The sequence below is a fragment of the Neobacillus sp. 19 genome, from assembly GCF_049463095.1.
Classification (GTDB): Bacteria; Bacillota; Bacilli; order Bacillales; family Cytobacillaceae; genus Neobacillus.
In genome coordinates this window covers 1-115,343 of record NZ_JBMPZU010000035.1, presented here as the reverse complement: position 1 = coordinate 115,343, position 115,343 = coordinate 1, and the positions used below count along the sequence as shown (strand labels likewise).

Here is a 115,343-nt window from a genome sequence, read left to right as displayed (position 1 = left end):
ACCTACCATAATGGAGGTGGGGGTTGCAAGACCAAGTGAACAAGGACAGGCAATGACAAGAACAGCAATGGCCGTCTCTAATGCTGCCGGAAAATCCCCAGGATTTACAAAGAAATACCAAATAATGAAAGTCAGCAAAGAAATGGAGACAACAACAGGAACAAAGTAACTGGAAATTGTATCCGCAAGACGTTGGATGGGGGCTTTACTGCCCTGTGCTTCCTCAACAATTTTGACAATACCAGCAAGAGCAGTATCCTTCCCAACCTTCGTCGCTTTTAACGTTAAAGTTCCATTTTTATTTATGGTAGAACCGATTAAAATATCACCCACATTTTTTTCGACAGGAATCGATTCACCCGTAATCATCGATTCATCTACAGAAGATTGCCCTAATAAAACGATTCCGTCCACAGGAATTTTTTCACCCGGCTTTACCAGTAATCGGTCTCCAACTTTTACATCCTCAGTCGGAATTTGAAATTCTTTCCCTTCTTTTATTACCGTTGCTTCCTTTACTTGAAGGTTGAGCAGTTCAGAAATGGCATTAGTGGTTCTTCCTTTAGCTATCATTTCAAATAATTTACCTAAAAGAATTAAGGTAATGAGAACTGCACTCGTTTCAAAGTAGAGATGAGGCACGTAAAATGGATTTCCAATTGTCTTTATGCCTTCTGCAAGACTATAAAAATAGGCAGATGAAGTGCCCAAGGCAACAAGGACATCCATATTTGCACTTTTATTTTTAAGGGCTTTATAGGCACCAATGTAAAACTGGCCGCCTACATAAAACTGGACTGGAGTGGCTAGAAGCAATTGAAACCATGGGTTCATAAAAAAATTTGGCATTGGCAAGCCAATTTCGATCGGCAAGTGCGTAAGCATTGTATACACGAGCGGAAGGGACAAAATCACGGAAAGATAAAATTTCCGTTTTTTTCGGTTAATTTCTTCCGCTTTTAATTGCTGCTTCGTCTCACTTTCCACTTTCTCTTTAGCGCCATACCCGATTGTTTCAATCTTTGTTAAAATATCACTGCTTGAAACAAATTCGTTATCAAAGGAAATGGCTGCACTCTCCATTGCTAAATTTACATTCGCTTCAACACCGTCCATTTTGTTAAGTACTTTTTCTATTCTTGCTGAACAGGCAGCACATGTCATTCCTGAAATATCTAAATTGAGCTGCTCCTTCATTTCCTTCACCTCTTTATCCTTTGCCAGACGCATCTTTGATTAATTATTCTCCACGTTGTCCGTTTGTTCCTTTATCATTTTAAAAAGAAAAACCCCTTCCAATTGGAAGAGGTTTTGAAATGGTATTATTCTTTGATTGCTGCTTCTAATGCGACCTCAATCATGTCATTAAATGTAACTTGTCGTTCCTCCGCAGTTGTTTCTTCGCCAGTTAAAATATGATCACTAACAGTTAGAACGGAAAGAGCTTTTCGGCCAAATTTAGCTGCTAACGTATAAAGTGCAGTTGTTTCCATTTCAATCGCAAGAATTTGGTATTTAGCCCATTTTTCAAGCTCAGCATTGTCATTATAGAAAGAATCAGCCGTAAAAATATTGCCTACTTTTAAATTTAGGCCCTTTGCTACTCCAGCATCATAGGCGTTTTTAAGTAAATCAAAGTTTGCCGCCGGAGCGAAATCAACATGACCAAAGGTTAGCCGGTTCATGTTTGAATCTGTAGAACTGGTCATTGCCAAAATCACGTCGCGGACCTTTACATCCTTTTGAATCGCACCGCAAGTACCAACACGGATTAAATTTTGAACATGATAGCTTTGCATTAATTCATTTACATAAATAGAAATAGAAGGGACACCCATTCCTGTCCCTTGAACAGAAATTCTTTTTCCTTTATATGTTCCAGTAAAACCAAACATATTTCTAACTTCGTTATAACATTTGGCATCCTCTAAAAATGTCTCAGCGATATATTTAGCTCGAAGCGGATCTCCAGGCAGTAATACCGTTTCGGCAATTTCATTCTCTTTTGCTCCAATATGTACGCTCATCACAATTACCTCCAATCAAAAGTAAGTACAGTTAATTGTCTGTACCAATGTCACTATACCATATTCGAATTCGGATGGAAAAGGACATCACAAATTTGACATGTTTTTTCGAATTTGAGGGAAGCTATTCCTAGATTAAAAAGGAGGGATAAAGGATGGGAAAAAAACACCGAAGCCGAATCAATGGGCAAAAGAAAAATAACCATATCCCAGCTGAGGCCATAGTAGCAGAACACGAAGTACACGCGAAAGAACATAACGCAACCGGCGGCCGGAAAAGCTAAATATTAAAATAAACCTAAGGTGGTTTCCTTAGGTTTATTGGTCATTTATTAGCGAATCACAATTCGATTGATCGGGAACCAGCCGCCTGGTTTTAGTTGATAATAATATTGGCCAGCCCGGCCTTCGTCAATTAAGATAATGTCTCCTGTAGCAAGGAATCTCCCTTTATAATTAGCCGGAATTCTGTCAGTTACATTAAAGCGCCTAAAGGTCTCCTGTAAACAATGTTTACGATTATTAGCGTCAATCATTGTTCGATATACCTCTTGAAACCCTTTACGTTCTCGGTACTTTGGAGTTTGAAAGATCGTCACATCGTATGGAATACATGCTCTTTTTGTTAACATTTTGATCATCATTTACCTCCAATTATTAGAGTTAATTATCTATTCTAATAATTGGCGATAGGCATGGTCGAATCCTTCAAAGAAACCGCACTTTTTTTGTCGATTTTCATTTTTTTTAATGAATTTTAGGAATAGCGCTGAATCACACTTTGAATTTTTTGTTGTAAATACGGAATATCAGCGTTTGTTACCGTTAATCTTACATTTGTTTCATCTGTCCCCAATGCCTCTGAGAATAACCCTGATAGTCCCCTTGCTCGTCGGTCTACCTGGAACATAATATCGATGGTACCATTTCCTGCAGGGAAGAAGACTACCTCTAATTCATCCAATCTGCCGCGGAATGGACCTGATACTGGTACAAACTCAAATTCTTGGACAAATGGCAGCCGTCCTCGTAATCTTCTTGGAGCCTCCTCACAGTCAGCTTCACGTATTCTAAAGCCCATACTGTCAACTGCATTAAATACTGCAGACATTAACGGATTAGGCACAACTTTTAGATAATCTTTATCGCTTGGATCCACGCCGCCCTTAATATCTAAACCTGTAGTCACCCACACCTTCGACCTGCCAATTGAAAGCGGCGTTTCAAATGGAAGTTGAAATGAGAATGGTATTTCTTTCTTCTCATTGGACCTAATAGTAAAAGGAGTTGTTAAACGGAATCGATCGATGTCGGCTGTTACTGTATATTTCCGATCATCTGACTCTCTTAAATAGGTAGTATTTAAGGTAAGGTAAATTTCGTCAATTACCTGTTCCACCTTGCCCCCTTTAATCTCCACCACCCCTTGGACAGTCTCGCCGGGCATATACGTGTCCTTCTCCAGCTTCGTGTCTACTGCAGCCGACCCGATTCCTACACTTGCGAATACTTTATTAAAAAATGACATGCTTTCTCCTCCTCATAATTGAACAACTTTTTTGCTATAAAATATATACGCAGAAAAAAATTAAAAGTTTCGTTGATTTTGGGTCTACTACAATATCAGTTTTGGCCAAACAAAAAGCGAGCACCAAATGCTCGTCTTTCGTTTTTATCTATATGAAGGAAGAGTTTTTTCTCTTCATGATTATACTAGGTTTTATTCATCCACCTCTTCGTCAATAATGCTTTTTTCAATTAAGTATTCGAATGTAATGTCAGCGAGTTCTTCTAATTCTTCTTCACTAGGAACGTATCCCCTTTTCACAAGCTCATGAAAGAAAAATTCGGCAATTTCTTCTGTATCAATAAATACTTCAATTTCTCTCATAGCATCGCCCCCTTTTTAGAGAATGTATGATGTACCTGACTTTTTCATGCTAGTTACTTTGATTTCCTATCGCCGATTGATGGATTCGAAAAACTTGCAGCAGTAATAAATTATTTAAAAAGCTAACATGTCTTTTTTTCAGTAGACAAGCATAGGATGTAAAAAAGACAAGATGAGGTGGTTAAATGTTACATCTGCAGTCGAAATTAGAGGCATTTAGAGACGATGTTAACCGTGAGGATGGGGTCACCCTCCAGCTATTTGAGAAAATTATTGACACGATGTTTTCTTTGATAAAATGGGCCGGTATACCGTTTGTGATATATTTATTTTTTGTGATTTCAGGTTGGTAGCTTATACATGGCTCTTGCCATCATTACTTACAAGTGTTTCTAACTTTCTGAGAATCACCCGCATTACTTGATAGTATTCTTGATCCTGAAACATTTCATATAAAATCCGGTAATCGTTAAATATGTCTAATAGATGATCAATTAATTCCTTTTTTTCCTTTTTCCGTTCCATTTCCTCAAATTCTGCTTTTCTGATCATATTTTGAAGTTTAGGATTTATTTCGGCTGGTTCTTTCTTATTGACTAAGTATAGAAGACCAAGTTTTTGGATAAATGTATCTGCACTCTCCGCATCAGCAACAAGGGTCAACTCTTCTTCACCTGCTTCAAGCCATTCCCCATCACTTACCCTTGAAAGTTCATAAATGACATCTTCCCAGGCATCCTCTTTGTAACGCCAAATTTCTGTCCGAAAGCCAACGACCTTAAATAAATCGGCACCATAACCGCTTACTTGAACTAAATCACCGAAGAAAAACTTATACTCTATATCAATCTGTTCTTGTTCCATAACAGTGCCATCATATTCTGAAAGTAATTGTAAGGCTTCTTCAATGAATAAGCCGTCACTCTTATTTACTTCATAAACATACTTACCTTCCAGCCATTTTATATCTGTTACCTTTCCGACGGTGCCATAAATGGTGATCACTACCGTATCACCAATCTGATACTTTGGTTTTTTTCTTTTTGCCAATGTCCTCCCATCCCCTCAAATGGATTAGTCGTAAAAATTGATTACAATAGTATATGCACGGGAAAAAATATCGCGCATGCCTTTTATAAATTGGAAAAATCGCCTCTAAATTTAAAGGCGATTCCTTTGTTCTTAATATTCAACTTTCGGAGGCAATATATTGCTGCCATGCTTCATCAAAAATTGTCATCGAGTCTAAATATTGTCCATTTAGTTCGAGATAGGAACTCAATTCATGGTAATCCTCCGCTGTCTTCGGAAAACCATGGTCCAAATAGGCATGGTTTGCAAACGAACTAATTGCATCCTTTGGAGCAGGATGTCTATATTTCATTAAAAAATGATAAAATGATTTTCTCATAAATGATTGCCCTTCTTTTTTAAGATACAGTTTTTAATTACTATAGCGGAATCTTTAGAAATCGTCCAGAAACAATAGAAAAAAGCGGCCGGGAATATCCGGGCGCTTTCTTTACGAGGAAAAATCAAAATAATTCTTTTTTAATAATCTTGGGATTTTCATTAAGTCTTCAAAGGTAATGATCTTTTCAATTTTCTTGCAATCAATTAAATACAAGTGATTTTCAATTTCTTTGACAATAACCTCGCTTTGATAAACCATGTCACAGTCGGGACAGCGGTATGTGGGAGTTTCAGTAATTTCAATCGCCCGCGAGCCATCCGGTAATTCCCAGTAAACAGATTCCGTGGTTTGTAGTACATTTGGACTGGTACACCATTCACATTCAATATTCACGTATACTGCCCCCTTAGTCCTTAATTGACTTTTCGGGATTATTAGTTTCTTGACTCCCTTTCGCCTTTTCAGTCAACGCATTAAATTTCTTTTCCTTTAACTCATCCCGTTTACTTCGTTTATCCTTTAGTGAGGTATGGGCAGGATCTTGATTATAATCCTTCCGGCGGTTTAGTCTTGTTAAACCTTCCGGAACCAGATTAAAATGTTGATCATTCATAATTCCGGCAATACCAGCTAGCGACCGCTTCTCTTCCATTTCCGGATAAATTTCTTGAAAATAACCTTCTGCTCTGTCTGGTACATAATTCTCAGGTTCCGGGTAAGAAGTAATAACACCTTCAAAGTTGCGGAGTACAACTTTTTCCGGGCTTTGGGAAATTAAATAATTCGGCTGCAGGGCAATTTTCCCGCCGCCGCCAGGGGCATCCACGACAAAGGTTGGTACAGCATAGCCGCTTGTATGTCCGCGAAGTCCCTCAATAATTTCGAGTCCCTTTGAAACCGGTGCCCGGAAATGGCCGATTCCTTCTGATAGGTCACATTGATAAATATAGTAAGGGCGGACGCGAATTTTCACAAGGTCATGCATCAGCCTTTTCATGATTGGAACACTATCGTTAATTCCGGCGAGAATAACCGACTGATTCCCTACAGGTACTCCGGCGTTTGCAAGCATTTCACACGCCCTTTTTGACTCTTCAGTGATTTCGATTGAAGTATTAAAATGAGTATTCAGCCAAACAGGATGGTATTTTTTCAAAATATTGCAGAGGTTCTCAGTTATTCGCTGCGGGAACACAACTGGTGCCCTTGTTCCAATACGAATAATTTCGACATGGTCAATATCGCGCAAATTTTTCAAGATATATTCCAAAATATTATCATTGATTAACAGCCCATCCCCGCCGGATATTAATACATCGCGAACCTGTGGCGTTTGCCTGATGTAAGAAATGGCTGCATCCAGCTGTTTCTTCGGAACCCCCATCCCAATCTGACCAGAGAACCGTCTTCTTGTACAATAACGGCAATACATCGAGCATTGATTGGTCACAAGGAAAAGTACGCGGTCAGGATAACGGTGAGTAAGGCCAGGGACAGGAGAATCTTCATCCTCATATAAAGGATCCTCTAAGTCATACTTTGTTTTATAAATTTCCTTGGAGATAGGTACGGATTGCATTCTGATTGGACAGCGTGAATCATCTGGGTTCATCAAAGATGCATAGTATGGAGTAATATTTAAGGGAATTGTTTTCGTCGAAATTCTTACCCCTTCTTCTTCATCGGGTGTTAAATTAATCACCTTTTTTAGATCATCTGCTGTTCGGATGGTATTAGTTAATTGCCAGAGCCAGTCGTTCCACTGTTCTTCTGTAACATTTTTCCAAAGTTCAATATCCTTCCAATGCCTTTTAGGTTTATATAAAAATTGTTTCATGATCCATTCCCCCTAAACCTTGCTATACTTATCTCTAATGCAAGAATCGTGCCATCCCTTCAGAATGGCTCAGATATCACAATTTATTGGAAATTCATAATCCCTATAAATTAATTCAAAAAAAAAGCGCCGAAAACTCGGCAGCTATTCGTTCATTTTTTTCAGTTTATATTGTAACGTTTGCCTTGGAATCTCTAAAAGCTTTGCTGCTTGGTTAATATTCCCCTCGCTTTCTTCCAAGGCATTCATAATCAGTGACTTCTCAACGGCTTCAAGATTTTTTCTTAATGATAATCCTTCAAGCGGAGAACTTTTCACTTTAGTTTGGGAAGGATGCTGACGGAGCATAATTGGCAAATCCTCATACCTTAAGCGACTGACTTCACAAACATTCATCATATATTCCACTGTATGTTTCAGTTCCCGGACATTCCCCGGCCACTGATAGTCGATGAAAAAACGTTCAAGTTTCTTTTCCACACCTTGAATTTCTTTTTTTAGTTTTTTATTAAACTCTTGAACAAAATAATGCGTTAAATACAATATATCTTCTTTTCGCTCCCTTAATGGAAGGAGTGAGAATGTAAACACATTTAACCGATAATAAAGGTCAGACCGCAGCTTTTGTTCCATAAGAGCCACGTTCGGATGTACATTCATTGCGGCGATGACACGCACATCAACAGAAATATTTTGCGAGCTTCCGACCCTTCTTACCATCCCGTCCTCTAAAACACGTAGAAGCTTTGCTTGCAGTTCGATTGGCATTGTATGTAATTCATCAAGAAAAAGGGTACCCCCGTCAGCAAGTTCAAAAAGGCCTTTTCGCTCAACTGCTCCTGTATAACTGCCTTTAGCAGTGCCAAAAAGGATACTTTCCAGCAAGGTTTCCGGTATGGCCGCACAGTTTTGGGCAATAAAGGCCCCGCTTGATCGGTGCGATTCATGATGTATCCCCTGAATAAATAATTCCTTCCCGGTCCCAGACTCCCCGTAAACGAGAATAGGAGAATCTGATTTTGCCAGCTTCCTTGCTTCATCAATCAAGCTGCTGAATTCAGGGTTAACTGTCATTAAATCACTTAATGTATAGTTTACTTGTTTCGCTCCCTTTTTCTTCTTACTTTTATTGACGCCTTTTTGTAAATCCAATAATCTTTCTGCCAGTAGTTTCATCCGCGAATAGTCTTTAGCAATTTCAACGGCACCGATAATTTCTTCTCCAAGAAAGATTGGCAGTGTCGTATTAATGGTATCAATTCTTGTCCCATGTAAATTAAGATACACCTGTGCTTGATTATAAATAGGCTTCCCCGTTTTAATGACCTTCAGCAGTGTACTTGACTCTTCTGTCAGGGAAGGGAATGCGTCAATCAAATGCCTTCCTTGAACTTCCCTGACTTCCATACCATCATGCTTTGCTGCTACTTGATTATAAAAAATGGTTCTTCCTTCAGTATTGACTACATGGATGCCTTCATCAATGCTCTTAAGAATAGCTGTCAGAACTTCTTGTGTTAACGCCGTTAATTGAATGATATCCTTCACCTGCCCTTCTAGCCATAATAGGGTGCCGAAAAATTGGCACTATCAGCCGAAATATTAGCAAGTTGCCAGATTCTTTACCCACATATTCATATTTTCAAGTTTGTCATAAATATAACAATTATTCATGAACCTTCCCCGATAGGAATATTCAAGTTGAAATAAAACAGCATTCATGCCGAAGGATAATGATCTGGCAATAGAGTATGCACAAAAGATACCATTTTGCTTCAATTCACGCTCAAGCTCATGAAGAATAATCTTCATCAGTCCATATTTCCGATGTTCTGTTAATGTGGCACAATCCGTTAATTCAGCATTTTTATAAAAGGTATTGATTTCAGCAGAAGCGGCACTGACAATTTTTCCTTGATGGAAAAAGACATAATAGATTGTTCCCTCCTGCATCGTCTTTTTTACATATTCCGGATCGTGTAATGGGGTTGGATAAATTTCAAATACTTGTTTATATAATGCGGAAAGTTGGGCGGCACAGCTTTCATCCGCCTTTTTTAATTCGTACTCCTTCGGCGGATACATTTTTTCCACGGATGTGTCTAAATGATAAATACTTTGAATCATCCCATCCTCGGTAATCCACTGTTCATTCTGCTTGCGGTCTGGTGTATAAAATTTAGAAAAGAAATAGGCGTCAGAGCCAAGAAAATAGCGGTCGACCACCGCTTCCGGCTGAAGGCCTTTTTCAAAAAAAGCAATAAAATCTTCGCTGCGCACCTTTATGATTAGCTTTTCCGCATGATGATGATGAACAAGCTCTTCGGCCTTATCCAGAAGCAAATGTGTATTTCCGCGATAATCATCCACACGAATTCGTTTATTAAAAGGATCAAGGTACACTTCGAGGTAATAGCTTTCCTCTTCAAGATAAATGGTGGATGCAGTTTGGTTCATTTAGATCACTCCTTTAGCACATCCTATTTGAAAAAAGTCTAGCCTAGAATAAAGCCAGACATTTGCCTATTTCTATAAAACTATTATACCAATTAATTGTAAATGACGGTAAAGGACTATTCAGCCACTTCACACCATTTCAAAAGTGTTAAAGCGATGATTTCACTTGCAGCAAACAGATCCTCCAAATGGATATGCTCATTAGCATCGTGAGCCGTTTCGGTTATCCCGGGCCCGAACACAACAACAGGAGTATTTCCTACGGTGGAAAGAATTCCGCCATCCGTTCCCCAGGGACTTGCTTCCACAACAGGGGGTTCTCCCTTTACTTCCATGAAACTCCTCATTAGAACATTCATCAAAGGATGATCACTTTCAAGACTTCCCGGCAGCCATCTAGCACCAAACCATTCAATTTTAAGAGGATTTTCACGGAGCCATCCATCTTGTGCACATAATTCCCGCAGGCAATTTTCCATTTCAACTTGTGCCGATTGTATCATTTCTTCCGGCGATACCCCCATTCTTCCTTCGATAATAGCGCTGTCAGGCACCGAAGAAGGCCATTCGCCGCTTTTGATCTTGCCAATGTTGATCGGAATGGGGATTGGGATTTTTTCGAATAGGGGATCTGTAATCCTGGCATTTCTATTTTTCTCTAACTGTTGTAATCGCTGAATCACAAGCAGCGATTTCTCGATGGCACTGACACCTTCATATCTAGTTCCCCCGTGAGCGGCCTTTCCTTTCACAGTAATTCGGAACCACATCGACCCTTGCTGCTTCGGGAAAAGCTTCATATTAGTGGGTTCTGGAATAATGGCCCCGTCCGCATGATATCCTCGTAAAACCGCTGCTAGCGTTCCTGCCCCGCCGCTTTCCTCCTCAATTACACTTTGAAAAATAACATCCCCCTTTAACTTAATTCCATTAGCAACCAACGATTCTATCGCCATGAGGAGCGCCACATTTCCGCCTTTCATATCGGTTGCACCCCGGCCATACAGCTTACCGCACTCAATCAGACCGCTAAACGGGTCATGAGTCCAGCTTGACTCCTCCCCAACTGGCACAACATCGATATGACCGTTTAGAATGATAGATTTGCCTCCCCCTGCCCCTTTTAACACGGCTACCAAATTAGGATTTCCATCAAAGCTTTGGCGGTCGCAGAAAAAGGCTGGGTGATTTTTTAAGTCATCACTGCCAATTTCCCAAATATCTAATGCTAATCCAAGCTGCCGGCATTTTTCTATCACTAGTGCTTGTGTACTACTTTCATTCCCCCTTGTGCTATTTTCACGAACAAGAATTTGTAACAATCTTGCACCCCGGGCTCGATTCTCCTTTAACCACTGCTTAATTTGGTTTTCATGGTCCTTCAACTGAATCACTCCTCCAGGCAGATTTACAATAAGTATGGAATACGACGAACAGTTTCAGCTATTTTAAATTCACATCCTGTTTTATTTACTACCTCTTCTAAACTGTATGGTGCAAACATTTCCGTCAAAAGCAGGCCATCTGCAGTAACCTTGAAAACAGCTAAGTCGGTGATAATAAGGTCAACCGAGCGAGCCGAGGTTAGTGGTAATGTGCAAGAGGGAACAATTTTCGGCGCGCCATTCTTGTCACAATGATTCATGACGACTATGACTTTTTTTGCCTTTTGCGCAAGTTCCATTGCTCCACCCATGCCGGGGACTTTTTTGCCGGGAACAATCCAGTTTGCAAGGTCGCCTTGTTGGCTGACCTGAAGCGAACCTAAGATGGTTATATCAACCCTTCCACGGCGTATCATGCCAAATGCAATGGCACTGTCACAATAAGAACCTCCACTGTTTATTGTGACTGGGAAACCACCGGCATTGCATAAATTTTCATCCTCTTCTCCCTTGACAGGGCTAGGGCCCATCCCGGTGATCCCATTTTCCGCATGAAACATCACCATGGTCTCCTTTGACAAATGGTTAGGAACAAGTGAAGGGATGCCGATGCCAAGGTTGACTACCATTCCATTTCGAATTTCCTCCGCCGCCCTTTTCGCCATTTGATTGCGCACATCTACTCCCATGCCCAATTCCAATTCACCCCCTTAGAAGGAATCAAATAATCAACAAATACTCCCGGAGTAATGATTTCTTCAGGAGTGAGACTGCCGATTGGGACAATTTCTTCTACCTCTGCAATCGTAATCTCTCCTGCCATCGCAACAAGTGGATTGGTATTACGGGCACTCTTGTCATAAATTAAATTTCCAAATTCATCCGCCTTTTTTGCATAAACGACGGCAACCTCGGCGGTTAAGGCAGTTTCTACAAGATATTTTTTCCCCTCAATCATACAGAGCGGTTTATTCTTCGATACCATTTCATTATCCATCCCGATATCTGAAAGAAAAGCCGGCAGACCGACACCCCCGGCCCGAATTCTTTCCGCTAAAATTCCCTGCGGTGAAAACTCCACCTCCAGCTTACCTTTATGCATCAGCTGACCTGCTATCGGGTTAGAACCAATATGCGAAGCAATGACCTTCTTGGCAAGTCCCCGGCTGACTATTTTCCCGATGCCGATGTGCGGGAAACCTGTATCATTCCCTATCAAAGTAAGATCCTGGATCCCCTTTTTCAATATCCCATCAATCAATGTCGGTGGAGAACCGACCCCACCAAAGCCGCCAAACATGATTGTCATGCTATCGTGAAAAAATTCCATCGCGGCTTCTAAGGTTGTGACTTTTCCAAATGAATTTTCCATCTAACGATCACCAACCATTCCTGGATTTATTTGGTTTGAAAAGGCAGCAAATGTTTCTTTTAATAAGAATACTAAGATCTCAATCTCTTTATTAGTAATCGTTAGGGGCGGGGAAATAATGATGGCATCACCGTTCACTCCATCAATTCCAGCACCAGCAGGGTATACGAGGAGGCCTTTTTCCTTTGCAAGCGCTACTACATTTTGAGTAATTAAAGACTTTCTCGGAAAGGGGGTTTTCGTTTCGCGATCTTCGACAAATTCGATGCCAAGCAGTAAGCCTTTGCCGCGGACATCCCCGATAAATGGAAATATATCACTTAGTTTTTCAAGCTGATTTTTCAAATAAATCCCTTTGGATTCTACTTCTTTTATAATTTCGTTTTTCTCTAAATATTCAAGGACAGCTAATGACACGGCGCATGATTGGGGATTAGCACTTAATGTATGACCGCTCATCACTGACTTTGTTCCTGCCAAAATTGGCGCCATCACCTTTTCACTTGCAACCGCTGCCGCAATAGGTGCATACCCTGCTCCCATTCCCTTGCCAAATGCTACAATATCCGGAATGACGTCCCACCGCTCACAGGCTAACACCGTTCCCGTTCTGCCAAATCCTGTCATCACTTCATCAGCAATAAAGAGAATATTGTTGTCCTCGCAAATCTTTTTTATCGTCTTAAAATACTCTTTTGGCGGTGCAATCGCGCCGCCTGCAGCACCGATAACAGGTTCAGCGATAAAGGCTGCAATTTGGTCAGCGCCAATCCGCTTGATCACCGTTTCCAATTCCTGTGCACACATATAACCGCATGATGGTGCTTCAAGATTGTATGGACATCTGTAGCAATATGGCGGGTTTATAACTGGAAAATCCTCTAAAAGTGGAACAAACCTTGCTCTTCTCCCGGCATGACCGGACATCGACAGTGCGCCTAATGTGATCCCATGATAACTGACCCATCTTGATAACACTTTCGTCTTTGTCAAAATACCTTGCTCCTGCCAGTACTGAATCGCCATTTTCATCGCCGTCTCTGTTGCTTCCGAGCCGCTGTTCACAAAGAAACTCCAATTAAGCTCTCCCGGAATCCACTCAGCAATTTTTTCCGCCAGCTTTTCAGCTGCCTCACTTGTAAATTGCGAACGATACACAAATGAAACCTTTTTCGCCTGTTGCTGCATCGCTTCAATGATTTCGGTTACACCGTGCCCGATATTGGCGGTAACGGCACCTGAAGCAGCATCAAGATATTTCTTCCCCTCCACATCATATAAAAAGACCCCTTTGCCATAATCAATGACCGGGTATATTTCATCGAGCAACGGTTTAATGAGAAACGATTTTTTCATAAGACACCACTTTCTTTTATTAAATAAGTCTTATTTCATTGTATGAAGGGAATTTTCATTCTATCATCTCATTGAAGTCGTACGGATAAAGAAATATTAAATCGTGGTCTTATCAAACTATCTTTTACTTTTTGGCATAGGTATTATAGAATGACTGTAGATTACAGAAGGAATGGGTCATATGAATACAATAAAAAAACTTCAATCAAAAACGAAGGAACTATCGACTATACAGTTAATCGTCATTTTTTATTTGTCTGCATTAATCGTTTCTACATTGTTACTAAAAATCCCTCTCGCCCATCGAGAAAATGTTTCGCTAAGTTTTATTGAGGCGATGTTTACTTCTGCCAGCGCCATTAGTGTTACAGGTCTAAGTGTCATTTCGTTAAAGGATACATTTAGTAACTTTGGTATCTTTCTATTATGCCTGATTCTACAATTAGGAGGACTCGGGGTCATGTCCCTAAGTACCTTCCTCTGGATTATGCTTGGTAAAAAGGTGGGATTGAAAGAAAGACAACTGATTATGATTGACCAAAACCAATCAAAGCTTGCCGGGTTGGTGCAGCTGGCTAAACGGATTTTCATTATTTTTATTTCCTTTGAATTAATCGGCGGCATTATTTTAGGTATTTGGTTCATGAACTATTACAATAGTCCACTCTCTGCTTTTAAACATGGATTTTTCGCTTCCATTAGTGCGACAACAAATGCGGGATTTGATATTACCAATGAGTCTCTTAGCCCATTCAGCCACGACTATTTTGTTCAAACGGTGATTATATTTTTAATGATTGTTGGAGCAATCGGATTTCCAGTGATGGTGGAGATTTATGAATTCTTATTAAGTGTAAGAATCAAGAAAAAATTCCACTTTACCTTATTTACGAAATTAACAACCTTAACCTTTATCATTCTTACTGTATTGGGAGCACTATTTATTTTTCTTCTTGATAAAGATAACTTTTTTCAAAATAAAACGTGGCATGAATCGTTTTTTTACTCGTTATTTCATTCAGCAACAACAAAAAGTGCTGGGCTAACGACAATGGATATTAATGAATTCACTCCAAGCAACCAGTTGTTTTTATCGATTTTGATGTTTATAGGCGGCTCACCAAGCAGTGCAAGCGGAGGTATCCGCACAACCACATTCGCGATTGTTATTTTAGCGATTATTTTTTATGCGCAGGGGAAAAGCTCGATTAAAATATTTAAAAGGGAGCTGCATAGTGAAGATGTGCTTAAATCATTTATTGTACTCACAACTGCGGCTTTTCTTTGTTTATGTTCGATTTTAGTCCTTTCGATTACTGAGCAGGGCACACTAATAGAGGTCATTTTTGAAGTTTCTTCAGCTTTCGGTACAAATGGATTATCGATGGGATTAACACCAAGATTAACTACTTTTGGACAGATCCTTATCATTATCTTAATGTTTATCGGGAGAGTGGGCATTGTTACGTGTTTACTCATCTTACGAGGCAAAGGCAGTAAGGAAAAATTCAATTATCCAAAGGAAAAGGTTACAATCGGTTAATATTTTCTTTTCCAACCAAAGAAAAAGCTGACACCACGTGTCAGCTTATTACATTTTAACAAAAGTTCCAGCTTGCGCCGATGATGATTAACAAAATAAATAGGACAACGATTAAGGCAAAGCCACCAATGCCGAAGCCGCATCCTCCTACAGGGTATGCCGGATAACCGCAGCAGCCATCGTATCCATATCCACCAAATCCTCCATACATTACACGATCACTCCTCAATAAATTGTATCTTTTCCATGTTACTTTATGTACTAGACACTTGACCTGTATGTGCATTCGCCTATATTATGAGAGACAATGATAAAAATGTGGGTGATTCGATGAAATCAATAATAAAGAATTTTGTTAATGGTATTTTAACCATTGTGCCGATTATTCTTGTGATTTATGTTATTTATAAAACATTTTTGTTTCTAGATGGCTTGTTAGGAAACACGCTGAGACCGTACTTAAGAGAAGATTATATTCCTGGATTCGGCTTATTGACGACCATTATTTTGATTACCGTTTTAGGCTGGCTGTCTACAAAGTATATATCCGGAAAAATTATTAGACTGATTGACCGGCTCCTCGAAAAGATTCCCGTAGTCAAGACGATTTATTCTGTCATTAAGGATACCGTTCAATCCTTCCTTGGCGATAAGAAATCATTTTCCAAGGTGGCATTGGTAATCATACCGGGAACTGAGATGCGCAGTATTGGCTTCATCACTTCGGAACAATTAGAAGATTTCTACAGCCCTTTAAAGAATCATGTGGCCGTCTATATTCCGCAAACATTTCAGGTTGCAGGATTTACATTTTTACTCCCAAAGGAGCAAGTTGAGATTATCGATGTAAAGCCTGAGGATGCGATGAAATTTATCTTATCTGGCGGGATGACTACATCTTCAAAACAAAAAGTGGAAAACGCATAAAGAAAACTCGCCGATTGGCGAGCCGTTAGGCGCAGACAGATACGTAGGTGCACTTATGCCTAATAGGAAAGTTATACTTTCCTATCGGCAAAATAAAAAGCCGCACGCGGCTTTTTATTTTGCTTCAAACAGTTTGGAAAATTCTCCGTAACCTTTGTCTTCAAGCTCTTCCTTAGGAATAAAGCGTAGCGCAGCAGAGTTGATGCAATAGCGCAGGCCGGTTGGTTCCGGTCCGTCATTGAATACGTGGCCTAAATGGGAGTTAGCAGATTTACTCCGCACCTCCGTCCTGACCATGAAATGACTATAATCTTCTTTTTCAGTTACTTCTTCCTCTTCCATCGGTTTCGTAAAGCTTGGCCAGCCGCAGCCAGCATCGAATTTATCTAGCGAACTGAATAGCGGCTTACCGGAAACAATATCGACATAAATCCCGTCTCTAGTTTCATTCCAATATTCATTGCGAAACGGCGGCTCTGTCCCATTATTTTGCGTTACATCATACTGGATGGGTGTCAATTCTTTTTTCAGATCTTTATTTTGCATGTTCGTTCCCCCAATGCCTTTCGATAAAACCGGCCCGTCCTGATCCGACATGGTAGGACTCATAATGAGCTCGGTTTTTCTTATAGTAGTGCTGATGGTACTCTTCAGCAGGATAAAAGGCTTTCGCCGGTAAGATCGGTGTAACGATTGGCTTCGTAAATCGGCCGCTCTCCTGCAATCGCTGTTTAGACTCTTCAGCAAGTCTTTTTTGTGATTCATTATGGTAGAAAATTGCCGTTTGATACGATTGCCCCCGGTCATAAAATTGTCCGCCGGTATCTGTTGGGTCAATTTGCTGCCAAAATAACTCCACTAATTTTTCATACGGGAAAACATCCGGATTAAACGTAATTTGCACAGCTTCAAAATGTCCTGTTGTATCGCTGCAAACCTGCTGATAGGTCGGGTTTTCGACGGTTCCTCCTGTATATCCCGACAAAACACTTATAATGCCCGGCTGTTCATCAAACGGCTTCACCATACACCAGAAACAGCCGCCGGCAAAAGTTGCTAATTGATGTTTATCTTCCACTTTCCCACCCCTTTTCATCTTTACCTAAAAGTATACCGAAAGTTTGCTTGAAAATAAAATCTTGGAACTGGACCTATCCCAAGGTGAATTCAAATTCTAATTGAAAAATAAAGCCGAACCAGTCCATCCTGGCTCGGCTTTATCTCTTTATCGGCTTTTTCGCTGTTTCATTTGTTTGTTAATCTGTTTCCACTGTTTCCTTTCCTCAGACTGTGCCCGCTTATCAGCTTTTCGTTCAATAAACGCCAATTCTTTTTGCAGCTTGTTGTAGCTATACAGCCGCTCAGCCGCTACGAATCCATCCTCAATCGCCCTTAACACGGCACAGCCTGGTTCATCCTCATGCCGGCAATCTCGAAAATGACACTGTGATGCAAGGTCTTCAATTTCTGAAAAGGTTTCCGTTAACCCTTCAGAACTCTCCCATAATTGCAATTCTCTCATTCCGGGTGTGTCAATTAAGATACTGCCATTTGGCAATAAGATTAGCTCTCTATGGGTCGTTGTATGTCTCCCTTTCGCATCGTCCTCTCGGATTTCTTGAACCACTTGCTTCTCTTCACCTAATAATCGGTTCGTTAAGGTCGATTTTCCCACCCCTGAAGATCCAAGCAAGGCAACCGTTTTACCGGGCTGTAAAAAGGGGGTCAACTTTTCAAATCCGCTCATCGTCTCGGAACTAATCGGAATAACGGGAACACCGCTAAAGGCAATAGCTTCAACCTCAGCTAATCTTTTCTCCATATCTTGACATAAATCTGCTTTACTTAACACAATGACAGGCTTTGCTCCGCTTTCCCATGTCAGCAGTAAATAGCGTTCGATTCTACGTAAATTTAAATCTTCATTTAACGAATTAACAAGAAAAACAGTATCAACGTTTGCAGCTACAATTTGTTCTTCAGCGGTGGCACCAGCTGATTTTCTTGAGAACTTACTATTTCGCGGTAATACAGTGAAAATAGTCCCCTTCCCTTCAGTAAATCTGGGTTTCAGTGAGACCCAGTCACCCACTGCAGGGAAATCCTCTCTAGTGTGAGCCTGAAAACTGAACTTTCCCGAAACCTCACATAATAATTCACCCTTTTCGGTCCAAACCCGATACATCCGCTTGTGCTCAAGGGCCACTCGGCCAATAATCAAATCCTCAGTTGTTTTTATCGATTCAAAATTATTCTTTACCTTTTCAGTTAAACCCATTGTTACTAAATTCATCCTTATTCCTCCAGCGAATCTTTATTTTTTTAAAATAAAAAACCATAGGCACACACAGCCCATGGTTGTATTCGCGTCGAGAAATAAAGGGTATTAAAAAGAAGACCCTATACGGCAAAAATTTGGGCTGTGCAAACAATATTCAACTCAACTGCAGTTCTCTTCGTTTCAATTAACATTGCACGTCACCCACTTTCAATTATATTTATAAATAGTATATGCAAAAATAATCCACTTGTAAACAAAAATTCCAATTTTCCGCAAACAGAAGGTAGACACCTACCTAGATTAAATTGAATAAATTATTAGTATCATTAACATGAGAGGAGTTGATAAAATGACCGAGACAAGAAATCAAGCTGATTATCTTCAAAAAGCCGCCATGTATGATTTATTAGCACAATATTATAAGTATACTAACCCAACCTTACACATGCATTTCTATTTAAAACATTTTAAGAACATGAATAAGGCAATGAACATCATGCGCACAAATTCGCCCTCACAGCATGGAGAAGCAAAAGTCCGGCTGCTTCATACCTCCCATGATGCACCCAATATTGATATGTATATAAATGGAAACCGCGTCATAAAGGATCTGCCATTTACACAGGTTAGTCAGGAACTTTCATTAAATCCGGGAAAATACCATATCGATATATATCCATCAGGGAACATGGTTGATAGCATCATCAATAAAAAGATAACGGTTGAAGGGGGAAAATGGTACACGCTGACAACAATTGATTCCGTTAAAAAGATGCGTCTGCTAATATTTTCAACTCAGCCAGAGGTCCCATTAAATGAAGCAAAGGTTCGCTTTATTCACTTATCACCAGATACCCCGCCGCTTGATATTGCCGTGAAGGAACGCGATGTAATTTTTCCTAAAGTTTCTTACAAACAAGCAACAGAATATTTAGGATTAACCCCAATGACCGTTGACCTTGAAGCTAGAATGGCAGGCAGTAAAGAAATTGTCCTGCCAATGCCAAAAGTACAATTTAAAGCAAATGAAAGCTGTACGATTGTATTTCTCGGTTTATCTAAAGGCACACCCGAATTTCAAATTATTAGTATCAAAAATTAAAAAAATAGGTGCCCGTATAAGAAACGAGGCACCTATTTAAAAGGTACTAATATTGTAAAAGCAATGTCGTCTTTCTTAAGATCAAATTTATTAGCTTTGATTTTCAAATCACTTTTCAATTTTAATTGCTGCATATGGACATAGACAAGATGATCATTCGGTCTAATATCGACCCCTTTTGGAAGCTTATAGTTTTCACTAATAAAATTTAAAACATAAGAGATCGGAAGATGTAACTTACCGACAGACATTGATTTCTGTTCTAAGACTAGGTCACCATTTTTTTGTGCTACAGGCTCAAAGGTCAACTTTAAATTTAATCGTTCACTAAAAAACGGCAATGTCCCGTATAGTTCGACTTCTTCCCCCAATATGACCCGATAATCAATTGGCGAATCAGCAGCTTCTTCCTTCAGGTAATGATTAATAAGTCTATTTAAATCGTATTTATTTGATTTGACATGAAAAGAAACATGATCACCAGTTGGACTCTTTAATTTACTTATTCCTTTTTCGTTCACTGGGGCCAAAACCAGCGATAAAATAATTGTAGCGAACAAAAGGTTGATTCCTAACAGAAGCAGGAATCCAATTTTCCATTTGTTTTTCATCTAATTCTCCTCTGTACTTACCGTATAGGGCATATTCCCCAGATCAGGGATTACACGTTCACTCAATGTCTCGTTTAGCCTTTCGGCAATCAATTCATAGCCTTTATCATTTGGGTGGAAATGATCAGTATATAAAAGATTTTCGGCTGCATTTAAGAATACGTCTTCTATTTCTACAAAATAGGTATGGGGATAATTGGCAATCACATGTTGACCAACTTGATTCCATTCGGCAACAATTTGATCCATTTCTTTTATATCAGAAAACCACATTGAAAATGGATTGTACAGGCCGACCAATACGATGGATGCATTGGGATTTTCCTGAACAATCGTATCGATAATTTGTGTTAGATGACCGCGATAGGAGTCTTTTTCCTTAATAAAATCAGATATCTGCAAATTTGATATATTGTCCTTTACGACTTTCATAATATCATTGCCGCCAATGGTTAAGATGATCAAATCTGCTCTCTGCAATACATCTTTCATTTCCGGGGTTTTGAGACGTTTTAACAACTGTGTTGTTCGATTGCCCTTTACACCAAAATTATAGAAATCAACTTCCTGGATCCCTTTTTCTTTTTCCAGCATAGTTTTTAAATAGGGTAAGTAACCGCCTTGACCTGTACTATCGCCAACACCTTGTGTTAAGGAATCACCTGCAGAAACGATTGTTAATTTTCGCGGGTAAAAATCAGCAGGGATTTGTGCCAAAACCTGTGCTGCAACTTTCTTTTCCTGATGGAGCATTAATGGATTGGATTGATTGCATGAACATAATAATAATACCAAGAGAATTAGAGGGGTGAAAAACTTTTTCAATTTTATTCACCTGCCTTCTAAACTAATTTTATTATACCACGACTCGAATCATACAAAACAAATATGTACTATATCCTATTCTTGGCAAAAAAAATAGACCTATATAATGGTCTATTGCAATATTTTAATATCACTGATGATTTCATCAAAGGGTACATCCTTGAATCCTTGATAAGATTTTTTGATATTGCCTTCCTGATCTACTAGATAGATATAAGTCTGATGAATCACTTGGTCACCTTCTTCAGGTTTCTTCACAAATGTTTTGAATGTTTTTGCAGCGTATGTTTCAATAAACTCCTGTGAGTAACCAGTTAAAAACGTCCAGTTTTCCAAATCAACACCGTATGGTTTGACATACTTTGTTAATATTTCGGGTGTATCTACCGTTGGATCAACACTAAAGGAAACGAATTCCACATCCTTCAGGCCTTCATCTTTTACCATTTTTTGCAGCTTCGTCATATTGGATGTCATTGGAGGGCAAACGTCCGCACAGCTGGTAAAAATAAAATCGGCAATCCAAACTTTCCCCTTTAAATCTTTTAAGCCAAACTCCTTGTTGTCCTGTGTAGTCGCGGTAAAATCCTTAACCGGCCAATTAACGGCATTTTCGATTTTTTTCCCGCAAGCGGACATTATAATTGCACTAATCACCAAAAAAACAAACAAAAACCGTGCCTTCATCGTATCACCTGCTACCTTTTCTATTCCATAACGTGAATAGTGTAACAAAGAAATGAAAAAGAAGAAAGTAAATGGCTTTAATCAATAGAACCAGTCTTTATTATTGTATTTTTTACTTCAACATCAAATTTTGCATTTTTGTATATTCTTTTCCATCCTTTTTTTGAAATCCTTTTCCCCCGTGTACTGGCAATATATTTTTCCCCAAATCCTACAGGATCCACTTCATTCTTTTGTAAAGTTAGAAGTAATTTTTTAATCTCTTTTTCCATTTCTTTATTTGCTTCATTTTCAATATACTTAATATTCTCCGGAGTAGACAAATCTAACGGCTCTGTCGCTTCCAACAATATTGATGCCAAGTCTATCTCTATCTTATAACGAAGGTTTTGTTTGTCGATTAATTTTATTGTAGAATGACTGCGAATATTATCAAGATTAAGATAAAATTTATTGTAAACCGTTCGATAAGCAATATCTTCTACTTTCCTGATGACTTTATTAAATCGGGAGCGGCTAAAACCAAGTTCGAATGATCCGGATTGATATTTATCTGATAAGACTTTTAAGTAAAAAAGTTCGTCACTATTGAGTGTATCTACCATCTTGTCTTCCTTAAAAAGGGCAATCCCCGATATGATAATGGTCCCATTCTTTATTTTTAAAATGGGCAAGACTGGATCCTTTCCATGATCACTAAAGAAATGATTGAAGTCATGCAGTGTGGGAGAAAGGAGCTGCTCACTTTCAACATTTTGTCTAATTAAATTATATAAATATGTCCCAAGATCTGCTTTAAGATTCTTCTGTTCAATATTTAAAATGGATGAAGCATCACCTTCCGCAACTGTTAAGTAAACCGTATTTCCAATGCTTGGATCTCGATTAATGGCATCTACAAGCTGGACAATTCCACGTTTAGCCAATTCCCTGCTGTAGATCACACAACGAAGCTGTCCCATGACAAGTCTTTGATCTGTTTCAAGATTTTGCTCTTGTCGTATTGCCTTACTTGTATTGCCGTCAACAGTAATGATTTTCGTTAGATTTTTTGCTAGGGGATCAAATTTATGGACAACTGCTGTACCCTTAATCCGATTTTCCTGTTCTAAATCATACCCTACAGCCGTCATTAATCCTAACTTTTCCAACTGTTTCCGCTCAACACATCCCGATAAAAAAATGACACAAGAAAGTAGAGCAGCCAGCAGATTCCGCTTAAGACACTTCAGCATGTGATTTTTTCCTCCTTAACATCCGCTTTTTGACGAAAACAATTATGGAAAGAACAATTGGGTAACAATAAGCCGCATAAAACCCTATTCTTGCGACTAAATCTGTAACCACATTCATTTGATATCTTGCTTTTATAAAAAAAGTAGTACTAAAAGCAAGTAAGGCAATGATCCATACCCCCCATTTTTGCTTTTGTTTTAAAATTCTTGAAAAACCTTTTGAGGCCGCCCATAAGTAAGTACACAAATTAGGTAATATCACCAGCATCCAAAAGGAAACAACAATAAATTCAAACCTTTCTAGATTGGGAAGCTTGACAACTTTAAACATTGAAATCACAGGCCAGATAACATTCTTAAGACTGTCTTCTGCAAAAAAGATAATGGAAATAAATGTAAGAATCGTAAATGTGAGTGTCGTAAAAGCATTTCCAATCTGGACATAAAGATGGGCTTTCTGTTTTTCCTTAATGAAAGGATAGATAAATAAGATTAATTCAAAGCCCATCATCGATAAAGTTGTATTTTTTGCGCCCATTAGCAGATGTTTTACATCCACATTCATAATCGGAAAAATATGCGCAATGTCCGAATACCGTAGAGGTACTATTTGAATCAAAATAAGCCACACTGTTCCCATCACAGATAGAAACGCCACACCAACTATCACTCTAATTCCACCATAAACAGCATAGACGGCGATCAGTATAAGAACGAAAGCAAGCTGCCAAGTTGGTAAAGTTGTAAAAATCCACACCTGAACAATTTCTATATAGTTCATAAAAATAATAAAAAAGCTTGCGGACATATAGCACATATAAATAATACTTAGAAAATTACCAAGCCATTTTCCGAATACATCCACATGAATTCCGTATAAATCGGCACTTTCATATTGTCTTAGCATCATCATAACGAACCACAAAACAATTGAACTGAACACCCCGCCCAATAACACAGAGATCCAGGCATCATGCTTTGCATCTAGAAAAACGACTCTTGGCAGCCCGATAATCCCTACTCCAGCTTGCACTGAGTGAATAATAAACATAAGAAAAAAAGCATTAAACAAGATACTCTTCTTTGGATGCAAATTCACCTTCATTTTGTTCGCTCCTATTCATCTACATCCTTTTTCTTCGCTTTTTGCGCGGAAAATCGCTGCACATCGTTTGGGCGGTTCGTTATTGGCCGCATTGAAAGATATTGAGTTGGAACGCGGAAGAAACTGTATCCCAGATCCTTCCATCGTAATGGATAGACAGGGGAAAGATAGGATCCTCCCAACGTGTCCAGTTTTAATAGGTGAATGAGTAAAAAACAAAATGCAACCATGATCCCGATTCCTCCCCAAAAGCCGGCTAGCAGAATGATTGGAAACCGAATCATCCGAATGGCCGTACTCATTAAATAACTAGGAGTGGTAAATGAGCCAAGCGCACTTAGGGCAATGATAATAATTAAAATATTACTCGTAAAACCGGCATCCACTGCTGCTTGCCCAATAACAATACCGCCAACGATACCCATAGTTTGACCAACCTTCGTTGGCAGCCTAGCTCCTGCCTCTCGTAATAGCTCAATAAAAAATTCAAGCAAAAGTGCCTCAAACATAGGTGGAAATGGTACATTCGCTCTAGATTGCCCCAATGAAACCAGCAATGCCGATGGTATGACCTCATAATGATAGGTCAAAACTGCGACATAGGCGGGCGTGAGCAGAACAGAAATAAAAGCTGCCAATAACCGTAAGAGTCTTAAACCAAGCCCCATGTTCCAACGCATATACACATCTTCAGTGGACTCAAAAAAGGTAAAAAATGGTGTTGGACCATATAAGGCATCAGGACTACGGTCCATTAGGACAACAACCTTTCCCCTCATAAGGGCAATCGAGATGCGATCAGGTAGTTCCGTTGTCACTAATTGCGGGAAAACCGTCCAACTATTATTCTCAATTAATTGACCTAGGACAGTAGTGCCTGGTACATGATCGATTTCTAATTGACTTATCCTCTCTCGAAAAATGTTGACATTACCTTCATCCGCGATATCTTTAATATAGATGAGCTTTGCCTCTGTTTTTGTTCTCGTTCCAACCGTTAAATCTTCCATACAAAGATTGGTATCTTTTATGTTTTGCCTTAAAATATTGATATTGCCAATAAGTGATTCGGTAAAGGCAATTTTAGGCCCATATACAAGTGATTCTGTTTCTGCCTTTTCAATTCCTCTTTCTACCGTTTTACTAACATTACCAAGAATTCCATAAGGCTGCCCTTCCACATAAATATATACATATCCGGCATTTATCCCCTCAACCACATCATCAATTTGATTTTGGGCAGATAAATCGGCAATCGGAAGGATTTGAGCAATTGCTTCACAGGTCCATTCAGTGTGGGTATTTTCTTGAAGTGGCGCTACAATAAATTCATCAAGGGCGGTTTTATCAATTAAGCTCTTCATATAGCAGCAAACAAGTTTGTTACCATCTTGTTTTAAAGTTCTAAAAGTCAAATCGCCTCCCACATGGAGTTGACTATTTATCTGTTCTTTTAATCCTTCAATCGTTAAACTATGCTGGTTCGATCCTTCTATGATCTTTTTTCCGGCTAACCATTTGAACATCGGCAACACCTTTTACCATATAATTTCCCCTTATCTTTTCCAAAAAATCTTATTTTACCCATAAAAATAGGACGATGCCAGGCATCATCCTTCACTTTAAACTATTTTATTCATAGTAATACATTACCGCAAGTGCACCCGGTCCGGTATGTGTGCTGACAATTGGACCAGTATAATCAATTTCCACGTCTTGAAACCCTGTTAATTCAAAAATACTGTCTTTAATTTTCACAGCAAGTTCATGTGCCTCAGCATGGGCAATCCCTACACCGCGGATTGTCTTCCCCTTTACATCTTCAGCAAACTGCTTCGCCATAAATTTAACAACCTGGGAATGACTGCGTGCCTTTGTCACTGGAGTATATTCTGCCCCTTCTAACGAGGCAATTGGTTTGATGTTTAATAGTGACCCGATAAAGGCCTTCCCTTTTCCAATCCGTCCACCTTTAACAAGGTTCTCTAGCGTGTCAACCATTATGTATAATTTAGTATGCTCACGGATGGTCTCCAAGCGCTCAAGTATTTCTTCCGCACTCTTCCCTTGTTTTGCCAGCTCAGCTGCTTCCCTTACTTGAAAGGAAAGGGCTTTCGAAATAAACTTTGAATCGATAACAGTCACTTTAGTCTTTGTCATTTGCGCAGCACTTTCTGCTGAGCGAACGGTACCGCTCATTTTCCCTGTCATATGGATAGATAATATTTCATAGCCTTCATCACCAAGGCGATCGTAAACTTCAAGAAAGGCACCCGGAGAAGGCTGAGAACTTTTCGGTAATTCTTTTGCACCACTCATATGTTCAATAAATTCAACCGGATTGATATCTACCCGGTCGAGATAGGTTTCTCCATTTATCGTTATAGCCAAAGGTACAATTACAATACCAAGCTTATCGGCCATTTCGTTTGATATATCCAATGTTGAATCGGTTACAATTTTAATTTTGCTCATACAATCACATCCCTACCATTACTGCTATGTATTATACAGGTTGCAAGATTTTTTTGAAACAAAATAGAGTAGGGTAACCTCTTTCGAGGCTACCCCCTCATCAAACCGTACGTGCCCTATTAAGGCATACGGCTTACCAATGTGTTACAGAATCAGTACGTTGCTAATCTTTGTGCATATTTCATTTTACGAACAAGGTCGGGAGTATAATACTCTTGACCTTGTTCTTTTGCTTTAAGAACTCTTTTCTCCTGTTTCTCTTGTTGCTTCTCTTTCATTCGAAGAATGTAGCTTTCTAAGGAAAAACCGTATATTTTATGATAATAATACCAATATGAAGGGATGAGACCTATCATCGCAAAGAATTTATTATTCCACTTCGTTTTCATGGCATGACCTTTTCTTTGGCTTGGATGGGCATGTATCATGGATACTCTTAGTCTTTGCCGAATATAGCCATCTATCGCTTGTAACTCTTTCCCGAATGCTTTAAAGAAACATGAACTTGCAAATCCATGTTCTTCATTCGCTTTAATCGCTTTATATATGGTTAGAAAATAGTTAACCTTACCTCGTATTACAGGATTTACTTGGTCAATCCATTTTTCCTTGCTTAGGGTTAGAGTTTTCCTGGTTTTATCTTTGATTTTCTGTCGAAAATCCTTCCAAGTAGCTTCTTTTGGTTTGGCGATATAGTATGGCTTACCATCCTTTTTACGTTTTCTCCAGTGTTCAAACGTAAATCCCATAAAGTCGAAGTCATCGTCATCAAAATTTACAATCTTTGTTTTCTCCGATGCAAGCTCCAGACCGAGTTCGGCTAATTTATCTTTCGTAATCTCAGCCGCCTTTTTAATATCTTCTTCTGATTTAGCAAATATCAAGAAGTCGTCAGCGAATCTTACAAATCGAAATTTATGTTCTGCCCAAGTCCAGTCAAGTTCATTTAGATAAACGTTCGCAAGTAGTGGCGAGATGACTCCTCCTTGCGGAGTCCCAGAATCAGTTAAATGATATTTTCCTTCTTCCATATATCCCGCCTTTAACCACAGCCATATCATATCTAACACAGTTCCATCTGCAATGTATTTGTTTAAGACTTTTATTAGATTTTTGTGTGGAATATTATCGAAAAATCCTTTAATGTCTGCATCGAAGATGTAATTGTAACCTTGTTCGATATTTGCAAGGATTATTTGTAGAACACGCTCTGGTCCTACATTAGGTCTGTACCCACATGACCATTTGTGGAAAATACCCTTTTCAAATTTCGGCTGAAGAACGTTTACCAAAGCCTGTTGGACAATTCGGTCTTCTATATTTGGTATGCCTAGAGGTCTCTTTTTGCCATTTTTCTTGGGAATGTAGTGCCTTCTTACTGGGGAAGGTTTGTATTCTTTCTTTCTTAACTTTTGTAAAAGCGAATCTAAATTTTCTTCTAGACGGTATCTATAACTGTCAATCGTTTCGCCATCAATACCACCAGACCCTTTATTGGCTTCTACTTTTTCCCAAGCATCTTTTAGTTTTCTGTCGAAAAGAATTTGTCCGTAAATACTATGCCATTTGAATTTTAACGCTTGATTCATTGCATATTCCGCACCCTTCATTGTGTACATTCAGCTCGTTTATACCGAAGTATCGTTTTCTGTTAGCATTACACACCTTTACAGATGTGGAGCCACAAGGTCGTTCCCCTTCCGTTCATGTATGGTTTGGTCCATACACTACTTCCGTACTATGAGAACGTCTGACTTCTCCATCCACAGCCATCATTTCAGATTAACCTTATAGATGAATGTCCTTTCGGTAAGAATGGAGACCTCACGGGGTCATCGTACCTTCCTTTTAAACATACCCAGCACCATCACTTGGTAAGCTGTTTCTGCCCGGCTGATTCATTGAACAGAAACCATTACTGTTTGTAGCGGGCTTCCCATTATAATCGCATGGTCGCCAACTTACCCCGCCGCCGTGCTTCACACTTTTGCATTTGGGTCTGCTTATCCGACTACGGGTCTCTCGATTGTCCGCATCTCCTTCAGACACCACCTCACGGTGATGCCCTAGATTAGTCTTCACTAGTTGTATCAGCACTCTAATGGAAGGACTTCCACCTTCGAGAGAATGAGTCTTCTGGAATTCGGGAGTCGTGTTTACCGAGATAACGTACTCCAACCTTTAACAACTCATTCAGTGCAAGTAATCTGCACAAGGTACGACTGCCCGTCGCACAAATAAAAGACCGGTACATATGTACCGGTCTGATGCTATATTAGTTTTTTGTTGTGGCAGATTGAACTGCTTCAATAACCTGTGAAGTGGTTTGCATATTTAACACTTCTTGGGCAAGCTTTTCCATATCGGACTTGTTCAAATTCTTGATTTGTGAACGAGCTTTTAAAATAGAAGTCGCACTCATCGAGAATTCATCAAGACCAAGACCCAAAAGGACTGGAATAGCTGTTTCATCCCCGGCCATTTCCCCGCACATACCTGCCCATTTACCTTCTGCATGTGCCGCATCAATAACCATTTTTACAAGCCTTAAAATTGAAGGGCTATATGGTTGATACAGATAGGCTACACGCTGGTTCATCCGGTCAGCAGCCATCGTATATTGAATCAAATCATTTGTTCCAATACTGAAGAAATCTACTTCTTTAGCAAATTGATCAGCTAAAACGGCCGTAGACGGAATCTCCACCATGATTCCAAGTTCAATATGATCGGCTACCGTTTGACCTTCTGTAAGAAGTTTTTGCTTTTCTTCTTCAAGGATCGCTTTTGCAGAACGGAACTCGTCCAGTGTTGCAATCATTGGGAACATAATTTTTAAATTCCCATAGCTGCTTGCGCGAAGCAATGCCCGAAGCTGGGTACGAAAAATGCCTTGTTCTTCTAAACATAAACGAATAGCGCGGAAGCCTAAGAAAGGGTTCATTTCTTTCGGTAAATCCAAATATGGCAGTTCTTTATCGCCGCCAATATCCAAGGTACGAACGACAACAGGCTTTCCTGCCATTCCTTCTAGTACGGCTTTATATGATTCGAACTGCTCATCCTCTGTAGGAAGCTGATCTCTTCCCATATAAAGAAACTCAGTTCGATATAAACCTACACCCTCACCGCCATTCTCAATTACTCCTTTTAAATCATTGGGAGTACCGATATTGGCAGCTAGTTCTATTCTGTGTCCATCATTTGTCATTGTCGGTTCATTCACGAGTTTTGCCCATTCCGCTTTTTGAACTTCATAGTCTTCATGAATTTTACGATATTGTTCAACAAGTTCAGGAGTTGGGTTTATATGTACTTCCCCACTTAAACCGTCAACTACAACAAGGTCACCATTCGAAATTTCTTCTGTCGCCGTCTTTGTTCCAACAACAGCAGGAATTTCCATTGAACGAGCCATAATCGCTGAATGTGAGGTACGCCCGCCAATATTTGTCGTAAATCCTTTAACAAAATTACGGTTCAACTGTGCAGTATCTGAAGGAGTTAAATCCTCAGCAACAATGATCACCTCTTCAGCAATCATGCTTGGGTTTGGCAATTGAACACCCACCAAATGAGAGAGGACACGCTTTGTGACATCTCGAATATCTGCAGCCCGTTCTTTCATATATTCGTTATCCATTTGTTCAAACATCATAATGAACATATCTGCAGTTTCTTTCAATGCCGACTCAGCATTCACTTTTTCAGATTGAATTTTATCTTCAATCGGTGCATTTAGTTCAGGGTCACTTAGAACAAGAAGATGTGCTTCGAAAATCGCTGCTTTATCAGCTCCAAGCTCTATCTTAGCCTTGTCACGAATAGCTTCAAGCTCTGATTTAGATTTTTCCATTGCTTTACGGAAACGTTCTACTTCTTTAGTGGCATCCTCAATCGTTCTCTTTTCAAATGATAAATCTGGTTCTACAAGACGGTATGCCTTCGCGATTGCAATACCGTTTGAAGCAGCAATTCCCTTTAAAAAAGTCATTTTTATGCCAAACCTTCTTTTTTCATTGTTTCTTCAAGTGCATTAAGGGCGTCGGCAGCATCACTGCCTTCAGCTGAAATTTTAATATCAGCACCTTGACCGACACCAAGTGACATAACTCCCATAATAGATTTTAAATTTACTGTTTTACCTTTATATTCTAAATTAATTTCAGAATCAAATCTGCTTGCTGTTTGGACTAATAAAGTTGCCGGTCTTGCATGAATTCCTGTTTCTGCGATTACTTTAAATTGTTTCTCTGCCATGCTAAATCAAACTCCTTTAAAATATGATAAAAATTAAACTTGCTTTATTAAAAATAAACATTTCTCGCCATTTAGTCAACTAAATCGACATTAGACTAAAGAATAAACATCCATTCTTTTCAGTATATTTTTTCCCAAAAACGAACAATCATGTATGGATTCGTTCTTTCTTAAATTTGGGTTTTTTATATACAAAAGCTAGAATAGCATTTTCATCTTTTTCTAACAACTAAAAACGATTTATTACGACATTGTTCACAAAACTGTCAAAAACTTTATTCATCAATAGGAATGACGGATAAGTTTAAAGCGTTTTCCAACATAAATGAATAGTTTTGTTTTTCTTTTCTCGACCAATGTAATTGATCATTCATGTAGTCAATCACTTGTTTCTTCCATTTTTCAACTAAATCAATATTAAACATAAGGGCACCGGTCCTTCGGATGAAGAAATCCATTGGGGTCGCTACCATCTCTTTTTCTATCCCATAAACCAGTTTAGCAAATAATGATAATGGCAATCCATATTTAACCGCGTCAGCTTCGTGCCTCTTTAACAGCTGGAAAACTAAATCAACGTTTGAACCGTAGATTTTTGTTAATTGAAGCGCTTCTTCTTTGGTTAGATTGGCGGCTATTCCCTTATCGATTTTTCCAGCTGCAAAGGCAGGGAAGTTTATTGCTCCACCGACATCACCGCCTGAAATCGGCAGCTTCATTGTCATACAAGCTGGATATTCCTTTCCTTCTTCACTCCTAAATTTAGCAGCCAGTAAATCCACAATTGTTTCAGCCATTTTCCGATAACCAGTTAATTTACCGCCGGCAATCGTAATTAAACCAGATTGGGACTCCCAGATTTCATCTTTTCGCGAAATTTCAGATGGATCCTTCCCTTCTTCGTAGATAAGTGGTCTTACTCCAGCCCAACTGGATTCGATATCCTTTTCCCTGATGTTCACCTCAGGGAACATGTAATTAATTGCATTAAGAATGTATCTGCGGTCACTAACTGTCATATATGGATTAACCGCGTCCTGATCATAAAATGTATCTGTTGTACCGACATATGCTTTTCCTTCACGCGGGATGGCAAAGACCATCCGCCCATCCGGTGTATCAAAATAGACAGCTTGTTTTAACGGGAACCGTGACTGGTCAATAACAAGATGGACCCCTTTTGAAAGCTGCAATGTTTTCCCTTTTTTAGATTGATCCATCTCACGGATTGAATCAACCCACGGTCCAGCTGCATTGACAATTTTTTTCGCATGTACTTCGTATTTTTCCCCGGTCAGCTGGTCTTCTACAAACACACCAACAACTTTACCCTCATGGTAAATCAGTTTGCTGACCTTTGTATAATTACAGGCTACGGCTCCCTTTTCAACTGCTGCCTTCATTACTTCAATTGTCAGCCGGGCATCATCTGTCCGATATTCAACATAGTAGCCTCCGCCTTTCAATCCGGATTTCTTAATCAACGGTTCCTTAGCTAATGTTTCATCGATCGATAACATTCTTCTGCGTTCTGATTTTTTCACTCCTGCCAAAAAGTCATAAACTCGTAAGCCAATCGATGTACTGAATTTGCCAAAGGTTCCCCCTTTATGCAATGGGAGCAGCATCCATTCCGGTGTAGTTACATGTGGACCATTTTCATACACGATGGCGCGTTCTTTCCCTACTTCTGCTACCATTCTTACTTCAAATTGTTTTAAGTATCGGAGGCCTCCATGGACTAGTTTCGTTGATCGGCTTGATGTTCCTGCTGCAAAGTCCTGCATTTCAACCAGTGCAGTATCCATTCTTCTAACCGATGCATCAAGAGCAATTCCGGCACCAGTAATACCTCCGCCAATAACCAAAACATCATATTGTCCGCTTTTAAGTTTATTTACAATCTCCAAGCGGTTTAAATTAGAAAATTTCATTAGATTGTCCTCCCGGTTATGAAGCATTCATTATTTAATATGCTTAAAGTAATTAAAGGGAAATAAGAAAAGACCACAAAAGACACTACCGAATTTTAAGGTAATGTTTTTGTGGTCTCTCCAAATTTATTATTTGAAAGCCATTGCCGCCTTAACAGCTTTTTTCCAGCCAGCATATAAAGTAATTCGTTTTTCTTCCGTCATCATTGGGGGGAATTGTCTGTCAATTGCCCATTGTTTTGAAATTTCTTCTTGGTTACCCCAGAAACCAACTGCCAAACCGGCTAAATAGGCTGCACCAAGAGCCGTCGTTTCATTGATAGTTGGCCTTTCAACTGGAACATTAAGAATATCACTTTGAAAATCCATTAAGAAATTATTTTTCACAGCACCGCCATCAACGCGAAGTGTTTTAAGTTCAATACCGGAATCTCCTTCCATTGCTGATAAGACATCTTTTGTTTGATACGCAAGCGATTCAAGTGTAGCACGGACAAAATGTTCTTTCGAAGTTCCACGTGTTATACCGAAAACCGCTCCACGGACATCACTATCCCAGTATGGTGTACCTAGTCCAACAAATGCGGGGACGACATATACGCCTTCTGTCGATTCTACCTGTTCAGCCAATCTTTCGCTATGTGGGGCATCTTGAATTAACCTTAAACCGTCCCGAAGCCATTGAACTGCGGATCCCGCAACAAAAATACTACCTTCGAGCGCATATTCTACCTTACCATTTAATCCCCATGCAATAGTTGTTAATAGCCCATGCTCAGATTGAACTGCTTTTTCTCCTGTATTCATAAGCATAAAACAGCCGGTACCATACGTATTTTTAGCCATGCCTTTTTCAAAGCATGCCTGACCAAATAATGCTGCCTGTTGGTCCCCTGCAACTCCTGCAATCGGTATTTCTTTACCGAAGAAGTGATAATCTATCGTTTTAGCATACACTTCAGATGACTGGCGAACCTCCGGAAGCATGGATTTGGGAACTTCCAAAATGTCCAGTAACTCATTATCCCAATTAAGTTCATGAATATTAAACATCAGTGTGCGGGAAGCATTTGAATAATCAGTAACATGCGCTCGTCCGCCGGAAAGTTTCCAAATTAACCACGTATCAATTGTTCCAAACAGCAATTTTCCTGCTTCTGCTTTTTCACGAGCTCCTTCTACATTGTCCAAGATCCATTTTACTTTTGTTCCGGAGAAATAGGCATCAATGAGTAAGCCTGTCTTTTTGCGAAAAAGATCATTTAAGCCCTTTTCTTTCAACTCGTCACAAATTTCGCTTGTCTGTCTCGATTGCCAAACAATTGCATTGTAGATCGGCTCACCTGTTTCTTTATCCCAAACAACAGCTGTTTCCCGTTGATTGGTAATACCAATGCCTGCGATTTGTTCTGGTTTAATACCCGATACGGATAACACTCCGGCAATAACTGACAGGATCGAACCCCAAATTTCATTGGCATTATGCTCGACCCAGCCCGGCTTGGGAAAATATTGTGTAAATTCCTTTTGGGCGGTATGGACGATTCCCCCGCTTTTATTGAAAATAATGGCTCTTGAGCTTGCTGTTCCTTGGTCTAAAGATAAAATATATTTTTCCATACTATCCCCCCATTCCAGATTATGATAAGCCGCCAGGTTGGATTCTTAGAAAGGTCACCTATAATCAGTGACCTTTGCATTATATTTCTTCTTGGCGATTATGAATGACTTTTAATTGCTGCTTGAGGTGCCCCATTTCCGTTCTTAATAGAATTTGTTCTTCTTCAGATACGAGAGCAGCACCATAACGCACTTTCTCATAGATTTCGATTGATGCTCGTGAACCTGATAGACCGACACGCTGCCACCATTCCTCCAGAGTTTCAAAGCTAAGACGACCTAAGTTAAGTTTGTGCGCAAATTTTTCTAATTCAAATATTTCCCGTCTGATTAAATCATTCGGGGGTTTGATTTTCTGATGAAATTTGGATACATTCATCGCTCCAAACACACGCTCGGAAACAGAAAAAATGGACGCTGAATCATTGCTATATGTCTGATTCTTTATTTTCTTTTTATAAAAGAGATAAATGATTAAAGAAATTGTCCCCAGGGTCAACAGGATGTACAAGCTTTTTTCTGTTAGGTCATAGGATGGCTCCTGATACTTCCCATCTTCATCCAGCAAACCGCTGCCGCTACTAATGTTTGTTTTTCGTTCCTCGTTTCCTTTCAGACTAAAAAGATATTCGAGGATGCCAAATAGGGGTGCGGCAATAAATGTAAAAAGCGTTACAACTAATTGTAAGATCCAAAAGAATACGAATTGAATATAATTTAATAAAAAAGTTAGTGCTGCACCTATCACAGAAACAACGGCAAATATTTTTAAGAAGTAAACAGCGAACTTTGATCTATCATCCTGCATCGAATTCCATTTTCTAAAAAAACCGCCCATCAGGATAAGGGATAGCTGCCCGATGACTAAATAAATAATTGCTCCCTGAAAGGGATACCTGCTCATGGCTGCATAAATAATCGCAATCATGCTAATTATGAATGAAACGAGCAATATTGAGGATTCGGATTCCCTTAATGGCTCTTCAAACAGGTAAATTCCCCGCCAAAAAACAATCAATCCAAGGCATATAGCCATAAACAGTGACAATCCTGCCTCTTGTCCAATCAGTATCAGTAAAGGAAATAGGATGACTAAATAAAGCCATTTACCCTTTTCATGAAATTTTGTAAGAAGGACAGTAAAAAGAAGAATGCCCACGATACATATTGCAGCTAGTATGAAAATAGGCGGCAGCTCTTTCTTGCTGATATAGAAAAAGAATAGAATAAGAAGACCGGCAATTAATTCTAATAAAAAATGATAGGTTACAAGGGCTAGACGGTTGATCATAATCCAGCCCTTCTTTCTGGAAGGACTTCTAATTTACTGAAAAATCCCTGCCCTTGATCCATTTTTATTTCATATATCGCAGTACCCTTGATTGCCATATATTGAAGCATTCGATCAGTTTCAATTGTCCTTATGCCCGTATGAATGAAAAATGGCAGTGGAGCCAAATGCCGGTGATAAAAGGAAAGCATATAATCATAGGGGACACTTGAATTTTGAGTACTGACAGATGAAAGGGTTTCTAACACTTTTTGTAGATGCTCTTTTCCCTCCCCTTTTGGAACATAAAGGAAGGGAGTATTCCCGGCTGTTCGTACATTTATACATAATGAGTAAGGAATTTGCTGTTTGAAAGCGAAATAAGCTATATCTGTCAGACTGCTAATAAGCATTTCTAGATGACCTGTAATGGAATGTCCATCGGAAACATTTAACGCGATATTCCAACCCTTTTCAGAAATATTTTCATATATTTTCGTTTGCAACGTTTGCTTTCTTGCACTTGCCTTCCAATGGATTCGGTTAAAACTGTCCGACGAGGTATAGTCTCTTGTCCCAAGTGGTCCAAGCCGGTCCTCATAAACAGAATGAGGAACAACATTTACACCCTGAAGGATCGTCATTTGCTCCTTTAGGCCTTTTACAGGCAATGGTTCAGGATAAACTACTGCATGTTGTTTTAAATAATGGGTTGATTCTAAGACTGTTTCCCCAAAACCCAGAATACTGGGAACATGAATTTCGAGTTTGCGTATTTTGGCAATCCCCCTCCATTTCGCCGAAAAAGGAATAATGATTTGTTTTGCTTGCTTCGTGTAAACAGAAAACGGAATAGAAAGATCAAACATGGAAAGACTGGGCTCTAAGTTCACATCCTTAGGAGCGACAAAGTGATCAAAGTAAACGCGTAACTCCGCCTTTAAAATTGGCAATCCTTCGTTTCGAAACGCTAATACCCACTGACCTTCATCATCAATAAAGAAGCGATTTCGTTCATATCTGTTTTCAAAATAAAGCTGTTCTCCTGCTTTTTTCAAGTAAAGTTGATTACAAAATGTTGCAGATAGAAAAAATACTGCCAAGAACAATACTAATTTGGACCCCATATAGAGACTTACAATAATAAGTATAATGGCAAAACCGCTGATCGCCTGGATTTTTCGATCTTCAACCCCATACCTCTTCCAAGTCATCCATTTGCACCGGCTTCGACTGGGACGGAAATAGAATCGAGGATTTCATTGATAATAAGTTCTGGTGAGTTTGTAAGTGACCCTTCAATCGAAAGAAATATTCTATGACCCAGAACGTACGGGGCAACTGCTTTTACATCATTTGGGGTAACATATGTACGGTCATTCAAAAAGGCTTTTCCTTGTGCCGCTCTCATTAAAGCTAGTGTTCCCCTCGGACTGACCCCTAGTTCAATATGATGATGTTCACGCGTTTTCCTAATAATGCTTAAAAGATAGTCTTCTATATCTGTAGAAATATGGATTTCACCCATGGATGCTTTAAATTGTTCAATTTCTGTGATGGTAAACACCTGGGTAATGGTTTGCATTTTTTTGTTTCCACGGTGAATTTGCATAATTCTCTTTTCATCCTCATATTCGGGATATCCGACCTTAATTTTAATAAAAAACCGATCCATTTGCGCCACCGGCAATGCAAAGGTTCCCTGCTGCGATTCTACCGGATTTTGTGTAGCAATGACCATAAACGGTTCTTCCAATGGTACGGTCACACCATCAATTGTAACTTGTCTTTCCTCCATCACCTCCAATAAACTTGACTGTGTTCTCGGTGTAGCGCGATTAATTTCATCAGCTAAAACAATGTTTGCCATAATCGGGCCAGGCCGCAGCTCAAACTCTTGTATCTTTGGATTAAAAAACTGAATCCCAGTGACATCGCTTGGAAGCACATCCGGAGTAAACTGGATGCGGGAAAATGCCCCGCCAATTGCGGCCGCAAAGCTTTTCGCCAGCATCGTTTTTCCTGTACCAGGAACACTTTCAAGCAAAATATGGCCATTAAATAATAATGAGATTGTCATTAATTCCACTTCTATGTCTTTTCCGACAATTACTTTACCGATTTCCTGCTTGATTTGGGCAATTTTTTCTAGTAAGGCCATCATCCCATCCCCTTAACTTCTTGGTTCTTTAAGATATTGATATAACACATCTCCTCCACGTCCGCCGATTCCACGGAAATGTTTGAAATCATTTCTTTTTACTAACACCTTCCGAAAATCCATAAAATCTTCCTTTTTTACATAGTATTCCGAAAGTTCTCCTGTCATTAATCGATTTAATATGTCGTTAACCATTTCTTCCTGCATTTATCACACCCCCTATTCCATCCTCTATTTTACCTTATCCGCAAATCTATAAGCCAACTTTCCATTTTCCTTCTATTCTATTATTGTAAGCGTTTTCCCTTCTTTAACTCTCCATTCAAGCATATAATAAAATAATAAGTAATAATTAACCAAATTGTCATACAAAATCCTTTACGAATTTAGAAAAGTAGTGCAAACTGTTATTTAACTGGATTTTATTAATAGTTTTTAAGGCAAAGGAGAGAGAGACTGAATGAAAAAAGCAGAAGTAGGAAATATCATAGAATTCCGTGGTGGCTTACAAGGGATTGTTGAAAAGGTAAATGAAAATTCTGTAATAGTCGACCTAACATATATGGACAATTACCGTGATTTAGAATTAGATCAACGGACAGTTGTCAACCATAAAAACTATAAAGTCGTAAAAGAAAGCGCTTATTAATGTAATAGTTTAGAAGAAAAGGCAGACTTTTACTGCCTTTTCTTTCATTGCTAGTTTATTTGCCCTGTTCCGTTTCTTTTGATAACTGCTTTAAAGATTTGACTTTGCCATGGGGATTTTGATCCTGCTTCCTGACCGTCCATTCCCGCTCTTGTTGACTCCTCGATTTGCTCATCATTTTCACTCCCTTCCCGTTTATTTTTTCTTCTTTTTAGGTTCTTATTAGGAGAATTGGTTAAAATGTTTAATGTAATCATTTCCTTTTCGACAAATTTTTTGTTAAAGTATATTTTATTGATTTAAAAAGGGGCAAGACATCATGAAACAAAAGATTCTAACCATACGCCTAATAGCAGGTGTGATTTTAGCGCATGCACTTATATTTTTTTCATTTCACGATAAAACCATATTTTGGTATATCTTTTCCGGATCTGTGCTTGTGTTAATTGCGTTTGCCACGTACCAAGGAGATGTCGATGATGAGGCGTCCTTTATCCAATATATTTTCCTCGGTGTTCTTTCTGGATTATTGCTCTATTTTATATTTTGGTTAGGATATCAAGTCATCCAAATACTTCATCTCCCATTTGAGCAGCCGATAAGAAAATTATACCGCTCGTATGCGCCAAAGGTATTTTGGCAATATATTGCCCTCATTTTAGTTGCTGCTCCAGGGGAAGAACTGTTCTGGCGGGGTTTCATCCAAAAAAAATTAGTAACACACCTTCGTCCTATTTGGGGTATTTTAATCGCAGCATTACTTTACGCATCGGTTCATCTATATTCTGACTCATTTTTACTCGTTTTCGCAGCCCTTATTTCCGGACTCATCTGGGGGTTACTGTATTATTGGAGAAAAAGTATGCCGCTTGTGATTGTTTCGCATATCATTTTCGATATCATGATATTTATTATTATGCCTTTCAAATAGAAATAGCAGCTGCCACTTTTGACAGCTGCTTTATTAATTCTTCATATTTGGGGTAAATGGTTTCATCCATAATAAAACAAAAAAGCTCATACAAATATAGCCGAACAAAGGGTATAAATAAGAAAGCAGCGTGCTATAATTCACCAAACTAATCAGATAGGAAACGGCAAAAATGACCGTAACAGATGCAAACGTTGGAACCGGCATATATTGCTGCAGCTGTCTGTCGAGCCCGAAGACATTTCCGATCACAGAAGTGAAAATCTCCCCATAAATAACAAGTACAAAAATCCAGTAAAAAAACGGTGCTAAGTTTTTCATAATAATGGCCATTGGGATATCATACAATTCCAGATTTGGCAGCATAATCAGGGTAAAATGGCTGCCAATTAAAATCAGCGTTAACGCAAGGCCCCCTATAATCCCTCCCCATTTAATTGTCCAGTCATCCTTAACTTCGGTGGCAACCGGAACTAAAACTGCCTGGGCCAAACCCAAATTTAAAGCAGCATATGAAAACGGGGCAATCACACTCTTCCACCCGTCACCAGCATGGGGAATAAACAAAAACCGATCTAAAAAATTCGGCATTCTAAGTGACAAAAACATCAGGATTAAACTAAAGGTAATCATTAAAGGAACAACAAAGGTATTAACCGCAAAAAGTCCTTTCGTACCAACTAGCATAACTAGATAGGAAAGGAAAATGGTCAGAAATACGCCAAGATTTTTGGGCAGGCCAAGCTGTTCCTCAAAAACTGCCCCAGCCCCGGCCAGCATGACGGCACTTACACCGAGAAGCATGAAAAGCATGAAAACATTTATGATGCTTCCCGCCCATTTTCCAAAGAGGTGCTCATTAAATTCTTGATAGGATTTCGCCTCGATTTGCGCAGCCATACGCATTAACTTCGAACCAATCATGACAAAAAGATAACCACTCATTAATATACTAATAAAGCCAAAGAAACCAAACCGTGAAAAAAATTCTACGATTTCCTTTCCAGTGGCGAATCCTGCTCCGACAACAGTTCCTACATAAACTGCCGCAATTTGAAAGGCTTGATTCCAATTCTTTTTCACATCATCTCCCCCTTACCATCAATATATGACCAAAGGGACAAACAAAGACGAGCTTTTTTCCCAAAATGGTAACCATTGCTATAGACAAATATCTTGAAAGTCAAAAAAGGTCAGAGTATACTATGGTCATAAGGTCAAATATAGTCAAAGTCAAATTGATGAAAGCAGAATAACAAGGAGGTTATTTTACATGCTATGTCAACGATGTAATCAAAACCATGCAAATGTGCAATTAAGTATGAATATTAACGGGCAGCGTCAAGAGATGAAACTCTGTCATGCATGTTACAAAATAGAAAAACAAGCCCTAGGTACAAACTATGGTCAACATATGAACTCATTTTCGAACTTCCCGTTTGACCATCTTTTTATGTCAAATGGTTATTCACAGGGTCCAAATATGGGTGAACAGCAAACCCCCCATAGTGAGAGAAAAGCGGCACAAGGCGGCTTTATTGATCAATTTGGACGAAATTTAAACATCATGGCAAAGGCAGGTTTAATTGATCCTGTTATCGGACGAGATCAGGAAATAAAACGGGTGATTGAAATCCTCAACAGAAGGAATAAAAACAATCCTGTTTTAATTGGTGAACCAGGAGTTGGTAAAACGGCCATTGCTGAAGGTCTTGCGATAAAAATCGCTAATGGGGATGTCCCAGGTAAATTGCGCAATAAAGAGGTCTATTTGCTTGATGTCGCTTCTCTTGTTGCCAATACCGGTATCCGTGGTCAATTTGAGGAACGGATGAAAGAATTAATTTCAGAATTGCAGGAACGAAAAAATATCATTCTGTTTATCGATGAAATTCATTTGCTTGTTGGTGCAGGTTCTGCAGAAGGCTCCATGGATGCGGGGAACATTTTAAAACCAGCCCTTGCACGAGGAGAATTACAAGTAGTTGGTGCAACAACATTAAAGGAATACCGGCAAATCGAAAAGGATTCCGCTCTTGAACGACGCTTCCAGCCGGTGAATGTACTGGAACCGACGAAAGAGGCGGCAATTGAAATTTTAGTAGGACTTCAAAAGAAGTATGAGGATTACCATGAAGTCACTTATTCAGATGAAGCCATTCTTGCCTGTGTTCAATTATCACAGCGCTATATTCAAGACCGCTTCTTACCTGACAAAGCCATCGACTTGCTTGATGAGGCCGGGTCTAAATTAAATCTTTCTACTGATTATAAAAGTAATGAACAAATGGAAACCCGTCTAAAAGAGATAGCAGCTGAAAAGAACGAGGCCCTCAAACATGAACTGTATGAAAAAGCAGCCAGTCTTAGAGATGAAGAGGCAAAATTGGAAAAGTTATTAAATAAGGATATACGTGATGAAAGGCCTGTTGTTACTGTTTCTCATATTCAAGAAATTATTGAACAAAAAACGGGTATCCCCGTCGGAAAGCTGCAGCAGGATGAACAGCTGAAAATGAAAGTATTAGAAGATAATTTAAGTCAGAAGGTCATCGGTCAGGAAAAAGCTGTAAGAAAAGTAGCAAAGGCGATTAGACGCAGCCGGGCCGGTTTAAAATCAAAAAACCGTCCAATTGGCTCCTTCCTGTTTGTCGGTCCAACAGGTGTCGGTAAAACGGAGCTTACCAAGACCCTTGCAGAAGAATTATTTGGGTCCAAGGATTCCATGATACGTCTCGATATGAGTGAATATATGGAGAAACACAGCGTTTCTAAACTAATCGGTTCACCTCCAGGCTATGTGGGCCATGACGAGGCAGGACAGTTGACAGAAAAAGTCCGCAGAAACCCGTATAGCATTATTCTTTTAGATGAAATTGAAAAAGCACATCCTGACGTACAGCACATGTTCCTGCAAATTCTTGAAGATGGCCGCCTTACTGACAGCCAAGGAAGAATTGTCAGCTTTAAGGATACGGTCATTATTATGACCAGTAATGCTGGCGTCGGCCACAAAAACATCCACGTTGGGTTTGGCACAACAGAAGCAGTAGAAGAAGCAAGTATCCTTGACTCGCTTGGCAGCTTCTTTAAGCCTGAATTTTTGAATCGTTTTGATAGTATTATTGAATTTAACTCATTAGATCAAGAACATATCTTAACGATTGTTGATTTAATGGTAATTGAATTACAAGAAACCTTAAAAGAGCAAAATATCGAATTATCCATTTCACAGGAATCAAAAGAAACATTAGCTGAACTTGGCTACCACCCTGCTTTTGGAGCTCGCCCGCTCCGCAGAGTCATTCAGGAACAACTGGAAGATAAAATTGCCGACTTTATTTTAGAAGTGCCAGATTCAAAAAAATTAGCAGCAATTGTTGAAAATGGCGAGTTAAAAGTTATCTCCGAAGGCATAACTGTAAACTAATTAAAAAAGCGAAGCCACTGATAAAAGTGGTTTCGCTTTTTAGCTTATAGTTTTTGATCATCCACAGAGTTCAACCAGTTCTCAATCACAGCGACCACTGATTCAACACACCCATCCTCAAATGGTGAAATCAGGTTGGCTGCCGCGACAAGCTTTGTGAATGACATGCTGCCCCCAAGCTTACACAGGTTCACATAATCTGCCCAAGCCTTTTCCTGGTCCTCTCTAGAGCGCTTCCAGAATTGGAAGGCACAAATCTGTGCAAGTGTATAATCAATATAATAAAACGGCGAATTAAAAATGTGACCTTGGCGCTGCCAGAAGCCGCCGCTTTCTAGATATTCGTTGCCGTCATAATCCTTATGCGGCAAATATTTCTTCTCTATCTCACGCCACTTTAGCTTACGCTCTTTTGGTGTAGCTGTCGGATTCTCATAAACCCAGTGCTGAAATTCATCAACTGAAACCCCATATGGTAAGAACAATAATGCATCACTTAAATGTGAAAATTTATATTTGTCTGTATCTTCTTTAAAGAACAAATCCATCCACGGCCATGTAAAGAATTCCATACTCATAGAGTGAATTTCACATGCCTCATAGGTCGGCCAATTATATTCCGGAACCTCAAAGTCACGGCTGGAATATACTTGGAACGCATGACCCGCTTCATGTGTTAAGACATCAATATCCCCTGAAGTTCCGTTAAAATTGGAAAAAATAAATGGTGCTTTGTAATTTTCAATAAATGTACAATAACCGCCGCCTGCTTTTCCTTTTTTGGCTACCAGATCCATCAGTTTGTTATCCTGCATATAACGGAAAAACGACCCTGTTTCTGCTGAAAGGTCTTCATACATTTTTTGGCCATTTTCGATAATCCATTCTGGCGAGCCTTTTGGTACTGCATTTCCAGTCTGAAAATTGAAGCCTTCATCATAATATTTTAATTTGTCGAGTCCAATTCTTTCCTGTTGGCGCATCTTTAATTTTGTGGCAATTGGCACGATAAAGTCCTTAACCTGCGCACGGAAATTCGCTACCATTTCGGAATTGTAATCCGTTCTCATCATTCGATAGTAGCCAAGTTCCACAAAGTTTTTATATCCCAGCGTTTGAGCGATTTCCGTTCTTACTCTAACAAGGTCATCATAGATACGGTCGAGTTCCGCCTCATGCTCTGCAAAAAAGCCAAATTTCGCTTCACTCGCCTTCTTTCTCATTTTCCTGTCTGTCGATTCTGTGAAGGGATCCAATTGGGCCAAGGTCCTCTCTTCCCCTTCAAAATCAATTTTAGCTGAAGCAAGCAGCTTTGTGTATTCCGTTGATAGACGATTTTCCTTTTGCAATAATGGAACAATTTCAGGTTTAAATGTCTTTAGCTGTCCTTCAGCTAGGGCAAATAACTGAATGCCCCACTTTTCTTCAAGCTGGCTGCGGAATTTTGACTCCACAAGTGCTTGATAATATTTGGTTACCAGTCCTTCTACCTCAGGCTGTATTTCATCCATATAATCCTGTTCTTGCTTATAAAATTCATCATTCGTATCAATCGAATGACGAATATAGCATAGATTAAACATCGTGCCAAGGTCATTTCTTAGTTGATTAATGCCATGCATAGCCTCACTTTGTTTTTCAACAGTAAGAGCCTCTTTAAATCGGTCAAGCACTAAGTTAAATTTAGTCGTTACTTCTTCTAGATTCGGACGGACATATGTATACTGTTCAAAGTTCATAAAAAAATCCCCCTCTTTCAAATATTCCAACGATATTATTTCGACACTGTTTCATAAAATTCCTTCATAAAAAAAATACGACCATTGGCCGTATTAAAATTTACCCGCAGGCAAACCTAACTTTTTCAGCAGTTCAATTGCTTCCGTTTTCTCTGAATCATCAAGACTCGACATGAGCGTATCAATTTGCTTCGCATGTTCAGGAAAAATGTCCTGAATAAACCTTTTCCCCTCATCGGTAATTTGTGCATATGTGACTCTCCGATCTTTAGGGCAGGCTATTCGTCTCAACATTCCTTTTTGTTCTAGTTTATCGACCACATAAGTTATACTGCCACTGGCGAGCAGAATTTTCCCGCCGATTTGCTGCATCGGCTGGTCACCTTTATGGTAGAGCAGCTCTAACACGGCAAATTCTGTTGGATTTAAACCATTTGCCTGAATGACTTTATTTACATGTTCATTGATCGCCTTATACGCTCGTGAAAGGACAATGAATAGCTTTAAGGATTTTGCTACTGAATCATTTTCCATAAAAAACTCATCCTTTTAGATTTTTGATTTTTGATTTTTGATTTAGTGTGTTGCTGAACCCACACCTTTAATTTATCTTGATTTCAAAATTAATTATAAAAAACTTTTCAATTCCTGTCAATTTCCTCTATGATAGCAGGAATATTTCGGTAAATTCATGAAACATCTGATATAATAATAACGATATTTTACATCAAAATACATCGGGGTACCTTAATGAAAATTCGTAAAGGCAATTTTTATATCTATTTTTTTATTGTTGTACTACCTGTTTTAATTTTAGGTTCATACTATTTTTATCATATTTTAAAGGAAAATGACATAGCAAGAAAAAAGGATGCTCTATGGGTCGCCTCAATTTATCAAAAGAACTGGGATCAATTCATTAGCGAAACGAAAACCAGCTTAGATATTCTGTCACTTTCTGCAAGAAATGAATTGGGTTTTCCGGCAAAAATGGAACCATTATTAATGCAGGTAAACCAAAACGATCCTCGGTATGGAGGCCTTTACTTACTTGACCATAATGGCTCTTTGCTAACTGGCTCTGTTCCATTACGAAACGATGCCAATTTTGCCAAACACCCATTCATCCAAGAAGTCATTAAAACGAAGGATACAATTATTGCAGATCAAGTAGAAATTCTTAGAAACAACCAAAATATTATTGGCCTTGCTACACCTGTGCTCGATGAAAATCAGGAATTACAGGGTATTCTGGTTGCTGATTTACGGATTGATTATATGAGGAACCTGATGAAGGTCCTTACGCCCGAGAACAAGTTAATTGTGGTGAATGGAGGAAAAAAGCCAATTCTCGAAATGAATGTAGCCTACAATGAAACGGCAAACGAGACTAATTGGGTTACTTCACCAATGGAAAGAATACCGTGGAATATAAAAGTAAAGATTGCCGAACGGAGTTATAAAGAAATTGGTATAGACCTAGGGAAAATAGTGTTTATTATCCTCGTTATCACACATATCCTTTACTTACTTATCGAATATTTCTTATTAAGAAAGCATGCGCATCAAGAAAGAAAACAAAATGAACTGCAGAAGCTCGAATTAGTAGGCACATTAGCTGCAAGTACAGCACATGAAATTCGCAACCCGTTAACAGGTGTAAAAGGGTTAATACAGCTCCTGAGTGAAAAATACACGGACCCTGAGGATCGCTATTATTTTAATGTTATTAATTCAGAACTGAAACGCATTAATGAAATCGTTAGTGAGTTTTTAATTCTGGGAAAACCGACAGCACAATTGACGGATAACATTAATATAAACGGGACACTTCAAGAATTGAAACCTCTGATCATGTCAGAGGCTAATTCACACAATGTTTCATGTATCTGGCAGCTTCCGGAAGAACCTGTGATGGTTAAGTGTGTTAAGGATGAAATGAAACAAGTGATCTTAAATATTACAAAAAATGCGTTTGAATCATTTGATAAAGCCGGCACATTGGATATAAGACTTTACATGTATGAAAATGATTTTTGTAAGCTGGAAATTCACGATAATGGAAAAGGGATTCCAAAAGATGAGTTAGAAAAAATATTTCGCCCTTTTTATACTTCAAAAGAAACGGGAACAGGTCTAGGTCTTGTTATTTGTAAGCGAATTATAAACTCATTCGGGGGAAGCATTCAAATCGACAGCACCGAAAATTTTGGAACTACCGTCACCATTACGCTGCCAATCTGTAAGGAAAAGCGAGACCAATAACGGTCTCGTTTTATTTTAATATTACAATTGCTTCGTTATAATTTAAATATTCCGAAATGAGAAATAAATATTTCTTATTTTTGTTATTCGGTAGTATGATAGGATAGAAAAATATGTTGTCAATAAACAATAAAGAAGGGATTAAATGAATCAACAAGCAATATTACCCGCAAAGGCGCAGAAGGCCTCCGAATCACCTATGTATAAAATTCTTTTTATCATTGGACTGTGCCATTTATTGAATGATTCCATTCAAGCTGTTGTTCCGGCTATGTTCCCCATTTTGGAAAAATCAATGGGTTTAAGCTTTACACAGCTTGGAATTATTGCATTCGCTTTAAATATGATTTCATCCATTATGCAGCCAGCAGTCGGAATGATAACTGACAAAAAGCCTATGCCATATGCACTGCCAATTGGGCTAACCTTTACATTATTCGGCATCCTTGGACTGGGTTTTGCTTCGAGTTTTCTAATGATTGTTCTATCTGTCGTTTTCATTGGTCTTGGGTCTGCGATTTTTCATCCCGAAGGTTCTAGGGTAGCCTATATGGCTGCAGGAAGCCGGCGAGGGCTGGCACAATCCATTTATCAAGTCGGAGGCAATACGGGTCAGGCACTAGCTCCAGTAATAACAGCACTGATTTTGGTGCCGCTTGGCCAAATTGGTGCATCCTGGTTCACAATTGTCGCGGCAGTTGCGGTCATTTTACTGCTTTATATCGCCAATTGGTATAATCAAAGATTACTAACTTCACCAGTAACGGCGAAGAAAAAGAGTACAGGTGTAACCAAGAAGGACGGTTTAACAAGAGAGGTAAAAAATACTTTGGCATTGATTCTATTGTTAATCTTTGCGAGAACTTGGTATTCTTCCGGTATTACCAATTTTTATACTTTTTATGTGATTAAAGAATATAGCCTTACGATTAAAGAATCTCAGATCTTCTTATTCGCATTTTTAGTTTCCGGAGCTGTGGGTACCTTCTTTGGCGGGCCGCTGTCAGACCGATTTGGAAAGAAAAACATCATTTCCTTTTCCATGTTAGCAACCGTGCCCTTTTCTATCCTCATTCCTTATGTTCCATCAACAGTAGCATTTTTCTTTCTAATTCTAACCGGTTTTATCTTAATGACTAGTTTTTCCGTCACCGTTGTATACGCTCAAGAATTAGTTCCGGGGAAAATTGGCACAATGTCCGGTTTAACTGTTGGCCTTGCATTTGGTATGGGGGCAATTGGTTCAGTAGGCTTAGGTTATATCGCGGACCTGATTGGTTTGCAGTCAATGATCACATGGCTTGGAGTATTACCATTACTTGGTTTAATCGCATTCCTCCTTCCAACAGATCAAAAGATTTGGGAATGGAATCAACCAAAATAAAGAAGGATGGGCATAGGCCCATCCTTACTTTATTTCCTGGATTTTTTGTAATAATTCCGCTTTTTCTTCCTTAGTAAGCATTCTTTCAGCCATTGGGAATAATACATTTTCCTCTTTGGAAAAATGTTCTGTTAAAATGAAGTAAGCATTTTGAATTAATTCAGCTAATTGTTTCTTCTCATCTGTTGATGTTGGTAAAGCTTCTGCCTTAGCAAGAAAGGCACCAATATTTGATTTTGCTTGGTCATGTTCATATTCCATCACGGCAATCGGTCCTGAGGTTGTTCCAATATAAACCCCCATCATTGGAAAAAGAACACCCTCTTCTCTTTCTGAATGCGGCTCTAAAGATGCCTTAAATTCTTTTACTTTTGTTATTAATTCACCAAAATTCTCATCTACAGCTATTTCTTGATCAATTTGCTTAGTTAATTCGTATAATCCTTCTAATTGTTCTAATAATGGAGGATGTTCACTTTTTAATTGTTTAAGTCCTTCGCTTAATTCAGCTTGGGGCATTCCCCCAAATGCACTCATACAGTCACTCATAATCCATCACCTCAGCGTTTTATTTTGTTTCAAGTATAAAAGCTACTCTGATTTAATGTAGTGACAGATATCACTTTTATCCACAATTGTTTACAGGATGCATTCTTTTTGTCTAATTTATGAAACCGCTTTAATTTTTTGAAAAATTTTAACATTTATCACTCAAAAAGTTTTAAAAGTTTCATATAATATAGTTAAACCATAAAGGGAGGGCTAAAACATGAAAACCCCAAATTATCATGATTTTTATCAAAAGGCATTCGTTCCAATTGGATTAAATGACCTGCTGTCATTACAGGAATCCGAAGCATACTCTCCTGATTCACCTTTCACCCACTGGCTCATTGCTGTTGAAGGGGTACAACTCCCACAGTCGAAAATTTATTATCACTGGAAAGTGACTATTTATCCTGCAGATAAAGAAGGCAATTTTAATTGGAAAAGACCATATTATTGCTCAGCAGATATGAAATTAATCGATCATGCCATCACGCTTGCTTCAGCTTTAACTGCATCAAGCAAAAAAGACGAACTTTCCTCTGCAGCCCTATTAGAGAAAATAAGCTAACCCTCAAAATACTTACCTTCTGCTTCACCTTCTTTTTACCCTCATTTGTGAATAAACCTACATATAGTGAGAAAAGCGTAAGCGCCCTGGTCAGCGGCAAAAAAAGTGCTGTTTGCACAATTGACAAACAACACTTTTCATTATACTTATGAAACCGAAACACCATTCATATCAGCCCTTTATATTTTCCCATTATTTTCGGTATTGATCTTCATGGTTACGGCCAATAGTTGACTCATCGACTTTGGCATCGCCTTCTGTTTCCACCTTTGCTTCCTCACGTTTGATATTATCGGTAACCTGTTCGGTTTCAGTAACCTGCCTTTTTCCTATTACCAGTTCCTCCGTTACAACAGGTTTTTTTGATACTTCAACTTTTTCCTCGACAATTGGAACATGGATCGTTTCATCACTCCCAATCGGAGTTGTGGTATCTGCTGTGCGACCGCCCACTTCTTGTCTCTCCACATAAACCTCTTCATGCGTTACCGGAACATGGACTGTTTTTTGTTCTTCAACCACTTCTTTATTTACCTCTACTTCACCAGTCTGGACACGTTCTTTAGCAACATCCAACTGTTCCTCTCGAAGCTTCATGGTCCGCTCCTTATCCCTACTAAACGAATTATCATCAAATTTTGTTTGGTCAGGCGAGGCGGTACCTGTGAATCCACCACCTAAGGTTTGCTCTGCTTCACGATCGGATAGAAGCAAAATTTTACCGGAATTAATATCCCTTTCGTATTCGCGGGCAGCGTCTTCATCAAACCCCAACCCAACCAGATGGTCAAAATAGGAGGTTGTGCCATCATTTATATTGGAATTAATTTCAAATACGGAAAGCAGGTTTTCAATGAACCCTCTATGTTCATATGTTCGATTATAATCCGTTCCGCTTACCTCCTCGGTCGTTACACCTATTTCATTTTGAATGGCTGAAGGAATATCACGTGTATTCGCAATAATAGATAATTCATTTTCAGAATATCCTTCGTTTTTGAATTCCTCTATCGCATGGATTACATCATCACTTGAATTATAAACACCCAATACTTTTTTACTCATAGAATAAGTACCTCCATTTTCTTTTTTTGTTTAGCATATATTCCATACATACCCGGCTTACCAGTGATGGAAACAAATTTAAAAAAACGAAAGAAAGACCAGCTAAAAAAATAGCTGGTCTTTCCGGATTATATTGATTCTAAACAATATTAGTAAAAATCATTATGCTAGCCGGAATACAATCCCATGTCCACCCTTTGGATATTCCCACTTAATGTTCTGATATGGACATCCAATTCGGCAGCTGCCGCATTCATGGCAGCCCTCGTAGCCAACCTGCATCCGTGTTCCTTCCCACTTATACACCTCGGCAGGGCAAAATACTGTACAAATTTTATCGGGACACTGTGTCATGCAAACATCATGATCTAAAACAGTCAAATGGGACTTCGTATCACATTTAAACCTGAGGAGATACTGTTTTTCCTCGATATTCTTCGTTGACATTATTTCACCGCCTTCCATGCACGATACATATCTTGTAATACTCGCAGTGTACCTTTCTCTGCAGTAACACTCTTCATGATTTGTTTTTGTTTTTCACGTTTTGGTGTCCCATCCACTGTGAAGAATTTACTCATTGCCTTGTTCATCATTGGTACATACTCATTAAAATATTGTGGATACGTCTCAAATGTATGTGCTGCATCTTTGTATTTCTCTAAATCCTTCATGATAAAGCTGCCGTATAGCTTCTCTCGATATATATTTAAGTTTGCCTCCGTAAAGCCGCCCCTGCTTTTTGCCTCCAAAATCGATTCGGCAGCCAATAATCCTGAGTGCATTGCCATGTTCGAACCTTCACGATGAATGGCATTCACCAGCTGGGCCGCATCCCCGACAACAAGTACGCCATTTCCGGCGACTTTTGGTACGGAGCGGTAACCGCCTTCAGGAATTAGATGCGCAAGATACTCTGCCGATTCTCCACCGGTAATGTATGGCTTGACCATTGGGTGATTTTTTAGGTAATCGAGCAATTCATACGGCTTTAATTTTGCTTTAATCATACTTGAAAGGGTTGTGCCTACCCCAATGTTCAAGCTGTCTTTATTTGTATAAAGAAAGGCTGTTCCGAGGTTCCCCTTGGTAGAATCTCCAAATATTTCAATTGTACAGCCGTGGTTATCCTCAAGGTTAAAACGGTCATTGATTTTTTCTTTTGGCAGATTAATTACTTCCATAACTGTTAAGGCTACTTCATCCGGACGAAACTCTTTGTGAAAGCCCAGCTGCTTAGAAAGTAACGAGTTTACCCCATCAGCAAGGACAACCACATCTGCATAAACTTCTCCATCTGGCCGGTCCGTTCGAACACCCACTACCTTTCCATTTTCGACAATACATTCGGTCACAACCGTTTCGTTGATTAAGAGAGCACCTGCTTCGACTGCCTTACTTGCAAACCATTGGTCAAACTGTGCACGCAGGACGGTGAAATTATTATATGGTTCTACTGCCCATTCGAGACCTTTATAGCCAAATTGTACTACTGATTCTTTATCCATCATCCAAAAACGCTGCTCAACTACAGGCCTTTCCAATGGGGCTTCCTTCCAAAATTCAGGAATCAAATCTTCCATTTGCTTACGGTACAATACTCCGCCCATTACGTTTTTTGCCCCTGGGTATTCTCCTCTTTCAATAAGCAAAACATTTAACCCGCTTTTTGCACATGTGAGGGCACAAGATGTACCTGCCGGGCCTGCCCCAACTACGATTACGTCAAATTTTTCAGGCATAGCTTATTTCACCGCCTTTTTCAATCCTAAGCTGCTTAAATTGCTCGATTAGTTTTGGTATAATTTCCATTGCGTCTCCTACAATTCCATATGTGGCAACATCAAATATTGGCGCATTCGGGTCTTTGTTTATGGCGATAATGAACTCGGAATTTTTCATGCCGACGACATGCTGGATGGCTCCCGATATACCTATGGCAAAATAAATTTTCGGTGTGACGGTTTCACCGGTTTGACCAACCTGCTGCTCGTGTGGCAGCCAGCCTGCTTCTACCACATCACGGGTGCCGCCCACACTAGCTCCGATTGTTTCTGCCAACTCATGAATGAGCTGGAAGTTTTGCAGGTCTCCCATTCCCTTCCCGCCGCAGACAATCACATGAGCATCTGCCAAATTAACCTTTTTTGTTACGTCATTCACAATTTGCAGCACTTTAGTGCGCATATCTTCTTCATATAAGTCAATTTTCTCTTCAATGATCTTCCCAAGTCTGCCTTGCTCGGGTGCTAATGCCTTCATAACTTTTGGTCTCACAGTTGCCATTTGCGGACGGTGCTTCTTACAAAGGATGGTTGCCATGATATTTCCGCCAAATGCCGGACGGCTTGCCTCTAGTAATCTATTATTCACATCAACATCAAGCATCGTTGTATCAGCTGTTAAACCGGTATTTAAGTCAGTTGCCACAGCACTGGCTAAGTCCTTCCCATTTGGTGTTGCACCATAAAGGATAATTTCAGGCTTAAATTTTTGAGCCAGCAGCATTACACCCTGCATATAGGATTCTGTCCTGTAATTTTTCAGGACGGGATGGTCAACCACATACACTTCATCAGCCCCGTAAGATATTACTTGATTGGCTAATGATTTAATCCCGCTGCCTAGTAAAAACCCCGCTAAGGGAACTTGTAATTTATCAGCCAGCTTTCTGCCGGCACCTAGCAATTCTAATGATACGCCTTCGATTTTTGCATCGTTTTGTTCAATGAATACCCAGACTCCACGATAATCGTCTAGATTCATGTAAACCCCTCCCTGCCGAAAAGATAATCTTAATTATTTAGACTGCAATGTTAACAGATCTTTTTTCTCCATCAGGACTTCCATAAGCTGCTGAACTTGCTCGTCTGCGGTTCCTTCAAGTCTTTTTCCGCCTTCCGGCCTTGGTGGTGTAAACATTTTTCCGACAATAGTTGGTGAGCCTTTTAGTCCAAGCTGTGTTCGTTCCACATTTTCAAGATCACTAACTGCCCAGATGATTGGTTCATATCTTGTAGCTTTAATCATATTGGGCATTGGTGAATATTCAATATCATTTATTTCTTTTTCTACAGTCAATAAGCATGGTAATTCCGACTGTATTAATTCATGGCCGCTAGTTAATTTACGTTTAATTAGAACGGTTTTTTCCTTTTGATTGACCTCGGTTACTTCAATTACATTTGTAACAGGAGGAATATCCATTCTTCTTGCGATACCTGGCCCAACCTGTCCTGTATCACCATCGATTGCGTGCTTGCCGCAAATCACCATGTCGACAGGTAGATCCTTGCTGATTCTTTCCAGCGCTTTAGAAAGTGCATAACTGGTCGCAAGTGTATCAGCCCCCGCGAAGGCACGGTCAGAAATTAAATAACCTCTATCTGCACCTATTTCAACACTTTTTTTAATAACAGCCGTTGCTTGCGGCGGTCCCATTGACAATACCGAAATTGTACCACCCGTTTTTTCCCTGATTTTTACGGCCTCTTGAACAGCATGGGCATCGTAGGGATTCAAAATGGCCGGTGCACTTCGGCGGTCGAGTGTGTTGGTTTTGGGATTAATTTTAATGATTTTTGTATCAGGTACTTGTTTGACACATACGACAATGTGCATGTAGGACTTTCCCTCCTCCATATAATCTAAGAATATTGAAAGCGATTGCTTCCTTTGGTTATAAAAAATGCTTTTATTAACGATATATGAATCGCAACACAAGCATAGTACCAAACAATGATTGTTTTATTTTTTTTCTTACTGGTTTAAACTAAAATTAAGAATCATAGGACAGGTAATCAAACGTAATGCAATTTCAAAGAAGTGGTGTTTATTAACAATAGTAGTTGAAGTTAAATATAGCTGTGGTAAAGTATGTAGTTAAATCATGATGTGAGTTTTCAGTAAAATAGTACTAATATAACTATATGAAATATTGAGATATAAACAATGATAAAAATCACAGCTAATGTCTAAAATTGTTGATATTTAAAATTTGGTTTTTTAGCTAAGGAAGGTAGGATATAATGAACGCAGTTATTATAGGGAGTGTTCTTTCGGCCTTATCCACCGGAGCAGGAGCATTAGTCATTCTATTTATACATCATTCTATTACACATCGCTGGAAGGATGTTCTATTAGCTTTTAGCGCTGGTATTATGATGGCAGCCTCTACCATTGGACTGATACCAGAGGCCCTAAAATATGGGGGTTATATGCCGCTGTTTATCGGGGTTTGTTTAGGGGTATGGGTGCTGACACTTTTAGAAAAAAATATTCCCCATATTGACCTGCAGCATAGTCAGAAGGGAATTCAATTTGATGAAAAAGCACTGTTAATTATTTCGGCGATTACTCTGCATAATATTCCCGAAGGTTTATCTGTTGGCGTTAGTTACGGCTCTGCTGAAGGGGACACTGGCAATTTAATTGCATTAGCGATTGGTTTACAAAATGCACCGGAAGGCCTTCTTGTCGCCTTATACTTACTTAGTCAACGTATTAGCAAATGGAAGGCCTTCATCATTGCAACCTTGACAGGAGCAATTGAAATTGTTACGTCATTATTAGGATATTTTTTGACTTCGTTCGTCCAGAATCTCGTTCCATACGGACTATCTTTTGCCGCGGGTGCGATGCTGTTTATAATCTATAAAGAATTAATTCCCGAAAGCCACGGAGATGGAAATGAGCGGGTATCGACTTATGCGTTTATTATGGGGCTCTTGCTCATGGTGTTTATTATTGATATTTTTTAACCGCAAAATGATTCAAAACATCCTTGTGGTCATATTGCATCATCATCATTAAACTAAAACTTTGGGCCAAATCATAATCATTTGTTTAAAAGCAAATTTAACTTCTTCATTAGCTCTTGAAGCTTGTCCAACGGTCCTATGGTACTTATTAATTAATTCGTCCAGTTCTTGGCTGTATTTGATTGTTTCTTCACTCGTAAAACCCAGTTTATTTGCGCTATTAATCATTAGTTCTCGTTTGACCTTTATCTCCTCAATCATTTCAGATTGACTATTACTATACTTGTACAATGTTATCCTCCTACTCATTACACACATACTGTAATCGCTAAAAAAGTAGACTACTTGATGAATTATTACAAGAATTTCATTAAAAGTAAATACTTTCGCAAAAGTAGACAAAACATTCTATTTCTTTTGTTTTTCGACAAATTTCATCCTAACTTTCTTTGATTTACGACAAGAATCACCGATTTAAAGGGAACGACAATTCTGTTTGTTATAATATAGGAATAATTTCATAGTCGTTTTATACTAAATCAGAAGCAACCGTTAAAACTCCTGTTATTAATGAAATTTATTAGGATATTTTTAGTTCTTTGCTACTAATAAATAGAAAAACTGACTTACAAAATTGCAGCCAGTTTTAAAAAATTCCTAATCCACTTATTCTTTTGACGGCCTCTGCTAATCGTTCTTCAGATGATAATAAACCAACACGGACATAGCCCTCGCCATATTCGCCAAAACCATTCCCCGGTGCGGCCATAATATGTACTTCTTCAAGCAGAATTTTGGCAAACTCCTCCGATGTAAATCCTGCCGGCACCCGCAGCCAGGCAAAAAAGGAGCCTTTGGGAGCAGTGACATTCCAGCCAATCTCACGGAGCCCATCTATTAAAACATTTCGTCTTCGTTCGTACATCGTATTTAATTCTTTTACACATTCCTGTGGACCCGTTAGTGCTTCAGCAGCTGCCTCCTGAACGGCTCCAAATAAACTTACATATAAATGATCCTGGATTAATTCAAGCGCAGAAATCACACTCTCATTGCCAACGGCAAACCCGACACGCCAGCCAGCCATATTATAAGTTTTGGACAACGTATAAATTTCAATACCAACCTCTTTTGCCCCTTCTGCCTGTAAGAAACTTAATGGTTTTTCCCCATCAAACCCAATGGCACCATAGGCAAAATCATGAACTACACAAATATCGTTCTTACTTGCCAGTTTGACAGTTTCATCAAAAAACTCTGCAGTAGCTGTTGCTCCCGTGGGATTATTCGGGTAATTGAGAAACATGAGCTTTGCTTTTGAAAGAATCTTTGCAGATAATTCATTGTAATCGGGCAAAAAATTATTTTTTGCTCTTAACGGCATTGTCTCCATTGCCGCTTTTGCCAATGCAACCCCGGACAGATAATCAGGGTAACCTGGGTCAGGAACTAGGATTGTGTCGCCAGGATTTAATAAACACTGAGGAATTTCTACAAGACCTGCTTTACCGCCAAATAAAATAGCTACTTCCTTATCAGGATTAATCGTTACCCCGTATTCTTTAAAATAAAAATCTGCTGCAGCCTGTTTTAAATAAACATGCCCTTGAAAGGGCGAATATTTGTGATTCTGTGGGTTTGCTGCTGCTTCTTGCAGTTTCGCAACAATATGTGATGGTGTAGGCTGATCAGGGTTACCTTGACCTAAATTTATCACATCGTGTCCTGCAGCTATATATTCCCCTGCCTTTTTAACAAGTCCGGCAAAAAACTGTTTTGGCAGACTATTTAAAAGCTCTGACGGTGGAAATTGTTTCATCGCTTTCACCCGCTTATAATCTTTCATATTTTTCTTGAAATTCTAGACACAAATGATATAACTTTTATAATAGCTTGTAAAGGGAAAATTTCGAAATTTCAAATGGGGGTGGAATGTATGAAATTTAAAATTTCTTGTATTCAAATGGATATTGCCTTTGGTAATCCGAGTAAGAACTATCAAATGGCGTCCAGGCTGATTGAAAAAGCAATGGCTGAAAATCCCGATATTATTGTCCTTCCGGAACTTTGGACAACTGGGTACGACTTAACACGTCTCGATGAGATAGCTGATCGAAACGCCGAGCAAACTATTAAATTCCTTCAAGAGGAGACTAGCAGACACAAAGTTCATCTTGTTGGCGGTTCAGTTGCTAATCGTGTCAATCGTGGGGTAGAAAACACTCTGATCATTATTTCTAAAGATGGACAGCCCGTTCAACAATACAGTAAGCTGCACCTTTTTAAGCTAATGGACGAACATCTTTATTTAGAGGCTGGAACAGAAAAAGGCTTATTCCAATTGGAGAACCAACTATTTGCAGGTGTCATTTGTTATGATATTCGTTTTCCTGAATGGATTCGTGCCCACACTGCAGAGGGAGCTGTGGCCCTCTTTGTCGTTGCTGAGTGGCCTTTACAGCGCTTGGCTCATTGGCGCTCTTTATTAATCGCCAGGGCGATTGAAAATCAGTGTTATGTGATCGCATGCAACCGTTCTGGAAGTGATCCAAATAATCGATTTGCCGGCCATTCGATGGTGATTGATCCATGGGGGGAAGTGGTAGCAGAGGCCGAAGAAAATGAGGAAATTTTATCTTTAGAGATTGATGTCGATCTTGTCAAGGACATCCGCAAGCAAATTCCGGTTTTTGAAGATAGAAAACCTCAATTTTATAAATAATTTCCAAGGAGGGCATGTTTTAGTTACTATATTAGAGAATCTATCTAGATAGAATAAAGCAATTCGAAACTCCTTCGAATTGCTTTATTCTGGAATTGTTTTTTATCCTCTAAACTTTATTCCACCTTATCGTCAAACATCTCTAGGTTAATTGGCAGATTTATATAAAAAATGGTCCCTTTCCCTTCTTCGCTTTCAATTTGTATCGTTCCTTTGTGTTCATCAATAATTCTGTAACTTACCATTAATCCTAGTCCAGTTCCTCGATCTTTTGTTGTATAAAAGGGTTCACCAAGTTTTTTTATTTTATCTTCCGGAATCCCCAATCCTTCATCCTGGATTATTATCTGAATGTATTGATTTTGCATTTTCTTCAAGCTAATGGTTATATTCCCGCCGCCTGGCATAACCTCTATGGCATTTTTTATTAAATTGATAAAGACTTTTTTCAATTGATTTGGTTCGCAAAAAACAAGGGGAAGTCCATCATCATATTCTGTAATAAATTGAACATTGTAGAGAACTGCCTGTGCATTTAGCAAATCTACAGTCTCTTTCATAATTTGATTGATATCTTTTTCCTGAAAGCGAATCGCCTGTGGTTTGGCAAGGATTAAAAATTCGTTAATAATCGAATCGATCCGTTGTAATTCAGACGTGATGACTTGATAATACATCGAATGCTCTCTTGTTATGCTGCTTTCAAGTAATTGAATAAATCCTTTCAATGCGGTCATCGGATTTCGAATTTCATGGGCAATTCCCGCTGCAAGCTCACCAATCACATTTAATGTATCTGATTTCCGCAATTGTTCCTGCATCATCACTTTTTCTGTTATATCCTTAAATACTGTTAAATTCACACCACCAACAATATCCAGTTTAGAAGAATATTCAAAGTACCGTTTTTTGCCATCCTCCTTTTCAAATATCATTGTCGATGTGGCTTGTCCATTATGAAGAAGGGTATCAATGTGCTCCAATATTTCTTGCTTCTTCCCTTCCAGGACGGAATAGGGATCATATATCAATTTTCCAATTAAAATTCTCTTCGGAAGTCCTATCATCTTTTCTCCAGCAGTATTTATATCAACAATATAATGTTCATAATCCCAGAGAAGAAGACCATCAATCGAATCTTCAAAGATCCTTCTGTATTTCTGTTCGCTCTCCTGTATGTCAGTTTTCTTCGTCTGCTCCTTATTTTGAATAGGAAGGAAAGTATGTTCCTGATTGAACTGCTCTTTCAATGTAAAACACCCCGCGAACTTGGTTAATTATTGGATATATTCTACATAATACATTAAAATTCCTTTTCTTCCGACAAAATCATTTTTTCTCATTTTCTCAAAGGCAAATAAAAAAACGTAAGGCACAAGCTTTGCAGTGCTTTACGTTTTCTATTTTAAGATAAAGGAATTATACAATTTCGACTTTGAGAATTGTCCAGCTCCAGCACCCTAGCGGCTAGTGTCCTTCACGCTCCGCCCTACGATAAGTCAACATCGAATCACCTCCGGCTCTTCGTGTTTCCCTTATCTCAGTTGGAGCGCTCCAGGCCATACGCCGCTGACCAGGGCGCTTACGCTTTTCCTTTTTTATAGCATTGGATTTTCGTGTTTAGCTTTTAGACGCTGCCATCTCTTTTCAACTTCAGCCTCAAACTCTTCTAAAATTGGTTTGTTTTCATCTTTCAGCAGATGTTTTGTTTTTCCCATATACTTTAACCAATCAGAAAGTGGAATGCGTTTGTTCTTATCTTCCGGATTGTAGGTAATCGTGGTAACTCCTTGCTCCACTTCATAGAGCGGGAAGAAGCAAGAATCTACTGCAGCTTCGACAATTTTCGTACCAAACCGGTCATCCGATTTCCAGTTTAGCGGACATGTAATAAGGATTTTACCGTAAACTGTTCCAACGTTTTGCGCATACCACTGTGCCTTTGCACCTTTTTTCACTAAGTCTTGCGGGAATGCCTCGGACCCAGTGAACACATATGGCATATTTGCCGCAGCCATAATTTGCGCAGTATCCTTATGATGGAATGCTTTTCCGCGCTGTGCTTTTCCAACACCCGATGTACTAGTCATATGTCCCATTGGGGTAGAATACGACATTTGAGAGCCTGTATTCATATATCCTTCGTTATCATATTCAAGCATAATCAATTTATGGCCACGAAGCGCTGTTCCAATCGCAGAGCCCATTCCAATGTCCATACCGCCATCACCAGTGATCATGACAAATGTCGCATCGTCAGAAACATTAATTTCACCGCGGCTTTTTAATTCCATGAATGCTTCCAATGTTCCTGATAAAGTTGCAGCGCCATTTTGGAACAAGTTATGCATCATCGTTTGCTTGTGAGAGGTGCTTGGGTAACCCGTTGTTGTGACATAGGCACAGCCTGTTTGAAACAGGGTAACAATATCTCCCTCAATTCCTTTGAAGAATAACTCTAAGCCTGCAAAGATTCCACAGCCCGGACAGGCCCCGTGTCCTGATGCAATCCGTTTTGGTTTTCCAGTAAGAGCGCGGAGCGGCGGGATTTTCACTTTTAATTTATTGGTAACTTCATCCATCTTAACATCAATTAATCCTGATTTAAATACATCGCCATGCTGTGGTAAAATGACCGGCTTTAGAATCTTATCCGGGTTACCGGGAATATGGCCATAATAATCAAAAGGCTTTTCCGCATATCCCTTCTCCATTGTATCAATCGTCATTTCAAAAAAGGCCTGTGCATCACTTGCATAGAAATCCTTTCCGCCAAGACCAAAAACACGGCTTAACACGATTGTCTTATTATCCTTATCATCTTGAAGGGCTGATTTCACTTCATGTGTTAAGTTCGGCCCATTTGCCCCATAAGAATCAGCACGCTCACCGACTAATAATACTTTTACATTCTTAAGTGCTTCACGAATTTCTTTTGCTGGGAATGGACGAATAATATTTGGGCTGATGACCCCGGCTTTAATTCCCTTTTCACGCAGTTGATCGACCACATCCTTTGCAGATTCAGCGGCAGAATTTAATAAAAACAAAGCCACTTCTGCATCTTCCATTTTATATAAATCTAGAACAGGATATTCTCTGCCAGAAAGTTTCGCATATTCAGCAGCAACCTCTTTAAAAACCTCACCAGCATTATACATTGCTTCTGATTGTTGGAAGTGGTTATTGATAAAATCATCACCGCTCATATGTGCCCCGATGGTAACAGGCTTGCTCAAATCCCTGACAAAGTTATAATCTGTAGGACATTCACCAACAAATTGCTGGACGACAGTACGATCCTTAAAGTATTCTACTCTTCGCTTTTGGTGTGAAGTAAAGAAACCATCATAGGCTACAATTACTGGTAAACGCACCTTTGAATGTTCTGCAATCTTTAAAGCCATGATGTTCATATCATAAACCGCTTGCGGTGTTTTTGCCGTTAATATAACCCAGCCAGTATTCAATGCGTAATATAGATCAGAGTGATCTCCGCGAATATCAAGCGGGCCGCTGACAGCACGTGTAACCAAATTCATGACCATTGGAAAACGGGTTCCTGATTGTACAGGCATCTGTTCAAGCATATATAAGAATCCGTTTGCACTTGTAGCATTAAATACACGGGCACCCGTTGCTGCTGCTCCATAACAAATACCTGCAGAACCGTGTTCTCCGTCAGCAGGAATTAACTTGATATCATGTTCACCGCGGGTTTTCATTTGATCTAAAAATTGCGCGACTTCAGTTGAAGGCGTGATTGGAAAATAACCCATTATATGATAGTTAATTTGAGCTGCTGCCGTTGCAGCCATTTCGTTTCCTGATTCAAAGGTAGAGATCTGTTCAGCCGTACCTTGCGCTGTTAATTTATCTTCTAAAATTGCCATTATTGAATCCCTCCTGCAACATAAGGAAAGTTTTGTTTCACTCGGTTTTCATCAGCATATCCCAGCAATTCACGTAAATCACCAAGTGCATCGGTTGGGCATGCTTCCACACATTTTAAGCAGCCTTTACAATATTGATAGTCAATTCCTTTAAGGAACATTTGCTTTCTGCCGCGTTTATCTTCTCCCTCTTCCCAAACAAAACAAAAATCAGGACAAACATTATCGCAGGCTGCACAATGAATACATTTTTCCTGTTGAAACTCAGGAAGAAATCCCTGACGTGAACCGCTTAAATCTTTAAAAATACTATTCGCTTGAGAAACCATTACACCACCGATTTCCTGAGTCAAATAGCCAAGCTGTGGAAGCGTACGTGTAAAGGCTTTCCCTTCAGCACCAGCTGGCACTTCATATGTTTTAAATTGAACTTCATTGTATCCGCGATCAAACGTACGAATATTCGGTTCAACAAGATGAGGATATTTTTTTGTAAACGTTTTGCGAATAACATCTCTCATTGATTCCGGATCTAAAAAATCACAAATTCGATACAATGCTCCAAGCATTGCCGTATTAACTTTTGTCTTTTCCTCAACGGCAATGGTTAAGGCATCAACAATGGCAAGAGTACCGTACTCCAGTTGTAAATCATTTTTGACATCATCAAAATCTCTTGAAGTATTGACTAAAACAATCCCATCAGCGTTTAAACCGCTGACAACATTTACTGTTCTATATAAGGCTTCATGAAAAACCCCAACTATATGTGGCTGTTCGATTGGACTATGATCTCTGATTTCTACCTCTGGATCACAAAATCGGATGAAACTCTTTACCGGAGAACCTTTCTTCTCGGACCCATAAGATGAAAAATTAGAACCCTTTAAACCGAGACTTAACACACCAGCTTCTGCCAACATCTTTCCGGCTAAATTTGCTCCGAGCCCGCCAATTGATTCCAGACGGATTTCAAAAAATCCCAATTCATTTTTTTTAGGTAAAATAGACACAATATCCCTCCCCAATTTCGTTCAAAAAAAAACACGAAACAGACATAAAAATTTAACTTTCCCAAAGTCATTGTAGGACATCAGCAATATTTTGGCTGTGACAAAAGTCAAACAAACGCCAATTTTTTTTGTAACACATTCAATTTTCTTAAAAAAACCATTTATATTACTGTATTTATCAGACTTCCCAATTGTATAACAGGGGTGGAATTGTTATATAACAGCAAATATATTATGCTAGAACTTCTCCAATGCTCCCTTGCTTTAAACGTTTGTCTGCTACCTTTTTAGTCAAAAATAAGATATAATTATCTTTTTATTATCGAAAAGGAGTTATTTTATGAATGTTATTTGTTCTACTTTGAATGCAAAGTTTATACATACCAATCTTGCCATCCGTTATTTAAAAGCTTACGCCGCTCCGGAATTTACCGTTCAAATGAAAGAATATACAATCAAAGATCCCGTCCTTAACATTGTCTCAGATCTTTATCAGGCGAAACCTACAGTAATTGGTTTCAGCTGCTATATTTGGAATATTGAAGAAACACTAAAAGTGGTAAATATGCTGAAAAAAGTTGACCCCTCCATCCTGATTGTTTTAGGAGGGCCCGAGGTCACCTATGATACGGCTGAATGGATGGAAAAATCTCCAGAGGTTGATTTTATTGTTGTGGGCGAGGGGGAACACACCTTTAAGCAGTTGCTGAAGGAGATCCAAACGACAAAAAATTATCGGAATGTATACGGAATCGCTTATCGTGAAAATGGAAAAGTGATGATGACACCCCAATTAAATAAGTTGGATCTTAAAGAGCTTCCGTCCCCCTACCGTTTCCCAGAGGACATCTCTGACCTAGGAAAACGAGTTACCTATATCGAAACAAGCAGGGGCTGCCCTTTCAGCTGCCAGTTTTGCCTGTCTTCCATTGAAGTCGGGGTAAGATATTTTGACAGGGAAAAGATAAAATCCGATATTCGCTATTTAATGGAAAATGGCGCAAAAACGATTAAGTTTGTAGATCGGACCTTTAACATCAGTAGAAGCTATGCGATGGAAATGTTTCGTTTCCTCATCGATGAACATCTTCCCGGGACCGTTTTTCAATTTGAAATTACGGCTGATATTATGCGGCCAGAAGTCATTGAATTTTTAAATGAAGAGGCGCCAAAAGGGCTTTTCCGTTTTGAAATAGGCGTTCAATCAACAAATGACTATACAAATGAACTAGTTAAACGCAAACAAAACTTTTCAAAATTGACCAGAACAGTAACAATGGTAAAGGAAGGCGGCAAAATTGATCAGCATCTTGATTTGATTGCCGGACTGCCTGAAGAGGATTATTCGTCTTTCCGGAAGACTTTCAACGATGTGTTTGAGATGAGACCCGAAGAATTACAATTAGGATTTTTAAAAATGCTTCGTGGAACAGGAGTACGTCTGCAGGCCGCGAACCATCAATATGTATATATGGATCATTCTCCATATGAAATCCTAAGCAATAATGTCCTTTCATTTGCTGATATTGTAAGAATCAAACAAGTAGAGGATGTTTTAGAAAAATATTGGAACGATCACCGTATGGATCAAACGGTTGAATATTTAGTAACGAATGTGTTTGCTTCACCATTTGATTTCTTCCAAGACTTTGGTTCCTATTGGGATGAACGTGGTTGGTCAAGAATCGGCCACCAGCTAGAGGATTTATTCCGCCGATTATTTTCCTTTCTAAAAGATATTTCGGTTGAAAATCTTGATGTGATTGCAGGTCTTATGAAGGTTGATTATTTAAAAAGCCATAAATACAAACCTAGAAAGCCCTGGTGGGAAGCAAATCTGGATAAAAATAAACGAACGAAACTATATAAACAAATAATCGAAAATCCCAAGCTTTTAGGACAAGAATTTCTTGTGCTAAATCTAGATGAAAAAGATTTATTTAAACATACAATGCTTGAAGAACTATCCTTTGATTTAGGCATGTATTTTACAACAGGGAAACTGAAGAGAACCTCGGCATATTTATTGGCCTATTTTGATCCGGCTAATAACCGGACTCAGTTGTTTCCGTTTACAGAAATGTAATAAGCCGGACTTCTCCGGCTTATTTTTCTTTATATATCAGGATTTATTAGTTTCGGCTTTGAAAAATGGCCAGCTCCAGGTCATACGCCACTGACCAAGGAGCTTCCGCTTTTCTTAGCTTCTTCCCTTTTTTCCTAATTTTGAATTGCGGTTTGCAAACCGGATCGCATTATTATTATCAGTAAATTCTGCTGAAAATTCACTTTCCTGTACATTTTTATGAGGTGTCTTCGTATATTTTGTTACTGCATCAAATTCAGCCTTACGCTTTGCCATATGAAAAGCCTCCTATTTATTAATCGAACACCCTTAGTTTTAATCAATTTTCCGGGTATCATTCCTTTCCTTATTTTTCATAAATAAAATCACCTTTCCCGCAGAAAATAAGAGTAAAAAGGAGTGAACAGCAATGAAGAAATCAATAAATAATCAGTCCTCCGAAAAATTAACAATTAATGAAACAATGCCGCATCAAATAAATGCACCAAGCTTTAAAGATACCGGGATTAAAATGCAGCCACCCTTTGTTAACGAACATGGTGTGACTATTGGTGACAGCTTTTACGCCTCGGAAAATTCTCCATTAGAGAATTGGTCAAAGGATACAGACCCTTCGATTATGGCTGGAGACGAATGGGTTCACCCTACAAATGATATTGGCTGGAACACGACAGAAAACCGAGAGCTTCTGGAAAGTAAAAGGAAACCTCAGGCATCACCCTTTATGCATCCCACCAAAGATGTGGGAAAGGGAGCAGATTAATATTCCAGTTTGGACTAACATTACCACTTATGAAATGGATACGGAAAATAGATAATACATTTACAGGGGTTTCGTATCTCTGGATGAAAAAAAAGGAGTTGAGCGAAAATGGCAAATAGCAGCAATAAATTATTAGTTCCTGGTATTGAGCAGTACTTAGATCAGGTAAAATACGAAATTGCGCAAGAATTTGGCGTTCAATTAGGTTCAGATACAGTATCAAGAGCAAACGGATCTGTTGGCGGCGAAATTACGAAAAGACTTGTACAACAAGCTCAGGCACAAATGTCTGGCCAGTTTACGAAAGAATAATTAAATAGACATGGAAAAAGTCCGGTGTTCAGCCGGACTTTGCTTTATTTTTTATGATCTTTTTGATTCCATTGTTTTTGTTTATTGGGATTACTTTCCATTTTATCTTGCTGTTTCCATTTATTTCCCTGGTTTGGGTTTATCTCTTTTTGATTCCACTTATTTCGCTCGTTTGAATCTTTCTCTTTTTGATTCTGTTCCCATTTATTTTGTTGGCCGTTATTTTGTTGGCCATTTGGTTGAAATTGTTTATTGATTTGCCCATCGTTTCGTTTCCATTGTTCTTCATCTGCTTTTTTCAATTGTCCGGGAGGATTTACATTTCCTTTACTATTGACCTCCCCTTCAGGCAATCCATTATTATTCTCAATCCCATCCACCTGTTTTTTCAGTTGTCCAGGAGCAGTGCTACTCCCGGGATTTTCCGGCGGTGAAGCAAGGTGTTCCTGTTTGTTCTCATTGGTTTTTATTTTTCCCTTTTGTGATGACTGATTCTTATTTTCCTGGTATTTTCCTGTTGAAATACCGAGTTCCTGTGCTTTTTCCCGTTCTTTCTCAGTTGCTGTCAGAACTGTAAGATCTACGTTTTGTTTATTCACTGCTGCTTTAATTTCATTGATATTCTTTTGCAGATCTTTTTCAACTTTTACATCTGGTTCATCATTCCTAACGGTAGAAATAATTACTTGTTCATCTTTTTTGATAAAACCGGCAGTTTCCATTTCGACAAGAATGGATTTAGTCAATTCAGAGATATCTTTTTTCTTCCAATCTTTTAGTTCTGAAATAACCTTTTTTCCTTCCTTATTGAAACCAACTAATTCTACAACCTGCATTTTTTTATTTACACCAAGCTCGATGCTTGGATTTGCATCAATCGACATATAGGCATACGCACGATTATTTTGATACATGGGGATAAAGGAGCCAAGAAAAATCAATAAGGCTGCCATTACGGCCCAGAGCGATTTAAATGTTAACATATTTTTTAATGATGCCAAAGTATTAGAAGCTTTAACGTTTTCTATCGGAAAAAAATGAATTTCCTCACCGATCACATAATCTTGTTTTTGCTTTCGTGTGCGGAAAAACTCACCTTCGGGGGTTAACATCGTTAAATGTGCCTCATCTATTTGCATTATAATTCCTTTTTTCATGTATCTAGCACCCCCTTTATATAATCCTTCATAAATACATAATCATTTGATAAGATCAGTGCAATCGCAATGATATATTTTCGGTTCCGTTCAATCGTCTTTCTGCTGACATTTACCATTTTTTCTAATTGTTTTATCGGAAGGCGCTTTTTTTCGAATAATATTTCTTTCAGCTCTTGGTTGTCGACTAACATTTTCGCCGTAAGAATAGCGCTTTTCCGAGCATCAGCATGTTTTGGAGAATTTTCCACTAAGTCACTAAAGCTTAAATCAAAGGTTGTTAATAATGCTTGAAAATGAAGAATTTCTTCTTTTCTTAATTGCTCATCATTCTTTTTATAGTAATCATCGAGGGAAAGCTCATTAACGATCACTGTTCCTGCTGATTCTTCTTCTTGACTCGTACTGGTTATATCAATGCTAATATGTTGATTTTTTGTTTGTTTGCGAATATAGTCTATAACTCTTCTTTTAATAATCACTTCTGAAAAGCTTAATAACGAGCTTCCGCGATCAGTAGAATATTTTTCAACAGCCTCATTAAAGGCGATAAGACCAATGCTAAATTCATCATCGGTTTCATATATATAACGTCTGCATACGGAAGAAACTGTTTTTGCAATAAAAGGCTTATAAGCATCAATTAGTTCATCAAGTAAGAAGCGATCACCTTGCTGTATTAACAGGACCGTTTCTTCCAGAGTTCTTTTTTTCTTCTTGGTCATAAACAATAAACTTAGCATTTGCTCACCTCTATTCGACCAATTATAACATACGAATGTTATTTTGGACTTTTTGGGTGAATGCAAATTGAAAATAACAGCCTCCAAGATTGCAAAAAAATGTTCGCGAAAACTTTTCATTACAAAGGTACGTATTAAATGAAATAGTTTCTGGGGGTGATTAAATAAAATTTTTTCCCAATAAAAAACTTCAAACCAGAATCCTCTGATTTGAAGCTACTAAAAAAATTAATGATGGTGACGTTTTTTAATCAATAAATATTTAAGTGAAAACCCAATTAACAGTCCGGGAATTAAAGATAGCATTGGTAAAAAGACAGGACCAGGGTGCAGTTGAAAAAACGTTATTTTTGGCGATAACATTAAACCTACCGTAACAAAATAAGCACTAAAAACAAATGGTAAGTAAGAGTGCTTTTCATTTGCCGGCATGGCAGAGCGATAACCATCCCACATTGAAAACATATAAACACATGGATAAAACATAAGCCATTGGTAATTAATAACCGCTTCAGCCCTTTCGATTTCGCCTAAGAAGCTGTACATGATCGCCTGGTTAAAGCGGCTATTAACATTCATTAAAAATTCTAAAACGACAAACAATACCCCTTTAATATAATGTCCTGTTAACAATTGAGTGAAACCAGGAAAAGCAATATTCCACAAAACGGCTTCCAGCCTGCTCATTTTTTTCATTGTACAATCCCGCTTCTATATGGCAATTTGAGAAAGAAACCCTCAAATTTATCATGCCCAATCCAATCCTAAAATACCCAGGTTAATGAAACTTTTCCAGTATTTCCCATTTTATTCATTCTGATCCATTGGGTTGTACAGTGTGACGGTCGGATTTTTTTCTTGAAACCATCTTAATGCAAACTCGTTTTCAAATAAAAACACAAAATTATCATAACGGTCTTTCACCAATAGACTGCGTGTACTTGACAAATTTTCATCCACAGTATCGTTTTCAACCCAACGGGCAATTTTGGAACCCATCCGTTCCATTATCACTTCTGCATTGTACTCATTTCTCATCCTGTGCTCAAATACTTCGAACTGAAGCTGTCCGACGGCACCTAATAAATAATCTTCCATCCTAGCGGTTTTAAAGAGCTGAATGGCCCCTTCCTGGACTAATTGTTCGATGCCTTTATAAAAGGATTTTTGCTTCATCACGTTTTTAGCCGACACCTTTACATATAATTCAGGAGTAAACTGCGGTAATCTTTCATATTGGAAGTCATCCTTACCCGTTGTAAGGGTATCACCTATTTGATATGTTCCTGTGTCGTATAAACCGATAATGTCACCGCTAACCGCTTCATCAACTGTATTTCGTTCTTCCGCCATAAATGAAGTTGATTGAGAAAGCTTTAATTGTTTTCCAAGGCGCGGAATATTAACAGTCATCCCCCGTTCGAATTTCCCGGAGCACACTCGCACAAAAGCAATACGGTCACGGTGTGCAGGATTCATGTTCGCTTGAATTTTAAAAACAAAGCCTGAAAATTGGTCTCCCAGTGGATTGATTTCCCCAATCGATGAATTACGGGCCTTTGGCGGCGGCGCAAACTTTAAGTATGACTCAAGGAAGGTCTGGACACCAAAGTTAGTTAACGCACTTCCAAAGAATACTGGTGTCAATGTACCATCAGCCACCTTTTCGGCTGAAAACTCATTTCCGGCTTCATTAAGCAGCATAATTTCATCAAGCGTTTGATCATACAGTCCTGAAGATTTTAACTTATGGTCTCCAGTAATCTCCCCATCATCATTTAATGGGATAAACCGCTCATCCTCATTCACTCGAAATTGTTCCACTCGATTGTTGAAACGATCATAAATACCAAGAAATTCTTTCCCCATACCAATTGGCCAGTTCATTGGATACGATTCAATTCCAAGTACCTCTTCTAGTTCGGCTAAGAGCTCAAGAGGTGCCTTCCCCTGACGATCAAGCTTATTCATGAACGTAAAGATTGGAATGCCGCGCATCCGGCACACTTTAAATAGCTTGAGTGTTTGTTCCTCGATCCCTTTCGCTGAATCGACAATCATGACAGCACTATCGACCGCCATTAAAGTTCTGTAAGTATCCTCACTAAAATCCTGGTGACCAGGAGTATCTAAAATATTTACTCGGAATCCATCATAGTCAAATTGCATAACACTGGATGTGACTGAAATTCCACGCTGCTTTTCAATTTCCATCCAGTCACTTGTAGCGAATTTACCAGTTTTCTTTGCTTTAACTGTACCTGCATCGCGAATCGCTCCGCCAAATAATAATAATTTTTCCGTAAGTGTCGTTTTACCAGCATCCGGGTGGGAAATAATGGCGAATGTCCTGCGTGATAAAACGTCTTCTCTAAAATTTTTACCCATCTTGTCTTCCTCTCTTATAACAATCAAAAAATTTTTTCCATAACTTAAATCTTATCTCGCAAACGGCAACTTTGCAATATTTTAAAGAAAACTCGCCGATTGGCGAAGACAGAGGCGTAGTTGCACTTATGGCTGATAAGAAAGTTTTCTTATCGGCCAATGAATGAACACGGATTTTTTCTTTAAACTCCTCCGGTAAAATACTATAATGATGGTAATCGTATTTAAAAATAGATGCCCTAGGAGGAATTATGGAACTTAATAAAATTGATGATCAAACCTTAGCCTTATTGCACAAAGCATTCGAAATTGTTCTACAGCAAAATAACGTTACCTATAGTAAGATTGGCATTGCAGAAGAAGGAAAGCAGTTATTATTTTTGTATGAAGGCAAAGATGAAAAAGTCCATGTATTTAAATGGGATAAATCATCAAGCATGGGAGTAAGTTTTGGAGTCCTCGCCCAAAGTGTGTTAATGCCCATTATTCCCCATCTTCGTTTATTATCATAGAATTAGGAACACACTTTCGATTTACTGAAGGTGTGTTTTTATCCTTCCACCGATTCCCACATCCATTTTTCTGGAAGTTAATTTATAATAGAGTTAACTCTGTTAGAGGAGATGAAATAAATGAATCAAAGTAAAAAAATAGTTTCAAAGTTTATTCCGCTGTTCGCAGCGTTTATATTAATTATGGCAGGAATCTCTTGGTATATCCAAACATCAAATTCGGAGGTATCCATCCCATTCTCTTCGGTGGAGAAAACCATCCAAGCTCAGAATGGCGACCCTGTTATTCTCACTGAACGAGCTGATGGCAGCTTGTATATAAAGGCTGGAGAAACCGAATTCATTTCCCATGTTCCGCCTAATAGCGACATGATTGATAAACTGGTAGAAAAATATAATATCGACTATTCCTATTCAACTAGCAGTCGTTATGGGAAATGGATTATGGGTGGAATCATCCTTTTATTAGCAGGTGCTGCCTTTGCCCTTCAAAAATCTAAGGGCGGATTCGGACTTCATAACTCAATGAAAAATAGTGTTGCCAAGTCACGCCCACTGCCGACAATCAGTTTAGAAGATGTCGGCGGCCTCGGTGATGAAATGAAGGAAGAAATATTACAAACACTTTCAACTCTAAAAGAGCCTGAGCGATCTGCTAAGCTAGGCATTAAACCACCAAAAGGAATTCTGTTATACGGACCACCCGGAACAGGTAAAACCTTATTAGCACAAGCAATCGCTCGGGAATTAAATGCAGCTTTCTTCTCTGCCAGCGGAAGCGCGTTTAATGAACTATTTGTTGGTGTAGGAGCAAGCAGGGTACGTTCTTTATTCCAAGCAGCACGAAAGCAAGGTCCTGCTGTTATTTTCATCGATGAAGTCGATGCACTTGCCGGTAAAAGAAAAGCCCATGGCGGTGAGGAAGCAGAAAAAACCTTAACGGAACTTCTCGTCCAGCTTGATGGCGGTCATTCCAATGATGGAATTTTGTTTATTGCCGCAACAAACAGGAAAGATATGCTTGATGAGGCCTTCCTTCGTCCAGGAAGAATTGACTTCTCCTTCCATGTCCCTCTGCCTGATACAAGGGGCAGACGAGAAATTATCGAGCTTCATACGAAAGGAAAATCTCTTGCAGAGGATGTTCATACATCCTTAGACGCGCTGGCAGAAAGCACTTCAGGATTCTCAGGCGCTGAGCTTCAGTCCCTTTTTGAAACTGCAAGCAGACGAGCTGTTCGAAATGGACAGGAACACATTCAAAAACAAGACCTTGATTATGCTCTTGACCGTACCATACTAGGAAGCACTTCACGTTCTTTACAGGATGTTGATACAAAACGGAGGGTCGCCATCCACGAAGCCGGCCATGCGATTGTCGCCTCATTAACAAGGCCCGGTTCAGTTAGAAAAGCTACAATCATCCCTCGCGGTGAAGCGCTTGGTTATGTTGCACCAATTCCAAAAGAATTGCATTTATCGACAACCTCTGACCTTCTGGATCGTGTTGCCATGATATTAGCAGGCGGTGTTGCTGAGAGAATGCTTCTTGGCGAACACAGTATTGGTGTTAGCGGTGATGTACAGCAGGCAAAACAAATCATAGAGCAAATGGTTGATACCGGAATGCTTCAAGATGGTTTTACCTTGACATTCAATAAACAGGATAAAGAAACAAAAATGCAGGAACTGTTTGCAAAAAGCTTAGAAAAGGCTGAGATGCTGATCAAAGCCCATCAAGATCAGTATCAGCAATTGGTTGATGCATTATTAAAGAAAGAGACATTAGAAGGTTCTGAAGTGGAACAAATTGTTTGGGGTACATTGACCAACACAGAACAACTTGTACTAGTGTAATGTATGAGATTTAATGAAATTCCAATACTGAAAAGCTCCAGCACCCTTAGTGCTGGAGCTTTTCTAATTACCATCTAAAGCAAGCTGCACCGACAATAATTAAAAGGATAAACAATACAACGATTAATGCGAAACCGCCGCCAAATCCAAATCCGCCGTAGCCACAACCACCATAGCCGTAGCCGCCATATCCACCATAACCAAACATTTAATTTCCTCCTCTTTTATATTAATAGAATCCGTAACCCCAAGAAGCTCCGATAATAATTAACAAAATAAACAAAACGACTAGTAGGGCAAATCCGCCGCCATAGCCACCTGCTGCACCAGACATTAACATTACCTCCTTTTTGGATTTCCATATATCCTATTCACCTAGATAAAAATGTGCGATAGACACATATCCATATTAGGAAGATTTGAAAAAAAGAATAAGCCCAATCTTGTGAATCTGGACTTGCAGCCTTTAAGGATGTTTATCCTGTTTAATGCTCTGAAGAGGTAATAAAATGAGGGTCTGCCGCTAAAACAAGTAAAAACAGTCCCTCATTTCTTAATTACTAACATTTTGGTTCGATAATGGGCAGCTCTCGATTAACTAATTTGGGGGATAACGGCTGAATCGTACAAAAACAGCTTAGATCTACAATTAAACAGATATCGGTTTTTATCAGCGAATACACATCATCACATAACTCCACAGGGCAACCATCCATATCAACCGGCATTAAAAGTGATAATGTAGCACAACAATGTCTTGAATCAACGTCTTCTAACCTAAAAACTTGTGTAGTAAAAAACTTCCCATACCTTGTAATCCCAAAAGTTTCAAATGGACATTTCCCATTTGAAAGTATAAATGGAATGGTGTCAAATCCAAACTTTTCACAAATGAAACGAAATCCTTCAAAAGACAGCTTTTTCTGTTCTTCAAGAAGTTGTTCCATTTCGTGACAAATACACTGTCCACTTCGATTCATTTCCATGAGTTTCCCTCCTTTCATTTGCTGCGAATAATTCCCTTATTTTAAAATATTCTATTCAAACCTGATGGTATAGGCTCCTCTCACACTGGAAACAGGTATTTATCCAAAAGGAAAGGGAATGGGTACATGCCGTTTTCCACTTATATGGGACATCAGTCTCAATAAAAAAAGGCAGTTCCTAAAATAGGAATTGCCCGTTTTGATTAGAAGAAAACAAAATAGATGATTAAAGCTAATAGAATTCGATAAATTGCAAATGGTAATAGTTTTATTTTATTGATTAGTTTTAAGAAAAATCGTATGGAAAGCAGCGCAAAAATAAAGGCACTAATAAAGCCAGCGATAAAGATCGGCAGCGCATCCATCGTCATATATTCCCAGTTTTTCAATAAGGAAAGAAAACTTGCCCCGGCCATTATCGGTACCGCCATAATAAAGGTAAAGTCAGCGGCTGCACGATGGCTCATCCCCATTAATACCCCTCCTGATATAGTCGAACCAGACCGTGAGAACCCAGGCCAAAGGGAAAAACATTGAAAAAGACCTACCGCCAATGCTTGTCCATACGAAATTTGATCAACTGTTTTGGTTTTTGGATTCCTTGGGCCGATCAGATCAGCAAGAATCATAAATACGGCGCCAATTACTAAACCAATTAGAACAGTACCAGTGGAAAATAGGTGGTCATCAATATAATCATTAAACAGGACGCCAAGGACGCCCGCAGGAATTAATCCTACAAAAATTTGTGATAATTTTAGGCGGCTACCACTGCCAACTGTTTGCTTACTAAACCGTCCTAGACTTAACAAGTTAATAAACCGGTCTTTAAATGTAACGACAACTGCAAGAATGGAACCAAGCTGAATGACCACTTTAAAGGTGTTAGCCCCGTGCTTTGTTAAAAACGTTTCAGATTTCAGCCACATATCATCGACAATAATCATATGTCCGGTTGAAGATACGGGCGCAAACTCAGTTAAACCTTCTACTAAACCTAAAATAATTGCTTTAATAAGCATAAGTAAATCCATGTTAAAATATCTCCTTACTTCTCAAAAAATAAAATCCGGCCAATTAATGATGCCACAATTCCAATAATAAATAAAGTATTTCCCTATTACTTTAGTCGATTATTCCCATCCGAATCGCTTTCTATATTAATGAAATAAAAAAACCACACTCTCTTTATTAATAGAGAATGTGGTTTTACCTTTGATATTGGACTTTTATGTTAAACAATGCTGCTAATTCCCCTTATTCTAAAATTTGAGGTTATTGCGTTTTTACTAGTTCTTTAAAACTACTTTTGCCGCGTTCTACAAGGTTTAGATGTGTATTTCTTGCTTTCCTAACATATTCCTTGCGAACTGCGAGCCAAGCATTTCTCCGTTCACGAGCGTAGGCTACACGTGATTCTGCATTTTTTTCAAAATTATCTTCTAATTGATCGATGATTTGGAATATGGATCGTATTGGTGTAAGTGCCAATTTCTCTAATTGTCCTGAAACCTCTTTTAGTTGGTTCTTGAGTTCTTCGCGATCGTTTGTGTATGCAGGTTCTTCTTTCACCTCTTCTTCGACTGCTTTAAATTGATGCATCAGTTCAGACATCGCATCCTTGTTTGTTTTTTTCGTCTGATCATACAATTTGGCGATGGATTTTCGATACTGCTTATTGAACTTAATGACCTCTCTTAGCGCATTAATGTAGGCATCCTCACGGTTTTCCCGAAGCTGCTCTCTCCTTTCGCGTGATTGCTCATACTGATCCCAGAATGTAGTTACAAATGAACCTACGATTACCGTTTCTTCTGCTGCCGGAATCTTTTTTTCATCAGCAGCAAGAGCCGTTTCACTTTTCTTCTGAGCCATCGTCCTTCCTCCTCCTATTCTTATTTACTTTCTCTATTGGATCCTTCTTATGGAAAGAAGGAATATAGAGCTCAAGAAAACTGGAATACATCTTGAAGAATTGGTCTAGGATTGATTGATAGGTTTCTAGCTGATTGGCATAGCCTTTTAAGTATGTAACACCCGCTTTTGTTATAGAATATCTTCTTTTGGCCGGACCACTGCCTGTTGTATCCCATTCTGATGAAACAAGTTCATCCTTTTCCAACTGTCTTAGCATCCTATATAAGTTCCCTTGGTCGAGAGCCTTAAATCCGAATGTCTCCAGCTTTTGGCTTAGTTCATACCCATGAAGAGAAACTTTGCTAAGAAGCAATAAAATAAATGGCAGCACAAAATTTTTTGATGGATTGACTGATTGTTTATCTTGGTTTACCATATCTTCATCACCTCACCTACATGTATTTTACACCTATAAGTAATATTTTGTCAATATGTAAAATAAATATAGATATTATTAGTATTTATATGTTTACAATTTAGTGAACTTGGATATAAACTAAATAAAAATGACAAGGTGGTGTAAAATGGAAAAGGCTAGCGTTAGTAAATCAGGGGTGCCTTACTTGCATTTTGGTAACGGGGAACCATTGGTTCTAATTCATGGCTTAGGTGAAGTAAAGGAAGGGTGGCAAAACCAATTTGAATTAGCGGATCAGTTTGAGTTGATTATTCCTGATTTACGCGGTCATGGGGAATGTGAAAAAACGGATGGTATATCAATTCAAAACTTCGCCTCTGACTTGATTGGATTGTTAAAGGAGCTAAAAATTGAAAACGCCCACATCCTAGGGCTGTCAATGGGCGGAGCCGTTGCACAGGAAATCTATCGTCAGTCTCCCGACCATTGTCGTTCACTCATGTTGGTTAGTACATTCCACTTTTTCCCTAAGAAGCTTAAGGGTCTATTATTTAAGAACCGCAAAAAAAAGTTTGAGTCCGTTTCAGCTGCAGGAAAACAAGCGGAATTCCTCGGACGCATGGCACTTTACTCCTGGAATAAGGATATGATGGAGATATTTTGTCATTATTTCCGGCCCAAACATCCAATTTTCCTTGAATCATTGAAAATGTGTCTTGAAGTTAATAATCGGTCTTTACTGCCTAAAATTAATGTTCCAACTCTAATTATAGGCGGACAATATGACTCTGTTTTGCCTGTCTGGATTCAGGCATGCATGCATAAACTGATTCCACATTCTGAATTCATCATTATGAGGAATACCGGCCACCTTGCCAAACTGGAAGCAAAAGACCGGTTTAACCTCCTGTTAAGGAGATTCCTCACTCAGCAAAAAACAGCTGTGTAAATTACCTTTTCGGGAAGAATTGGACCCCCATCCATCTTCCCGTCCATCATTTTATGTTTGTTTCTTCCCATTATACTGGTGCTTTCTCAACTTCATTTGACCGTGTTGCAAGCCATTTATCAGCAAAAATGGCAAACATTCCTGTTAGCGCTAGTGAAACATGACCGCCTTCAAATACCTCATAGGTTTTATCTTCACTTGAAATCATATCCATAATCGGCAGGCTTTGCTGTTCCAATACTAGTGTGTCCCTTGAAGTGGAAAAAACAAAAACCGGGCAGGTAATATTCTTTAAATCTACTTTTCTGCCGCCAATCGTAAGCTCTCCCTTCAATAGCTTGTTATCTTTATAGAAATCATTAAATAATTGCTTGAAGGATGCACCTGCAAATGAAGCAGTGTCTTTTGTCCATTTGTCCATTCTTCGCCACTTTTCAACATAGTCCGCATCATGGGCACGGGTAATTAGATTAATCCAAGGACTCATATAGACTGGTGAGAGCCCTCTAAACATGAGATACATATACTCTGAAGGAATAACACCATACACATCGGAAAACCGATCAAAATTAATAAGTCCTTTTTGAAGCCCCTTTAACCATTTATCAGGGACAATCCCAACACTAAAATCAATCGGCACTGTGGCAAGAATTAAGTTTTTTATCGGTATATTCGTAATGGAAGTAAGGATTGCTGAAATTGTCCCGCCTAAACAATATCCTATCATGGAAATTTCCTTGGCTCCTGAATGTCGGACTGCCCGCTTTACAGCGTTTTCTAAATAATCCAGGATATAATTATCCAAGGTAATATCTCGATCTTCATAGCCGGGCGAGCCCCAATCCAGAAAATAAACGTCGTATCCGCGTTCTGTCAGGCCGCCAACGACACTGCTTCCTTCCCCGACATCTAAAATATATGGTTTATTTAATAATGAGTAGACCAAGAACAATGGGATTTGATATTTTTTTTCTTTCGCCGGGTGATAATATAAGCTAGATTTATTCCTTTTCCAAATAATCTCTCTTGGTGTCGGCACAATATCTGGTTTTGGTTCCGTTAATACTTTATAGACTTGATTCCATCTTGCGGTTTCCTTATCTATGTCAATTTGTTGAATATACTTCGTAACTGATGCCTTTACGCTCATTTCGTTCTATGCTCCCTTCATTATGATTTAGAAGTACCAGCACCAGTAAAAACTAGCTCTTTATCCTTCTCTTTTGCCTTTTCTTTTTCTTTTGTCTTTTCTTTTTCTTTTGCCTTCCCTTTTTGGCTCAAACCTTTCAGAGCGGCAAGTTCCGCTTTAATATCCGACAGTTGAGTAATCTCTTGCATTAATTCAGTTTGAATTTTTTTTGTTTCTCCTATTTCTAATGTAACTTTTTGGAATTCATTCTTCATCTGCTTGGCAACATTCACCACTTCTTGGAACATCTCAAGATTTTCTTTATTTAATAAACCAATGCTGTCCTGTAAATTCCAAAGTTGCTCTTCTAAAATGTCAATCTTTTCTTCAGCCTGGATCGACAGCTTTGCTACATTAGCAACATCTTTTTTCGTCGGGAAATTCATTACACCAGCCATAAGCTCCTGATTTTTTCTTAAAAGCTCCATGTGCCGCGCATGGCTTTCTGTGCCTGCTTTTAGTAGCTTAACGAACTCATTATTGTCAGTCATCATATATAACAAACCATTTAGTTGTTTTTCCCACATTTCGCTTACCCGCTTGACCCCGTCAAATGGATCATATGTTTTATCCTTCCCCATTCCGCTCCACCCCTTAAGTATTAAGATTTTGTAAGTTCTTCACTTTTTTCCAAGTATTTATTTAGCGGAAACATTAACGTTTTAATTTGTTTAGCAAAAAGATTTACAAAGCCCTTCTGATTTTCGTAAATTAAGGAGCCTGCTTGTTTTACTGTTTTTATATATTGCTCTCTTCCTTTTTTACGAAGGGCAATATATTGATCAATCATTTCAAGATATTTATCCATTGACATAGTGCTGACTATCTTTTGACACGGTGCTGCGAGAATCGTCAATGTCCTTTCTTGAATTTGGTCTATCTGTGCATTTATATCTTCATAGGACTTAAGCGGGAAAAAATGCTGCAAACTGGTGGTAGACATTAAAAATTCTTCCCTGGCTATTTTTTCCCATGCAGAAAATTCCTGATAAAATTGGGCACTCAGTTCTATCATGTTTCCTTGATTACGCTGCACACTCTCAGCAAATAGATTGGCTTCTTTCAAAAAAACTTCATCCCGAAAATCGGCACGCTTCGACCATTCATCTAATTCCCCGAACGCGTGCTTCCAAAGAAGGTCTAGGCTCGTAAGCTGTTCTTCATTTTCAGCTGGTGTCTCAGCTGTCTCTTCCACGGGCACTTCCACACTAATTTCCAATAACTCTTCCCTCAGCTTTTTCATTATCCTTTTTTCCAGTCATTTTTCTCGCATCCTTTCCAAACGTCCGATAAACTTGATAAAATTCATTTTAAACAGGGTGTTTTTATGTGGTGATTTTCTATGAGGTAGATTGTAGAGATTAGTCTTTAGCACTAATGCAGGTTCTAGAGGTGTATTTCATACTTGAGTTTTTTCTTGTTCTTTACGTAACATTCTTCTTAATAGTTTTCCAACTGACGACTTTGGAAGATCATCCAGTATTACAATTTCTTTCGGCACCTTATATGGTGCAAGATTTACCTTTGCAAATTCAATAAGTTTTTCCGGCGCTGCAGCAGTCCCTTGCTTTAACTTAACAAATGCCTTTACAGTTTCCCCCCGATATGAGTCAGGAACCCCGATTACAATAGCTTCTTCCACTGCTTCATGCTGATACAGTACCTCTTCAATCTCACGAGGGTAAACATTGTAACCGCTGGCAATTATAAGATCCTTCTTTCTGTCCAAAATATAAAAATATCCATCCTCATCCATTTTGGCAATATCCCCAGTAAACAGCCAGCCGTCTCTCAAGACCATTTCAGTATCTCCAGGACGTTTCCAGTATCCTTTCATTACCTGCGGCCCGCGGAGGATCAACTCTCCTGCTTCTCCGACAGGTACATCAATAAATCCTTCCGAAGTTTCCTCCACGATCCTTGCCTCTGTTCCCGGGAGTGGAATACCAACACTACCTAATTTACGCGGAAGAAATGGCGGTGTGGAAATCGCGGATGGGGCAGTTTCGGATAATCCGTACCCGTCTGACAATCTTGTACCTGCTCTTTTTTCAAACGATTTTACCTGTTCAACCGGAAGTGGAGCGCCGCCGCTGTTCAAATAAAAAATATTTCCGATGCTGCTTTCCTCCAAATCAGGATGACTATTCAATGCAATTATCATTGTTGGTACCGCTGTCATTTGGAATGGTTTCTCTCGTTTAACGAGTTCTAATATTTCATTGACATCGAATCGTGGCAAAATCAGCTGATTACAGCCTATTCTAATTCCAGAAAGTGCATTACAGGAGAGACCATAAACATGAAACATTGGCAAAACACTAACAATTTTAAAGTTTTCCGGTTTCTCCTCGACAGCATTATAGGTAAAATCGCATACCTGGATAATATTAGCCAATAAGTTATGATGTGTAAGCATAACACCTTTAGCGACACCCGTTGTTCCTCCCGTATATTGTAAAATAGCCACATCCTCATTTATATTAATTGGAATTTCAGGGATTACATTGTCATGGGTTAAAAACTCTTCAAAATAAATATCTCCATCTGCAAGTGGAGTTTTATTTCCTCCAAACCCTACAACAATAACCTTTTTTAATGATGTCTTTGCCTGAACCTGCTTGATTCTAGGGTAAAGGGCTTCGAATACAACTATGTACTCCGCCCCGGAATCATTCAGGACATATTCAATTTCCCTTTCGACATACATAGGGTTTACCTGAACGGCAATCCCGCCTAATCGGAATGCAGCAAATAGACTAAATATATAATGTGGGCAGTTTGGAAGCATGATTGCGATCCGATCTCCTTTATGAAGGCCCACACGATATAGTGAAGCAGCCATCCATTCAGAAATCGTTCTGGCTTCATTATAGCTCCATGTTTTCCCAAAAAATGATAAAGCAGGTTTGTCATTATGAATATTGGCGGCTTGATTCAATAGATCAAATAATGACTCGTATTCGATTGATACATCATTGCTAATTCTAGGATCATAAAACTTTAACCATGGTTTTTTCTGATATACCATATTAATCCCTCCTTATTTTTTTTTGAAAAAAGTTGTAATCACCTAAATTATGTTATTTTGGAAGAGTTAGTCTCAGGGTTCTGGGACTGATTTTAACTTTTTGTAGACTTATACACCAAGATAAGCCTGGCGGTATATTTCGGCAAGTTCACTAATATAAGGCTGTTTTGGATTTGCAATCGTATCCTGATCATCAAAAGCATGTTCGGCAAGGACGCCTAGTTTGCTCTCGAATTTTTCTTTATTCACCCCGTTTGCTTGGATGCTCATTGGAATATCCAATTCTTTGGCCAAGGCAATAACCGCCTTTATTAAACTCTTAATTCCTTCCTCAGTTGAGCTTGCAGGAAGTCCCAGCATTTTTGCAATTTCTGCATAGCGCTCATCCGCAATAAAGTGGTCGTATTTAGGATATGTCATAAATTTATTTGGTTTTGCAGCATTATACCGAATTACATGCGGTAAAAGGATGGCATTGGCACGTCCATGCGGGATATTAAACTCAGCCCCCAGGACATGGGCAAGGCTGTGATTGATACCCAAGAATGAGTTAGCAAAGGCCATTCCGGCAATTGTTGAGGCATTGTGCATTTTTTCACGTGCCTGTTCATCACTGCCATCTCTATAAGCCCTTGGTAAATACTTAAACACTAGTTCAATAGCTTTAAGTGCCAATCCGTCCGTATAATCATTTGCCAAAACCGAAACATATGCCTCAATTGCATGGGTTAAAACATCCATCCCAGTGTCAGCAGTAACATGCCTCGGGACAGTCATGACAAACTGCGAATCTATAATTGCCACATCGGGTGTCAGTTGGAAATCTGCCAATGGGTATTTCAAATTGGTCTTTTTATCAGTTATTACCGAAAAGGCCGTTACCTCTGAACCAGTTCCGGAAGTAGTTGGAATGGCTATGAATTTTGCTTTTCCGCGAAGCATTGGGAATGAAACCACTCTTTTAGTCGGATCAAAGAACTTTTGAGTAAGGCTATGGAAATCTGTATCAGGATGCTCATAAAATAACCACATTGCTTTTGCAGCATCCATTACCGAACCACCGCCAAGTGCAATGATACAATCAGGCTGGAACCTTCTCATTCTTTCTGCGCCAGTCATAACGGTTTCAATACTTGGCTCTGGTTCAATATCTGAAAAATATTCACACTGAATATTACTGCCATTCTTTTGAAGATAGTAGCTGACCTTGCCAAGATAGCCATTTTTTATCGAGCTTCCGCTTGTAACTATAAATGCTTTTGAGATTCCTGGAATCTGCGAAAGCATTTGGATGGAATTTTTCTCAAAGAAAATCTGTGATGGCACTTTAAACCATTGGATCATATTTCTCCTTTTTGCTACTTTTTTGATATTGATTAAATTTGCTGCTCCCACATTCTGTGACACCGAGTTCCCTCCATAAGTGCCACATCCAATTGTTAACGACGGTAATGATGTGTTATAAATATCCCCGATTGCCCCATGTGTTGATGGTGTATTGACAATAATCCGGCCTGCTTTCATCCGCAATGCAAATATATCAACTAAATTTTGGTCAGCAGTATGAATCGCCGCGGAGTGTCCTAATCCACCGTATTCTAGTGTTTCCTCAGCTATTAAGAGCCCTTCTGAAAAACTATTAACCTTATAGCAGGCTAAAAGTGGACTTAATTTTTCACAAGAGAGCGGATAGTTTGGCCCTACACCATCTAACTCTGCAATAAGGATTTTTGTATTTATCGGAACATTTAATCCTGCCATTTTGGCAATCGTATATGCAGGTAAACCGACAATCAAAGGATTAAGTGCTTCGTATTTTGGATCGATAGCAATCCGCTCGACCATCTGCCGCTCTTCCTCGTTTAAGAAATAACAGTTGTTTGTCACTAATTCCTGCCGTACTTCGTCATAAATCTCATTATCAATAATGAGTGCTTGTTCAGATGCACAAATCATGCCGTTGTCAAAAGTTTTTGATAAGATTAGGTCGTTGACAGCTCGTTTAATATCGGCGGTTTTTTCGAAATAACAAGGAACATTCCCAGCGCCGACACCAAGTGCCGGTTTTCCTGAACTATAAGCAGCAGTTACTAGGTTTGGTCCGCCTGTTGCAAGGATGAGAGAGATCTTGGGATGCTTCATCAAGGTTTGAAAGGCTTCATGGGAAGGGATTTCTATCCACTGGATACAGTTCTCGGGAGCGCCAGCTTTTCTTGCTGCATCCCTTAACAGATCAGCTGTTACAGTGCAGCATTTTTGAGCATAACGCGGGAAAGCAAAAATAATTGGATTTCTTGTTTTAAGAGAAATTAACGATTTAAAGATAACCGTTGAGGTTGGGTTAGTAACCGGGATAATTCCCGCTATCACACCGACAGGCTCGGCCATCTCAACCATACCCTCATTTTCATTTTCACTTATGATGCCAACTGTTTTCATATCCCTTATGTTGTTATAAATACATTCAGTAGCAAACATATTTTTGAAAACCTTATCCTCATAAACCCCTCGCTTAGTTTCTTCTACCGCCAGCTTTGCTAGATATCTATGGTTTTCAAGTGCTGTTAAAGCGATCTGTTTTACAATCTCATCGATCATTTCCTGATTAAAACTGCGAAATTCTCCAAGTGCCTTGGAAGCGTTATTTGCTAATGTATCAATCATTGCTGAAACTACCTGCTTTTCTTGTATTACTTTTTCTTTTACAGCCATACATCATCCACTCCTTTGTTTCTCTATTGGCTAAAATATATCATGCGGCATAATCGAGAAATGTCGAACTTTGCGCAGAAGTGAATGAATAACCATTCATTTATCCATAATTCATAAAATGTTCAAAATTATCTCGGACATGACAAAAGGGATGCTTTAAGCTCTCAAGCATCTCCCTGGCAGTTAACTATTATTCTGTTGCAATTTTCATAACCATTTTTAACTCCATGATATTGAGCTTTCTTTGTCCGGTTTGTTCAATCCAGCCAAGCTCCTGAAACGAGGATAGCCTTCTGCTTAATGTTTCTTGGGTCATTCCTATATATGAAGCGAGGTCTCGTTTACTCATTGGCAGGGTAATTTCTATAGCCTTATTTTCTGGGGATAATTTTGGGTGAGTTTTATGAACTAAGTCAATAAGATATGAGGCAATTCTTTTTTCAGCGTCTTGTGTGTGAAATCTTTCAATTGCCTTTTCCGCTTCATCTAAACGACTGCTAAAAACCTCGAGAATTTTTAATGATATTTCTGGCTTTGTTAATAAAATTTTCTGCAAATCAGATTTATGAATGACACAAAGTTCAGTTTGTTTCATGGCTTCAGCATAATTAGTTAAGGATTCCTTTGTAAAGAGAGAGAGCTCGCCCATAAAATCCCCCGGACACATAATTCGGATCAGCTGATCTTTTCCGGATTCGGTTAACCGGTATATTTTTACCTGACCCTTATGAACAATATATAGATAATCGGAAGCGTCCCCTGCTTCAAATATGATCTCCCCCTTTTGATAAGTCTTGCTTTGGCTTGTTTTTGCAATTTCAAACATATCATCATCTTGTAAATGGTTAAAAATCGGTACTAACGAAATACAGAGTTTTTTTACACTAGTTCCATTAAGCGGTTGGTGCCGACACTGATTCATTTTGCTTCTCCTCCCTATACAACCTGCCTTTATCTTTATTATATCCCACAAGTCTAAGGGCATTTAATATGACCATTAGAACACTAAACTCATGAATGAACATACCAGATGCTAGAAAAATATTCTTCGATAATACTCCTGCTAATAAAATCATAACGGTAGCCACAGCAAAGAACATATTTTGCTTCATATTGCTGACAGTTGCTTTTGCTAATTTATATCCATGAATCAGCTTTTCTAACCTATCCGCAATAATAATCATATCGGCTATTTCCATCGCGGCATCGGTCCCTGAACCACCCATTGCAATGCCAATATCGGCCATTGCAATGGCCGGTGCATCATTGATACCATCCCCAACCATCGCAATTTTAAATCCTTGCTGCTGTAATTGTTTTACCTTCTCTACCTTTTCTTCGGGGAGAAGTTCAGCATAAACTTGGTCAATTCCTAGCTGATTGGCCACGGTCTTTGCCGTGTGCAGGTTATCACCTGTTAGCATAAATATTTGTTTTACTCCGATTTGCTTCAGATGCTGAATTGTATCTGCGGCCTCAGCTCGTATTCGATCGGCAACCGAAATTACCCCGATAATGTGATTGTTTATTGCAGCAAACACTGCTGTATTTCCCTTTTTCTCTTGCCCCACAGCGTATGACTCTACATCATAAGAAATTCGTATTTGATTTTCCTTCATCCATTTTCTGTTTCCGATCATCACCTTTTTCCCTTTAATAGTTGCTTTAATACCATGCCCTTTGATGACCTCAACATCATCCGGCCGATTAATAAGTCTTATTCCCCTGCTTTTGGCTTCTCTTACAATGGTCTTGCCTAAATGGTGTTCGGAAATAACCTCTGCCTCTGCTGCCATCGTTAATAATTCCTCTTCCTCCATTCCATAGGCTTGAATGGCTGTCACTTCAGGCTGTCCTTTAGTAAGTGTTCCAGTTTTATCAAATAAAACGACATCTATTTTGGATAATTTCTCCATCACCTCTCCACCCTTGATCAGTATGCCGCTATTTGCGCCATTACCGATTCCTGCAACAATCGATACTGGTGCAGAAATGACTAAGGCACCCGGACAGGCAATCACCAGGAAGGTAAGCGTTAATTCGATATCCTTTGTGAAGAAATAGACCATGACCGATAGGACGAGTATTACCGGTGTATAAAAGTTTGCAAACTTCTCAAGGAATTTCTGGGTTTTAGCCTTTGATTCTTGGGCCTCTTCCACAAGCTCGATGATTTTGGCAAAAGTGGTATCTTCCCCAACCCTTTCAGCTATCACTTCGATATATCCGCTATCTACGATAGTTCCACTGAATACATGATCATTTTTTTGTTTGCTGGCTGGAACAGACTCACCTGTGATGGCTGCTTCATTTAGCAAAGCCTGCCCAGAAACGACGATTCCGTCGACAGCAATTTTTTCTCCAGAAGGGACTAGAACAAGATCTCCTATTTTTACTTCTTCCGCTGGAATACTGACTGATTTCCCCTCTCTTTTCACTGTGGCTTTTAGCGGGGCCATATCCATGAGAGATTTTAATGACCTCCGAGTTTTTTCAAGCGTATGCGCTTCAAGATAGGCTCCAAATATAAATAAAAAAGTAACCGCTGCTGATTCCACATATTCACCAATCATCAGTGCCCCTGCCACGGCAATCGTGACCAGCAGTTCAATGCTAGAGGCCCTCATCCTAACGGATTGCCATGCTTTTTTGACAATAGGATAACCGGCTATCAAGGTGGAAAGGATGAGAACTGCATCCTTCATGACATATATTTTTATCATGTAAAATAAAAATGCAGCTGCGAGCAAGCTTCCTGATAGGATTACTATTACACCCTTTCTATTTCGCGTCATCCTAATCATCCCCCAATTTTTCCTTAGCGGTTAAGATCTGGTAACCTAATTTTTCTATTATATCCTTTATTCTTTCTGAATCGATATTTGCTTCATTATACACGACTTTTACCTTACTTGAGTTAAAGAGTACCTGGGCTGCTTGGACGCCTGACAGCTTCAAGAGTGCCTTTTCAATTTTTTTAATACAGCTTGGGCAGGTGAGCTCCTCCATTTGAAATTTAACTGTTTTCATTTTCCATTTCCCCTCTCTGTTTTCTTCTCCTTCATCATATCGGGGAATGAAAAATTCAACCTTGACCGTTGTCAAATTTTAATAAAATTAAAAAAGCGATAAGCTCATTTAATGAGTTATCGCTTTTTTTGCAATATCAACCGGTATTCCGTAAACCTGCGGAAATTCCGCTGATGGTAAGAAGGACTTCCGTTAAAAGTTCCTCATTAGGCTCGTCCTGTTCCCGCAGTTCTTTTATTAGTTCTACCTGTAAAAAGTTTAAAGGATCCACATATGGATTTCTTCTAAACACTGATTCCTTGATATTAGGAGTGTGATCAAGCAATTCTTTGTCACCGGTAATTTTGAGAAGAATGGCTTTTGTCTTTTCATACTCATCTAGAATATTAGCAAAGATTCTTTCGGCAATTGTTTTATCATCAACAAGTAATAAATATTCCTTCGCAGTCGTAATATCTGCCTTCATCAAAGCCATGTGAAGATTGTCAATGGTTGATTGAAAGAATGGCCACTTTTCATACATTTCCTGCAGGAGCTTCAAATTTTTCTCATCTTTTGCAGCAAAGCTGTCTAAACCAGTACCCGCAGCATACCATGCAGGAAGCAGCTGGCGGCTTTGTGTCCATGCAAACACCCATGGAATGGCCCTCAAGTCCTCAAATCTCCCTCTATTTTTACGACTCATTGGTCTTGAACCGATATTAAGATCGCCGAGTTCTTTTAATGGTGTGGCTTCATTAAAATAAGTTAGAAAATCAGGATCTCCAAATACAAGTGATTGGTATTTTGCCAAGGAATCACTTGAGATTTCCTCAATGGCTTCTTCCCAATTCTGTTCACGTAAATGCCCTTGCTCTGCTTCTTTTGAAACATGTGTGGCAGCAAGGATCAAGGTAGAGGTCGCTTGTTCCAAGCTGCGATAGGCAATATCCTCAAGCAGATAACGAGATGACAAAACTTCACCTTGTTCGGTAATTTTGACGCCATCCCCAATCGTTTCTGCCGGTTGTGAAAGAATACTTTTGTTTAAAGGACCGCCGCCCCGACCTAACGACCCCCCGCGGCCATGGAAGAATTTAAGTCCTATCTGATACCTTTTTGCCATTTCATGAATTTCAATCTGTGCTTTATACAGCTTCCAGTTGGCCGTTAATGTCCCGCCATCTTTACTGCCATCTGAATAACCAAGCATAATTTCCTGCTGGTTCCCCAGAATTTGCAAATGATTGCGGTAAACCGGCATGTTAAAAAGATTTTCCATGATGGATGGACCTGCTGTTAGATCGTCGATGGTTTCCAATAATGGTGCCACATGTAAATGACTTTCCAATGTTCCATCTGCATGAAGTCGGTAGATTCCGGCTTCTTTTGCTAAAACAAGTACTTCTAATAAGTCACTCGAAGATTTTGTCATACTGACGAGATAAACAGAGATCGACCGTTTTCCGAATTCCTCGTGAGCAGCTTTAATCATTTGGAACACCTTAATCATTTCCTGTGTTTCTGCTGAATAATCTTCATTTAGCAAAAGAAGCGGCCTTGGATCCATAAGAATACCTTGCAGTATTTTTACCTTTTCCTCTTCAGAAAGTGTTGCATAATTTTCAGCAATGCGGACTTTACGCAGTATTTCTGTCATTGCTGCCTCATGCTCCCCGCTATGGTTACGAATATCAAGTGTGGCCAAATGGAAGCCAAACAGCTGGACCTGACGAATCAGCTTTTGAATAATCTTTAATTCATGTGCCGTTGGATGATGTTGTTTTAAGCTATTGTCAATCATAAACAAATCCGCTAATAATTCATCGGCTGATTGATAACCTAAGTCGGATTTACCGACTTGACGTATTCTTTCAATGATCAATGCAAAAACCCGGCGGTAAACTTCGGTTTTTATCGGCCATTTTTTCTCTTCAGTTAAAAATAATTCCTCTTTTTCCTCAAGGTAGGAAAGAAGCTCGTCACTAACTTCCACCCTTGTCGTGGAATGACTGTATCGTTTCATTAAATCTACCAGTACATTTTTATACTTTTTTAAGACAAGCCTTCGCTGTCTTTCTAATGTTTCCCAGGTCACATCATGGGTGACATTTGGGTTTCCATCACGATCACCGCCAATCCATGATCCAAAACGAAGGAAATTAGGAACCTCCCAAGAAGTGTTTGGATAATTTTTTTCAAGACACTCTGCAACCTCCTGATGAATTTCAGGAAGCACCTCGAAAAGAGTCTGATCAAAATAATACAACCCATTACGGACCTCGTCCAACACAGTTGGCTTATGTTCACGCAGTTCATCCGTTTGCCATAATATGGCCACTTCATTAAACAAGCTCTCTTCGAGCTTTTTTTGTTCTCTTGTTGATAATAATGGATGATCAAGCAGCTTTAATAATGCTGCAATTCTCTGCTGAATTTCAAGAATGGATCGTTTTGTTGCCTCCGTGGGATGTGCAGTTATCACTAGTTCAAGCGACAAAGTATTAAGTACATCTTGAATGACATCGTCCTTAATCTCGTTTTCTTTAAGCTTTAGAATTGCACTCTCAATTGATGCAGGTTGAACAATTGATTCATCTTCAAGCTGATATTGTCTCCGCCTCCGAATTCGGTGGTTCTGCTCTGCGGCATTGATTAAATGAAAGTACATTGAAAATGCCCTGATGACTTGTTTCCGCATTGGCGAACTTAAACCGCTAATCTCTTCCTTTAAGGCTTGATAGATCTCTTGATCAAAGTGGAACCTAAGTGTTTTGCACATAAGTCTAATTTTTTCCACTTTCTCAAATAGTTCTGTACCACCATGATTAACAAGGATTTCTCCAAGCATTTTTCCTAGTAGCTTTACATCGCGACGCAATGGAAGACTGCTGTCATTCACTTTTAATTCTGCTGCCATATGGATCACCTTCCCGTGTATTCAAAAGATTCGCTAAATTTTTTATATAACTATAACATATCTTTATGCATCGTGTGCACTATAAAATTACTTTATCACTTTATATAGGAAAAGAACAAATAAAAAACCCGCACAGCAGCGGGCTTTCATCTTGCCTTATTTTCGTTTATATTCTTCTAACTTAGAAGAGATGGCCACCGCCACTTCTTCATCCGATATTTGAATTGCTTTTTTAAATAGCGTTTTTGCTAAGGTTCCCATCGACCCTGTTGCATTGATATCGAGAAACCCAGTAACCCGTGTTTTATTTCTATTTATTGCTTTTGCTTCAAAATACCCTTCACCAATATACTTTTCGTTCTTGCGTTTTAATTCAAAGCATATCTTACTTGGTTCATTCCATTCAATAATATCAATGACGAGCGTAACCTTTTTTTTCATGACCACTAGGTCACTTTTAAATTCACAGCTGATTTGCCGGTCATTTATTTTTTCGTGTTGAATATACCCTGGAACAAGTGGCGCCCAATTATTTTCGTCTCTGATAAAGTCCCAAATTACTTCAATCGGGATATCTAATTCTACATGTTGTATTTCACTTGGCATTGGTGTATCCCTCTTTCATTGTCAAAGTAAAAGACCTTCAAATGCTTGAAGGTTTATTCTAGAATATATGTTAAACCATTATTTTATAGAAGAAACATTCTTCATTATCTCTATTTACTATTGAAAAAAGTGACGGTGCGTCATATGATATGTGGATAGGTTTTTACTATTCAGAAAAGTCACTTCGGATATTGGGGGCATCAGAGATTGAAACTCTTTCAGTATTTTTTATTCTTTTTAGGCTTAACCTTTTTTGGGTTGGGTAATGCCATCGCTGTTAAAGTTAAATATGTGGGGCTTCATCCCTGGGAGGTCCTAAATGTGGCACTTTATCAACACTTTGGTTTAACGATTGGTACATGGGGCGTGATTTGCGGACTCATCTTAATCATCATTTCCTTTTTTGTCGCCCGAAGCTATATTAGCTTTGGTACCCTCCTAAATGCTCTGTTGATTGGACCCATCATGGACTTTTTCCTTTGGATAGATATTCTCCCTAAGGCAACAAATACATGGCTGGATTATTTGATCCTTCTTTCCGGTGTTGTCATTACTGGAATTGGTGGTGGAATGTATGTAGCAGCAGGGATTGGTGCCGGTCCACGGGATGGCTTTATGCTATCCATCTCTGATAAATCGAGGCTATCGGTTAGTCAAGCACGCATAATCGTTGAAAGTATTGTTTTAGTGGTTGGATTTTTACTAGGCGGCCCCGTTTTCATCGCGACTTTCCTTTATACCTTTGTACAAAGTCCAGTTTTCCAACGTTCCTTGAGAGTTTTTAAGGTATTGGTGGAGTCAGTTAAAAGGAGGAAAGATCAGACGCAAGAAGGTATTGCCTCCTGATAATGATTTTGAACATAGGATGACAACTTTCCTTCGTAAATTAATTCAAGGGATGTTGAATCTTTAATATCCTGAGGTGTCACGAGGGAAAGTGGTTTTTTCCTTTTTATTGGAATACCTGATTCTTCTAAAAGGGCTGCTACAAAATGGGAGCAAAAGAAAGCATTTTTGCGATCGATTTCCATGTTTAGCATTACAGCAATCAAACCGATAAGATTGTACCTGTAATCACTCTTACGCTCCTCCATATCCCTGATTTTAGCGATTATTTTTTCAAATTGTCTATCTGTAATCGTAATACAATAAATGGCACAATCGGCATTCCTAAATAAACCTCCACGAATATTTTCCTGTACGAAACCCGCCAAGAAAGGATTCCGTGGATTTTTCCTACCAAAACTATAAACCTTGTTAAAATGATCATCTATCACAATTGAGGCGTGATTGAGAGGCTTCTTCGTATACAACTTGATTATTTTTGTGAAAATAGTGCCTGTATCAGTAAGCAGGACATATATCTTCCTGTTCATAGTATAAACCTCCCGCACAAACTTAAGTGTTTCCCTATAAATAGTCTAATCGCCATCTCATAAATAGGGAACAATCTCAGGTTTTATTTTCGGCTAAGACCTGAGACTTAGACACTATTTCCTAAATTCATGAACCTTTTTCCTTTTTTAGAATTAACTGTTTATTTTTATTATAGTTTAGAATTTACTGGATTGGGAGTAAATCTAAAGGAAAAATGTCATATTTTTTCCAATTAAAAAAAACAGGAGTTGCCAAAGGCTTCTCCTGTTTAAAACATCTTCATTATTTTTTACGCATTGCCACGATAAGCGCTGCAAGTGCCAGTAATGCTGCTGCACCTGATAAAATGAGCGGAAGAGAATCGGACGTATCATCTGCTTTTTCGTCCTCTGTTGTTTGCACTTTATCTGTTTTTTCAGTATGTTCTGTAGTCGCTGTATTATGATGGTCAGTTGATGTTGCCGTCACAATGTCCGTAATGGAATGCGGGGAATCAGAACCTTCACCACCAGTCCACTCCACAATACTGCCGTCTTTGTAATATTGAAACGCATCCCATGCCGCCTTTGTTGCCTTATCAGGATTCTTTGCTACAAACACGAACTGCTGGAATTGTCCAGCTTGAATTCCCTCACCGGTCGCCTCGAATGTAAAGGTCTTCACTTTCCCACTAGTATCTTTTTCAGCAGAGTACGTCCACCCGGGAACGGGTTGATAGGACATCACCTCTACTCCTTCAGGGGCTTTGATAGTAACTTTAGTGGTTGCCACATCTTTTTCAACTGGAACCTTTAAGGTATAGGTTTCCCATGCTCCGGTTGCGGAGGTTTTCGGACTTACTGTTACATGTGCACTTGCGATACTTGAAAAGAAAAATAAACTGATTACTGCTGGAATAAACACTTTTGAAATCTTTATCATGAATTTTTTCATAGAGATTCTCCTCGATTGTTATTATTGACTGCCGGCCAAAACGCTAAAATCAGTATCAATGCTTTCTAACGATTTTGTTAAAACGTGTACATGGACGTTCCATTTCCCAGCCATACTGAAATGCAAACCTTGTACCTGGTATTTTCCATCCGCAATTTTAGTAAGATTAACCGTCTCTTTGCCCATATCCATCTCAGGCATAGTAAAGGTTAAGTGTAATTGCTCAATATTTTTGATTGGCTGCCCTTGACGATCTTTGAGTGTAACTTCATATAAATTTTCGCCAATCCTATTAGGGGTCACTCTCAATGTCACCTGATTGCTGTGTGTGACTGTTTTAGATTCCTTAAAAGGCCCTGGAGATTGCATGGCTGTTGGTAAATTAGTTAGGACAACAGAAATAATTAGGATCATCAGTCCGACTGTAAACTCACCCCAGATGGATGCTGCCAAGCCTCTTCCCTCTTTTTCTTTTTCCTTTCATAAAATTCAAAGCCGCAAGGATGACCATCAACAAAAATAAAATAATTTTGCTTACTAACACCTTTCCATAGGCCGTTTGGAAAAGGGACGACAAGGTTGGAATGTATAATAGAATGCCAAACACTCCAGTAAAGGTTAAAAGAAGGACGAGAATGATGCCCCATTTGGAGAAACGGTTTACCATTAGTAGATAATCTTGTTTCGTTTCTGCACGTTTCCGCCAAGGCAACAGTGCAGCAAAGCCGATTAAACTTCCTACCCAAATTGATGCAGCCAGCAAATGGACAAAATCCATTGATATTTTTACTAATTGATTGTTTCCTGCTGCCGCATGACTAGTGAATGTCTTTGTCAGCAGCAACGCTATTCCTAAACCAAAACATGCCCAAACAATGACCTTTTTCGTGCTCTCAGCCATCCCAATAAATGAAGTGATAAGGCCTAGAGTCAATAGAATGGCAGCCTGGTAAATCCATGTTTGCCCAAAGGCTGTATTCGATAAGACATTTTCAAGCAGTTGAAAGCTAAACACTTCACTCCAAGGGAGTCCGGATTCTATTGTAGCTTGTAATGGCAAGCTTAGCAGAATACTCATGAATAATAGTACAAAACTTATTCCATACATTCTAAGGAACAACTGATCCGCTGTCCTATTTTTACGATATCCTTTTGGTAAAATAGCCATGTAAAAAAACAGGAGCCCGACATAACTGGCATTGCTGAGATATTGCAGCCAACGGATCATAATGAGATCTGCTTTTGGTGTATAACCTTCAGTCTCATTATGTAACCCTGAAGTGCCTTGACTCTCTGTTCCAATTTGAAAGGGAATGACACCTTCAACAGGATGACCGTCACTTGAAACAACCTTCCATTTTATTCGATATGTCCCTTCTGAAAGGTTCTTCTTCAATCCGCTCTTTAAAACGGAAGGCTGCTTTGGATCAATCTGTCCATTTTCTTTATCGACCCTGTTTCCTTCTGAATCGAAAACTTTGATTGAATGAAAAGCCGGCTGGATGGATTCGTCAAATTGAATCGTTACTTCCTTTGGTGGTTTTTCTAAGATTTCATTTTCTAACGGCATCGACTGTTTAATATAAGCATGGGCAGAAAAAATAGACGGAAATAAAAATAGGGATATGACAACCACGGACATGCATAATTTACTTTTTAAATTCAATGTATTTCTCCCCTAACACTCTTGTAACTCGAACCCGTTCATTCATTAGTTTCTTTTATCACTATCGATACAATGATAATGGTAATAAAACATATTAACAATATTAATCCAGGAATAAATTATGGCTAATTATTGAACATTAATAGATAACTAATGTAAAATTAGTTTATACTACTTTCAATTTTTAAAACAACAGGCCGCTATCGTAAGAGATAGCGGCCTTTCCAATGATCATCATCTTTATTTACTTACTTTATCTAATGCACGCTGCGCCTCTTTTTGGGCTTCCTGTAATGCCTTTTCTGCTAAGATTCCTTCGATTTCTACTTTATCCGCAGCCTTAACAAGTGCGTCATAGATTTTTCCGCCGGTAGGATCAACAAATGGCGGTGTAGCCATTTGTGCCTGCTGAAGTGGGACAGCGATTTGTGGATTTTTTTCAGCAAACTCTTTATAGGCCGGTACATCCACCGCTGATTTTCTAACAGGGATATATCCAGAATTAATCGACCAGTCAGCTGTATTTTCAGCATTCGTGAAAAACGTTAACCATTTAAATGCTGCCTTTTTTTCTTTCTCTGAAGCAAGAGCCGGAATCGCTCCCATATGTGCACCAGCGTGCGGTGCAGCTTGTTTTCCTTCCCAGCCGGGCTGTGGATAGGCAGCAAGAATTGAAAAGTCCAGATCACCTTGGTCACCACTCGAACCGGTATACCCTGCGGCACGTCCCTGCATTACATCATCAATTGTTTTATACCAATACTCCCAGCCTTGTCCATCATGATGGATGGCCATTGATTGATCTTCGTGAATTCCTTTTTTGAAAAGCTCCCATGCCTTTACCCATTCAGGGGAATCGATGACCACTTTCTTGCCATCTTCGCTTAAATATTTTCCCCCGTTGCTGAGGGCTGCATCTATCATATTATCGGGACCCCACATTGGCTCCCATCCATATACTTCAGTAACGTTTCCATTTTTCTTTGTTAATTGTTTAGCAGCCTCAGCCAGTGACTCCCATGTTTTAAGCTGTTCCGGAGAAATCCCTGCTTTTTCGAACATATCCTTCCGGTAATACAGAACTTGAGTGGTTCCGTAAAGCGGCAGGGCATATTGTTCACCATTTATTGTCCCTTGCTGATAAAAAGCAGCAATAAAATCTCCTGAATTAAACTCACCATCCTCTTTTATGTAGGTTGTCAACGGAGCAAGAACCCCCTTTTTCGCAAATGCGTTCATTGGGTCATTTTTCAATAGAACAGCTGCCGGCACCTTTTTGGCCGCGATCCCAGCTTGCAGCTTTTGCAGTGTTTCATCGTACGAACCTTGAGCAACTCCAATGACCTTTACTTCATTCTGACTATTATTAAATTCTTTAATTCGCTCTTCAACACCCTTCCCCAACTTTCCACCAAGACCATACCAAAACTCAATTTCTACAGGTCCATTTGCTGATGAAGATTTCGTCGAAGTACAGCCGGTTATCAATGAAACTAGTAAAATAACTATTGTGCTAATTGAGAAAATCTTTTTTGTAAACATTTCTATTCCTCCCTCTTATCCTTTTAATCCTTGATCACTAATTCCAGAGATAATCCATTTTTGCGCAAACACAAACAAGATTAATAATGGCAGCACGGCGAAAGCACTGGCAGCCATTATAAGCGGCCATTGAATCCCATACGCACCCTCTTGAATGAAAAATTGCCTTAACCCTGTGGTGATTAAATACTTCTTTTCACTTGTTGTTATTAGCGTTGGCCAAAGATAACTATTATAGTTTTGGACAAAGCTAATCAACCCGAATGTGACAAAGGTTGCTTTAGTCGTTGGAAAAATGATCGTCCAAATAATTCTCCAATGGTTTGCACCATCAACCCTTGCCGCCTCAACCAATTCTTTCGGAACCTGCATAAACGCCTGTCTAAACAGAAATATTCCAAACACACTGACAGCATTAGAAAAAATCAAGCCTTTATATGTGTCCAGTAAATGGAAATCAGCTAAAATAACATAGCTCGGCACATATGTTGCCGCTGTAGGCAGCATATACGTAATCAGAATAATTGAAAACAGCAGGTTTCTTCCTTTAAATTTTAATTGCGTAAAGGCATAGGCAATTAACGCCGAATTGACAATTTGAATCAATACAATTACACATGCAGTAAAAACGCTGTTAAAAATGTACTGATCAAATGGTGCCATCGCCCAAGCTTCACTGAAATGATTCCACATCGGTTTTTCCGGCCACAAAGTAGGCGGAAATTGCCAGATCTCATCTTTCGTTTTAAGGGCACTTACCACCATCCATAAGAAAGGGAAAACCATCATTAAACTAATAAAAATAAAACTTACATGCTTCAGCATCACTATAGGCAGCTTTTTCATTTCCTGATGCCCCCTTTCTTATTGATAATGAACCCAACGCCTTGATAACCAAAATTGAATGAATGAAAATACCGCAGTAATAATGACCAGCAAGATTGCCGTAGCGGTCGCTTTCCCCATATTAAATTCTTCAAATGCTGTCTGATAGTAGAAATACAGCATCGTTCTTGTACTTCCTGCCGGCCCTCCCTGCGTCAAGACCTGAATTTGATCATAGGCCTGAAGCGCATCAATCGAGGTAATCACAACTAAAAACAATGTTGTTGGGGAGATGATCGGTACGGTAATATGTAAAAATTGACGCCACTTGCCAGCACCGTCCAATGCCGCGGCTTCATACAGGCTGACAGGAACTCTTTTCAAGGCATTCAGGTAAAAGATCATCGCCCAGCCAACACCCTTCCAAATACTAACGATTATGACTGCCGGCATAGCCCATGTGGAACTTGAGGTCCATTCAAGAGCTGGAAGATGCAGCAGATTTAACAACCAATTAGCTAAACCTACATTGGGCTCATAAATCCATGACCAAACAATAGAAACCGCGACAGTCGGCGTTACCCAGGGCGAAAAAATCAGGGCTCGATAAATCCCCATTCCCTTTCCACTTCCGCCTACGAATAACGCAAGCAAGAGCCCGCCTGAAACACAAGGTATAACCACACCCATCGAAAAAACAAGTGTATTTAGCAAGACAGAGTAAAACGCCGGGTCAGATAATAGATCGGTATAATTACTGAAGCCTACATATTCAAATTCGGGACTGACATAATCCCAATCGGTAAAACTAATGAGCAGTGACCTAACCATCGGATAAATCCAAAATATGAATAGCGGAATAATAGCCGGTAAAATAAAGAACAAAGGCATAATAGAAAATTTCCTTCCCGGTCCTTTTATAGCTAGTAATCTTTTATTCGACTTCAGTTTTGCAGCAGGTACACTCACACCACCACCTCCTAATTTCAATTTATGAATATATTTAAAATATATTAATTCAAATATTGAACACATTTTTTATCTTACCAAGGCTTTCCTTTTCTGTAAACAAGAAATTAAAAAAATTGTCATATTTTCTCCCCTGGTAAAATCCCTAAAAAAGTAAAAAAACCGCTTGGAACGCCCAAACGGTTTTTAACTATTTTTATTCTTTCCAAACTTCTTCAAACCTCACCTTTACGCCATTCTATAACGGCCAAGAATCCCCAGTCCAATGGATTGGGGATTCTTTTAAAAAAATAGCGTCGATTGTTTTCAAGTTACGAAATTTTCTTTAACTCTTCTGTTAGTTTCAGGAATAATTCCTTATTCCCATCCTGTAATGTTTGGTCGATTTCCTTTCGGATTTTCTCCCTCCTAAAATCAAGCAGGGCATTATTTAGAAACATCTCAGCAACTGCAGCATCTGTATACTCATCCGAATGTTGTGGTGAATTTAATAATTTCTTTTCCATGGAAATCAACTCCTTGAGCTTTTTTTTATTATACAAGAAGTTTTCTAAAAATTCAAATACTTTATTTTATTTTTTTAAAAAAATTTTAGGAAAAATTCATATACCTTTTTTACTTTATTTAAATTTTTCGTGTAAGGGTCAAAAATAAGGGTACATTAATTTCAACTCTTCATTTTTGGAATAAGGAGGAAGATTATATGGATAAGGCTGGATACACAGGCTATCAGCCGATAAATAACATTAATGTTTATTATGAATTTTATCCGCATCCGACAGCGGAAAAGACGTTTGTTTTATTACATGGATTTCTTTCTTCCACCTTCACATTTCGTCATTTAATTTCACTGTTAAAAAACGAGTACCAAGTGTTATCCGTGGATCTCCCTCCCTTTGGAAAAAGTGCAAAATGCAATCAATATGTGTACTCCTATAAAAACCTCGCTCAAACGGTGATTAAACTAACAGAATCTTTAGGATTAAGAAACATGACCTTTATCGGCCATTCCATGGGCGGGCAAATTGTCCTTAATATCCTGCACATGATGCCTGAGCTTGCCGACAAGGCTATTCTACTTTGCAGCTCAGCTTATTTAAAACGCTCCAAACTGCCATTAATTATTTCTAGCTACATTCCATACTTTCATTTATTTGTGAAATATTGGTTTGCTCGAACAGGAGTGAAGAAAAATCTCCAGGATACACTTTACAATCACTCCATTATTAATGAGGAAATGATAAATGGATATCTTCAGCCATTTTTAGAGGATGGTATTTTCGTGGCACTGACAAGAATGATTCGCGACCGAGAAGGAGACCTTCCCGTCGAGGTGCTTAAGCAAATTAAAACCCCTTGCCTTTTGATATGGGGAGATCATGATAAATCCATACCGCTTAAAGTCGGGGAGCAGCTTAACAAAGATTTAACCAACTCTGAGCTAATCGTGTTAAAAGAAACGGGACATGCATTGCCGGAAGAACGTCCCATTGAAGTATTTGAATATATCAAAAGTTACATAGGAAAATTTCAAACGACAGCCGAATAATTGTGAATTCGGCTGCCGTTAATCGTTTTTTTTCGGTGACCCCTGCCGAAAAAACAACTTCATTTAAACCATCCCTTTTCTTTTGATTGGGTAATGGCTTCAATTCGATTTTTTACTTCAAGTTTATCTAAGATCACGGAAATATAGTTCCGGACAGTTCCAGTTTTAATACTTAGCTCTTCAGCGATTTCCTTTGTGTTCATTCCATTGGCCACGAGCTCTAGCACTTCTTTTTCTCGTTCTGTTAAAGGATTTTCTTCTCCGTACACATCATCCATTAATTCCGGGGCATAAATTCGTCTGCCAGCCATTACATTCCGGATTGAACTCGCCAGCTCCTCACTCGGACTATCCTTTAATAAATAGCCGCTTACACCCGCTTTTAAAGCACGCTGGAAATATCCAGTTCTGGCAAAGGTTGTTAAAATTATTACTTTAGAGCCAAGACCCTTAAGCTCTTCAGCGGCCTCAAGGCCGCTCTTTCCGGGCATTTCAATATCCATAATACAGATATCAGGCTGTAATTTCTTAACCAAGGCTACGGCCTCTGCACCGTTTGAGGCCTTCCCAACCACTTCCATATCTTCTTCTAAATTAAGCAATGAACCAAAGGCTCCTAAAAGCATTTGCTGGTCTTCGGCAATGACGATTCTTATCATCTTCGCTCCTCCTTCTCCAACGGCTTGACATCATTCGGCACTCTAATAATCAGGGTAGTTCCTAGCTTTGTTAGTAGCTCTAGATTTCCATTAATAAATTCCAGCCGTTCTTTCATCCCAATTAATCCATGACCCTGGGTTAAAGTTTCTGTCTCACTCTTAAAAACACCATCGTCACGAATAGTCATCACGGTTTCTTTCCACGATTGTTCAATCGAAATGCAACAAGTTTTGGCTTTACTGTGTTTCACCACATTGTTTACGGCTTCCTTCAAGCACATGCTTAATATATTTTCAGTTAACAGCGAAACATTAGCCAAAGTGAAGTCTCCTTCACTGACAAAATTGATTTCTGCCGCTTTAATAATTTGCTTGACCCGGATTATTTCATCCTTTAAGCGGATGCCGCGCATTGAAGAAACCATTTTTCGCACTTCACTTAACGCCGTTCTTGCCGTCTGCTGCACATCTTTTAATTCCTGCCGCGCCTGCTCCGGATCCTTCCCAATCAATTTCCGTGCCAAATCCGTCTTCAAACCAATCAATGAAAGTTTTTGCCCAAGCGTATCATGAAGGTCTCGGGCAATTCTATTACGTTCCTCTATTTTGACTAGTTCAGAAATTCTTTTGTTAGCGTCCTCCAGCTTTTCTTCTAACTGTCCCCGCTCCTTGCGATTATGTATGCTAAATGGAAGAAGGATGACACTTATCCAAATAATGATAACAAAAGGAAGCTGTGTTAAAAATAATTTCTCATGAATGACAATATTATAGTTGATGGCCGCTGATGTACTGATTAGGTGGATAAAATACAAGGTAAAAAAAGCAATACGGTCCTTAATATTACCAATAAAATAGGCTAAGAAAAAAGCAAAATAAACATAGCTGAAAAGGCTTGACGCCGTGATGGAAATTCCAATGAGGATCAATGTCCATAGGTATACTGGCCATCCTTTTGAAATAAAGGCAATTCGGTAAAGGATAAAGAACACTATGGTGAGTAAAACCCCCACAACAATTTCGATTGTGGAGGAGGATTGAAAAATAAAGTAAAAAGGCAATATACAAAGAATGGTCCATATATACGGTGCAATACCATTGTTTTTTTGAAATGTCATATATTTCTTAATCATAAACAGGACCTCATTTGCGAAAGTATTACCGTAATAACTCTATCCTATCTAACGGTGCCTTCATTTTTTCCTAATACATTCTCTATTTTAGCTGAAATTCCTACATCTTTAAACCTAACAAACTTTTTAGCCTCTTCATCCCAGAGATGGAATTTTAACGAACTCAAGCTTGTCCCCAATGTAACGGTAGGTACATTTTGTAATGGAGGTGTATTATTATGTGCTTCCTCCAATTTATAGTTTGGCACTCTGGGGCTTAAATGGTGAACATGGTGATAGCCAATATTCCCAGTTAACCATTGCAGGACCTTCGGCAGTTTATAGAATGAGCTGCCTTCCACTGCTGCCTTGACATATTCCCAATCCTTATCTTCTTCAAAATAAGAATCCTCAAACGTATGCTGAACGTAGAAGAGCCAAATCCCTGCAGAACCTGACAATAAAAAGATTGGACCTTCTACCAACAAGAATGATTCCCAGCCAATTGCCCAGCAAAGCAACCCAATCAATGATACAAGTGAAACGTTGGTTAAATAAGTGTTGAGTCGTTCCTTTAGCCTTGCACCTTTTCTGTTAAAACGATTTTTGATAAGAAAAACATAAATGGGACCTAAAACAAACATAACAAATGGATTACGGTACAAGCGATACTGTGCACGAGCCGCAAATGACGCAGACATATATTCTTCCACTGTCAGCATCCAAATATCTCCAGTCCCACGCTTATCGAGGTTACTGCTTGTTGCGTGATGGACTGAGTGATCATGTGCCCATTGACTATAAGGAAATACCGTTAAAATTCCTGTGATTGTTCCAAGTATTTTATTCGCTTTCCGATTTTTAAAGAAGGAATGGTGGCAGCAGTCATGGAAAATGATGAACGTCCGCACCAAAAATCCTGAGGCAACTACTGCAATCGCCAAGGTTAGAAAATAAGAAATCGACAGACTTTCATAGGCAAGAAACCATAGACTAAAAAAAGGTACGATGGTATTGATCACCTGCCATATACTGGCTTTTGTATTTGAATTTTCGTAAGGTGCAACTTGCTTTCGCAAACTTTTTTGTTTTTCGTTCATCATAGTTTGACTTCCTTTCCACTTCTTAGTTATCACAAGTATAAGGAAAGAAATCAACACAAAAAAGTAATACGTGTCATATACAAACCATGATAAATGTCATCTTCAGAAATACCGGCCACATTGCAAAGCTTGAAGCAAAGGGTTCCTTTAATAAAGTACTTCGTACCTTTTTTAACAAGCACAAAATAGCAAGCTAAGAAAAAGGACACTGACCATCAATTGTGTCCCTCAATAGAAAAATCAATTGTCTTATATGCTACAATAAAGGTTGCCAGTGAATAAAAGGCTTCATGCAAACCAAAGATAAAAATCGAACTTCCAAATATAAACAAGTTAAATAGCAAGACAAATTGTCCAATTGAAAAAGGGGAACGTTGACTAAACAGGATGGCTAATACCTCTGTCCCATCCAAGCAGGCACCAAACCGAATCGTAATACCAACACCTAATCCTAAACCGATCCCTCCAAGAACAATCACTAAAATGGGGTTATCGGTTATGACTGGAAACGGTTCAAGCAAATATGTTCCTGCTGATAAAACAAGGATAGCGAAAAGGCTGAGCGAAAGAAACCTTTTTCCCAGGTATGAATAAGCAAGGATGAAAAAGGGAGTATTCAGTAGTAATAGAAACAAACCGACTTCCTGGCGGGTGATATGTGAGAGAATAATGCTAATGCCAATAATTCCCCCGTCAATTACATAATTTTTCACCAAAAATAATTGCAGGGAAACCGCGACAAGAGAAGCCCCCAAAAAAATAAAACAAATCCGCTGAAAAAAAGACGAACTTTCTGCTCTACTATTGTTTATGTAAAACCTAACCCTTGTCCAATCCATATAACTCCCCTTTTACTCAAAATACAGTCCTTAAGTATGATTAATTATATTCCATCATGCTTAAAAAATTCCATTTCGCCTATGCTTGGGATGTTAATGGGTGTTTAAATTCGGGTGGCCATATGATGTTTGTTTGGTTCTTGATAAAGAGAGGATTCCTTGTTTGGTATGGTTGTTTGACAATGGCAGCTTTTTGACTTTCAGGTTGAAAGTGGAAAACCACTCTATTAATATTTTTATTGGCGATTTTATTTACAATTTCATCAATATTCACTTTCTCACTAAAAACTACATCATAAAGGTGTAAGATATTTTCTTCTATTTGAAAGATTACTAGTGCCTTTTCCTCTTCAAGATAATAGAGGTCATGACTGAATACCATCAAACAATAAAACATTAGGAGTTCTTCACTGCTTACTGTTCCAAAGGTTTTCGAACCTGAGACCCTGTCTGCCGCTAACGAATAAATAAATGCTAAATCCTCAGCACAGCTGCCGTCTAATTTTTTTACTGTCGGACGATTTTCGAGGTGGTTGTGACTATAATCCAGTAAAAACTGTACTTCCTCTATCCTCTGAAAGCCAAATTTCGGATAAAAATCCAACACCGTTTGATTCGCAAACAAATAAATAAGGTCAACATGCTTATAATCCTCTAGAACCATTCCCATCAGCCGTCTCGAAAGTCCTTTATTCCGGTAATCTGGATGTGTCATGACCGTTCCGATTTGAACCGCATGTTTCATCTCACCATTGATGAATAAATTTATGAGATTAACGGATACATTCGCTACCACCGTATTATGCTCAATATAAGAATATGGTTGATACTTTTCTGTCCAATATCCGTGTCGGTACCAGGTTTCAAACTCGATGCCAAACGTGTTTTTTGCTAATTGATTAAAACTATTTCTTAATAATTCATGATCTTTGTATCCCTTTACAAAAATTAATTCTTCCATATGCCTTAACTCCTCAAAAAATTGACTTTCCCATGTGGTTTGCTATACCGATAGGCAGCAGGTTAACAGAAATAGAGCGAAAGATGGTTCCCTCGCCCTTTCCCTTTTCGATTAACTTTTTAACATATGAAAAACCTGCTCGACATCTTTATCGCCGCGGCCTGAAAGATTTACAATCAGTACATCGTCAGCAGCCAATTCTTTTGCCAGCTTCATAGCGCAGGCAACCGCATGAGAGCTTTCCAATGCCGGAATGATGCCTTCCGTTTTACTCAGTAATTGAAATGCTTCTAGTGCCTCTTGTCCACTGACAGTCACATATTCAGCCCTGCCGCTTGTTTTCAAATAACTATGTTCTGGACCGACACCAGGATAATCTAAGCCGGCGGCAATGGAGTACGTTGGTCTAGGCTCTCCCTTTTCATCAAGCAGTGTCAAACATTTAAATCCATGAATGACAGCTGGGACACCTTCTGTTAAAGTTGGTGCTTCTGCTGGTTCTGATCCGATTAAGCGAACATTGGGTTCATCAATATAGTGAGCAAATGCGCCAATCGCATTGCTGCCGCCTCCTGCACAGGCTATAACAGCAGTTGGCAGTTTTCCTTCTTTTATAAGAATCTGCCGTTTAGATTCCTCACTAATAATTGCCTGAAAATGTTTAACCATTGTTGGATATGGATGAGGACCGACCGCAGATCCTAGTAAATAAAAAGTATTTTTATAGTTTTGAACCAGATCCCCCAATGCTTCATCCACAGCATCCTTTAAACGCCCCTGGCCTTTTTCAACCGGAACAACCTTGGCCCCTAATAATTCCATGCGAAAAACGTTTAGAGCCTGTCGCTCAGTATCTAATTTGCCCATATAAATGATACATTCCATTCCAAACATGGCACAAGCGGTTGCCGTCGCCACACCGTGCTGACCAGCCCCTGTTTCTGCGATAATCCGCTTTGCCCCCATTCGTTTGGCTAATAAAATTTGCCCGATTGCATTATTAATTTTGTGTGCACCAGTATGGTTTAAATCTTCACGTTTTAAATAGATTTTTGCCCCGCCAATCTGCTTTGTTAAATTTTCAGCAAATGTTAACGGGTTTTCTCTACCGATATATTCTCTAAGATAATAGTTTAATTCCTCAAATAAACTCTGGGTCGTCCTTATACTTTAAAAATTGTTCCTCGAGTTCATTCATCACTTGCTGCAAGTCATCCGGAATAAAACTGCCGCCAAACTCTCCAAAATAACCTTTGCTTTCTACACTCACTTTTTCCATCCTCGACTCGTCTCCTTCTAAGCTCTTATTTTGGCCAGGTGAACCCATAACAGTTAACTGAATATTTCACAAATTATCTTATCATAACGTTCTTCTTCTGCCAACTTTTCAATCATTAACTTATACTAAAAAAATGAGGCACCAATTTGTGTGTGTCTCGCCATAAAATAATATTTACTGACTATTCATACCGAAGTGATTCAATCGGATCAAGCTTGGCAGCCTTATTGGCCGGCAATAGGCCAAACAAGACACCAATAACCATAGAAAATAAAACCCCGCCTAACACCACTTGCCATGATACCAAAGATGGCCACCCGGCAAAGAAGCTTACAACCGTTGCTGTTCCCCAACCAAGAAAAATTCCCAATACACCTCCTATTAAGGTTAACGTCATGGATTCGATAAGGAATTGCGTTAAGACCTGCCCCCGCGTTGCCCCAAGTGCCATACGGATTCCTATCTCCCTTGTTCTTTCAGTTACTGATACAAGCATGATGTTCATAACCCCAATGCCTCCGACAAATAAGGAAATTCCTGCAATGCTCCCGATGATTAAGGTCATAATTTTAGTAATCTGTCCAATTCCTTGAGCAATTTCTTCCATATTAATGACCTGATAGGATTTTTCAGTATTATGCCTATTATTTAAAAGACTTGCTGCTTTTTTACCTGCCGCCTGCAGTTTTTCAGCAGAAGCCGCTTGAAGCGTTACCTGGGTAAAATCGCTGCTGCCGTAAATATTTTTCCAGGTTTGAAATGGAAGATAAACCTCCATTGAACCAAATGAAAGGAGGCCTGTCGGCTTTTCTAAGACACCGATAATTTCAATTGGCTGGCTGGCGACTACTATCACTTTCCCTACAGGATTTTCCTTTTTAAACAATTCTTCCTTCAACTTATCGCTGATGAGACCCGTTCGTCTGCCGCCAAGAAAATCAGCAGAAGAGAAACTTCTTCCCTTTGCTATCTTCCATTCATTTAATTGTAAATAGGCCTGATTAATACCAGTTGTCGATACGTCTGCTGTATTTTTTTGAAATCTGGCAGCAGATAATTTGGTACTGGAGGCGACAACCCGTTTGATCTCCGGGATTTGTTCAAGGGCTCGAATATCCTCTTGCTTAAATGGCGCCTGCATGAAAACGTTCGGATTTGCCCGCATTTCCTCATCAGAAGGCTGATAAAACATTTCAATCGTATTCCCGGGTCCGGTAATCTGCGATTTCAGCATCGCTTCTCCCCCTTGACCGATGGCCACTACTATTATGACAGCACCAACCCCAATAATAATCCCAAGCATTGTCAGGATACTCCGCATCTTATGCGCCTTAAGAGAACTTAAAGCCATGGTTAGGTTTTCCATAAAACTCATCTCAATCGCCCCCGATTCTTCTCAGCAGGGGCCTGAATCATCCCGTCGCGCACCATAATCGTCCGATTGGCATATTCCGCCACTTCTGGTTCATGGGTAACAACAATAACGGTTACACCCTCGACATTTAGCTCGCGAAATTGCTCCATAATATCCATGCTGGTTTTCGTGTCAAGTGCCCCGGTTGGTTCATCTGCAAGAATAAGCTTAGGTTTATTCACAATCGATCTGGCAATTGCCACTCGCTGTTTTTGTCCGCCAGATAAGGCATTGGGAAGATGATCCATCCGATCTGACAATCCTACTTTCACTAATGCCTCTTCTGCCCGTGCCTGGCGCTCCTTTTTCCCTATTCCGGCATAAATCATCGGAAGTTCAACATTCTTTAATGCCGATAAACGCGGCAGCAAATGGAATTGTTGAAAGACAAAGCCAATAGACTGATTTCTGACACGGGCCAATTCTTTGTCATTATAATGCGAGACATTTTCCCCGCCCAGAAAGTAGTTACCTTCAGTTGGTTTATCCAAACAGCCAATAATATTCATCAATGTCGATTTACCAGAACCTGATGGGCCCATAATGGCTGCAAACTCACCATTCTTAATCTCAAGACTAATCCCATTTAATACAGGAACACTTTCCTTTCCAAGCAAAAATGATTTTGTGATGGATTCGAGCTGGATCATTTGACTGTCACTTCCAACCCGTTCTTAAGATTATCGGGCCCACCAACAATGACCTTGTCTCCCTTTGTTACCCCTTCAAGTATTTCAATCTTCTCTCCGGAGGTAATACCCGTCTCCACCTTTTGCTTAGTGGCTTTTCCTTCCTTTACGATAAAGACATAAGGCTGATCCCCATCATCATGCACTGCATCAATTGGCAAAACCATGGCAGACCTTTTTTCTGTTTCAATCTCCATAATGACTTGGAAGCCAGGCTTTAAGGCCTTGGTGTCGCCTGAAATTTTCACTATAACTGGATACTGGACAGCTTGGCTGCCATTTTGCATTCCTGCCTGACTTTGCTGTGGGAGAAGGGCAATCTTTGTGATTTCTCCCTGCCATTCCTGACCTGGCACTGCATCAGACTTCAACATGACCTTTTGGCCGCTGTTCACTTTTAATGTGTCATATTCAGATAATAGGCCTGCAGCTGTCAACCCTTCCAGCTTCCCAATATGTATGATAGGTTCAGTCATCGTTCCTTCCAATGTCGAAGCGTCGGGTTTTTTTGCTGATAATACGATACCGTCTATGTTACTCTGAATCTTTAAGTCGGCTTGGCGCTTGCTAATCATATTTTTTTGAAGTGAAGTTTGCTTCAAATCCAAATTGGCTAATTTCTTTTCCATTTCAAGCTGCTCCAGCTCCGGTGCAAGCTGTTTCTTTGCTTCCTCTTTTCCCACTTGGTCTGACAAGGTCTTTTCCTTCTCTTTTAACTGCTTTATTTTCTTATCCATTTGATTAAGCTTCAAATTAGCCGATTCAATGGCCAGTTTGTTTTGCTCAATTTCTAAATCTAGCTGAGGATTTTGCAATGTTGCCACGACTGTTCCCTTCTTAACCTCCTGCCCTTCTTCGACGAGAAGCTCCTTCAGCTCTCCTTTGTCTGGTGTGGCATAGACCATTTGTTCTTCTTGAAGCTTTACTGTACCTGGAATCATTAGCTGCGAAGAAATTTCTTGTTCGCTAATTCCAGCTGTTTTCACAGAAGGTCCTTTTGCCAAAACTTGCCGGTAAACACTGACCGCTATCATGATGACAACTAGACTGATTACACCAATTGTAATCCACGTTTTCTTTTTCATTATAGCTTCGGCGCTCCTTGAAACAGAGTCCCAATCAATCCAAAGCCAATCTGAATTAAGAAGAAGACAATGGCAATTGTCCAGGCGAGGCCTTTAGAAAATCCTGCTGTTTTATGGAGTCCTAAAGCTGTTAATATTACTCCCCAAATTCCAAATACTTCAATTGACCCTAAGACACCCGCTTTTTCAGAATCTAACAAACCAGCTAGACTAGTAATATAGATTTCCGGATTGCCGCCAATTCCAAACCTTATAGCCATGTTTAATAAGACTCCAATTGCTCCAATTATCATAATGTAGGTATTCATTGAAAATAACTGTTTAAAGGTAACCGCTGCATTTGCTATTTTGGCGATAATTAACTGAATCACACTACTAATAAGCACACCGAAAATTGGAATAAATAATCCCATCACTGCCATCATTATTTTCGTGAATCCTAAAATAAGATTTACTTGATCTTCCGGAATTCCTTGCCCAATTAATGTTTCCACATCCATGGAGAGAGCCATTAGCGTTGTACCGACTGTGTAGATGAGTGTAATAATAATCAAAGGGACCCAAATTTTAGGATTTTGCTTAATCCTTTCAAACTGTTGTCCCGGGCTTGTAAACATCCCTAGTAAACTCGGATTCTCTTTCTTCACAATCATGTCTTTTTCCAATTCCATTTTCAACACCCCTATTTCCACATATGTAAAATATTCCTATTAAGTATACGACAAACTAGAGCGAAAGTTTCACTTTTTTGGAAATTGGTGCATAACACCAATCTGGAATTCACACATAAACATGAACCATAGTTCACCTTTGTATTGACAAAATGGTTGGTTTTATGCAATAATTGAACTATAGTTCATATTCAAATAAATCAACTTTATAGATTAATAATAATTTTAACGACTGGAGGTGTAGGCCTTACAAAATTTAAGGCCAGCCATTTGGACATAGTTAACCTGATCATCATTGCCATCTTCATTGCATTGACTGCGTTTTTTGTAGCGGTAGAATTTGCAATTGTGAAAGTAAGAGGCACACGTATTGATCAACTGATAAAGGAAGGAAAAAGCGGAGCAACAGCAGCTAAACACGTGGTAACAAACCTGGATGAATATTTATCCGCCTGTCAGCTTGGAATTACCGTTACCGCACTAGGGATAGGCTGGTTGGGAGAGCCAACTGTTTCAAAATTATTGGAGCCATTATTTAATTTGGTTCATTTAAATGGTTCCTTCTCGCATATATTATCCATCATCATTTCCTTTGCACTTGTTACCTTCATTAATGTGGTAGTCGGCGAATTAGCTCCCAAATCGTTTGCCATTCAAAAGGCTGAAAAGATTACGCTTGCTTTTGCCAAACCGATGATCTTATTTTACAAATTGTTTTATCCCTTCATCTGGCTGCTTAATACCTCTGCCAGAAAAATCACGGGACTATTCGGGCTTAAGCCTGCCTCTGAAAATGAATCGGCTCATTCAGAAGAAGAACTAAGGATTATACTGTCTGAAAGTTATCAAAGCGGGGAAATCAATGAATCCGAATTAACCTATGTGAATAACGTGTTTGATTTTAACAATCGTACAGCCAAAGAAATTATGGTCCCTAGGACTGAAATGGTAAGTATCTCTGTCGATGCTCAGCCGGAAGTTATCCTTTCATTAATGAAGCAACAAAAATATACTCGCTATCCTGTCATTAACGGCGATAAAGATAACATTATTGGGATTATCAATCTCAAAGATATTTTAATGACCAAAATATCGCATGACATTGTAAATAAGCAATCGATTACGGCTTTCATCAAACCGGTCATAAGTGTGATTGAAACCATTCCCATACAAAGTTTACTATTGAAAATGCAAAAAGAAAGAACACATATGGCAATCCTTTTGGATGAGTTTGGAGGTACCTCTGGTCTCGTTACAGTAGAAGATATCCTTGAGGAGATTGTTGGTGATATCCGCGATGAATTTGACGCAGATGAAATTCCCGAGGTCCGTAAACTAAACGACGAGCACTTTATTGTGAATGGTAAGGTTTTAATTGAAACGATCAACGACCTTTTAGGCACATCGATTTCAAATAAGGATTTGGACACCATTGGCGGCTGGTTTTTGTCAAAAAAATTCGATGCTAAACAAGGCGATGGCATTGAATTGGATGGTTATTCCTTTAGAATTAAAGAAATGGAAGAACATCATATAGAATATATGGAAATTCAAAAGCTGGCTGAGCTGGGGTACACGATCCCTAAAACATCTGTTTCTTAATATTAAAACGGCGTGAGAATCTTCTTATTGGAAGATGATTCTCACGCCTTATTTTTTAAGGTACGATATTCCCTGCAGCCTTGTAAATTTCATACCATTCTTCTCTTGTCAATCTGATTTCTGCGCCTTTACATGCTTCCTTCATTCGCTCTGTATTGGTAGTTCCAAGGACAACCTGAATATTAGCCGGATGGCGGGTGATCCACGCTGTAGCTATACCCGTATTCGTAACGCCATATTTTTCGGCAATATTGTCTACCACTTTGTTCAGTTCTGGAAACCGTTCTAAATCGCCTAAAAACGATCCTTCAAAGAAGCCATGTTGGTATGGGGACCATGCTTGCATCGTAATATCATGCAGACGGCAATATTCTAATATGCTGCTGTCACGGTTAATGGCTTGGTCAGTTTTCATGTTGAGCGCGATACCTGAGTCAATCATTGGAGTGTGCGCAATGCTAAATTGAAGTTGATTGACCACCAGTTTATATGGAATGTATTTCTGCAGCAGCTCAATCTGTGCAGGGTTATGGTTTGATACGCCAAAATACTTTACCTTACCACTCGTTTGAAGCTCTTCAAACGCCTCTGCTACTTCAGCTGGTTCCATCAATGGATCCGGGCGGTGAAGCAGCAGAATATCAATATACTCGGTTTTCAACCGTTTTAAAATACCATTAACAGACTCTAAGATATGCTCTTTCGAAAAATCAAAATAACCTTCCGATGAGATAATCCCGCATTTACTTTGCAAGATCATTTTTTCGCGGATAGCAGGGTTCATTTGTATCGCATCTGCAAAGATTTCCTCACACTTTCCTTTTCCATAGATGTCTGCATGGTCAAAGAAATTAATCCCCTCTTCCATCGCTGTCCGGATTAATTTTTCAGCCTCTGATAAAGAAAGCTGGGTTAAACGCATATTGCCCATAATCATGTTGGAAACATTTAAATCTGTGTTGGCAATGTTTATGTATTTCATTAAGGTCCCTCCTCTTATTGTAATCAATATCATTATACTATTGATGGCCGAAACATTAGAAATAATAATATCTTTATCAAAAAACAATCGATGTAATAATCAGTGGATTGTTTCCCGCTCTAATTCCAGAAGTTGTGTTTTCATCTCTAAACCGCCACGGTAACCGGTCAACGAGCCGTTTTTTCCGACAACACGGTGACATGGCACTGTAATTAAAACTGGATTAGCACCGATGGCCGCTCCTACTGCACGAACAGCGGCAGGTTTATTAATATGGTTTGCAATGTCTGAATAGGTTTTTGTCTCTCCAAACGGAATCTCACAAAGCGCGTTCCAAACCGAAACTTGAAACTCTGTCCCATGATAATCAAACGGGACGGAGAAATTCTTTCGTTCCCCCTCAAAATATTCTATTAATTCGGCTGCATAAGGCTCCAGCTTCTCCCTATCTTCCACTAGCGGACTGCCAGGAAACCGCTTTTCTGCCCAATCAGAAAATTCTTCGAATGGCTTGTTCTGTGACCCAACATAGCAAAGCCCTTTCTCTGTCGCTGCAATATATAAATTCCAATTTTTAATATTCAATAATGACCAATAAATAGGGGCCTTCCTATTTTGTACTTTCATTTTGTTCCCTCCGATTCATGTAATTGACGGAAATAGGCGGGTGTAGTATCTGCCATCTTTTTAAATAATGTAATAAAATAAGGAGTATTGGGTATACCTACTGCCTTCGCTATATCCGCAATTGCCCGGTCCGACTGAAGTAATAACTTTTTGGCCATATTTATTCTAACCTGCTGAATATATTCAACAGGCGTATTACCGGTAATCTTTTTAAATGTCCGATGCAAATGATACGGGCTACCATGGCTCATTTCGGCCAGGGTATCAAGAGTTAGCTTTTCAGGATAATTCTTATCAATGTATTCTGTAATGAGTGCAACCCAATCGTTATCAGGTAATCGCTCATTTGTGGGTTTGCATCGTTTACATGGACGGAAATGGGCCAACAGTGCCTCTTCAGCGTTTTGAAAGATCAAGACATTTTCCTTTTTAGGAATGCGTGATTTACATGACGGCTTACAGAAAATCCCCGTGGTCTTAACAGCATAGAAAAATTGATTATTGTATGATGCATCATTGCCAATAATGGCCTGCCACTTTTCATCTGTTATGATTTCGCTTGAATCCTCTTGAATCATTTTGACCACCTCTTCTATAATTATAGCTCCAGATCAAACTGAATGTACTATTTCCAGATAAAAAAGCAAGATAGTGAAATTACTTTTTATGATAATGATAGAAAAAGATGTGGAGGTTTTATTGTGACTGATAGGCAAAATAGTTGGCAAGAAGTCAATGGAGATATCATCATAGACTTGCCAAGAGATTTTAATATAAAGGCAAATCTTGGCTATTTAGAACGTAACAAGAATGAATGTATGTTTGAAGTCGAAAACGAAATTATCACGAGGGTGATTCCCGTTGCAGGAACACGTTCGTTAGTACAAATACACGTAAATGTCCGGAATCAGATGATTGTCCAGTTCTTAAAAGACTCTAGACCTCTTCAACAGTCGGGGCTGGCTGAAGTTGTTCAGTTCATTCGCGAATGGTTTGACCTTGATCGTGAATTGACGCCATTTTATGAAATGGCCAAAGCAGACTCGCTGCTTATGGGGCCAGTCCAACAATTCTACGGATTACGTGTAATCGGCGTTCCAGATTTATTTGAGGCCCTTTGCTGGGGAGTCTTAGGGCAGCAGATCAACTTAGCATTCGCCTACACGTTAAAAAGACAATTTGTTGAAAAATTTGGCGATTCAATCGAGTGGAATGGCAAGAATTATTGGGTATTTCCTTCCTATGAACAAATTGCAAAATTAACACCTGTAGATCTGGCAGATATTAAAATGACTTTGAAAAAAAGCGAATATATTATTGGCATTGCCCAATTGATGGCCAGCGGGGAATTATCGAAGGAAAAATTATTAAGATTGGACAGCCTTAAAGAAGCCGAAAAGAGTTTAGTTAAGATCCGAGGGATAGGTCCATGGACAGCGAATTATGTATTAATGCGCTGCTTGCACTTTACCTCAGCATATCCGATGGATGATGTCGGACTGCATAATGCCATTAAATATTTAACCGGTTCAGAGAAAAAGCCCGGGAAGGATGAACTCTTAGGGTATTCATCAAGATGGGAGAATTGGCAAGCCTATGCCACGTTTTACTTATGGCGAGTTCTTTACTAAAAATGCGAAACCTATAATTTACTGTCGGGAAGGGCAGCAATACTATCGGATAGGGTAAATTTACTGTCGGATAAGATGAGTTTACTGTCGGATAAGATAGATTTACTGTCGGAAAGGTGTTTTACAAAAGTTTTCGGCTACACTCTTTCCTACTATATGAAGTGGAAATAGGATTAGAAAGCGATTAGGTGAATAAATGAAGCACGATTATCAATTAATTTACAATAAACTATACACACACTACGGTCCTCAAGGATGGTGGCCAGCTGAGACACCGTTTGAAATGATGATAGGATCTATCCTCGTGCAAAATACGAGCTGGCATAATGTTGACAAGGCCCTAGACAATCTGAGACCTTTTTTAGATCCTGAAGCAATAGACAATTTACCTCTCGATGAGCTTGCTCAGATCATCAGGCCAAGCGGCTTTTTCAATATAAAGGCAAAGCGGATCAAGTCATTTATGGAATGGTTTAAAACATATGAATATGAAATCGATTTGATAAAAACAATAGACAGACATCAACTGCGCACCGAACTTTTAAACATAAAAGGCATCGGCCCCGAAACGGCTGATGTTATCTTACTTTACGCATTTGATACTCCGATTTTTGTCGTGGACGCCTACGCAAGGCGGATATTTTACCGCTTGGGCTATGATATGCCAGAATTATATGATGGCTTTAGAAATCAAATTGAAAAAGAGCTGCCTAAAGACTTGGTGCTATTTAATGAATATCACGCCCTTCTCGTTGTACACGCGAAGGAGCATTGCAAGGCATCACCCATTTGTGATGGGTGTCCATTAATGAATATGTGTAAAAAAAGATTTTAAAATAACCACAATCCCTTCTGAAAGGCAGGCAGCCGATCCAGAAAAAATATGACTTTGAATGATAAAAAGACCAGAATCAAATGTGATCCTGATCTTTTGCCACACTGCAATAAAAAGTGCTGTGAATATCTTTTATAAAAGTCCCTCCTCCATCATCCGTAACATTTCACTATCGGCTTGGAGAATATCTTTTTTAGCCCGTAAACTGACTTCTTTAGCTGCCTGCTGCGCATCTAAAATTGCACTTCTCGTATCAATCGTTGTTATTTGTCGGTTTTCCATGATAATTTTTCCGTCAATAATACTCGTTTCAACTTCATGACCTCTAGCTGAATAAACAAGATTGGGTATAATATTTCGAATTGGATCAATGAAAAGAGGTGAAAGCGTTGGTTCCAGCAAGTTAATCATTATGACATCTGCTTTCTTTCCTTTTTTTAATGACCCCACTTCATGGTCAATCCCCATTACTTTCGCTGCATCAATTGTGGCTAACCGAAGCGATAGCGCTGCCGGAAAGACTGTTGGATTTGATCGCTTAACTTTATTTAAAATGGCAGCAAATTTCATTTCATTAAACATATTATTGCAATTGTTTCCAGGCGCTTGGTCGGAGCCTAATCCGGCAATACCCCCACTTTCAATAAATTTTAAAACTGGCGGGACTAATCCATCTATTATACCGATGCTGCCGGAGCAATAAACCATTCCTGCACCGCTCTTTGCGATGGCCTCTGTTTCTTCATCCGTTGCCT

Annotated in this window: 116 protein-coding genes and 1 pseudogene (1 of these 117 running past the window's edge); 23 read left to right on the top strand and 94 right to left on the bottom strand. The window is 39.1% G+C overall.

All coding sequences use genetic code 11. The annotated features are described in order from the left end of the window. Positions 1 to 1,230 carry the 5' portion of a heavy metal translocating P-type ATPase gene (locus tag ACO1D1_RS12000; protein WP_423336068.1) on the bottom strand. It extends 999 nt beyond the left edge of the window, so 1,230 of the gene's 2,229 nt are visible here — the first part of the coding sequence; the start codon lies at positions 1,228 to 1,230; the stop codon falls past the left edge of the window. Positions 1,231 to 1,322: 92 nt separating this feature from the next. After that, positions 1,323 to 2,027 carry a purine-nucleoside phosphorylase gene (gene deoD / locus ACO1D1_RS11995; protein ID WP_423336067.1) on the bottom strand — a complete coding sequence of 235 codons (705 nt, stop codon included), beginning with the start codon at positions 2,025 to 2,027 and terminating at the stop codon, positions 1,323 to 1,325. A 155-nt stretch (positions 2,028 to 2,182) separates the two neighbouring features. On the opposite strand from deoD, the gene ACO1D1_RS11990 reads away from it, so the two are divergent. Then, positions 2,183 to 2,311, top strand: a complete 129-nt coding sequence (locus tag ACO1D1_RS11990) for a hypothetical protein (RefSeq protein ID WP_423336066.1) — start codon at positions 2,183 to 2,185, stop codon at positions 2,309 to 2,311. Between the two features lie 48 nt (positions 2,312 to 2,359). Here the strand turns inward: ACO1D1_RS11990 and ACO1D1_RS11985 are convergent, their stop codons facing one another. From ACO1D1_RS11985 to ACO1D1_RS11925, 13 genes are all read right to left on the bottom strand, one after another. Continuing rightward, a complete protein-coding gene (locus ACO1D1_RS11985) occupies positions 2,360 to 2,671 on the bottom strand; it encodes a YodL domain-containing protein (protein WP_423336065.1) in 312 nt (103 codons plus the stop codon). Between the two features lie 113 nt (positions 2,672 to 2,784). Then, positions 2,785 to 3,555, bottom strand: coding sequence for a sporulation protein (locus ACO1D1_RS11980; RefSeq protein ID WP_149870669.1), 771 nt, complete (start codon positions 3,553 to 3,555; stop codon positions 2,785 to 2,787). 192 nt (positions 3,556 to 3,747) lie between these two features. Next, the gene (locus ACO1D1_RS11975; protein WP_149870670.1) at positions 3,748 to 3,918 is read right to left on the bottom strand and encodes a YozD family protein; all 171 of its coding nucleotides are present in this window, start codon (positions 3,916 to 3,918) and stop codon (positions 3,748 to 3,750) included. Positions 3,919 to 4,272: 354 nt separating this feature from the next. Then, entirely contained in the window at positions 4,273 to 4,968 is a 696-nt protein-coding gene (locus tag ACO1D1_RS11970) for a hypothetical protein (protein ID WP_149870671.1), read from the bottom strand. 139 nt (positions 4,969 to 5,107) lie between these two features. Beyond that, positions 5,108 to 5,329 (bottom strand): YozE family protein, encoded by a 222-nt coding sequence (locus ACO1D1_RS11965; protein ID WP_149870672.1) that lies wholly within the window; start codon positions 5,327 to 5,329, stop codon positions 5,108 to 5,110. Positions 5,330 to 5,440: 111 nt separating this feature from the next. After that, positions 5,441 to 5,725: a YokU family protein gene (locus tag ACO1D1_RS11960; RefSeq protein ID WP_149870673.1), complete on the bottom strand. Its 285-nt coding sequence runs from the start codon at positions 5,723 to 5,725 to the stop codon at positions 5,441 to 5,443. 13 nt (positions 5,726 to 5,738) lie between these two features. Continuing rightward, positions 5,739 to 7,169, bottom strand: a complete 1,431-nt coding sequence (gene ablA, locus ACO1D1_RS11955; protein ID WP_149870674.1) for a lysine 2,3-aminomutase — start codon at positions 7,167 to 7,169, stop codon at positions 5,739 to 5,741. A 144-nt stretch (positions 7,170 to 7,313) separates the two neighbouring features. Next, positions 7,314 to 8,708, bottom strand: a complete 1,395-nt coding sequence (locus ACO1D1_RS11950; protein WP_423336101.1) for a sigma-54 interaction domain-containing protein — start codon at positions 8,706 to 8,708, stop codon at positions 7,314 to 7,316. A 63-nt stretch (positions 8,709 to 8,771) separates the two neighbouring features. Next, positions 8,772 to 9,626 carry a putative beta-lysine N-acetyltransferase gene (gene ablB / locus ACO1D1_RS11945; RefSeq protein ID WP_423336064.1) on the bottom strand — a complete coding sequence of 285 codons (855 nt, stop codon included), beginning with the start codon at positions 9,624 to 9,626 and terminating at the stop codon, positions 8,772 to 8,774. Between the two features lie 116 nt (positions 9,627 to 9,742). Continuing rightward, positions 9,743 to 11,011 (bottom strand): peptidase, encoded by a 1,269-nt coding sequence (locus ACO1D1_RS11940; RefSeq protein ID WP_423336063.1) that lies wholly within the window; start codon positions 11,009 to 11,011, stop codon positions 9,743 to 9,745. 23 nt (positions 11,012 to 11,034) lie between these two features. Continuing rightward, positions 11,035 to 11,706 carry a 3-oxoacid CoA-transferase subunit B gene (locus ACO1D1_RS11935; RefSeq protein ID WP_149870677.1) on the bottom strand — a complete coding sequence of 224 codons (672 nt, stop codon included), beginning with the start codon at positions 11,704 to 11,706 and terminating at the stop codon, positions 11,035 to 11,037. After that, positions 11,691 to 12,383, bottom strand: coding sequence for a CoA transferase subunit A (locus tag ACO1D1_RS11930; RefSeq protein WP_149870678.1), 693 nt, complete (start codon positions 12,381 to 12,383; stop codon positions 11,691 to 11,693). The genes ACO1D1_RS11935 and ACO1D1_RS11930 overlap by 16 nt, the downstream gene beginning before the upstream one ends. Continuing rightward, complete coding sequence (locus tag ACO1D1_RS11925; RefSeq protein WP_423336062.1) at positions 12,384 to 13,739, bottom strand: aspartate aminotransferase family protein; 1,356 nt, start codon at positions 13,737 to 13,739, stop codon at positions 12,384 to 12,386. 181 nt (positions 13,740 to 13,920) lie between these two features. Here ACO1D1_RS11925 and ACO1D1_RS11920 point away from each other — a divergent pair, with 181 nt between their 5' ends. Beyond that, positions 13,921 to 15,282, top strand: coding sequence for a TrkH family potassium uptake protein (locus ACO1D1_RS11920; protein WP_149870680.1), 1,362 nt, complete (start codon positions 13,921 to 13,923; stop codon positions 15,280 to 15,282). Between the two features lie 55 nt (positions 15,283 to 15,337). Here the strand turns inward: ACO1D1_RS11920 and ACO1D1_RS11915 are convergent, their stop codons facing one another. After that, positions 15,338 to 15,493, bottom strand: coding sequence for a YjcZ family sporulation protein (locus ACO1D1_RS11915; protein ID WP_149870681.1), 156 nt, complete (start codon positions 15,491 to 15,493; stop codon positions 15,338 to 15,340). Positions 15,494 to 15,612: 119 nt separating this feature from the next. On the opposite strand from ACO1D1_RS11915, the gene ACO1D1_RS11910 reads away from it, so the two are divergent. Beyond that, positions 15,613 to 16,209: a DUF502 domain-containing protein gene (locus tag ACO1D1_RS11910; RefSeq protein ID WP_149870682.1), complete on the top strand. Its 597-nt coding sequence runs from the start codon at positions 15,613 to 15,615 to the stop codon at positions 16,207 to 16,209. A 114-nt stretch (positions 16,210 to 16,323) separates the two neighbouring features. Here ACO1D1_RS11910 and msrB read toward each other — a convergent pair whose 3' ends face one another. The 3 genes from msrB to rsgA form a co-directional block, all read right to left on the bottom strand. Further along, positions 16,324 to 16,755 carry a peptide-methionine (R)-S-oxide reductase MsrB gene (gene msrB, locus ACO1D1_RS11905; protein ID WP_149870683.1) on the bottom strand — a complete coding sequence of 144 codons (432 nt, stop codon included), beginning with the start codon at positions 16,753 to 16,755 and terminating at the stop codon, positions 16,324 to 16,326. Next, complete coding sequence (msrA, locus tag ACO1D1_RS11900; RefSeq protein ID WP_149870684.1) at positions 16,745 to 17,305, bottom strand: peptide-methionine (S)-S-oxide reductase MsrA; 561 nt, start codon at positions 17,303 to 17,305, stop codon at positions 16,745 to 16,747. The genes msrB and msrA overlap by 11 nt, the downstream gene beginning before the upstream one ends. Positions 17,306 to 17,434: 129 nt before the next feature. Further along, complete coding sequence (gene rsgA, locus ACO1D1_RS11895; protein ID WP_149870685.1) at positions 17,435 to 18,502, bottom strand: ribosome small subunit-dependent GTPase A; 1,068 nt, start codon at positions 18,500 to 18,502, stop codon at positions 17,435 to 17,437. Between the two features lie 337 nt (positions 18,503 to 18,839). On the opposite strand from rsgA, the gene ACO1D1_RS11890 reads away from it, so the two are divergent. Continuing rightward, entirely contained in the window at positions 18,840 to 19,592 is a 753-nt protein-coding gene (locus tag ACO1D1_RS11890; RefSeq protein WP_149870686.1) for a DUF4397 domain-containing protein, read from the top strand. Positions 19,593 to 19,624: 32 nt separating this feature from the next. On the opposite strand, the gene ACO1D1_RS11885 is transcribed toward ACO1D1_RS11890, so the two are convergent. From ACO1D1_RS11885 to ACO1D1_RS11805, 17 genes are all read right to left on the bottom strand, one after another. Beyond that, entirely contained in the window at positions 19,625 to 20,203 is a 579-nt protein-coding gene (locus ACO1D1_RS11885) for a YpmS family protein (protein WP_149870687.1), read from the bottom strand. Beyond that, positions 20,204 to 21,028, bottom strand: coding sequence for an SGNH/GDSL hydrolase family protein (locus ACO1D1_RS11880; protein ID WP_149870688.1), 825 nt, complete (start codon positions 21,026 to 21,028; stop codon positions 20,204 to 20,206). It abuts the gene before it with no gap. Between the two features lie 111 nt (positions 21,029 to 21,139). After that, positions 21,140 to 21,715, bottom strand: a complete 576-nt coding sequence (locus tag ACO1D1_RS11875; RefSeq protein ID WP_149872733.1) for an SCO family protein — start codon at positions 21,713 to 21,715, stop codon at positions 21,140 to 21,142. A gap of 77 nt (positions 21,716 to 21,792) precedes the next feature. Continuing rightward, the gene (locus ACO1D1_RS11870; protein WP_423336061.1) at positions 21,793 to 22,950 is read right to left on the bottom strand and encodes a Ger(x)C family spore germination protein; all 1,158 of its coding nucleotides are present in this window, start codon (positions 22,948 to 22,950) and stop codon (positions 21,793 to 21,795) included. Beyond that, entirely contained in the window at positions 22,934 to 24,055 is a 1,122-nt protein-coding gene (locus ACO1D1_RS11865) for a GerAB/ArcD/ProY family transporter (protein ID WP_149870690.1), read from the bottom strand. Before ACO1D1_RS11865 ends, ACO1D1_RS11870 begins: the two co-directional genes overlap by 17 nt. An 11-nt stretch (positions 24,056 to 24,066) precedes the next feature. Further along, complete coding sequence (locus ACO1D1_RS11860) at positions 24,067 to 25,581, bottom strand: spore germination protein (protein ID WP_423336060.1); 1,515 nt, start codon at positions 25,579 to 25,581, stop codon at positions 24,067 to 24,069. A gap of 106 nt (positions 25,582 to 25,687) precedes the next feature. Beyond that, positions 25,688 to 26,530: a DegV family protein gene (locus tag ACO1D1_RS11855; protein WP_423336059.1), complete on the bottom strand. Its 843-nt coding sequence runs from the start codon at positions 26,528 to 26,530 to the stop codon at positions 25,688 to 25,690. 152 nt (positions 26,531 to 26,682) lie between these two features. Beyond that, positions 26,683 to 28,119, bottom strand: a complete 1,437-nt coding sequence (gene ltrA / locus ACO1D1_RS11850; protein ID WP_423336058.1) for a group II intron reverse transcriptase/maturase — start codon at positions 28,117 to 28,119, stop codon at positions 26,683 to 26,685. A gap of 259 nt (positions 28,120 to 28,378) precedes the next feature. Continuing rightward, positions 28,379 to 28,612: a hypothetical protein gene (locus ACO1D1_RS11845; protein ID WP_423336057.1), complete on the bottom strand. Its 234-nt coding sequence runs from the start codon at positions 28,610 to 28,612 to the stop codon at positions 28,379 to 28,381. Between the two features lie 193 nt (positions 28,613 to 28,805). Continuing rightward, a complete protein-coding gene (ptsP, locus tag ACO1D1_RS11840) occupies positions 28,806 to 30,524 on the bottom strand; it encodes a phosphoenolpyruvate--protein phosphotransferase (protein WP_423336056.1) in 1,719 nt (572 codons plus the stop codon). 2 nt (positions 30,525 to 30,526) lie between these two features. Continuing rightward, the gene (locus ACO1D1_RS11835) at positions 30,527 to 30,790 is read right to left on the bottom strand and encodes a phosphocarrier protein HPr (protein WP_149869419.1); all 264 of its coding nucleotides are present in this window, start codon (positions 30,788 to 30,790) and stop codon (positions 30,527 to 30,529) included. Between the two features lie 275 nt (positions 30,791 to 31,065). Then, positions 31,066 to 32,724: a glycerol-3-phosphate dehydrogenase/oxidase gene (locus ACO1D1_RS11830; RefSeq protein ID WP_423336055.1), complete on the bottom strand. Its 1,659-nt coding sequence runs from the start codon at positions 32,722 to 32,724 to the stop codon at positions 31,066 to 31,068. Between the two features lie 129 nt (positions 32,725 to 32,853). Beyond that, positions 32,854 to 34,344, bottom strand: coding sequence for a glycerol kinase GlpK (glpK, locus tag ACO1D1_RS11825; protein WP_423336054.1), 1,491 nt, complete (start codon positions 34,342 to 34,344; stop codon positions 32,854 to 32,856). 79 nt (positions 34,345 to 34,423) lie between these two features. Next, positions 34,424 to 35,635 carry a hypothetical protein gene (locus ACO1D1_RS11820; protein WP_423336053.1) on the bottom strand — a complete coding sequence of 404 codons (1,212 nt, stop codon included), beginning with the start codon at positions 35,633 to 35,635 and terminating at the stop codon, positions 34,424 to 34,426. Then, positions 35,632 to 36,828, bottom strand: coding sequence for a DUF58 domain-containing protein (locus ACO1D1_RS11815; protein WP_149869415.1), 1,197 nt, complete (start codon positions 36,826 to 36,828; stop codon positions 35,632 to 35,634). Before ACO1D1_RS11815 ends, ACO1D1_RS11820 begins: the two co-directional genes overlap by 4 nt. Next, on the bottom strand, positions 36,825 to 37,775 hold the full coding sequence (locus ACO1D1_RS11810; protein ID WP_149869414.1) for an AAA family ATPase: 951 nt from the start codon (positions 37,773 to 37,775) through the stop codon (positions 36,825 to 36,827). The genes ACO1D1_RS11815 and ACO1D1_RS11810 overlap by 4 nt, the downstream gene beginning before the upstream one ends. 12 nt (positions 37,776 to 37,787) lie before the next feature. Beyond that, positions 37,788 to 37,982, bottom strand: coding sequence for a hypothetical protein (locus ACO1D1_RS11805; protein ID WP_423336052.1), 195 nt, complete (start codon positions 37,980 to 37,982; stop codon positions 37,788 to 37,790). 253 nt (positions 37,983 to 38,235) lie between these two features. Between ACO1D1_RS11805 and ACO1D1_RS11800 the strand changes: the two genes are divergently transcribed. Beyond that, the gene (locus tag ACO1D1_RS11800) at positions 38,236 to 38,424 is read left to right on the top strand and encodes a YkvS family protein (RefSeq protein WP_149869412.1); all 189 of its coding nucleotides are present in this window, start codon (positions 38,236 to 38,238) and stop codon (positions 38,422 to 38,424) included. 55 nt (positions 38,425 to 38,479) lie between these two features. On the opposite strand, the gene ACO1D1_RS11795 is transcribed toward ACO1D1_RS11800, so the two are convergent. Beyond that, positions 38,480 to 38,599 (bottom strand): DUF6254 family protein, encoded by a 120-nt coding sequence (locus ACO1D1_RS11795; RefSeq protein WP_223820924.1) that lies wholly within the window; start codon positions 38,597 to 38,599, stop codon positions 38,480 to 38,482. A 144-nt stretch (positions 38,600 to 38,743) separates the two neighbouring features. On the opposite strand from ACO1D1_RS11795, the gene ACO1D1_RS11790 reads away from it, so the two are divergent. After that, a complete protein-coding gene (locus ACO1D1_RS11790; RefSeq protein ID WP_149869411.1) occupies positions 38,744 to 39,355 on the top strand; it encodes a CPBP family intramembrane glutamic endopeptidase in 612 nt (203 codons plus the stop codon). Positions 39,356 to 39,388: 33 nt separating this feature from the next. Here ACO1D1_RS11790 and ACO1D1_RS11785 read toward each other — a convergent pair whose 3' ends face one another. Then, complete coding sequence (locus tag ACO1D1_RS11785; RefSeq protein ID WP_149869410.1) at positions 39,389 to 40,438, bottom strand: YkvI family membrane protein; 1,050 nt, start codon at positions 40,436 to 40,438, stop codon at positions 39,389 to 39,391. 190 nt (positions 40,439 to 40,628) lie between these two features. On the opposite strand from ACO1D1_RS11785, the gene ACO1D1_RS11780 reads away from it, so the two are divergent. Next, on the top strand, positions 40,629 to 42,785 hold the full coding sequence (locus ACO1D1_RS11780; RefSeq protein ID WP_149869409.1) for an ATP-dependent Clp protease ATP-binding subunit: 2,157 nt from the start codon (positions 40,629 to 40,631) through the stop codon (positions 42,783 to 42,785). Positions 42,786 to 42,829: 44 nt separating this feature from the next. Here ACO1D1_RS11780 and ACO1D1_RS11775 read toward each other — a convergent pair whose 3' ends face one another. After that, positions 42,830 to 44,524, bottom strand: a complete 1,695-nt coding sequence (locus ACO1D1_RS11775; RefSeq protein WP_149869408.1) for a M3 family oligoendopeptidase — start codon at positions 44,522 to 44,524, stop codon at positions 42,830 to 42,832. A 93-nt stretch (positions 44,525 to 44,617) separates the two neighbouring features. Beyond that, positions 44,618 to 45,058, bottom strand: coding sequence for a MarR family winged helix-turn-helix transcriptional regulator (locus ACO1D1_RS11770; RefSeq protein ID WP_149869407.1), 441 nt, complete (start codon positions 45,056 to 45,058; stop codon positions 44,618 to 44,620). 216 nt (positions 45,059 to 45,274) lie between these two features. Here ACO1D1_RS11770 and ACO1D1_RS11765 point away from each other — a divergent pair, with 216 nt between their 5' ends. Further along, positions 45,275 to 46,789, top strand: a complete 1,515-nt coding sequence (locus ACO1D1_RS11765; protein ID WP_423336051.1) for an ATP-binding protein — start codon at positions 45,275 to 45,277, stop codon at positions 46,787 to 46,789. Between the two features lie 145 nt (positions 46,790 to 46,934). Further along, positions 46,935 to 48,173, top strand: coding sequence for an MFS transporter (locus ACO1D1_RS11760; protein ID WP_423336050.1), 1,239 nt, complete (start codon positions 46,935 to 46,937; stop codon positions 48,171 to 48,173). A 24-nt stretch (positions 48,174 to 48,197) separates the two neighbouring features. Here the strand turns inward: ACO1D1_RS11760 and ACO1D1_RS11755 are convergent, their stop codons facing one another. Then, complete coding sequence (locus ACO1D1_RS11755; RefSeq protein WP_423336049.1) at positions 48,198 to 48,722, bottom strand: hemerythrin domain-containing protein; 525 nt, start codon at positions 48,720 to 48,722, stop codon at positions 48,198 to 48,200. Between the two features lie 220 nt (positions 48,723 to 48,942). Here ACO1D1_RS11755 and ACO1D1_RS11750 point away from each other — a divergent pair, with 220 nt between their 5' ends. After that, positions 48,943 to 49,290: a hypothetical protein gene (locus ACO1D1_RS11750; protein WP_423336048.1), complete on the top strand. Its 348-nt coding sequence runs from the start codon at positions 48,943 to 48,945 to the stop codon at positions 49,288 to 49,290. A 192-nt stretch (positions 49,291 to 49,482) separates the two neighbouring features. On the opposite strand, the gene ACO1D1_RS11745 is transcribed toward ACO1D1_RS11750, so the two are convergent. The 5 genes from ACO1D1_RS11745 to ACO1D1_RS11725 all read right to left on the bottom strand — a co-directional run bounded on the left by ACO1D1_RS11745 (position 49,483) and on the right by ACO1D1_RS11725 (position 53,976). Beyond that, on the bottom strand, positions 49,483 to 50,355 hold the full coding sequence (locus ACO1D1_RS11745; protein ID WP_423336047.1) for a YsnF/AvaK domain-containing protein: 873 nt from the start codon (positions 50,353 to 50,355) through the stop codon (positions 49,483 to 49,485). Positions 50,356 to 50,517: 162 nt separating this feature from the next. Next, entirely contained in the window at positions 50,518 to 50,802 is a 285-nt protein-coding gene (locus tag ACO1D1_RS11740; protein WP_040204690.1) for a ferredoxin family protein, read from the bottom strand. After that, positions 50,802 to 52,097, bottom strand: coding sequence for an FAD-dependent oxidoreductase (locus ACO1D1_RS11735; RefSeq protein ID WP_149869402.1), 1,296 nt, complete (start codon positions 52,095 to 52,097; stop codon positions 50,802 to 50,804). The genes ACO1D1_RS11740 and ACO1D1_RS11735 overlap by 1 nt, the downstream gene beginning before the upstream one ends. Further along, entirely contained in the window at positions 52,090 to 53,121 is a 1,032-nt protein-coding gene (locus ACO1D1_RS11730; RefSeq protein ID WP_423336046.1) for an electron transfer flavoprotein subunit alpha/FixB family protein, read from the bottom strand. The genes ACO1D1_RS11735 and ACO1D1_RS11730 overlap by 8 nt, the downstream gene beginning before the upstream one ends. A gap of 33 nt (positions 53,122 to 53,154) precedes the next feature. Then, positions 53,155 to 53,976, bottom strand: a complete 822-nt coding sequence (locus ACO1D1_RS11725) for an electron transfer flavoprotein subunit beta/FixA family protein (protein ID WP_149869400.1) — start codon at positions 53,974 to 53,976, stop codon at positions 53,155 to 53,157. A 407-nt stretch (positions 53,977 to 54,383) separates the two neighbouring features. Here ACO1D1_RS11725 and ACO1D1_RS11720 point away from each other — a divergent pair, with 407 nt between their 5' ends. Next, positions 54,384 to 55,115: a ZIP family metal transporter gene (locus ACO1D1_RS11720; protein ID WP_149869399.1), complete on the top strand. Its 732-nt coding sequence runs from the start codon at positions 54,384 to 54,386 to the stop codon at positions 55,113 to 55,115. Between the two features lie 48 nt (positions 55,116 to 55,163). Here the strand turns inward: ACO1D1_RS11720 and ACO1D1_RS11715 are convergent, their stop codons facing one another. Next, complete coding sequence (locus ACO1D1_RS11715) at positions 55,164 to 55,406, bottom strand: aspartyl-phosphate phosphatase Spo0E family protein (RefSeq protein WP_149869398.1); 243 nt, start codon at positions 55,404 to 55,406, stop codon at positions 55,164 to 55,166. Between the two features lie 355 nt (positions 55,407 to 55,761). Then, positions 55,762 to 56,934, bottom strand: a complete 1,173-nt coding sequence (locus tag ACO1D1_RS11710) for a pyridoxal phosphate-dependent aminotransferase (RefSeq protein ID WP_149869397.1) — start codon at positions 56,932 to 56,934, stop codon at positions 55,762 to 55,764. Positions 56,935 to 57,051: 117 nt separating this feature from the next. On the opposite strand from ACO1D1_RS11710, the gene ACO1D1_RS11705 reads away from it, so the two are divergent. Then, positions 57,052 to 57,837, top strand: a complete 786-nt coding sequence (locus ACO1D1_RS11705; RefSeq protein ID WP_149869396.1) for a carbon-nitrogen family hydrolase — start codon at positions 57,052 to 57,054, stop codon at positions 57,835 to 57,837. A 116-nt stretch (positions 57,838 to 57,953) separates the two neighbouring features. Here the strand turns inward: ACO1D1_RS11705 and ACO1D1_RS11700 are convergent, their stop codons facing one another. The 3 genes from ACO1D1_RS11700 to ACO1D1_RS11690 all read right to left on the bottom strand — a co-directional run bounded on the left by ACO1D1_RS11700 (position 57,954) and on the right by ACO1D1_RS11690 (position 62,743). Beyond that, the gene (locus tag ACO1D1_RS11700) at positions 57,954 to 59,087 is read right to left on the bottom strand and encodes an ATP-binding protein (protein WP_423336045.1); all 1,134 of its coding nucleotides are present in this window, start codon (positions 59,085 to 59,087) and stop codon (positions 57,954 to 57,956) included. Between the two features lie 348 nt (positions 59,088 to 59,435). Next, positions 59,436 to 61,730 carry a thiamine pyrophosphate-dependent enzyme gene (locus tag ACO1D1_RS11695; RefSeq protein ID WP_149869394.1) on the bottom strand — a complete coding sequence of 765 codons (2,295 nt, stop codon included), beginning with the start codon at positions 61,728 to 61,730 and terminating at the stop codon, positions 59,436 to 59,438. Then, positions 61,730 to 62,743: a 2-oxoacid:acceptor oxidoreductase family protein gene (locus tag ACO1D1_RS11690; RefSeq protein WP_149869393.1), complete on the bottom strand. Its 1,014-nt coding sequence runs from the start codon at positions 62,741 to 62,743 to the stop codon at positions 61,730 to 61,732. Before ACO1D1_RS11690 ends, ACO1D1_RS11695 begins: the two co-directional genes overlap by 1 nt. Positions 62,744 to 63,083: 340 nt before the next feature. On the opposite strand from ACO1D1_RS11690, the gene ACO1D1_RS11685 reads away from it, so the two are divergent. Beyond that, positions 63,084 to 64,829, top strand: a complete 1,746-nt coding sequence (locus ACO1D1_RS11685) for a B12-binding domain-containing radical SAM protein (protein ID WP_423336044.1) — start codon at positions 63,084 to 63,086, stop codon at positions 64,827 to 64,829. A 114-nt stretch (positions 64,830 to 64,943) separates the two neighbouring features. Here the strand turns inward: ACO1D1_RS11685 and ACO1D1_RS11680 are convergent, their stop codons facing one another. Then, positions 64,944 to 65,105, bottom strand: coding sequence for a hypothetical protein (locus ACO1D1_RS11680; protein ID WP_190284849.1), 162 nt, complete (start codon positions 65,103 to 65,105; stop codon positions 64,944 to 64,946). A 133-nt stretch (positions 65,106 to 65,238) separates the two neighbouring features. Between ACO1D1_RS11680 and ACO1D1_RS11675 the strand changes: the two genes are divergently transcribed. Both ACO1D1_RS11675 and ACO1D1_RS11670 read left to right on the top strand, forming a co-directional pair. Next, the gene (locus ACO1D1_RS11675; RefSeq protein ID WP_149869391.1) at positions 65,239 to 65,592 is read left to right on the top strand and encodes a DUF3905 domain-containing protein; all 354 of its coding nucleotides are present in this window, start codon (positions 65,239 to 65,241) and stop codon (positions 65,590 to 65,592) included. A gap of 108 nt (positions 65,593 to 65,700) precedes the next feature. Then, positions 65,701 to 65,904 (top strand): alpha/beta-type small acid-soluble spore protein, encoded by a 204-nt coding sequence (locus ACO1D1_RS11670; protein ID WP_149869390.1) that lies wholly within the window; start codon positions 65,701 to 65,703, stop codon positions 65,902 to 65,904. 44 nt (positions 65,905 to 65,948) lie between these two features. Here ACO1D1_RS11670 and ACO1D1_RS11665 read toward each other — a convergent pair whose 3' ends face one another. From ACO1D1_RS11665 to ACO1D1_RS11650, 4 genes are all read right to left on the bottom strand, one after another. Further along, positions 65,949 to 67,061, bottom strand: a complete 1,113-nt coding sequence (locus ACO1D1_RS11665) for an anti-sigma factor domain-containing protein (RefSeq protein WP_423336043.1) — start codon at positions 67,059 to 67,061, stop codon at positions 65,949 to 65,951. Then, a complete protein-coding gene (gene sigI, locus ACO1D1_RS11660) occupies positions 67,058 to 67,804 on the bottom strand; it encodes an RNA polymerase sigma factor SigI (RefSeq protein ID WP_149869388.1) in 747 nt (248 codons plus the stop codon). Before sigI ends, ACO1D1_RS11665 begins: the two co-directional genes overlap by 4 nt. A gap of 228 nt (positions 67,805 to 68,032) precedes the next feature. Then, positions 68,033 to 68,500, bottom strand: a complete 468-nt coding sequence (locus ACO1D1_RS11655) for a hypothetical protein (RefSeq protein WP_423336042.1) — start codon at positions 68,498 to 68,500, stop codon at positions 68,033 to 68,035. Positions 68,501 to 68,611: 111 nt separating this feature from the next. After that, positions 68,612 to 70,192: a peptide chain release factor 3 gene (locus tag ACO1D1_RS11650; protein ID WP_149869386.1), complete on the bottom strand. Its 1,581-nt coding sequence runs from the start codon at positions 70,190 to 70,192 to the stop codon at positions 68,612 to 68,614. A 251-nt stretch (positions 70,193 to 70,443) separates the two neighbouring features. Between ACO1D1_RS11650 and ACO1D1_RS11645 the strand changes: the two genes are divergently transcribed. Together ACO1D1_RS11645 and ACO1D1_RS11640 are read left to right on the top strand one after the other, a co-directional pair. Next, positions 70,444 to 70,704 carry a hypothetical protein gene (locus ACO1D1_RS11645; protein ID WP_149869385.1) on the top strand — a complete coding sequence of 87 codons (261 nt, stop codon included), beginning with the start codon at positions 70,444 to 70,446 and terminating at the stop codon, positions 70,702 to 70,704. Between the two features lie 120 nt (positions 70,705 to 70,824). Next, on the top strand, positions 70,825 to 72,561 hold the full coding sequence (locus tag ACO1D1_RS11640) for an AAA family ATPase (RefSeq protein WP_423336041.1): 1,737 nt from the start codon (positions 70,825 to 70,827) through the stop codon (positions 72,559 to 72,561). Positions 72,562 to 72,628: 67 nt separating this feature from the next. Here ACO1D1_RS11640 and ACO1D1_RS11635 read toward each other — a convergent pair whose 3' ends face one another. The 6 genes from ACO1D1_RS11635 to phaQ form a co-directional block, all read right to left on the bottom strand. After that, positions 72,629 to 72,769, bottom strand: coding sequence for a YjcZ family sporulation protein (locus ACO1D1_RS11635; protein WP_149869383.1), 141 nt, complete (start codon positions 72,767 to 72,769; stop codon positions 72,629 to 72,631). A gap of 21 nt (positions 72,770 to 72,790) precedes the next feature. Then, positions 72,791 to 72,895 carry a YjcZ family sporulation protein gene (locus ACO1D1_RS11630; protein ID WP_074432825.1) on the bottom strand — a complete coding sequence of 35 codons (105 nt, stop codon included), beginning with the start codon at positions 72,893 to 72,895 and terminating at the stop codon, positions 72,791 to 72,793. A gap of 226 nt (positions 72,896 to 73,121) precedes the next feature. Beyond that, a complete protein-coding gene (locus ACO1D1_RS11625) occupies positions 73,122 to 73,547 on the bottom strand; it encodes a CotY/CotZ family spore coat protein (RefSeq protein WP_190284848.1) in 426 nt (141 codons plus the stop codon). A gap of 203 nt (positions 73,548 to 73,750) precedes the next feature. Next, positions 73,751 to 74,581, bottom strand: a complete 831-nt coding sequence (locus ACO1D1_RS11620) for an undecaprenyl-diphosphate phosphatase (protein WP_423336040.1) — start codon at positions 74,579 to 74,581, stop codon at positions 73,751 to 73,753. Between the two features lie 241 nt (positions 74,582 to 74,822). Beyond that, complete coding sequence (locus ACO1D1_RS11615; protein ID WP_149869380.1) at positions 74,823 to 75,422, bottom strand: hypothetical protein; 600 nt, start codon at positions 75,420 to 75,422, stop codon at positions 74,823 to 74,825. Continuing rightward, entirely contained in the window at positions 75,403 to 75,840 is a 438-nt protein-coding gene (phaQ, locus tag ACO1D1_RS11610; RefSeq protein ID WP_423336039.1) for a poly-beta-hydroxybutyrate-responsive repressor, read from the bottom strand. The genes ACO1D1_RS11615 and phaQ overlap by 20 nt, the downstream gene beginning before the upstream one ends. 148 nt (positions 75,841 to 75,988) lie before the next feature. Here phaQ and ACO1D1_RS11605 point away from each other — a divergent pair, with 148 nt between their 5' ends. Next, positions 75,989 to 76,771 carry an alpha/beta fold hydrolase gene (locus ACO1D1_RS11605; protein WP_423336038.1) on the top strand — a complete coding sequence of 261 codons (783 nt, stop codon included), beginning with the start codon at positions 75,989 to 75,991 and terminating at the stop codon, positions 76,769 to 76,771. Between the two features lie 70 nt (positions 76,772 to 76,841). On the opposite strand, the gene ACO1D1_RS11600 is transcribed toward ACO1D1_RS11605, so the two are convergent. From ACO1D1_RS11600 to ACO1D1_RS11555, 10 genes are all read right to left on the bottom strand, one after another. Continuing rightward, on the bottom strand, positions 76,842 to 77,921 hold the full coding sequence (locus ACO1D1_RS11600) for an alpha/beta fold hydrolase (protein WP_423336037.1): 1,080 nt from the start codon (positions 77,919 to 77,921) through the stop codon (positions 76,842 to 76,844). A gap of 20 nt (positions 77,922 to 77,941) precedes the next feature. Continuing rightward, the gene (locus ACO1D1_RS11595) at positions 77,942 to 78,541 is read right to left on the bottom strand and encodes a polyhydroxyalkanoate biosynthesis repressor PhaR (RefSeq protein WP_423336036.1); all 600 of its coding nucleotides are present in this window, start codon (positions 78,539 to 78,541) and stop codon (positions 77,942 to 77,944) included. A gap of 20 nt (positions 78,542 to 78,561) precedes the next feature. Beyond that, positions 78,562 to 79,203 (bottom strand): hypothetical protein, encoded by a 642-nt coding sequence (locus tag ACO1D1_RS11590; protein ID WP_423336035.1) that lies wholly within the window; start codon positions 79,201 to 79,203, stop codon positions 78,562 to 78,564. Positions 79,204 to 79,359: 156 nt separating this feature from the next. Continuing rightward, positions 79,360 to 80,991: a long-chain-fatty-acid--CoA ligase gene (locus ACO1D1_RS11585; protein ID WP_423336034.1), complete on the bottom strand. Its 1,632-nt coding sequence runs from the start codon at positions 80,989 to 80,991 to the stop codon at positions 79,360 to 79,362. A 108-nt stretch (positions 80,992 to 81,099) separates the two neighbouring features. Next, positions 81,100 to 83,703: a bifunctional acetaldehyde-CoA/alcohol dehydrogenase gene (gene adhE / locus ACO1D1_RS11580; protein WP_423336033.1), complete on the bottom strand. Its 2,604-nt coding sequence runs from the start codon at positions 83,701 to 83,703 to the stop codon at positions 81,100 to 81,102. A gap of 190 nt (positions 83,704 to 83,893) precedes the next feature. Further along, positions 83,894 to 84,625, bottom strand: a complete 732-nt coding sequence (locus ACO1D1_RS11575; RefSeq protein ID WP_423336032.1) for a Crp/Fnr family transcriptional regulator — start codon at positions 84,623 to 84,625, stop codon at positions 83,894 to 83,896. Next, the gene (locus ACO1D1_RS11570; protein ID WP_423336031.1) at positions 84,597 to 86,498 is read right to left on the bottom strand and encodes a heavy metal translocating P-type ATPase; all 1,902 of its coding nucleotides are present in this window, start codon (positions 86,496 to 86,498) and stop codon (positions 84,597 to 84,599) included. The genes ACO1D1_RS11575 and ACO1D1_RS11570 overlap by 29 nt, the downstream gene beginning before the upstream one ends. 1 nt (position 86,499) lies before the next feature. Beyond that, entirely contained in the window at positions 86,500 to 86,733 is a 234-nt protein-coding gene (locus tag ACO1D1_RS11565) for a heavy-metal-associated domain-containing protein (protein WP_149869371.1), read from the bottom strand. Between the two features lie 136 nt (positions 86,734 to 86,869). After that, a complete protein-coding gene (ppc, locus tag ACO1D1_RS11560; RefSeq protein WP_149869370.1) occupies positions 86,870 to 89,632 on the bottom strand; it encodes a phosphoenolpyruvate carboxylase in 2,763 nt (920 codons plus the stop codon). Between the two features lie 156 nt (positions 89,633 to 89,788). After that, positions 89,789 to 90,238, bottom strand: a complete 450-nt coding sequence (locus ACO1D1_RS11555) for a CoxG family protein (RefSeq protein ID WP_149869369.1) — start codon at positions 90,236 to 90,238, stop codon at positions 89,789 to 89,791. Between the two features lie 207 nt (positions 90,239 to 90,445). Between ACO1D1_RS11555 and ACO1D1_RS11550 the strand changes: the two genes are divergently transcribed. Continuing rightward, positions 90,446 to 91,084, top strand: a complete 639-nt coding sequence (locus ACO1D1_RS11550) for a YczE/YyaS/YitT family protein (protein WP_149869368.1) — start codon at positions 90,446 to 90,448, stop codon at positions 91,082 to 91,084. Here the strand turns inward: ACO1D1_RS11550 and ACO1D1_RS11545 are convergent. The 8 genes from ACO1D1_RS11545 to ACO1D1_RS11510 form a co-directional block, all read right to left on the bottom strand. Continuing rightward, entirely contained in the window at positions 91,057 to 91,614 is a 558-nt protein-coding gene (locus ACO1D1_RS11545; protein ID WP_149869367.1) for a hypothetical protein, read from the bottom strand. The two genes, ACO1D1_RS11550 and ACO1D1_RS11545, sit on opposite strands and share 28 nt — an antisense overlap. 283 nt (positions 91,615 to 91,897) lie before the next feature. Then, positions 91,898 to 92,548, bottom strand: a complete 651-nt coding sequence (locus ACO1D1_RS11540) for a YcnI family protein (protein ID WP_149869366.1) — start codon at positions 92,546 to 92,548, stop codon at positions 91,898 to 91,900. A gap of 21 nt (positions 92,549 to 92,569) precedes the next feature. After that, positions 92,570 to 93,001 (bottom strand): FixH family protein, encoded by a 432-nt coding sequence (locus ACO1D1_RS11535; protein ID WP_423336030.1) that lies wholly within the window; start codon positions 92,999 to 93,001, stop codon positions 92,570 to 92,572. Next, a complete protein-coding gene (locus ACO1D1_RS11530) occupies positions 92,979 to 94,214 on the bottom strand; it encodes a copper resistance CopC/CopD family protein (RefSeq protein ID WP_423336029.1) in 1,236 nt (411 codons plus the stop codon). The genes ACO1D1_RS11535 and ACO1D1_RS11530 overlap by 23 nt, the downstream gene beginning before the upstream one ends. A gap of 240 nt (positions 94,215 to 94,454) precedes the next feature. After that, complete coding sequence (locus ACO1D1_RS11525) at positions 94,455 to 95,756, bottom strand: ABC transporter substrate-binding protein (RefSeq protein WP_423336028.1); 1,302 nt, start codon at positions 95,754 to 95,756, stop codon at positions 94,455 to 94,457. 15 nt (positions 95,757 to 95,771) lie between these two features. Continuing rightward, positions 95,772 to 96,602 (bottom strand): carbohydrate ABC transporter permease, encoded by an 831-nt coding sequence (locus ACO1D1_RS11520; RefSeq protein ID WP_149869363.1) that lies wholly within the window; start codon positions 96,600 to 96,602, stop codon positions 95,772 to 95,774. Positions 96,603 to 96,620: 18 nt separating this feature from the next. After that, positions 96,621 to 97,472: a carbohydrate ABC transporter permease gene (locus ACO1D1_RS11515; protein ID WP_423336100.1), complete on the bottom strand. Its 852-nt coding sequence runs from the start codon at positions 97,470 to 97,472 to the stop codon at positions 96,621 to 96,623. A 389-nt stretch (positions 97,473 to 97,861) separates the two neighbouring features. Next, a complete protein-coding gene (locus tag ACO1D1_RS11510) occupies positions 97,862 to 98,056 on the bottom strand; it encodes an IDEAL domain-containing protein (RefSeq protein WP_149869362.1) in 195 nt (64 codons plus the stop codon). Positions 98,057 to 98,253: 197 nt separating this feature from the next. On the opposite strand from ACO1D1_RS11510, the gene ACO1D1_RS11505 reads away from it, so the two are divergent. Further along, positions 98,254 to 99,099: an alpha/beta fold hydrolase gene (locus ACO1D1_RS11505; RefSeq protein WP_149869361.1), complete on the top strand. Its 846-nt coding sequence runs from the start codon at positions 98,254 to 98,256 to the stop codon at positions 99,097 to 99,099. A gap of 59 nt (positions 99,100 to 99,158) precedes the next feature. Here ACO1D1_RS11505 and ACO1D1_RS11500 read toward each other — a convergent pair whose 3' ends face one another. The 10 genes and pseudogenes from ACO1D1_RS11500 to ACO1D1_RS11455 all read right to left on the bottom strand — a co-directional run bounded on the left by ACO1D1_RS11500 (position 99,159) and on the right by ACO1D1_RS11455 (position 108,911). Continuing rightward, entirely contained in the window at positions 99,159 to 99,758 is a 600-nt protein-coding gene (locus ACO1D1_RS11500) for a response regulator transcription factor (protein WP_149869360.1), read from the bottom strand. After that, positions 99,755 to 100,891 carry a sensor histidine kinase gene (locus ACO1D1_RS11495; RefSeq protein WP_149869359.1) on the bottom strand — a complete coding sequence of 379 codons (1,137 nt, stop codon included), beginning with the start codon at positions 100,889 to 100,891 and terminating at the stop codon, positions 99,755 to 99,757. Before ACO1D1_RS11495 ends, ACO1D1_RS11500 begins: the two co-directional genes overlap by 4 nt. A gap of 44 nt (positions 100,892 to 100,935) precedes the next feature. Beyond that, on the bottom strand, positions 100,936 to 101,973 hold the full coding sequence (locus ACO1D1_RS11490; protein ID WP_149869358.1) for a fatty acid desaturase: 1,038 nt from the start codon (positions 101,971 to 101,973) through the stop codon (positions 100,936 to 100,938). A 215-nt stretch (positions 101,974 to 102,188) separates the two neighbouring features. Next, positions 102,189 to 102,812, bottom strand: coding sequence for a YitT family protein (locus ACO1D1_RS11485; RefSeq protein WP_149869357.1), 624 nt, complete (start codon positions 102,810 to 102,812; stop codon positions 102,189 to 102,191). Positions 102,813 to 102,891: 79 nt separating this feature from the next. Next, positions 102,892 to 103,773, bottom strand: coding sequence for a GNAT family N-acetyltransferase (locus tag ACO1D1_RS11480; RefSeq protein WP_149869356.1), 882 nt, complete (start codon positions 103,771 to 103,773; stop codon positions 102,892 to 102,894). 111 nt (positions 103,774 to 103,884) lie between these two features. Beyond that, positions 103,885 to 105,052, bottom strand: a pseudogene (gene trpB, locus ACO1D1_RS11475) (tryptophan synthase subunit beta). A 181-nt stretch (positions 105,053 to 105,233) separates the two neighbouring features. Further along, positions 105,234 to 106,427: an ABC transporter permease gene (locus ACO1D1_RS11470; protein WP_149869354.1), complete on the bottom strand. Its 1,194-nt coding sequence runs from the start codon at positions 106,425 to 106,427 to the stop codon at positions 105,234 to 105,236. Further along, positions 106,424 to 107,116, bottom strand: a complete 693-nt coding sequence (locus ACO1D1_RS11465; RefSeq protein ID WP_149869353.1) for an ABC transporter ATP-binding protein — start codon at positions 107,114 to 107,116, stop codon at positions 106,424 to 106,426. The genes ACO1D1_RS11470 and ACO1D1_RS11465 overlap by 4 nt, the downstream gene beginning before the upstream one ends. Then, entirely contained in the window at positions 107,113 to 108,240 is a 1,128-nt protein-coding gene (locus tag ACO1D1_RS11460; protein WP_149869352.1) for an efflux RND transporter periplasmic adaptor subunit, read from the bottom strand. The genes ACO1D1_RS11465 and ACO1D1_RS11460 overlap by 4 nt, the downstream gene beginning before the upstream one ends. Then, a complete protein-coding gene (locus ACO1D1_RS11455) occupies positions 108,240 to 108,911 on the bottom strand; it encodes a Yip1 family protein (RefSeq protein ID WP_149869351.1) in 672 nt (223 codons plus the stop codon). The genes ACO1D1_RS11460 and ACO1D1_RS11455 overlap by 1 nt, the downstream gene beginning before the upstream one ends. Positions 108,912 to 109,181: 270 nt before the next feature. Between ACO1D1_RS11455 and ACO1D1_RS11450 the strand changes: the two genes are divergently transcribed. Beyond that, a complete protein-coding gene (locus tag ACO1D1_RS11450) occupies positions 109,182 to 110,513 on the top strand; it encodes a hemolysin family protein (protein WP_149869350.1) in 1,332 nt (443 codons plus the stop codon). A 55-nt stretch (positions 110,514 to 110,568) separates the two neighbouring features. Here the strand turns inward: ACO1D1_RS11450 and ACO1D1_RS11445 are convergent, their stop codons facing one another. The 3 genes from ACO1D1_RS11445 to ACO1D1_RS11435 form a co-directional block, all read right to left on the bottom strand. Next, complete coding sequence (locus tag ACO1D1_RS11445; protein WP_423336027.1) at positions 110,569 to 111,495, bottom strand: aldo/keto reductase; 927 nt, start codon at positions 111,493 to 111,495, stop codon at positions 110,569 to 110,571. A 99-nt stretch (positions 111,496 to 111,594) separates the two neighbouring features. Further along, positions 111,595 to 112,122 (bottom strand): methylated-DNA--[protein]-cysteine S-methyltransferase, encoded by a 528-nt coding sequence (locus ACO1D1_RS11440; RefSeq protein ID WP_423336026.1) that lies wholly within the window; start codon positions 112,120 to 112,122, stop codon positions 111,595 to 111,597. Continuing rightward, on the bottom strand, positions 112,119 to 112,700 hold the full coding sequence (locus tag ACO1D1_RS11435) for a bifunctional transcriptional activator/DNA repair enzyme AdaA (protein ID WP_423336025.1): 582 nt from the start codon (positions 112,698 to 112,700) through the stop codon (positions 112,119 to 112,121). Before ACO1D1_RS11435 ends, ACO1D1_RS11440 begins: the two co-directional genes overlap by 4 nt. Positions 112,701 to 112,823: 123 nt before the next feature. Between ACO1D1_RS11435 and ACO1D1_RS11430 the strand changes: the two genes are divergently transcribed. Together ACO1D1_RS11430 and ACO1D1_RS11425 are read left to right on the top strand one after the other, a co-directional pair. Further along, complete coding sequence (locus ACO1D1_RS11430; protein WP_423336024.1) at positions 112,824 to 113,753, top strand: DNA-3-methyladenine glycosylase family protein; 930 nt, start codon at positions 112,824 to 112,826, stop codon at positions 113,751 to 113,753. Between the two features lie 196 nt (positions 113,754 to 113,949). Next, a complete protein-coding gene (locus tag ACO1D1_RS11425; protein WP_149869345.1) occupies positions 113,950 to 114,588 on the top strand; it encodes an endonuclease III domain-containing protein in 639 nt (212 codons plus the stop codon). 132 nt (positions 114,589 to 114,720) lie between these two features. Here the strand turns inward: ACO1D1_RS11425 and ACO1D1_RS11420 are convergent. Continuing rightward, positions 114,721 to 115,343, bottom strand: a 623-nt coding sequence (locus ACO1D1_RS11420) for an amidohydrolase family protein (protein ID WP_423336023.1), incomplete at its 5' end; no start/stop codon positions are given.

Bases quoted from the DNA above. Each gene is read 5' to 3' on its own strand.
- ACO1D1_RS11685 (WP_423336044.1), top strand. From the start codon at position 63,084: ATGAATGTTATTTGTTCTACTTTGAATGCAAAGTTTATACATACCAAT.
- ACO1D1_RS11760 (WP_423336050.1), top strand. From the start codon at position 46,935: ATGAATCAACAAGCAATATTACCCGCAAAGGCGCAGAAGGCCTCCGAA.
- ACO1D1_RS11625 (WP_190284848.1), bottom strand. From the start codon at position 73,547: ATGGAAATGAATCGAAGTGGACAGTGTATTTGTCACGAAATGGAACAA.
- ACO1D1_RS11780 (WP_149869409.1), top strand. From the start codon at position 40,629: ATGCTATGTCAACGATGTAATCAAAACCATGCAAATGTGCAATTAAGT.
- ACO1D1_RS11750 (WP_423336048.1), top strand. From the start codon at position 48,943: ATGAAAACCCCAAATTATCATGATTTTTATCAAAAGGCATTCGTTCCA.
- ACO1D1_RS11600 (WP_423336037.1), bottom strand. From the start codon at position 77,921: ATGAGCGTAAAGGCATCAGTTACGAAGTATATTCAACAAATTGACATA.
- ACO1D1_RS11665 (WP_423336043.1), bottom strand. From the start codon at position 67,061: ATGAAAAAAGGAATTATAATGCAAATAGATGAGGCACATTTAACGATG.
- ACO1D1_RS11635 (WP_149869383.1), bottom strand. From the start codon at position 72,769: ATGTTTGGTTATGGTGGATATGGCGGCTACGGCTATGGTGGTTGTGGC.
- phaQ (WP_423336039.1), bottom strand. From the start codon at position 75,840: ATGGTAAACCAAGATAAACAATCAGTCAATCCATCAAAAAATTTTGTG.
- ACO1D1_RS11985 (WP_423336065.1), bottom strand. From the start codon at position 2,671: ATGATGATCAAAATGTTAACAAAAAGAGCATGTATTCCATACGATGTG.
- ACO1D1_RS11590 (WP_423336035.1), bottom strand. From the start codon at position 79,203: ATGAAAAAGCTGAGGGAAGAGTTATTGGAAATTAGTGTGGAAGTGCCC.
- ACO1D1_RS11440 (WP_423336026.1), bottom strand. From the start codon at position 112,122: ATGAAAGTACAAAATAGGAAGGCCCCTATTTATTGGTCATTATTGAAT.
- ACO1D1_RS11990 (WP_423336066.1), top strand. From the start codon at position 2,183: ATGGGAAAAAAACACCGAAGCCGAATCAATGGGCAAAAGAAAAATAAC.
- ACO1D1_RS11805 (WP_423336052.1), bottom strand. From the start codon at position 37,982: ATGCAGGAAGAAATGGTTAACGACATATTAAATCGATTAATGACAGGA.
- msrA (WP_149870684.1), bottom strand. From the start codon at position 17,305: ATGAAAAGGGGTGGGAAAGTGGAAGATAAACATCAATTAGCAACTTTT.
- ACO1D1_RS11865 (WP_149870690.1), bottom strand. From the start codon at position 24,055: ATGAAGGTGAATTTGCATCCAAAGAAGAGTATCTTGTTTAATGCTTTT.
- ACO1D1_RS11465 (WP_149869353.1), bottom strand. From the start codon at position 107,116: ATGATCCAGCTCGAATCCATCACAAAATCATTTTTGCTTGGAAAGGAA.
- ACO1D1_RS11680 (WP_190284849.1), bottom strand. From the start codon at position 65,105: ATGGCAAAGCGTAAGGCTGAATTTGATGCAGTAACAAAATATACGAAG.
- ACO1D1_RS11485 (WP_149869357.1), bottom strand. From the start codon at position 102,812: ATGGATTGGACAAGGGTTAGGTTTTACATAAACAATAGTAGAGCAGAA.
- sigI (WP_149869388.1), bottom strand. From the start codon at position 67,804: ATGCTAAGTTTATTGTTTATGACCAAGAAGAAAAAAAGAACTCTGGAA.
- ACO1D1_RS11515 (WP_423336100.1), bottom strand. From the start codon at position 97,472: ATGCCTTTGTTCTTTATTTTACCGGCTATTATTCCGCTATTCATATTT.
- ACO1D1_RS11915 (WP_149870681.1), bottom strand. From the start codon at position 15,493: ATGTATGGAGGATTTGGTGGATATGGATACGATGGCTGCTGCGGTTAT.
- ACO1D1_RS11525 (WP_423336028.1), bottom strand. From the start codon at position 95,756: ATGTTTACAAAAAAGATTTTCTCAATTAGCACAATAGTTATTTTACTA.
- ACO1D1_RS11675 (WP_149869391.1), top strand. From the start codon at position 65,239: ATGAAGAAATCAATAAATAATCAGTCCTCCGAAAAATTAACAATTAAT.
- ACO1D1_RS11570 (WP_423336031.1), bottom strand. From the start codon at position 86,498: ATGACGCGAAATAGAAAGGGTGTAATAGTAATCCTATCAGGAAGCTTG.
- ACO1D1_RS11480 (WP_149869356.1), bottom strand. From the start codon at position 103,773: ATGGAAGAATTAATTTTTGTAAAGGGATACAAAGATCATGAATTATTA.
- ACO1D1_RS11720 (WP_149869399.1), top strand. From the start codon at position 54,384: ATGAACGCAGTTATTATAGGGAGTGTTCTTTCGGCCTTATCCACCGGA.
- ACO1D1_RS11725 (WP_149869400.1), bottom strand. From the start codon at position 53,976: ATGCACATTGTCGTATGTGTCAAACAAGTACCTGATACAAAAATCATT.
- ACO1D1_RS11770 (WP_149869407.1), bottom strand. From the start codon at position 45,058: ATGGAAAATGATTCAGTAGCAAAATCCTTAAAGCTATTCATTGTCCTT.
- ACO1D1_RS11980 (WP_149870669.1), bottom strand. From the start codon at position 3,555: ATGTCATTTTTTAATAAAGTATTCGCAAGTGTAGGAATCGGGTCGGCT.
- ACO1D1_RS11470 (WP_149869354.1), bottom strand. From the start codon at position 106,427: ATGAGTTTTATGGAAAACCTAACCATGGCTTTAAGTTCTCTTAAGGCG.
- ACO1D1_RS11890 (WP_149870686.1), top strand. From the start codon at position 18,840: ATGACCGAGACAAGAAATCAAGCTGATTATCTTCAAAAAGCCGCCATG.
- ACO1D1_RS11775 (WP_149869408.1), bottom strand. From the start codon at position 44,524: ATGAACTTTGAACAGTATACATATGTCCGTCCGAATCTAGAAGAAGTA.
- ACO1D1_RS11870 (WP_423336061.1), bottom strand. From the start codon at position 22,950: ATGCTGAAGTGTCTTAAGCGGAATCTGCTGGCTGCTCTACTTTCTTGT.
- ptsP (WP_423336056.1), bottom strand. From the start codon at position 30,524: ATGACTTTTTTAAAGGGAATTGCTGCTTCAAACGGTATTGCAATCGCG.
- ACO1D1_RS11790 (WP_149869411.1), top strand. From the start codon at position 38,744: ATGAAACAAAAGATTCTAACCATACGCCTAATAGCAGGTGTGATTTTA.
- glpK (WP_423336054.1), bottom strand. From the start codon at position 34,344: ATGGAAAAATATATTTTATCTTTAGACCAAGGAACAGCAAGCTCAAGA.
- ACO1D1_RS11710 (WP_149869397.1), bottom strand. From the start codon at position 56,934: ATGAAACAATTTCCACCGTCAGAGCTTTTAAATAGTCTGCCAAAACAG.
- ACO1D1_RS11875 (WP_149872733.1), bottom strand. From the start codon at position 21,715: ATGAAGGCACGGTTTTTGTTTGTTTTTTTGGTGATTAGTGCAATTATA.
- ACO1D1_RS11735 (WP_149869402.1), bottom strand. From the start codon at position 52,097: ATGCCTGAAAAATTTGACGTAATCGTAGTTGGGGCAGGCCCGGCAGGT.
- ACO1D1_RS11555 (WP_149869369.1), bottom strand. From the start codon at position 90,238: ATGCCAAGTGAAATACAACATGTAGAATTAGATATCCCGATTGAAGTA.
- ppc (WP_149869370.1), bottom strand. From the start codon at position 89,632: ATGGCAGCAGAATTAAAAGTGAATGACAGCAGTCTTCCATTGCGTCGC.
- ACO1D1_RS11620 (WP_423336040.1), bottom strand. From the start codon at position 74,581: ATGGATTTACTTATGCTTATTAAAGCAATTATTTTAGGTTTAGTAGAA.
- ACO1D1_RS11820 (WP_423336053.1), bottom strand. From the start codon at position 35,635: ATGATCAACCGTCTAGCCCTTGTAACCTATCATTTTTTATTAGAATTA.
- ACO1D1_RS11540 (WP_149869366.1), bottom strand. From the start codon at position 92,548: ATGAAAAAATTCATGATAAAGATTTCAAAAGTGTTTATTCCAGCAGTA.
- ACO1D1_RS11650 (WP_149869386.1), bottom strand. From the start codon at position 70,192: ATGGGTAAAAATTTTAGAGAAGACGTTTTATCACGCAGGACATTCGCC.
- ACO1D1_RS11795 (WP_223820924.1), bottom strand. From the start codon at position 38,599: ATGAGCAAATCGAGGAGTCAACAAGAGCGGGAATGGACGGTCAGGAAG.
- ACO1D1_RS11835 (WP_149869419.1), bottom strand. From the start codon at position 30,790: ATGGCAGAGAAACAATTTAAAGTAATCGCAGAAACAGGAATTCATGCA.
- ACO1D1_RS11965 (WP_149870672.1), bottom strand. From the start codon at position 5,329: ATGAGAAAATCATTTTATCATTTTTTAATGAAATATAGACATCCTGCT.
- ACO1D1_RS11745 (WP_423336047.1), bottom strand. From the start codon at position 50,355: ATGAGTAAAAAAGTATTGGGTGTTTATAATTCAAGTGATGATGTAATC.
- ACO1D1_RS11585 (WP_423336034.1), bottom strand. From the start codon at position 80,991: ATGGTATATCAGAAAAAACCATGGTTAAAGTTTTATGATCCTAGAATT.
- ablA (WP_149870674.1), bottom strand. From the start codon at position 7,169: ATGAAACAATTTTTATATAAACCTAAAAGGCATTGGAAGGATATTGAA.
- ACO1D1_RS11645 (WP_149869385.1), top strand. From the start codon at position 70,444: ATGGAACTTAATAAAATTGATGATCAAACCTTAGCCTTATTGCACAAA.
- ACO1D1_RS11605 (WP_423336038.1), top strand. From the start codon at position 75,989: ATGGAAAAGGCTAGCGTTAGTAAATCAGGGGTGCCTTACTTGCATTTT.
- ACO1D1_RS11445 (WP_423336027.1), bottom strand. From the start codon at position 111,495: ATGAAATACATAAACATTGCCAACACAGATTTAAATGTTTCCAACATG.
- ACO1D1_RS11810 (WP_149869414.1), bottom strand. From the start codon at position 37,775: ATGGCCTTACTAGAAAAAATTGCCCAAATCAAGCAGGAAATCGGTAAA.
- ACO1D1_RS11520 (WP_149869363.1), bottom strand. From the start codon at position 96,602: ATGAAAAAGCTGCCTATAGTGATGCTGAAGCATGTAAGTTTTATTTTT.
- ACO1D1_RS11435 (WP_423336025.1), bottom strand. From the start codon at position 112,700: ATGATTCAAGAGGATTCAAGCGAAATCATAACAGATGAAAAGTGGCAG.
- ACO1D1_RS11930 (WP_149870678.1), bottom strand. From the start codon at position 12,383: ATGGAAAATTCATTTGGAAAAGTCACAACCTTAGAAGCCGCGATGGAA.
- ACO1D1_RS11500 (WP_149869360.1), bottom strand. From the start codon at position 99,758: ATGATAAGAATCGTCATTGCCGAAGACCAGCAAATGCTTTTAGGAGCC.
- ACO1D1_RS11755 (WP_423336049.1), bottom strand. From the start codon at position 48,722: ATGAGTGACTGTATGAGTGCATTTGGGGGAATGCCCCAAGCTGAATTA.
- ACO1D1_RS11860 (WP_423336060.1), bottom strand. From the start codon at position 25,581: ATGTTCAAATGGTTAGCCGGAAAAAAGATCATAGAAGGATCGAACCAG.
- ACO1D1_RS11855 (WP_423336059.1), bottom strand. From the start codon at position 26,530: ATGAGCAAAATTAAAATTGTAACCGATTCAACATTGGATATATCAAAC.
- ACO1D1_RS11615 (WP_149869380.1), bottom strand. From the start codon at position 75,422: ATGGCTCAGAAGAAAAGTGAAACGGCTCTTGCTGCTGATGAAAAAAAG.
- ACO1D1_RS11730 (WP_423336046.1), bottom strand. From the start codon at position 53,121: ATGAATCTAGACGATTATCGTGGAGTCTGGGTATTCATTGAACAAAAC.
- ACO1D1_RS11800 (WP_149869412.1), top strand. From the start codon at position 38,236: ATGAAAAAAGCAGAAGTAGGAAATATCATAGAATTCCGTGGTGGCTTA.
- ltrA (WP_423336058.1), bottom strand. From the start codon at position 28,119: ATGAATCAAGCGTTAAAATTCAAATGGCATAGTATTTACGGACAAATT.
- ACO1D1_RS11565 (WP_149869371.1), bottom strand. From the start codon at position 86,733: ATGAAAACAGTTAAATTTCAAATGGAGGAGCTCACCTGCCCAAGCTGT.
- ACO1D1_RS11630 (WP_074432825.1), bottom strand. From the start codon at position 72,895: ATGTCTGGTGCAGCAGGTGGCTATGGCGGCGGATTTGCCCTACTAGTC.
- ACO1D1_RS11425 (WP_149869345.1), top strand. From the start codon at position 113,950: ATGAAGCACGATTATCAATTAATTTACAATAAACTATACACACACTAC.
- ACO1D1_RS11455 (WP_149869351.1), bottom strand. From the start codon at position 108,911: ATGGAATTGGAAAAAGACATGATTGTGAAGAAAGAGAATCCGAGTTTA.
- ACO1D1_RS11655 (WP_423336042.1), bottom strand. From the start codon at position 68,500: ATGAAAAAAATGAGCAGGCTGGAAGCCGTTTTGTGGAATATTGCTTTT.
- ACO1D1_RS11815 (WP_149869415.1), bottom strand. From the start codon at position 36,828: ATGACTTGGAAGAGGTATGGGGTTGAAGATCGAAAAATCCAGGCGATC.
- ACO1D1_RS11670 (WP_149869390.1), top strand. From the start codon at position 65,701: ATGGCAAATAGCAGCAATAAATTATTAGTTCCTGGTATTGAGCAGTAC.
- ACO1D1_RS11545 (WP_149869367.1), bottom strand. From the start codon at position 91,614: ATGAACAGGAAGATATATGTCCTGCTTACTGATACAGGCACTATTTTC.
- deoD (WP_423336067.1), bottom strand. From the start codon at position 2,027: ATGAGCGTACATATTGGAGCAAAAGAGAATGAAATTGCCGAAACGGTA.
- msrB (WP_149870683.1), bottom strand. From the start codon at position 16,755: ATGCAAAATAAAGATCTGAAAAAAGAATTGACACCCATCCAGTATGAT.
- ACO1D1_RS11705 (WP_149869396.1), top strand. From the start codon at position 57,052: ATGAAATTTAAAATTTCTTGTATTCAAATGGATATTGCCTTTGGTAAT.
- ACO1D1_RS11740 (WP_040204690.1), bottom strand. From the start codon at position 50,802: ATGTCAACGAAGAATATCGAGGAAAAACAGTATCTCCTCAGGTTTAAA.
- ACO1D1_RS11575 (WP_423336032.1), bottom strand. From the start codon at position 84,625: ATGAATCAGTGTCGGCACCAACCGCTTAATGGAACTAGTGTAAAAAAA.
- ACO1D1_RS11830 (WP_423336055.1), bottom strand. From the start codon at position 32,724: ATGAAATTTTCTAATTTAAACCGCTTGGAGATTGTAAATAAACTTAAA.
- ablB (WP_423336064.1), bottom strand. From the start codon at position 9,626: ATGAACCAAACTGCATCCACCATTTATCTTGAAGAGGAAAGCTATTAC.
- ACO1D1_RS11910 (WP_149870682.1), top strand. From the start codon at position 15,613: ATGAAATCAATAATAAAGAATTTTGTTAATGGTATTTTAACCATTGTG.
- ACO1D1_RS11695 (WP_149869394.1), bottom strand. From the start codon at position 61,730: ATGGCAATTTTAGAAGATAAATTAACAGCGCAAGGTACGGCTGAACAG.
- ACO1D1_RS11490 (WP_149869358.1), bottom strand. From the start codon at position 101,973: ATGATGAACGAAAAACAAAAAAGTTTGCGAAAGCAAGTTGCACCTTAC.
- ACO1D1_RS11885 (WP_149870687.1), bottom strand. From the start codon at position 20,203: ATGAAAAACAAATGGAAAATTGGATTCCTGCTTCTGTTAGGAATCAAC.
- rsgA (WP_149870685.1), bottom strand. From the start codon at position 18,502: ATGAATTTAGTAACAATGGGTTTAACTGAAAAGGTAAAGAATAATTTT.
- ACO1D1_RS11510 (WP_149869362.1), bottom strand. From the start codon at position 98,056: ATGGAAAAGAAATTATTAAATTCACCACAACATTCGGATGAGTATACA.
- ACO1D1_RS11640 (WP_423336041.1), top strand. From the start codon at position 70,825: ATGAATCAAAGTAAAAAAATAGTTTCAAAGTTTATTCCGCTGTTCGCA.
- ACO1D1_RS11505 (WP_149869361.1), top strand. From the start codon at position 98,254: ATGGATAAGGCTGGATACACAGGCTATCAGCCGATAAATAACATTAAT.
- ACO1D1_RS11495 (WP_149869359.1), bottom strand. From the start codon at position 100,891: ATGATTAAGAAATATATGACATTTCAAAAAAACAATGGTATTGCACCG.
- ACO1D1_RS11925 (WP_423336062.1), bottom strand. From the start codon at position 13,739: ATGAAAAAATCGTTTCTCATTAAACCGTTGCTCGATGAAATATACCCG.
- ACO1D1_RS11460 (WP_149869352.1), bottom strand. From the start codon at position 108,240: ATGAAAAAGAAAACGTGGATTACAATTGGTGTAATCAGTCTAGTTGTC.
- ACO1D1_RS11765 (WP_423336051.1), top strand. From the start codon at position 45,275: ATGAAAATTCGTAAAGGCAATTTTTATATCTATTTTTTTATTGTTGTA.
- adhE (WP_423336033.1), bottom strand. From the start codon at position 83,703: ATGGCTGTAAAAGAAAAAGTAATACAAGAAAAGCAGGTAGTTTCAGCA.
- ACO1D1_RS11920 (WP_149870680.1), top strand. From the start codon at position 13,921: ATGAATACAATAAAAAAACTTCAATCAAAAACGAAGGAACTATCGACT.
- ACO1D1_RS11595 (WP_423336036.1), bottom strand. From the start codon at position 78,541: ATGGGGAAGGATAAAACATATGATCCATTTGACGGGGTCAAGCGGGTA.
- ACO1D1_RS11975 (WP_149870670.1), bottom strand. From the start codon at position 3,918: ATGAGAGAAATTGAAGTATTTATTGATACAGAAGAAATTGCCGAATTT.